This window comes from Pseudocitrobacter sp. RIT415, from assembly GCF_003057695.2.
Lineage (GTDB): Bacteria > Pseudomonadota > Gammaproteobacteria > Enterobacterales > Enterobacteriaceae > Pseudocitrobacter > Pseudocitrobacter faecalis.
Genome location: NZ_QBJC02000003.1, coordinates 57,672 through 171,397 on the forward strand (window position 1 = coordinate 57,672; position 113,726 = coordinate 171,397).

The 113,726-nt window shown below is 52.2% G+C and carries 115 protein-coding genes, 2 tRNA genes and 1 other RNA gene (2 of these 118 cut by a window edge); 69 read left to right on the plus strand and 49 right to left on the minus strand.

Annotated elements, in window-relative coordinates; all coding sequences use genetic code 11:
* Positions 1-2,386, minus strand: the 5' portion of a protein-coding gene (gene gltB, locus DBY68_RS04350; protein WP_108474947.1) for a glutamate synthase large subunit. Its footprint begins 2,075 nt before the window's first position; the window shows 2,386 of its 4,461 coding nt (coding positions 1-2,386); its start codon is at positions 2,384-2,386; the stop codon falls past the left edge of the window.
* 683 nt (positions 2,387-3,069) lie between these two features.
* Between gltB and DBY68_RS04365 the strand changes: the two genes are divergently transcribed.
* The 4 genes from DBY68_RS04365 to mtgA all read left to right on the plus strand — a co-directional run bounded on the left by DBY68_RS04365 (position 3,070) and on the right by mtgA (position 8,134).
* Entirely contained in the window at positions 3,070-4,044 is a 975-nt protein-coding gene (locus tag DBY68_RS04365; protein WP_108475143.1) for a TIGR01212 family radical SAM protein, read from the plus strand.
* Between the two features lie 145 nt (positions 4,045-4,189).
* Positions 4,190-6,526, plus strand: coding sequence for an aerobic respiration two-component sensor histidine kinase ArcB (arcB, locus tag DBY68_RS04370; RefSeq protein WP_108474948.1), 2,337 nt, complete (start codon positions 4,190-4,192; stop codon positions 6,524-6,526).
* A gap of 232 nt (positions 6,527-6,758) precedes the next feature.
* Positions 6,759-7,412, plus strand: coding sequence for an isoprenoid biosynthesis glyoxalase ElbB (elbB, locus tag DBY68_RS04375; RefSeq protein ID WP_108474949.1), 654 nt, complete (start codon positions 6,759-6,761; stop codon positions 7,410-7,412).
* On the plus strand, positions 7,409-8,134 hold the full coding sequence (mtgA, locus tag DBY68_RS04380; protein WP_108474950.1) for a monofunctional biosynthetic peptidoglycan transglycosylase: 726 nt from the start codon (positions 7,409-7,411) through the stop codon (positions 8,132-8,134). Before elbB ends, mtgA begins: the two co-directional genes overlap by 4 nt.
* Here the strand turns inward: mtgA and yrbL are convergent.
* From yrbL to DBY68_RS04440, 12 genes are all read right to left on the minus strand, one after another.
* Positions 8,131-8,763, minus strand: coding sequence for a PhoP regulatory network protein YrbL (gene yrbL / locus DBY68_RS04385; RefSeq protein ID WP_108474951.1), 633 nt, complete (start codon positions 8,761-8,763; stop codon positions 8,131-8,133). The genes mtgA and yrbL overlap by 4 nt on opposite strands.
* 227 nt (positions 8,764-8,990) lie before the next feature.
* Positions 8,991-9,263: a PTS phosphocarrier protein NPr gene (gene npr / locus DBY68_RS04390; RefSeq protein ID WP_015962820.1), complete on the minus strand. Its 273-nt coding sequence runs from the start codon at positions 9,261-9,263 to the stop codon at positions 8,991-8,993.
* Positions 9,260-10,114: an RNase adapter RapZ gene (gene rapZ / locus DBY68_RS04395; protein ID WP_015962821.1), complete on the minus strand. Its 855-nt coding sequence runs from the start codon at positions 10,112-10,114 to the stop codon at positions 9,260-9,262. The genes npr and rapZ overlap by 4 nt, the downstream gene beginning before the upstream one ends.
* A gap of 33 nt (positions 10,115-10,147) precedes the next feature.
* Positions 10,148-10,636: a PTS IIA-like nitrogen regulatory protein PtsN gene (gene ptsN / locus DBY68_RS04400; RefSeq protein WP_108474952.1), complete on the minus strand. Its 489-nt coding sequence runs from the start codon at positions 10,634-10,636 to the stop codon at positions 10,148-10,150.
* Between the two features lie 56 nt (positions 10,637-10,692).
* Complete coding sequence (gene hpf / locus DBY68_RS04405) at positions 10,693-10,980, minus strand: ribosome hibernation promoting factor (protein WP_108474953.1); 288 nt, start codon at positions 10,978-10,980, stop codon at positions 10,693-10,695.
* 22 nt (positions 10,981-11,002) lie between these two features.
* On the minus strand, positions 11,003-12,436 hold the full coding sequence (rpoN, locus tag DBY68_RS04410; RefSeq protein ID WP_108474954.1) for an RNA polymerase factor sigma-54: 1,434 nt from the start codon (positions 12,434-12,436) through the stop codon (positions 11,003-11,005).
* Between the two features lie 47 nt (positions 12,437-12,483).
* Positions 12,484-13,209, minus strand: coding sequence for an LPS export ABC transporter ATP-binding protein (gene lptB, locus DBY68_RS04415; protein ID WP_108474955.1), 726 nt, complete (start codon positions 13,207-13,209; stop codon positions 12,484-12,486).
* A 6-nt stretch (positions 13,210-13,215) separates the two neighbouring features.
* Complete coding sequence (gene lptA, locus DBY68_RS04420) at positions 13,216-13,770, minus strand: lipopolysaccharide ABC transporter substrate-binding protein LptA (RefSeq protein WP_108474956.1); 555 nt, start codon at positions 13,768-13,770, stop codon at positions 13,216-13,218.
* On the minus strand, positions 13,739-14,314 hold the full coding sequence (lptC, locus tag DBY68_RS04425; RefSeq protein WP_108474957.1) for an LPS export ABC transporter periplasmic protein LptC: 576 nt from the start codon (positions 14,312-14,314) through the stop codon (positions 13,739-13,741). The genes lptA and lptC overlap by 32 nt, the downstream gene beginning before the upstream one ends.
* Positions 14,311-14,877: a 3-deoxy-manno-octulosonate-8-phosphatase KdsC gene (kdsC, locus tag DBY68_RS04430; protein ID WP_108474958.1), complete on the minus strand. Its 567-nt coding sequence runs from the start codon at positions 14,875-14,877 to the stop codon at positions 14,311-14,313. The genes lptC and kdsC overlap by 4 nt, the downstream gene beginning before the upstream one ends.
* 14 nt (positions 14,878-14,891) lie before the next feature.
* Positions 14,892-15,878 (minus strand): arabinose-5-phosphate isomerase KdsD, encoded by a 987-nt coding sequence (gene kdsD / locus DBY68_RS04435; protein WP_108475144.1) that lies wholly within the window; start codon positions 15,876-15,878, stop codon positions 14,892-14,894.
* Positions 15,879-15,892: 14 nt separating this feature from the next.
* Positions 15,893-16,867, minus strand: coding sequence for a calcium/sodium antiporter (locus DBY68_RS04440; protein ID WP_108474959.1), 975 nt, complete (start codon positions 16,865-16,867; stop codon positions 15,893-15,895).
* Between the two features lie 202 nt (positions 16,868-17,069).
* On the opposite strand from DBY68_RS04440, the gene mlaF reads away from it, so the two are divergent.
* The 7 genes from mlaF (at position 17,070) to murA (ending at position 21,891) form a co-directional block, all read left to right on the plus strand.
* Positions 17,070-17,882 carry a phospholipid ABC transporter ATP-binding protein MlaF gene (mlaF, locus tag DBY68_RS04445; RefSeq protein ID WP_108474960.1) on the plus strand — a complete coding sequence of 271 codons (813 nt, stop codon included), beginning with the start codon at positions 17,070-17,072 and terminating at the stop codon, positions 17,880-17,882.
* A 7-nt stretch (positions 17,883-17,889) separates the two neighbouring features.
* A complete protein-coding gene (mlaE, locus tag DBY68_RS04450) occupies positions 17,890-18,672 on the plus strand; it encodes a lipid asymmetry maintenance ABC transporter permease subunit MlaE (protein WP_108474961.1) in 783 nt (260 codons plus the stop codon).
* A 4-nt stretch (positions 18,673-18,676) separates the two neighbouring features.
* On the plus strand, positions 18,677-19,231 hold the full coding sequence (gene mlaD, locus DBY68_RS04455) for an outer membrane lipid asymmetry maintenance protein MlaD (protein ID WP_015962833.1): 555 nt from the start codon (positions 18,677-18,679) through the stop codon (positions 19,229-19,231).
* A gap of 18 nt (positions 19,232-19,249) precedes the next feature.
* Positions 19,250-19,885, plus strand: coding sequence for a phospholipid-binding protein MlaC (mlaC, locus tag DBY68_RS04460; RefSeq protein ID WP_015962834.1), 636 nt, complete (start codon positions 19,250-19,252; stop codon positions 19,883-19,885).
* Positions 19,882-20,172, plus strand: a complete 291-nt coding sequence (mlaB, locus tag DBY68_RS04465; protein ID WP_108474962.1) for a lipid asymmetry maintenance protein MlaB — start codon at positions 19,882-19,884, stop codon at positions 20,170-20,172. The genes mlaC and mlaB overlap by 4 nt, the downstream gene beginning before the upstream one ends.
* 139 nt (positions 20,173-20,311) lie before the next feature.
* Complete coding sequence (gene ibaG, locus DBY68_RS04470; protein WP_015962836.1) at positions 20,312-20,566, plus strand: BolA family iron metabolism protein IbaG; 255 nt, start codon at positions 20,312-20,314, stop codon at positions 20,564-20,566.
* Between the two features lie 65 nt (positions 20,567-20,631).
* Positions 20,632-21,891 (plus strand): UDP-N-acetylglucosamine 1-carboxyvinyltransferase, encoded by a 1,260-nt coding sequence (murA, locus tag DBY68_RS04475; RefSeq protein WP_108474963.1) that lies wholly within the window; start codon positions 20,632-20,634, stop codon positions 21,889-21,891.
* A gap of 57 nt (positions 21,892-21,948) precedes the next feature.
* Here murA and sfsB read toward each other — a convergent pair whose 3' ends face one another.
* A complete protein-coding gene (gene sfsB / locus DBY68_RS04480) occupies positions 21,949-22,215 on the minus strand; it encodes a DNA-binding transcriptional regulator SfsB (protein ID WP_108474964.1) in 267 nt (88 codons plus the stop codon).
* A 205-nt stretch (positions 22,216-22,420) separates the two neighbouring features.
* Complete coding sequence (ispB, locus tag DBY68_RS04485) at positions 22,421-23,392, minus strand: octaprenyl diphosphate synthase (protein WP_108474965.1); 972 nt, start codon at positions 23,390-23,392, stop codon at positions 22,421-22,423.
* Positions 23,393-23,650: 258 nt separating this feature from the next.
* On the opposite strand from ispB, the gene rplU reads away from it, so the two are divergent.
* The 5 genes from rplU (at position 23,651) to opgB (ending at position 28,957) form a co-directional block, all read left to right on the plus strand.
* A complete protein-coding gene (gene rplU / locus DBY68_RS04490) occupies positions 23,651-23,962 on the plus strand; it encodes a 50S ribosomal protein L21 (protein ID WP_003025032.1) in 312 nt (103 codons plus the stop codon).
* 19 nt (positions 23,963-23,981) lie between these two features.
* The gene (rpmA, locus tag DBY68_RS04495) at positions 23,982-24,239 is read left to right on the plus strand and encodes a 50S ribosomal protein L27 (RefSeq protein ID WP_007673187.1); all 258 of its coding nucleotides are present in this window, start codon (positions 23,982-23,984) and stop codon (positions 24,237-24,239) included.
* A gap of 102 nt (positions 24,240-24,341) precedes the next feature.
* Positions 24,342-25,307 carry a DMT family transporter gene (locus tag DBY68_RS04500; RefSeq protein ID WP_108474966.1) on the plus strand — a complete coding sequence of 322 codons (966 nt, stop codon included), beginning with the start codon at positions 24,342-24,344 and terminating at the stop codon, positions 25,305-25,307.
* A 15-nt stretch (positions 25,308-25,322) separates the two neighbouring features.
* On the plus strand, positions 25,323-26,498 hold the full coding sequence (gene cgtA, locus DBY68_RS04505) for an Obg family GTPase CgtA (protein WP_108474967.1): 1,176 nt from the start codon (positions 25,323-25,325) through the stop codon (positions 26,496-26,498).
* 134 nt (positions 26,499-26,632) lie between these two features.
* Positions 26,633-28,957 carry a phosphatidylglycerol--membrane-oligosaccharide glycerophosphotransferase gene (gene opgB, locus DBY68_RS04510; protein ID WP_108474968.1) on the plus strand — a complete coding sequence of 775 codons (2,325 nt, stop codon included), beginning with the start codon at positions 26,633-26,635 and terminating at the stop codon, positions 28,955-28,957.
* A 57-nt stretch (positions 28,958-29,014) separates the two neighbouring features.
* Here opgB and dacB read toward each other — a convergent pair whose 3' ends face one another.
* Positions 29,015-30,448, minus strand: coding sequence for a serine-type D-Ala-D-Ala carboxypeptidase (dacB, locus tag DBY68_RS04515; RefSeq protein WP_108474969.1), 1,434 nt, complete (start codon positions 30,446-30,448; stop codon positions 29,015-29,017).
* Between the two features lie 246 nt (positions 30,449-30,694).
* On the opposite strand from dacB, the gene greA reads away from it, so the two are divergent.
* Positions 30,695-31,171, plus strand: a complete 477-nt coding sequence (gene greA, locus DBY68_RS04520) for a transcription elongation factor GreA (RefSeq protein WP_108474970.1) — start codon at positions 30,695-30,697, stop codon at positions 31,169-31,171.
* Positions 31,172-31,324: 153 nt separating this feature from the next.
* On the opposite strand, the gene yhbY is transcribed toward greA, so the two are convergent.
* The gene (gene yhbY / locus DBY68_RS04525; RefSeq protein ID WP_042292049.1) at positions 31,325-31,618 is read right to left on the minus strand and encodes a ribosome assembly RNA-binding protein YhbY; all 294 of its coding nucleotides are present in this window, start codon (positions 31,616-31,618) and stop codon (positions 31,325-31,327) included.
* 126 nt (positions 31,619-31,744) lie between these two features.
* On the opposite strand from yhbY, the gene rlmE reads away from it, so the two are divergent.
* The 18 genes from rlmE to DBY68_RS04620 all read left to right on the plus strand — a co-directional run bounded on the left by rlmE (position 31,745) and on the right by DBY68_RS04620 (position 49,891).
* Complete coding sequence (gene rlmE / locus DBY68_RS04530) at positions 31,745-32,374, plus strand: 23S rRNA (uridine(2552)-2'-O)-methyltransferase RlmE (RefSeq protein WP_015962846.1); 630 nt, start codon at positions 31,745-31,747, stop codon at positions 32,372-32,374.
* 100 nt (positions 32,375-32,474) lie between these two features.
* A complete protein-coding gene (gene ftsH / locus DBY68_RS04540; RefSeq protein WP_108474971.1) occupies positions 32,475-34,409 on the plus strand; it encodes an ATP-dependent zinc metalloprotease FtsH in 1,935 nt (644 codons plus the stop codon).
* A gap of 97 nt (positions 34,410-34,506) precedes the next feature.
* Positions 34,507-35,355 carry a dihydropteroate synthase gene (gene folP / locus DBY68_RS04545; protein WP_108474972.1) on the plus strand — a complete coding sequence of 283 codons (849 nt, stop codon included), beginning with the start codon at positions 34,507-34,509 and terminating at the stop codon, positions 35,353-35,355.
* A complete protein-coding gene (gene glmM / locus DBY68_RS04550; protein ID WP_015962849.1) occupies positions 35,348-36,685 on the plus strand; it encodes a phosphoglucosamine mutase in 1,338 nt (445 codons plus the stop codon). The genes folP and glmM overlap by 8 nt, the downstream gene beginning before the upstream one ends.
* A gap of 273 nt (positions 36,686-36,958) precedes the next feature.
* On the plus strand, positions 36,959-37,675 hold the full coding sequence (locus DBY68_RS04555; RefSeq protein WP_108474973.1) for a type IV pilus major pilin: 717 nt from the start codon (positions 36,959-36,961) through the stop codon (positions 37,673-37,675).
* Between the two features lie 108 nt (positions 37,676-37,783).
* Positions 37,784-39,709, plus strand: a complete 1,926-nt coding sequence (locus tag DBY68_RS04560) for a type II secretion system protein (RefSeq protein ID WP_158529099.1) — start codon at positions 37,784-37,786, stop codon at positions 39,707-39,709.
* A 42-nt stretch (positions 39,710-39,751) separates the two neighbouring features.
* On the plus strand, positions 39,752-40,159 hold the full coding sequence (locus tag DBY68_RS04565; RefSeq protein ID WP_108474975.1) for a TcpQ domain-containing protein: 408 nt from the start codon (positions 39,752-39,754) through the stop codon (positions 40,157-40,159).
* A gap of 15 nt (positions 40,160-40,174) precedes the next feature.
* Positions 40,175-41,620, plus strand: coding sequence for a type II and III secretion system protein (locus tag DBY68_RS04570; protein WP_108474976.1), 1,446 nt, complete (start codon positions 40,175-40,177; stop codon positions 41,618-41,620).
* A gap of 11 nt (positions 41,621-41,631) precedes the next feature.
* Positions 41,632-42,177 carry a pilus assembly protein gene (locus tag DBY68_RS04575; protein ID WP_233503875.1) on the plus strand — a complete coding sequence of 182 codons (546 nt, stop codon included), beginning with the start codon at positions 41,632-41,634 and terminating at the stop codon, positions 42,175-42,177.
* 2 nt (positions 42,178-42,179) lie between these two features.
* Positions 42,180-43,070: a hypothetical protein gene (locus DBY68_RS04580; RefSeq protein ID WP_108474978.1), complete on the plus strand. Its 891-nt coding sequence runs from the start codon at positions 42,180-42,182 to the stop codon at positions 43,068-43,070.
* Positions 43,058-43,669 (plus strand): hypothetical protein, encoded by a 612-nt coding sequence (locus DBY68_RS04585; protein WP_108474979.1) that lies wholly within the window; start codon positions 43,058-43,060, stop codon positions 43,667-43,669. The genes DBY68_RS04580 and DBY68_RS04585 overlap by 13 nt, the downstream gene beginning before the upstream one ends.
* Positions 43,666-45,201: an ATPase, T2SS/T4P/T4SS family gene (locus tag DBY68_RS04590; protein WP_108474980.1), complete on the plus strand. Its 1,536-nt coding sequence runs from the start codon at positions 43,666-43,668 to the stop codon at positions 45,199-45,201. The genes DBY68_RS04585 and DBY68_RS04590 overlap by 4 nt, the downstream gene beginning before the upstream one ends.
* A complete protein-coding gene (locus DBY68_RS04595) occupies positions 45,188-46,222 on the plus strand; it encodes a type II secretion system F family protein (protein ID WP_108474981.1) in 1,035 nt (344 codons plus the stop codon). The genes DBY68_RS04590 and DBY68_RS04595 overlap by 14 nt, the downstream gene beginning before the upstream one ends.
* 2 nt (positions 46,223-46,224) lie before the next feature.
* Entirely contained in the window at positions 46,225-47,103 is an 879-nt protein-coding gene (locus DBY68_RS04600; RefSeq protein WP_108474982.1) for a hypothetical protein, read from the plus strand.
* A gap of 18 nt (positions 47,104-47,121) precedes the next feature.
* Positions 47,122-47,961 carry an A24 family peptidase gene (locus DBY68_RS04605; protein WP_158529100.1) on the plus strand — a complete coding sequence of 280 codons (840 nt, stop codon included), beginning with the start codon at positions 47,122-47,124 and terminating at the stop codon, positions 47,959-47,961.
* Positions 47,954-49,249: a M23 family metallopeptidase gene (locus DBY68_RS04610; protein ID WP_108474984.1), complete on the plus strand. Its 1,296-nt coding sequence runs from the start codon at positions 47,954-47,956 to the stop codon at positions 49,247-49,249. Before DBY68_RS04605 ends, DBY68_RS04610 begins: the two co-directional genes overlap by 8 nt.
* Positions 49,250-49,461: 212 nt before the next feature.
* Entirely contained in the window at positions 49,462-49,791 is a 330-nt protein-coding gene (secG, locus tag DBY68_RS04615) for a preprotein translocase subunit SecG (protein ID WP_108474985.1), read from the plus strand.
* 13 nt (positions 49,792-49,804) lie between these two features.
* Positions 49,805-49,891: transfer RNA gene (locus DBY68_RS04620), tRNA-Leu, on the plus strand.
* A 478-nt stretch (positions 49,892-50,369) separates the two neighbouring features.
* On the opposite strand, the gene argG is transcribed toward DBY68_RS04620, so the two are convergent.
* The gene (argG, locus tag DBY68_RS04625) at positions 50,370-51,713 is read right to left on the minus strand and encodes an argininosuccinate synthase (RefSeq protein WP_108474986.1); all 1,344 of its coding nucleotides are present in this window, start codon (positions 51,711-51,713) and stop codon (positions 50,370-50,372) included.
* Positions 51,714-52,050: 337 nt separating this feature from the next.
* Between argG and DBY68_RS04630 the strand changes: the two genes are divergently transcribed.
* The 12 genes from DBY68_RS04630 to mtr all read left to right on the plus strand — a co-directional run bounded on the left by DBY68_RS04630 (position 52,051) and on the right by mtr (position 65,921).
* Positions 52,051-52,127, plus strand: a tRNA-Met gene (locus tag DBY68_RS04630).
* A 207-nt stretch (positions 52,128-52,334) separates the two neighbouring features.
* On the plus strand, positions 52,335-52,787 hold the full coding sequence (rimP, locus tag DBY68_RS04635; protein WP_015962865.1) for a ribosome maturation factor RimP: 453 nt from the start codon (positions 52,335-52,337) through the stop codon (positions 52,785-52,787).
* Positions 52,788-52,814: 27 nt separating this feature from the next.
* A complete protein-coding gene (gene nusA, locus DBY68_RS04640) occupies positions 52,815-54,302 on the plus strand; it encodes a transcription termination factor NusA (RefSeq protein ID WP_108474987.1) in 1,488 nt (495 codons plus the stop codon).
* Between the two features lie 24 nt (positions 54,303-54,326).
* Positions 54,327-57,014, plus strand: a complete 2,688-nt coding sequence (gene infB, locus DBY68_RS04645) for a translation initiation factor IF-2 (RefSeq protein ID WP_108474988.1) — start codon at positions 54,327-54,329, stop codon at positions 57,012-57,014.
* A 160-nt stretch (positions 57,015-57,174) separates the two neighbouring features.
* Positions 57,175-57,576 (plus strand): 30S ribosome-binding factor RbfA, encoded by a 402-nt coding sequence (gene rbfA / locus DBY68_RS04650; protein WP_049848849.1) that lies wholly within the window; start codon positions 57,175-57,177, stop codon positions 57,574-57,576.
* Entirely contained in the window at positions 57,576-58,520 is a 945-nt protein-coding gene (truB, locus tag DBY68_RS04655) for a tRNA pseudouridine(55) synthase TruB (protein ID WP_108474989.1), read from the plus strand. Before rbfA ends, truB begins: the two co-directional genes overlap by 1 nt.
* A 149-nt stretch (positions 58,521-58,669) precedes the next feature.
* Positions 58,670-58,939 carry a 30S ribosomal protein S15 gene (rpsO, locus tag DBY68_RS04660; protein WP_015962870.1) on the plus strand — a complete coding sequence of 90 codons (270 nt, stop codon included), beginning with the start codon at positions 58,670-58,672 and terminating at the stop codon, positions 58,937-58,939.
* 347 nt (positions 58,940-59,286) lie between these two features.
* A complete protein-coding gene (pnp, locus tag DBY68_RS04670) occupies positions 59,287-61,422 on the plus strand; it encodes a polyribonucleotide nucleotidyltransferase (protein ID WP_108474990.1) in 2,136 nt (711 codons plus the stop codon).
* Positions 61,423-61,533: 111 nt separating this feature from the next.
* Positions 61,534-62,418: a lipoprotein NlpI gene (gene nlpI, locus DBY68_RS04675; RefSeq protein ID WP_015962872.1), complete on the plus strand. Its 885-nt coding sequence runs from the start codon at positions 61,534-61,536 to the stop codon at positions 62,416-62,418.
* A 105-nt stretch (positions 62,419-62,523) separates the two neighbouring features.
* Positions 62,524-62,604, plus strand: a complete 81-nt coding sequence (yrbN, locus tag DBY68_RS22725; protein WP_100249910.1) for a protein YrbN — start codon at positions 62,524-62,526, stop codon at positions 62,602-62,604.
* Entirely contained in the window at positions 62,597-64,531 is a 1,935-nt protein-coding gene (locus DBY68_RS04680) for a DEAD/DEAH family ATP-dependent RNA helicase (RefSeq protein WP_146745433.1), read from the plus strand. The genes yrbN and DBY68_RS04680 overlap by 8 nt, the downstream gene beginning before the upstream one ends.
* A 145-nt stretch (positions 64,532-64,676) precedes the next feature.
* Entirely contained in the window at positions 64,677-65,921 is a 1,245-nt protein-coding gene (mtr, locus tag DBY68_RS04685; RefSeq protein WP_108474992.1) for a tryptophan permease, read from the plus strand.
* Positions 65,922-66,001: 80 nt separating this feature from the next.
* Here the strand turns inward: mtr and DBY68_RS04690 are convergent, their stop codons facing one another.
* The 3 genes from DBY68_RS04690 to DBY68_RS04700 form a co-directional block, all read right to left on the minus strand.
* Positions 66,002-67,009 (minus strand): luciferase-like monooxygenase, encoded by a 1,008-nt coding sequence (locus tag DBY68_RS04690; protein ID WP_108474993.1) that lies wholly within the window; start codon positions 67,007-67,009, stop codon positions 66,002-66,004.
* Between the two features lie 144 nt (positions 67,010-67,153).
* The gene (locus DBY68_RS04695; protein WP_108474994.1) at positions 67,154-68,032 is read right to left on the minus strand and encodes a U32 family peptidase; all 879 of its coding nucleotides are present in this window, start codon (positions 68,030-68,032) and stop codon (positions 67,154-67,156) included.
* 8 nt (positions 68,033-68,040) lie between these two features.
* On the minus strand, positions 68,041-69,036 hold the full coding sequence (locus tag DBY68_RS04700; RefSeq protein WP_015962877.1) for a peptidase U32 family protein: 996 nt from the start codon (positions 69,034-69,036) through the stop codon (positions 68,041-68,043).
* A 205-nt stretch (positions 69,037-69,241) separates the two neighbouring features.
* On the opposite strand from DBY68_RS04700, the gene DBY68_RS04705 reads away from it, so the two are divergent.
* A complete protein-coding gene (locus DBY68_RS04705) occupies positions 69,242-69,766 on the plus strand; it encodes an SCP2 domain-containing protein (RefSeq protein WP_108474995.1) in 525 nt (174 codons plus the stop codon).
* Positions 69,760-70,263, plus strand: a complete 504-nt coding sequence (locus DBY68_RS04710) for an N-acetyltransferase (RefSeq protein WP_108474996.1) — start codon at positions 69,760-69,762, stop codon at positions 70,261-70,263. The genes DBY68_RS04705 and DBY68_RS04710 overlap by 7 nt, the downstream gene beginning before the upstream one ends.
* Here DBY68_RS04710 and DBY68_RS04715 read toward each other — a convergent pair.
* Positions 70,250-70,534, minus strand: a complete 285-nt coding sequence (locus DBY68_RS04715) for a GIY-YIG nuclease family protein (protein WP_108474997.1) — start codon at positions 70,532-70,534, stop codon at positions 70,250-70,252. The genes DBY68_RS04710 and DBY68_RS04715 overlap by 14 nt on opposite strands.
* Positions 70,535-70,588: 54 nt before the next feature.
* On the opposite strand from DBY68_RS04715, the gene DBY68_RS04720 reads away from it, so the two are divergent.
* Positions 70,589-71,032 carry a YhbP family protein gene (locus DBY68_RS04720; protein WP_108474998.1) on the plus strand — a complete coding sequence of 148 codons (444 nt, stop codon included), beginning with the start codon at positions 70,589-70,591 and terminating at the stop codon, positions 71,030-71,032.
* Here DBY68_RS04720 and DBY68_RS04725 read toward each other — a convergent pair.
* Positions 71,012-71,530, minus strand: coding sequence for a type 1 glutamine amidotransferase domain-containing protein (locus DBY68_RS04725; protein ID WP_108474999.1), 519 nt, complete (start codon positions 71,528-71,530; stop codon positions 71,012-71,014). The two genes, DBY68_RS04720 and DBY68_RS04725, sit on opposite strands and share 21 nt — an antisense overlap.
* A 102-nt stretch (positions 71,531-71,632) precedes the next feature.
* On the opposite strand from DBY68_RS04725, the gene DBY68_RS04730 reads away from it, so the two are divergent.
* A complete protein-coding gene (locus DBY68_RS04730) occupies positions 71,633-72,277 on the plus strand; it encodes an NAD(P)H-binding protein (RefSeq protein WP_108475000.1) in 645 nt (214 codons plus the stop codon).
* 51 nt (positions 72,278-72,328) lie between these two features.
* On the opposite strand, the gene dolP is transcribed toward DBY68_RS04730, so the two are convergent.
* Genes dolP through DBY68_RS04750 form a run of 4 tightly spaced genes read right to left on the minus strand, consistent with a single transcriptional unit; the run spans position 72,329 to position 75,965 of the window.
* Positions 72,329-72,904 carry a division/outer membrane stress-associated lipid-binding lipoprotein gene (dolP, locus tag DBY68_RS04735; protein WP_108475001.1) on the minus strand — a complete coding sequence of 192 codons (576 nt, stop codon included), beginning with the start codon at positions 72,902-72,904 and terminating at the stop codon, positions 72,329-72,331.
* Positions 72,905-72,913: 9 nt separating this feature from the next.
* Positions 72,914-73,504 (minus strand): DnaA initiator-associating protein DiaA, encoded by a 591-nt coding sequence (gene diaA / locus DBY68_RS04740; RefSeq protein ID WP_015962885.1) that lies wholly within the window; start codon positions 73,502-73,504, stop codon positions 72,914-72,916.
* Between the two features lie 29 nt (positions 73,505-73,533).
* Complete coding sequence (locus tag DBY68_RS04745) at positions 73,534-73,920, minus strand: YraN family protein (protein WP_108475002.1); 387 nt, start codon at positions 73,918-73,920, stop codon at positions 73,534-73,536.
* Positions 73,878-75,965, minus strand: coding sequence for a penicillin-binding protein activator (locus DBY68_RS04750; protein ID WP_108475003.1), 2,088 nt, complete (start codon positions 75,963-75,965; stop codon positions 73,878-73,880). Before DBY68_RS04750 ends, DBY68_RS04745 begins: the two co-directional genes overlap by 43 nt.
* A 63-nt stretch (positions 75,966-76,028) precedes the next feature.
* Between DBY68_RS04750 and rsmI the strand changes: the two genes are divergently transcribed.
* Complete coding sequence (rsmI, locus tag DBY68_RS04755) at positions 76,029-76,892, plus strand: 16S rRNA (cytidine(1402)-2'-O)-methyltransferase (RefSeq protein WP_108475004.1); 864 nt, start codon at positions 76,029-76,031, stop codon at positions 76,890-76,892.
* 193 nt (positions 76,893-77,085) lie between these two features.
* On the opposite strand, the gene kbaY is transcribed toward rsmI, so the two are convergent.
* The 8 genes from kbaY to kbaZ form a co-directional block, all read right to left on the minus strand.
* A complete protein-coding gene (gene kbaY, locus DBY68_RS04760) occupies positions 77,086-77,952 on the minus strand; it encodes a tagatose-bisphosphate aldolase subunit KbaY (RefSeq protein ID WP_108475005.1) in 867 nt (288 codons plus the stop codon).
* Positions 77,953-77,964: 12 nt separating this feature from the next.
* Positions 77,965-79,119, minus strand: a complete 1,155-nt coding sequence (locus DBY68_RS04765; protein ID WP_108475006.1) for an SIS domain-containing protein — start codon at positions 79,117-79,119, stop codon at positions 77,965-77,967.
* 278 nt (positions 79,120-79,397) lie between these two features.
* Complete coding sequence (nagA, locus tag DBY68_RS04770; protein WP_108475007.1) at positions 79,398-80,528, minus strand: N-acetylglucosamine-6-phosphate deacetylase; 1,131 nt, start codon at positions 80,526-80,528, stop codon at positions 79,398-79,400.
* Complete coding sequence (gene agaF / locus DBY68_RS04775) at positions 80,525-80,959, minus strand: PTS galactosamine/N-acetylgalactosamine transporter subunit IIA (protein WP_108475008.1); 435 nt, start codon at positions 80,957-80,959, stop codon at positions 80,525-80,527. Before agaF ends, nagA begins: the two co-directional genes overlap by 4 nt.
* Positions 80,960-80,974: 15 nt before the next feature.
* Positions 80,975-81,853: a PTS N-acetylgalactosamine transporter subunit IID gene (agaE, locus tag DBY68_RS04780; RefSeq protein WP_108475009.1), complete on the minus strand. Its 879-nt coding sequence runs from the start codon at positions 81,851-81,853 to the stop codon at positions 80,975-80,977.
* Positions 81,843-82,622, minus strand: a complete 780-nt coding sequence (gene agaW / locus DBY68_RS04785; protein ID WP_108475010.1) for a PTS N-acetylgalactosamine transporter subunit IIC — start codon at positions 82,620-82,622, stop codon at positions 81,843-81,845. The genes agaE and agaW overlap by 11 nt, the downstream gene beginning before the upstream one ends.
* A gap of 11 nt (positions 82,623-82,633) precedes the next feature.
* Complete coding sequence (gene agaV, locus DBY68_RS04790; RefSeq protein ID WP_108475011.1) at positions 82,634-83,107, minus strand: PTS N-acetylgalactosamine transporter subunit IIB; 474 nt, start codon at positions 83,105-83,107, stop codon at positions 82,634-82,636.
* A 27-nt stretch (positions 83,108-83,134) separates the two neighbouring features.
* Positions 83,135-84,421 (minus strand): tagatose-bisphosphate aldolase subunit KbaZ, encoded by a 1,287-nt coding sequence (gene kbaZ / locus DBY68_RS04795; RefSeq protein ID WP_199538648.1) that lies wholly within the window; start codon positions 84,419-84,421, stop codon positions 83,135-83,137.
* A gap of 243 nt (positions 84,422-84,664) precedes the next feature.
* Here kbaZ and DBY68_RS04800 point away from each other — a divergent pair, with 243 nt between their 5' ends.
* Positions 84,665-85,471: a DeoR family transcriptional regulator gene (locus DBY68_RS04800; protein WP_108475013.1), complete on the plus strand. Its 807-nt coding sequence runs from the start codon at positions 84,665-84,667 to the stop codon at positions 85,469-85,471.
* A 50-nt stretch (positions 85,472-85,521) separates the two neighbouring features.
* Here the strand turns inward: DBY68_RS04800 and garD are convergent, their stop codons facing one another.
* Entirely contained in the window at positions 85,522-87,093 is a 1,572-nt protein-coding gene (gene garD, locus DBY68_RS04805; RefSeq protein WP_108475014.1) for a galactarate dehydratase, read from the minus strand.
* A gap of 415 nt (positions 87,094-87,508) precedes the next feature.
* Between garD and garP the strand changes: the two genes are divergently transcribed.
* The 14 genes from garP (at position 87,509) to DBY68_RS04875 (ending at position 104,741) form a co-directional block, all read left to right on the plus strand.
* On the plus strand, positions 87,509-88,840 hold the full coding sequence (gene garP, locus DBY68_RS04810; protein ID WP_108475015.1) for a galactarate/glucarate/glycerate transporter GarP: 1,332 nt from the start codon (positions 87,509-87,511) through the stop codon (positions 88,838-88,840).
* 28 nt (positions 88,841-88,868) lie between these two features.
* The gene (gene garL / locus DBY68_RS04815; RefSeq protein WP_015962895.1) at positions 88,869-89,639 is read left to right on the plus strand and encodes a 2-dehydro-3-deoxyglucarate aldolase; all 771 of its coding nucleotides are present in this window, start codon (positions 88,869-88,871) and stop codon (positions 89,637-89,639) included.
* 30 nt (positions 89,640-89,669) lie between these two features.
* The gene (gene garR, locus DBY68_RS04820) at positions 89,670-90,560 is read left to right on the plus strand and encodes a 2-hydroxy-3-oxopropionate reductase (RefSeq protein WP_108475016.1); all 891 of its coding nucleotides are present in this window, start codon (positions 89,670-89,672) and stop codon (positions 90,558-90,560) included.
* A gap of 96 nt (positions 90,561-90,656) precedes the next feature.
* Positions 90,657-91,802 carry a glycerate 2-kinase gene (gene garK / locus DBY68_RS04825; RefSeq protein ID WP_108475017.1) on the plus strand — a complete coding sequence of 382 codons (1,146 nt, stop codon included), beginning with the start codon at positions 90,657-90,659 and terminating at the stop codon, positions 91,800-91,802.
* A 32-nt stretch (positions 91,803-91,834) separates the two neighbouring features.
* An RNA gene (gene rnpB / locus DBY68_RS04830) (RNase P RNA component class A) lies at positions 91,835-92,215 on the plus strand.
* Positions 92,216-92,904: 689 nt separating this feature from the next.
* Positions 92,905-93,828, plus strand: coding sequence for a transcriptional regulator TdcA (gene tdcA, locus DBY68_RS04835; RefSeq protein WP_108475018.1), 924 nt, complete (start codon positions 92,905-92,907; stop codon positions 93,826-93,828).
* 112 nt (positions 93,829-93,940) lie between these two features.
* Complete coding sequence (gene tdcB / locus DBY68_RS04840) at positions 93,941-94,930, plus strand: bifunctional threonine ammonia-lyase/L-serine ammonia-lyase TdcB (protein ID WP_108475019.1); 990 nt, start codon at positions 93,941-93,943, stop codon at positions 94,928-94,930.
* Between the two features lie 93 nt (positions 94,931-95,023).
* On the plus strand, positions 95,024-96,355 hold the full coding sequence (tdcC, locus tag DBY68_RS04845; protein WP_108475020.1) for a threonine/serine transporter TdcC: 1,332 nt from the start codon (positions 95,024-95,026) through the stop codon (positions 96,353-96,355).
* 31 nt (positions 96,356-96,386) lie between these two features.
* Complete coding sequence (gene tdcD / locus DBY68_RS04850; protein ID WP_108475021.1) at positions 96,387-97,595, plus strand: propionate kinase; 1,209 nt, start codon at positions 96,387-96,389, stop codon at positions 97,593-97,595.
* Between the two features lie 33 nt (positions 97,596-97,628).
* On the plus strand, positions 97,629-99,923 hold the full coding sequence (pflB, locus tag DBY68_RS04855; protein ID WP_108475022.1) for a formate C-acetyltransferase: 2,295 nt from the start codon (positions 97,629-97,631) through the stop codon (positions 99,921-99,923).
* A gap of 14 nt (positions 99,924-99,937) precedes the next feature.
* Positions 99,938-100,333 (plus strand): enamine/imine deaminase, encoded by a 396-nt coding sequence (locus tag DBY68_RS04860; protein ID WP_108475023.1) that lies wholly within the window; start codon positions 99,938-99,940, stop codon positions 100,331-100,333.
* A 67-nt stretch (positions 100,334-100,400) separates the two neighbouring features.
* A complete protein-coding gene (gene tdcG, locus DBY68_RS04865; RefSeq protein WP_108475024.1) occupies positions 100,401-101,765 on the plus strand; it encodes an L-serine ammonia-lyase in 1,365 nt (454 codons plus the stop codon).
* Between the two features lie 370 nt (positions 101,766-102,135).
* Positions 102,136-103,404 carry an amino acid permease gene (locus DBY68_RS04870; protein WP_233503877.1) on the plus strand — a complete coding sequence of 423 codons (1,269 nt, stop codon included), beginning with the start codon at positions 102,136-102,138 and terminating at the stop codon, positions 103,402-103,404.
* Between the two features lie 23 nt (positions 103,405-103,427).
* Positions 103,428-104,741: an L-serine ammonia-lyase, iron-sulfur-dependent, subunit alpha gene (locus DBY68_RS04875; protein ID WP_108475026.1), complete on the plus strand. Its 1,314-nt coding sequence runs from the start codon at positions 103,428-103,430 to the stop codon at positions 104,739-104,741.
* Positions 104,742-104,772: 31 nt separating this feature from the next.
* On the opposite strand, the gene DBY68_RS22985 is transcribed toward DBY68_RS04875, so the two are convergent.
* Together DBY68_RS22985 and DBY68_RS04880 are read right to left on the minus strand one after the other, a co-directional pair.
* Positions 104,773-104,934 (minus strand): hypothetical protein, encoded by a 162-nt coding sequence (locus tag DBY68_RS22985; protein ID WP_167405934.1) that lies wholly within the window; start codon positions 104,932-104,934, stop codon positions 104,773-104,775.
* 24 nt (positions 104,935-104,958) lie between these two features.
* Entirely contained in the window at positions 104,959-105,660 is a 702-nt protein-coding gene (locus DBY68_RS04880; RefSeq protein WP_108475027.1) for a pirin family protein, read from the minus strand.
* A gap of 105 nt (positions 105,661-105,765) precedes the next feature.
* Between DBY68_RS04880 and DBY68_RS04885 the strand changes: the two genes are divergently transcribed.
* The gene (locus tag DBY68_RS04885) at positions 105,766-106,662 is read left to right on the plus strand and encodes a LysR family transcriptional regulator (protein ID WP_015962907.1); all 897 of its coding nucleotides are present in this window, start codon (positions 105,766-105,768) and stop codon (positions 106,660-106,662) included.
* 127 nt (positions 106,663-106,789) lie between these two features.
* Here the strand turns inward: DBY68_RS04885 and DBY68_RS04890 are convergent, their stop codons facing one another.
* The 3 genes from DBY68_RS04890 to DBY68_RS04900 all read right to left on the minus strand — a co-directional run bounded on the left by DBY68_RS04890 (position 106,790) and on the right by DBY68_RS04900 (position 108,730).
* Positions 106,790-107,155: a DUF805 domain-containing protein gene (locus tag DBY68_RS04890; protein WP_108475028.1), complete on the minus strand. Its 366-nt coding sequence runs from the start codon at positions 107,153-107,155 to the stop codon at positions 106,790-106,792.
* Positions 107,156-107,282: 127 nt separating this feature from the next.
* Positions 107,283-108,269, minus strand: a complete 987-nt coding sequence (locus DBY68_RS04895) for a glutathione S-transferase family protein (RefSeq protein ID WP_108475029.1) — start codon at positions 108,267-108,269, stop codon at positions 107,283-107,285.
* A gap of 68 nt (positions 108,270-108,337) precedes the next feature.
* Positions 108,338-108,730: a DoxX family protein gene (locus DBY68_RS04900; protein ID WP_015962910.1), complete on the minus strand. Its 393-nt coding sequence runs from the start codon at positions 108,728-108,730 to the stop codon at positions 108,338-108,340.
* Positions 108,731-108,975: 245 nt separating this feature from the next.
* Between DBY68_RS04900 and DBY68_RS04905 the strand changes: the two genes are divergently transcribed.
* Positions 108,976-109,188, plus strand: a complete 213-nt coding sequence (locus DBY68_RS04905; protein WP_158529101.1) for an Rpn family recombination-promoting nuclease/putative transposase — start codon at positions 108,976-108,978, stop codon at positions 109,186-109,188.
* A gap of 67 nt (positions 109,189-109,255) precedes the next feature.
* Here DBY68_RS04905 and DBY68_RS04910 read toward each other — a convergent pair whose 3' ends face one another.
* From DBY68_RS04910 to exuT, 8 genes are all read right to left on the minus strand, one after another.
* Positions 109,256-109,537 (minus strand): YqjK-like family protein, encoded by a 282-nt coding sequence (locus tag DBY68_RS04910; RefSeq protein WP_108475145.1) that lies wholly within the window; start codon positions 109,535-109,537, stop codon positions 109,256-109,258.
* Positions 109,530-109,928 carry a phage holin family protein gene (locus DBY68_RS04915; RefSeq protein ID WP_108475031.1) on the minus strand — a complete coding sequence of 133 codons (399 nt, stop codon included), beginning with the start codon at positions 109,926-109,928 and terminating at the stop codon, positions 109,530-109,532. The genes DBY68_RS04910 and DBY68_RS04915 overlap by 8 nt, the downstream gene beginning before the upstream one ends.
* A 2-nt stretch (positions 109,929-109,930) precedes the next feature.
* Positions 109,931-110,236, minus strand: a complete 306-nt coding sequence (locus tag DBY68_RS04920; RefSeq protein WP_015962914.1) for a YqjD family protein — start codon at positions 110,234-110,236, stop codon at positions 109,931-109,933.
* Positions 110,237-110,265: 29 nt separating this feature from the next.
* Complete coding sequence (locus DBY68_RS04925; RefSeq protein WP_108475032.1) at positions 110,266-110,634, minus strand: DUF1090 domain-containing protein; 369 nt, start codon at positions 110,632-110,634, stop codon at positions 110,266-110,268.
* Positions 110,635-110,769: 135 nt separating this feature from the next.
* Positions 110,770-111,153 (minus strand): EnvZ/OmpR regulon moderator MzrA, encoded by a 384-nt coding sequence (mzrA, locus tag DBY68_RS04930; protein ID WP_108475033.1) that lies wholly within the window; start codon positions 111,151-111,153, stop codon positions 110,770-110,772.
* A complete protein-coding gene (yqjA, locus tag DBY68_RS04935; protein WP_108475034.1) occupies positions 111,153-111,818 on the minus strand; it encodes a DedA family general envelope maintenance protein YqjA in 666 nt (221 codons plus the stop codon). Before yqjA ends, mzrA begins: the two co-directional genes overlap by 1 nt.
* 319 nt (positions 111,819-112,137) lie before the next feature.
* On the minus strand, positions 112,138-112,914 hold the full coding sequence (exuR, locus tag DBY68_RS04940; protein WP_108475035.1) for a transcriptional regulator ExuR: 777 nt from the start codon (positions 112,912-112,914) through the stop codon (positions 112,138-112,140).
* A gap of 124 nt (positions 112,915-113,038) precedes the next feature.
* On the minus strand, positions 113,039-113,726 hold the 3' portion of the coding sequence (gene exuT, locus DBY68_RS04945) for a hexuronate transporter ExuT (RefSeq protein WP_108475036.1). 608 nt of this gene lie beyond the right edge of the window; 688 of the gene's 1,296 nt are visible here — the last part of the coding sequence; its start codon lies beyond the right edge, outside the window; the stop codon is at positions 113,039-113,041.

The window sequence follows — 113,726 nt, forward strand, 5'->3', positions numbered from 1 at the left end:
TATAGGCGTGATATTCACCGCCGTGAACGTACTTCAGCAGGCCGCCCTGGCTAATCGGTTTACGTGCCAGCCAGGCGCGTTTCGACAGGTTCAGCAGGTCCTGCTGGAAGTCTTCAAAGCTCGCGCCGCCAATGCGGCTGACCACGCCCTGGAAGCACAGCGCAACCACATCGTCGTGCAGCCCGACCGCTTCAAACAGTTTTGAACAGCGGTAAGAGGCAATGGTCGAGATGCCCATTTTGGACATGATTTTGTACAGACCTTTGTTGATGCCGTTACGGTAGTTCAGCATCACGGTGCGATACGCTTTATCGATCGCTTTGGTATCGACCAGTTTCGCCAGCGTTTCGTAGGCGAGGTACGGATAGATAGCCGTCGCGCCGAAGCCCAGCAGCACGGCGAAGTGGTGCGGGTCGCGGGCGCTGGCGGTTTCCACGATGATGTTGGCATCGCAGCGCAGGCTTTTCTCTACCAGGCGCGCCTGAACCGCGCCGACCGCCATCGGTGCCGGAACCGGCAGACGATTTTTGGCAATGTTGCGGTCAGAAAGCACCAGCAGGACGGTGCCGTTACGCACCATCTCTTCAGCTTTATCGCACAGCGCTTTTACTGTTGCCTCGAGCGAGGTTTCAGTCGCGTCATAAGTAATATCGAGCGTGTCTGCGCGATAGTGCTCATCTGCAATCGTGGTGAGCTGTTTAAAATCAGAGAACAGCAGGATCGGCGATTTGAAGCTCAGGCGATGTGCCTGGCCTTCCGCTTCGCAGAAGACGTTCATTTCGCGGCCAATGCTGGTTGCCAGCGACATGACGTGCGCTTCACGCAGCGGGTCGATTGGCGGGTTGGTTACCTGCGCAAACTGCTGACGGAAGTAGTCATAAATAATACGCGGCTGGCTGGAAAGGACGGCAAACGGGGTATCATCGCCCATTGAACCGACTGCTTCCTGGCCGTTTTCGCCCAGCACGCGAATAACCGAATCCAGCTCTTCCGCGCTGTAGTTAAACTGTTTCTGGTAGCTGGCGAGGGCGTCATCGTCCATCTCGCGGCTGCCGACCTCTTCGTCCGGCAGATCTTCAAATGGCACCAGACGGCGGACGTTTTTCTCCATCCACTCTTTGTACGGATGGCGGCTTTTCAGGTCGTTATCGGTTTCTGCTGAGTGCAGAATGCGGCCACTGCGGGTGTCGATCACCATCAGCTCACCGGGCCCAACGCGGCCTTTTTCCATCACTTCGTCGGGCTGATAATCCCAGATCCCGACTTCGGAGGCGCAGGTGATGAGCTTGTCTTTGGTAATGACGTAGCGCGCCGGGCGCAGGCCGTTACGGTCAAGGTTACAGGCCGCGTAGCGACCATCGGACATCACGATGCCCGCCGGGCCATCCCACGGCTCCATGTGCATGGAGTTAAAATCGAAGAACGCGCGCAGTTCCGGATCCATATCCGGGTTGTTCTGCCAGGCTGGCGGAACCAGAAGACGCATCGCACGCACGATATCCATCCCGCCTGCCAGCAGCAGTTCGAGCATGTTATCCATCGAACTGGAGTCAGAGCCGGTTTCGTTAACAAATGGCGCAGCGTCGTGCAGGTCAGGGATCAGCGGCGTCTGGAATTTATAGGTACGCGCGCGCGCCCACTGACGGTTACCGGTGATGGTGTTGATTTCACCGTTGTGCGCCAGATAGCGGAACGGCTGTGCCAGCGGCCAGCGCGGCACGGTGTTGGTGGAGAAGCGCTGGTGGAACAGGCAGATGGCCGATTCCAGACGCAGGTCTGCAAGGTCCAGGTAGAAGCGCGGCAAATCTGCCGGCATACACAGACCTTTATAGATGTTCACCAGGTTCGACAGGCTACAAACGTAGAACTCTTTGTCTTCCACCAGCCGTTGTTCGATGCGGCGACGGGCGATGAACAGACGACGTTCCATATCGCGCGGGCGCCAGCCAGCCGGGGCATTAACAAAAATTTGCTCAATACGGGGCAGCGAGGAGAGGGCGATTTCACCGAGCACGCCTTCGTTGGTCGGCACATCGCGCCAGCCAACAATCGAAAGCGTTTCACGTTGCAGTTCTTCTTCAACGATGCGGCGCGATGCGGCGGCTTTGTCTGGATCCTGATTGAGGAACAGCATCCCGACGGCGTAGTTTTTAGCTAAACGCCAGCCGCGCTCTTCCGCGACGATGCGGAAGAAACGATCCGGTTTTTGCAGCAGCAACCCGCAACCATCGCCAGTTTTACCATCAGCGAGAATTGCGCCACGGTGCTGCATGCGGGCCAGTGCGTGTATGGCGGTACGCACTACCTTGTGGCTAGGTTCGCCTTCTATGTGGGCGATCAGGCCGAAACCACAGTTATCCCTCTCAAGGGATTTATCGTACAACATATCAGTGAACCTCCCCAGGCTCTACGTGACTCACTCCGACACCGATTGCGCACGGGCGCAGAAAGAGCATGGCGACGGGATTGGGTCGTTCAATGACCAATCTCGCATTCGCCCTCTTTTGCCTTTTCGCGCAGGTCAAACAAGTTTGAGGACTTGCTTCAGAGGGAATCTCAATTACTGCATAAATATGATGAGCTGAGTGCTCATCCAGAAAGCTTCCAGCGGATTTCCAACTTATCGGGAATCCGTAGACAGGTCAAATGGCAAACTTATTTATCTAAAAATGTGCTATAGAAGGCTTAATTCAATGATATTTATGGTTTTTATCCATTTTTTACATTGTATTAACCACGAAACAGGTGCGGATGGAGTGTGATCTGACTCACTATCTGGAAGCGCTGTGATAAACGTCCTGTGCTGAATTTACCGCTTAAAGTAGCACATAACACTGGCAATGGTTGTGCGGGTATAGGATCACTCTGTTTTTCTTCGAGAGGCGGATTAAAGCAAAATAAGCGGCGTATATAAGCAAAAGTAATCGGTTTGGCGATGAATGAAATTGCATTGATTTTGAGTGTTTATGCAATAAGATAAAGGTCTACCGGGCGATTGATCCAGGTCATCGCCGATCGAGACTAAAAATGGCAGGCTTGGCCCCTTTCTACAGGCCGGTCTATCAGATTATGCAGTTACAAAAATTAGTCAATATGTTTGGTGGGGATCTTGCACGTCGCTATGGCGAAAAGGTCCATAAATTGACGCTGCATGGTGGATTTAGCTGCCCGAATCGTGATGGGACGATTGGCCGGGGCGGCTGTACATTTTGCAATGTCGCCTCTTTTGCCGACGAAGCACAGCAGTACCGCTCAATTGCCGAGCAGCTTGAACATCAGGCCAGCCTGGTAAATCGCGCCAAACGCTATCTTGCCTATTTTCAGGCCTATACCAGTACCTTTGCTGAAGTTCAGGTGCTGCGTTCTATGTATCAACAAGCCGTTAGTCAGGCCAATATTGTCGGCCTGTGCGTGGGTACACGCCCGGACTGTGTACCGGAAGCGGTGCTCGATTTGCTCACCGAATATAAAGAACAGGGTTATGAGGTGTGGCTGGAGCTGGGGCTACAAACCGCGCACGATAAAACGCTGCATCGTATCAACCGGGGGCACGATTTTGCCTGCTATCAGAACACGACGCGACGGGCACGCGAACGCGGGCTGAAGGTGTGCTCCCACCTGATCGTCGGCTTGCCGGGCGAAGGGCAAAGTGAATGTCTGCAAACACTGGAACGCGTGGTAGAGACCGGCGTGGACGGCATTAAGCTGCATCCGCTGCATATCGTGAAGGGCAGCATTATGGCGAAAGCCTGGGAAGCGGGGCGTTTAAGCGGTATTGAGCTGGACGATTACACCGTGACGGCCGGTGAGATGATTCGCCATACGCCACCCGAGGTGATTTACCACCGCATTTCTGCCAGCGCGCGTCGCCCGACACTGCTCGCGCCGCTGTGGTGCGAAAACCGCTGGACCGGGATGGTGGAGCTGGATAAGTATTTGAATGAACATGGTGCGCAGGGATCGGCGCTGGGGCGAGGGTGGGTGCAATCCCTCACCCCGGCCCTCTCCCACAGGGAGAGGGAGAAAACCGGCGCAGAACATTAACCCGCATGCGATCGGTTCCCTCTCCCTGTGGGAGAGGGTTAGGGTGAGGGCACCAGACCGCACAACCCAGCATTTTTTACACAACCTTCAACGCATTGCTCAGAATTGGGTATTATTGAGCGACGATGACGTGAAGGAACCCCCTATGAAGCAAATCCGTTTACTGGCGCAGTATTACGTCGACCTGATGATGAAGCTGGGTCTGGTGCGCTTTTCAATGCTATTAGCCCTTGCGCTGGTGGTGCTGGCCATTGTGGTACAGATGGCCGTGACCATGGTGCTGCACGGCCAGGTCGAAAGCATTGATGTGATCCGCTCTATCTTCTTTGGTCTGTTGATTACGCCATGGGCGGTCTACTTTTTATCGGTGGTGGTCGAGCAACTGGAAGAGTCTCGCCAGCGCTTATCGAAGCTGGTGGAGAAGCTCGAAGAGATGCGCGAGCGCGATCTCAAACTTAACGTTCAACTTAAAGACAACATCGCGCAGCTCAACCAGGAAATTAGCGACCGCGAAAAGGCGGAAGCCGAGCGTGAAACCACGCTTGAGCAGCTGAAGGTCGAGATGAAAGAGCGTGAAGAGACGCAAATCCGCCTTGAGCAACAATCCTCTTTCCTGCGCTCGTTCCTGGATGCCTCACCCGATCTGGTCTTCTATCGCAATGAGGATAAAGAGTTTTCTGGCTGTAACCGGGCGATGGAGCTGTTAACCGGGAAAAGTGAAAAGCAGCTTATAAACCTGCACCCGGAAGACGTTTACTCGCCGGAAGCTGCGGCGAAGGTGCTGGAAACCGATGAGAAAGTTTTCCGTCATAACGTCTCGCTCACCTATGAACAGTGGCTGGATTACCCGGATGGCCGCAAAGCCTGCTTTGAAATTCGTAAAGTGCCTTATTACGATCGCGTCGGTAAGCGCCATGGTCTGATGGGCTTTGGCCGCGATATTACCGAGCGTAAGCGCTATCAGGACGCCCTGGAGCGCGCCAGCCGCGATAAGACCACCTTTATCTCCACCATCAGCCACGAGCTGCGTACGCCGCTTAACGGCATCGTTGGCCTCAGCCGTATTCTGCTTGATACCGACCTGACCGCTGAGCAGGAAAAATACCTGAAAACGATTCATGTATCAGCGGTGACATTGGGGAATATCTTCAATGATATCATTGATATGGATAAAATGGAGCGGCGTAAAGTTCAACTGGATAACCAGACCATCGACTTTACCGGTTTCCTCTCTGATTTAGAAAATCTTTCCGGCTTGCAGGCGCAACAGAAAGGGCTGCGCTTCGTCATGGAACCGAGTTTGCCGTTGCCGCATAAAGTGATCACTGACGGCACGCGTCTGCGTCAGATTCTGTGGAATCTCATCAGTAACGCGGTGAAATTTACCCAGCAAGGTAAGGTTGAAGTACGCGTTCGTTACGACGAAGGCGATATGCTGCACTTTGAAGTGGCCGACTCCGGTATCGGTATTCCGCAGGAAGAGCAGGATAAAATCTTCGCCATGTACTATCAGGTGAAAGACAGCCAGGGCGGTAAGCCGGCTACCGGCACCGGGATTGGCCTGGCCGTCTCGCGTCGTCTGGCGCGCGATATGGGCGGCGATATTGAAGTCTCCAGTCATCCAGGCCAGGGCTCGACCTTTATTCTGACCGTCCACGCGCCCGCGGTTGCCGACGAAGTTGAAGATACGCTCGACGACGACGATATGCCGCTGCCTGCGCTTAACGTTCTGCTGGTGGAAGATATTGAACTGAACGTGATTGTTGCTCGCTCGGTGCTGGAAAAACTGGGCAACAGCGTTGATGTGGCGATGACCGGAAAGGCCGCGCTGGAGATGTTTACGCCAGGCGAATACGACCTGGTACTGCTGGATATTCAACTGCCGGATATGACCGGGCTGGATATCTCTCGCGAATTAAAACAGAAATTTGCCGCTGACGACCTGCCGCCGCTGGTGGCATTGACGGCTAACGTGCTGAAAGATAAAAAAGAGTATCTGGAAGCGGGAATGGATGATGTGCTGAGCAAGCCGTTATCAGTACCGGCCCTGACCGCGATGATCAAAAAATTCTGGGACACCGCCGACGACGAGGAGAGTACCGCAATGCCAACTGAGCAGGGTAAATCACAGCAGTTACTGGATATTCCGATGCTTGAGCAGTACATCGAACTGGTGGGGCCGAAGCTGATTACCGACGGTCTGGCTGTGTTCGAGAAGATGATGCCGGGATATCTGGCGGTGCTGGAATCGAATCTGACCGCACGCGATCAGAAAGGAATTGTCGAGGAAGGGCACAAAATTAAGGGCGCGGCGGGTTCCGTGGGCCTGCGTCATCTGCAACAGTTGGGGCAGCAGATCCAGTCGCCAGATTTACCGGCCTGGTGGGATAACGTCGGTGAATGGGTTGAAGAGATGAAAACCGAGTGGCAGCACGATGTCGCGGTGCTTAAATCCTGGGTGGCGAACGCTGAAAAAAAATGACCCCGGCTAAACCGGGGTGCGCGAACACTGCGCCAACACCAGGGAAATCGTGGCTGCGCCATAAGATGTAATAGGAATTTAGTAAGACACAACCTGATGAATACGATTGCACGCAGATTAAGATAGCAAAACTTGAAACATTTGTTACATGAATCAGCAAAATATGTGAAGCATAGCGAGTTAATCAGAAAGAGTAATAATCTTCAGTCAGTTACAGCGAGGGATAAGCATCATGAAAAAAATTGGCGTTATTTTGAGCGGCTGCGGTGTCTATGACGGGTCTGAAATTCACGAAGCCACCATTACGCTGCTGGCCATTGCCCGTAGTGGCGCACAGGCCGTGTGCTTCGCGCCGGATAAACGTCAGTTCGATGTTGTCGATCATCTCTCGGGAGAAGCGATGGGCGAAAGCCGTAATGTGCTGATCGAGTCTGCGCGCATTGCGCGCGGCGATGTGCGTCCGCTCGCCAGCGCACAGGCGGAAGAGCTGGATGCGCTGATTGTGCCTGGCGGTTTTGGCGCGGCGAAAAACCTTTCTAACTTTGCCACTCAGGGGGCAGCGTGCGAGGTTGACGCGAATCTGAAAGCGCTGGCGCAGGCTATGCATCAGGCGGGCAAACCGCTCGGCTTTATGTGTATCGCCCCGGCGATGTTACCGAAGATTTTTGATTTCCCGCTGCGCATTACCATCGGCACGGATATCGATACGGCGGAAGTGCTGGAAGAGATGGGCGCGGAACACGTGCCGTGTCCGGTAGATGACATCGTTGTTGATGAAGACAATAAAGTGGTTACCACCCCGGCTTATATGCTGGCGCAGAACATCGCCGAAGCTGCCGACGGCATTGAAAAACTGGTGGCGCGCGTACTGGTTCTGGCTGAATGAGCAAACGTGTTTCACCGCTGGCGTGGATAAAACGCATTGTCTGGCGCGTTGCGCTGTTGCTGGTGCTGTTCTGGGGTGGCGGCATCGCGCTGTTCAGCTTTGTGCCGGTGCCCTTTTCTGCGGTGATGGTCGAGCGCCAGCTCAGCGCCTGGTTGAGCGGCGATTTTCATTATGTGGCGCACTCCGACTGGGTCAGCATGGATGAGATTTCGCCGTGGATGGGGCTGGCGGTGATCGCCGCCGAAGATCAGAAATTCCCGGAGCACTGGGGGTTTGATGTTCAGGCGATCGAAAAGGCGCTTTCGCATAACGAACGCAACGAAAACCGCATTCGTGGCGCATCGACGTTGTCGCAGCAGACGACGAAAAACCTGTTGCTGTGGGATGGTCGTAGCTGGCTGCGTAAAGGGCTGGAAGCGGGGCTAACGGTGGGAATCGAAACCGTCTGGAGTAAGAAACGCATCCTGACCGTTTACCTGAATATTGCTGAGTTTGGCGAAGGCATCTTTGGCGTTGAAGCCGCTGCGCAGCGCTATTTCCATAAACCCGCCAGCAGGCTGACCATGTCGGAAGCGGCGTTGTTAGCCGCCGTACTACCGAACCCGATTCGCTTTAAAGCGGATGCCCCTTCAGGCTATGTGCGTAGCCGTCAGGCGTGGATTATGCGCCAGATGCGTCAGCTCGGCGGCGAATCCTTCATGACCCGCCACCAACTGCATTAAGCTTTGCGAGAAGAGAGCGCCAGCGTGCTGCGCTCTTCGCGCGGCTTGCTGTTGTTCAGTGCGGCTGCCAGTACTGGCTGGGCAATAAAACGTTCCCACAAACGCTCCTGCTTACGACGACAGAACCATTTTGACCAGGTGGCCAGTGGAATAAAGGTCGATTCGCCGATGTTGTCGCAGATAACGGGCACCACTTCTGATTCGCTGATGCGATGGCACAGAATATTGGCTGGTTTCAGCGTCATGGTCACAATGTGATTTTCGGTGATGTACTTCTTCAACGCACGCAGGATCTGACGCAGCACCACCAGATCTTCTTCGTAGCGACACTCCGCAGCGAACTGTTTTAAGGTGATCGACGGCTTGCCGTCAAAGTCGCTGATCACGTCATAAACGTAACCTGTCCCGCAGTCGGTCTCAACGGTACCGTAATAGCGAGGAATACCGCTCCAGTCTTTCAGATAGCGATTGAGATGCGCGTAGTAGCCCAACTCGCGTTTAATCTCTTTATCGCCGCCATCGTCGTTGTTGTAAACGATTTTAATGCAGCGTTGGGCATCGTCCGGATGCGCGTAACATTTACGATGTCTTCCGGTGCCCAGGGGGGTGTGATTCGATAAATGTAACATGACGCGCTCCTGGAATTATTTACTGACAATTAACCAGTATCGACACCAAACTTAAATGAAAGATAAACGAACCATCTTAAGGTTTTCCTAAGGTTAATCCTGGACTAAAAAGCGCACAAATTGTACAGGGACAATAAAAAAAACGCCGATTGGCGTTTTTAGGGTAGAGGCGCTTTTTGTAGGCCGGATATGGCAAAGCCGCCATCCGGCATGGGGAAGGGAACTACTTAATCTTCATCAAACCCGGATTCAAACAGGGCGATAACCGCAGCCAGCGCTTCCACTTCCTGCGGGCCAGAGGCTTCAACTTCAATTTGTCGCCCTTTGGCCGAATCCAGCATCAGCAACGCAATGACGCTATTAGCTTCCGCTTCGGTGCCTTCGTCGTTGCGCAGCAGCACTTCCGCATCAAAACCCTGCATCAGCTCAAACAGCTTCATCGCGGGCCGGGCATGCATGCCCAGCCGATTGGTGATTTCAACGGTTTGCTTAACGGTCATGATTTACGTTTTTCCAGCGTCCGGTGACGAGACTGCACGTTCTTACCGCGTGAGCGAAAGTAGTCAGCCAGTTGTTCGGCAACATACACCGAACGGTGCTTACCGCCGGTACAGCCAATCGCCACGGTCAGATAGCTACGGTTATTGGTTTCCAGCATAGGTAACCATAGCTCAAGATAGCTGCGGGTCTGGTAGATAAAGTTATGCACTTCCGTATGCCTGTCGAGGAATGCGGCAACCGGTTTGTCGAGACCGGTCATCGGACGCAGTTTCGGATCCCAGTGCGGGTTCGGCAGGAAGCGAACGTCGAAAACGTAATCCGCATCGATAGGGATACCGTGCTTGAAACCGAAGGATTCAAATACCATCGTCAGCTCGCGCTCGCGTTTGCCCAGCAGACGAGTACGCAGCATTTCTGCCAGCTCGTGCACCGACATCTCGGAGGTATCGACGATGAGATCCGCGCGCGAACGCAGGGGCTCCAGCAGGTCGCTCTCTTTATCAATTGCGCTCTCCAGTGACAAGTTTTTGCTGGAAAGCGGGTGCAGACGGCGCGTATCGCTGTAACGACGGATCAGGGTATTGCGATCGGCATCGAGGAACAGCAACTGTGGAGAAAATGCGTCCGGCAGATTTTCCATCGCTTTTTCGAAGATTTCCGGCGACTCCGGCATGTTACGCACGTCGATACTGACGGCAGCGGAGATCTCCCGGTCGGCCAGCGTTTTCGCCAGCTCAGGCAGCAGGACTACCGGCAGGTTGTCCACACAGTAGAAACCCATATCTTCCAGCGCCCGTAAGGCCACGGATTTACCCGAGCCTGAGCGGCCGCTGACGATCATCAGTACCATGTACCGTTTCTCCTCAGTACGAACTCATTTCCCTTACGCTTCATCACTGTTTTCCGTTTCGGTGATGATTTGATAAAGCTCTTCGTCACTCTGCGCCGCGCGCAGGCGGCGGCAGATAGTTTTATCCGCCAGACGCTTCGCCACCAGTGAAAGCGTATGTAAGTGCGTTTTAGTTTGGTCCGCAGGCACCAGCAGGGCAAAGAGCAGGTCGACAGGCTGATTGTCGATGGCGTCGAACGCGATCGGCGTTTCAAGCTGCACAAAAACGCCCACGGCGCGCAGCGTATCTTCTTCCAGCTTGCCGTGTGGAATAGCGATGCCATTACCAATCCCGGTACTGCCCATTTTCTCGCGGGTGAGAATCGCTTCAAATACCACCTGCGGAGGCAGACCTAACTGCTTTGCCGCCAGTTCACTGATGATTTCCAGCGCACGTTTTTTACTCTGGCAGTGAACCGCACTGCGAGTACATTCCTGGTTAAGCACATTGCTCAGTTGTAGAGCCGAATCGTTATTTATCATAATTTCACCTAAGCATCGCCCGACACTTTACCGGCATCGGGCGACCGCCCGGACAATTAGTGTTGTTTCAGTTTATCTTTATGTTTATTAAGCTGCCGCGCCAGTTTATCGATCAACAGATCAATCGCGGCATACATATCTTGCCCTTCCGCGCTGGCATGAAGTTCGCCCCCGTTAACATGCAGGGTCGCATCCGAGATGTGCGCCAATTTTTCCACTTTTAACACAATATAGACCTGATTGATCCTCTCAAAATACTGTTCCAGCTTCACGAATTTCGTGTTGATGAAATCGCGCAGGGCTTCAGTGATTTCGACGTTGTGTCCAGTGATGTTGAGCTGCATAGTGTCTTCCTTATCAGTTGAGTCAGACCAGTTGTTTACGCTGGTTAGACGGCGGAATGGATAAAGACTCTCGGTACTTTGCAACGGTACGGCGGGCCACCATGATACCCTGATCGGAGAGCATAGAGGTCAGCTTACTGTCGCTCAGTGGTTTCGCGGGATTTTCCGCGGCAATCAATTTCTTCACCAGCGCGCGAATCGCCGTTGACGACGCTTCGCCGCCACCCTCGGTGTTCACGTGGCTTGAGAAGAAATACTTAAGCTCAAAAATGCCGCGCGGGCTATGCAAATACTTCTGCGTAGTCACGCGTGAAATCGTGGACTCATGCATCTCGACGGTCTGGGCGATATCCGCCAGTACCATCGGTTTCATATACTCTTCGCCGGACTCAAAAAACGCCTGTTGCTGCTCAACGATGCAGCGGCTGACGCGCAGCAATGTGTCGTTGCGGCTCTCAAGGCTTTTAATCAGCCACTTCGCATCCTGCAGATTGCTGCGAATAAACTGGCTGTCGGCGTCGTTACGGACGTTGTTACACATGCCCGCGTAGTGCTGATTAATTTGCAAACGTGGAATGCTGTCGGCGTTGAGTTCCACCACCCAGCGGCCACTGACTTTGCGCACCAGCACATCAGGAATAACGTACTCCGGCTCGCCAGTCTGGATCGACTGACCCGGACGCGGATCCAGTGACTGGATCAGATCCACCGCTTCTTTCAGCACGTCTTCTTTCAGACGGGTGACGCGCATGAGCGATCGGAAATCGTGGTTGGCAAGCAGATCGAGATGGTCGCTGATGATCAGGCGGGCTTCGGCGAGGCGGGGCGTTTCTTTGGCAAACTGAGAGAGCTGGATAAGCAGGCAATCGCGGAGATCGCGGGCGGCGACGCCCACCGGGTCAAATCGCTGGATCCGTTTAAGCACAGCTTCAACTTCATCCAGACCGATTTCGTCATCACCCATGCTTTCAAGGATATCTTCCAGCGGGACGGTCAAATAACCGGTATCGTCAACGGCGTCGACGATGGAGGTGGCTATCGCGCGATCCGTATCGGTAAACGGCGTGAGTTCCACCTGCCACATCAGGTAATCCTGAAGAGACTGGGTGGTTTCGCCCTGATAGACCGGCAGCTCGTCGTCCTGGTAATCAGCACCGGTACCTGAAGGCGTCCCGGCGGTGTAAATTTCATCCCAGCTGGCATCGAGCGGCAGCTCTTCCGGCATATCTTTCTGTTCGAGCGCGTCGACGCTGTCTAACGTTTCGTTATCCGGTGTCTCTTTCGTGTCGATTTCTTCATGAATATCGGTTTGCTCAAGCAGGGGATTACTCTCCAGCGCTTGCTGAAGTTCCTGCTGCAGTTCCAGCGTCGACAGCTGTAACAAGCGAATAGCCTGTTGCAGCTGTGGCGTCATGGCGAGCTGTTGGCTGAGCCTTAATTGCAAACCTTGCTTCATGTTCAGTGCGATATTCTCCGGCTAACCTCTCTCATACTTCTACCCTATCAGAGTCTGAAGTCTTCCCCAAGATACACACGTTTAACATGTTCGTCTTGTAAGATCTCTGTCGGGGTGCCGTGGGCGATAAGCTGCCCCTGGCTGACGATATACGCACGCTCACACACCGCCAGCGTTTCGCGGACGTTGTGGTCAGTGATTAACACGCCGAGACCGCTGTCGCGCAGGTGCTCAATGATGTGTTTGATATCGATAACGGAGATCGGGTCAACGCCCGCAAACGGTTCATCCAGCAGGATAAATTTCGGATTTGCGGCCAGCGCGCGGGCGATCTCGACGCGGCGGCGTTCGCCCCCGGAGAGCGATTGACCCATATTGTCGCGCAGGTGTTCGATGTGAAACTCTTCCATCAGCTCATTACAGCGGTCTTCACGCTGTTCGCTGGTGAGGTCGTCGCGAATTTGCAGCACGGCCATCAGGTTGTCGTAAACGCTGAGGCGACGGAAAATGGAGGCTTCCTGCGGCAGATAGCCAATTCCGCGGCGCGCACGGGCGTGCAGCGGCAGCAGGCTGATATCTTCGTCATCAATAATGATGTTGCCTGCATCGCGCGGCACGATACCGACTACCATATAAAAGGTCGTCGTTTTACCCGCGCCGTTCGGCCCAAGCAGGCCCACAATCTCACCGGAGTTGACGGTCAGACTGACATCCTCTACCACGCGGCGGCCTTTGTAGGCTTTAGCCAGGTTCTTTGCAATTAATGTCGCCATAACGAATTAGTTACTCTTTTTCTGTGCCGGAGCCTGGTCTTTGTTTTTGTCCTGCAACTGGGACGGAACCAGAACGGTTGTTACGCGTTTACCTTTTTCGCTAAACGCCTGCATTTTCTGTTCTTTAACCAGATACGTGATTTTGTCGCCCTTGATGTTGCTGTCGACCTGTTCCAGATACGCGTTGCCGGTCAGCACCACGAAATCACTTTGCAGTTCATAATGCATTTTGGCGGCATGGCCTTTCACCGGCTTGCCGTTGTCCTGCATCTGGTAGAAGGTCGCCGGGTTACCGTAACCGTCGATCACTTCTTTGCCCTTTTCACCGCCAGGGCGGGTCACCACCACCTTGTCGGCGTTAATTTTAATACTGCCCTGAGTCACAACAACGTTACCGGTAAAGGTCACGATGTTGCCCTGCATATCCAGCGACTGCTGATCGGATTCAATATGAATCGGCTGGTCAGTATCACCGGTCAGTGCCAGTGCCGGCAGGCTGGCTGCCAGCAGAGAACCGGCGAGCGCCAGCTTAAGGCTGAGTTTGTTTGTTCTGAATTTCATAGGAGGTTCTAACCTTTTCAATCAGCTCGGCGTTCTTGCTGCGTAAATTGCCGCGCATTTTCAGGCCGCTGGAATTAAATGTCGTTCCGTATAACGTCACCAAATCGTCAGAGGTAACATCCTGGGTGACCAGGTTGATCTGGGCGTTATCCGTCGTAATTTTGCGCAATTGCGCGTCAGGGGTCAGCGCGTTAACTTCAACGTGACCGTAAAGGTACAGCATGCGATCGTTTGTCAGCTTCGCTTTATCGGCTTTGATTGACCAGGTCGGCACTTTGTCAGTGTCAAACGTGGTCAGTCGCGGCTGGGTAAACCACGAGATAGCGTCGTCGGAGAAATACTCGACGTGTTCTGCGATTAACCGATAATTCAACGCGCCTTCAGGGCTGTAGACCACCGTATCGGTATGTTCGCTTTTATAAGTTGGGTCATTGGCGTTGACAACCGCCTGGCCGTCATCGTCGTTACTGGCCAGATTGATGCCAATGAGGATAAGCGCCGCAAGCGAAAGCAGGATAATAACCCAACGTCTGGTTTTACTCATATCGATTGCCCTTTGGCTTCCTCTAACTTCCCTTGCGCCAGCAACAGGAGATCGCATACTTCGCGAACCGCGCCACGTCCACCGGCAATACGGGTGACGTAATCCGCACGCGGCAGCAACAACGGATGCGCGTCATTGACCGCAACGCTTAAGCCCACTTCCGCCATGACCGGCCAGTCGATAAGATCGTCGCCCACATAGGCGACTTCATCGGCCTGCAAACCGAGCTTGCCGAGCAGCTCGCGATAGGCGATAAGTTTATCGGATTGCCCTTGATAAAGATGGGTAATTCCTAACGTATCACAGCGGTCTTCTAACAGTTTAGCTTTTCGCCCGGTAATGATGGCAACTTCGATTCCGGACGTCAGGGCGCAGCGAATACCGTAGCCATCACGCACGTTAAAGGCTTTCAGCTCTTCGCCATTATTCCCCATGTAAATCAGGCCATCGGACAGCACGCCGTCGACGTCAAGGATCAGCAGGCGAATTTTCGCCGCCTTCTCAATAAACTCGGTGCTCACCGGGCCGTAACAGGTTGCCACGGAAGTGACAGCATTACTCATTGTTTTTAATCCTTTTACACTACGCCTGCGCGCAGTAAATCATGCATATGGATGACGCCCAGCAGTTGATCGCCCTCGGCAACCAGCACGCAGGTAACGTGGCGCGACTGCATCAGGTTTAACGCATCCACGGCCAGCGTACCCGGACGGATACGAATGCCGCCTGGGGTCATCACATCGGCGATGCTCAGGCTACGTAAATCAGCACCGTTATCAAAGATACGGCGCAGGTCACCATCGGTGAAGATACCGTCGATCTTCATGTTTTCATCGCAAATGACCGTCATACCGAGGTTTTTGCGGGTAATTTCCAGCAGCGCATCACGCAAAGAGGCTTCTTTGTTGACGCGCGGAATTTCATCGCCAGTGTGCATAATATCGTTTACGCGCAGCAACAGCTTGCGACCGAGTGCGCCACCGGGGTGGGAGAGCGCAAAATCCTCGGCAGTGAAGCCGCGCGCTTTCAGCAACGCAACCGCCAGGGCATCACCCATCACCAGCGCCGCGGTGGTGCTGGACGTCGGTGCCAGACCCAATGGACAGGCCTCTTTGGGCACTTTCACGCACAGGTGGATATCCGCCGCGCGGCCCATGCTGCTTTCCGGACGACTGGTCATGCAAATCAGCGGCACCTGCAATCGTTTCAGAACCGGGATCAACGCCAGAATTTCGTTTGATTCACCGGAGTTTGACAAGGCAATGACAATATCGTGCGGTGTCACCATACCCAAATCGCCGTGTGCGGCTTCACCCGGATGGACGAAGAACGCAGACGTGCCGGTGCTGGCAAAGGTCGCAGCCATTTTGCGGCCAATATGCCCGGATTTTCCCATGCCCATCACCACGACTTTACCGCTGCAATAAAAGATTTTTTCACAGGCGCGGCTAAAGTCGTCGTTGATGTATTGATCGAGCTGGGCCAAACCCTCGCGTTCAATCTCCAGCACCTCTTTCCCGGCTTTCTGGAAGTCAAAACCCGGTTGCAAATCGATTTGCGACATAATGTTATCCCGATTCATTCTACAAAGAGCGGCGTCGCCCACCAGAGCATCGCCAGCCATGCGATAAACCCGCCGGTTAAGAGCGCGCCCGCCACGCGGCCAATTTGTTGGCGTCGCCAGCACAGCAACGCAAAAATCACGCTCACGATAACCATCATTCCGTAGTCGCGGGTGAAGGCCAGAGGGTTAAACGCACCCGGCGCGAGCAGTGCCGGTATGCCCAACACAATGGCGATATTAAAAAAGTTGGAGCCAATGATATTACCAATGGCAATGTCATTTTCGCCTTTGCGCACGCCCGCGATTGCTGTCGCCAGTTCTGGAAGGCTGGTGCCCAGCGCAATGGCGGTCAGGCCGATTGTCAGCTCGCTCATGGCAAAGAAATTGGCCAGCACGGTGGCGTTATCGACAACCATGCGTGTTGCCATCGGCATAATAATCAACGCGATACCGAGCCACAGGAACGCAACCGGCAGCGAACCTTCGCGGGGCAGTTCAGCGACCTGTTCGCGTGTCAGGCTGTCGTTTCCCTGACGTTCTGCCAGCCGGGCGATTTTAACGGTAAACAGCAGCCAAAGCACCGCCAGTGCGAGTAAAAAAACACCATCAAACAGTGATAATTCACCATCATACAACACATAGCCCGCCAGCAGGCTGACGATTAACATTAAGGGAACTTCGCGGCGCAGGATATCAGAATGCACGGTAAAAGGGTGCAGCAAGGCGGCAAGCCCGAGGATCAATAAGATATTAATGATGTTCGAACCAATGGCGGTGCCAATGGCTAAGTCGACTTGCCCGTGCAGTGCGGCAGCGGAAGAAACAATGATTTCCGGTAATGATGTGCCGACGCTGACCACCGTCAGACCAATAATCAACGGCGGAATGCCTACCGCGCGACACAGTATTGATGCGGAGTAAACCAGACGGTCGGCGCTGTAAACCACCAGAAGTAAACCAATTATGAACAGAGCCGTCGCTAAAAGCATTCAAAGTCCTTTCTTAAGGTATAATCGCTAGTCCGTAACGCCTGGTCGTAACGAATTCTTAATTTTGACTTTATGCGCTGTAAAAGTAAAACAAATGCCAGATTTCGTTAACCAAAGCAGAGTAGATTCTGTAAGAATGTCGGGTTTAGGGCTGGGAAGTATTCCATGCCCACCCTGTTAAGGTCCTGGTAAAGGGAAACGTATGAGCCAGAGTTTAGCGAATCTTGTTGATGTCCGGGGAATGAGCTTTACGCGCGGGAACCGTGTCATCTTTGACAATATCTCGCTTTCGGTGCCGCGCGGAAAAATTACTGCCATCATGGGGCCGTCCGGCATCGGCAAAACCACGCTATTGCGCCTGATTGGCGGGCAGATCCCACCGGACAGCGGCGAGATCCTGTTCGACGGCGAGAATGTGCCGGAGATGTCGCGCTCGCGCCTGTATACCGTGCGTAAGCGCATGAGCATGCTGTTTCAGTCCGGCGCGCTGTTCACCGACATGAACGTTTTTGACAACGTCGCCTATCCTATTCGTGAGCACACGCGCCTTCCTCCCGCTCTGCTGAAAAGCACGGTGATGATGAAACTGGAAGCCGTCGGCCTGCGCGGAGCGGCAAAACTGATGCCGTCAGAACTCTCCGGCGGCATGGCGCGACGTGCGGCGCTGGCACGCGCTATCGCGCTTGAGCCCGACCTCATCATGTTTGATGAACCGTTTGTCGGCCAGGATCCCATCACCATGGGCGTGCTGGTTAAATTGATTTCGGAACTCAATAGTGCGCTGGGTGTCACTTGTGTCGTGGTATCTCACGATGTGCCAGAGGTGCTGAGCATCGCCGATTACGCCTACATCGTGGCGGATAAAAAAATTGTTGCACACGGGAGCGCGTCGGCATTGCAGGAAAACAACGATCCTCGGGTACGCCAGTTTCTCGACGGCATTGCCGACGGGCCTGTGCCGTTCCGCTATCCTGCGGGCGACTACCGCCGCGATCTCTTAGGAACAGGGAGCTAACTTACTCATGCTGTTAAATGCACTGGCCGCGCTGGGCCATCGCGGGATTAAGACTCTCGCGACGTTTGGGCGCGCCGGGTTAATGTTATTCAATGCCATCGTCGGCAAGCCGGAGTTTCGCAAGCATTCGCCGCTGCTGGTGCGCCAGCTTTATAACGTTGGCGTGCTGTCGATGCTGATCATCCTCGTGTCCGGTGTGTTCATCGGCATGGTACTGGGTCTTCAGGGGTATCTGGTGTTGACCACCTACAGCGCGGAAACCAGCTTAGGCATGCTGGTAGCGCTGTCGCTGCTGCGTGAGCTGGGGCCGGTGGTTGCCGCGCTGCTGTTTGCGGGCCGCGCAGGCTCCGCGCTGACCGCTGAAATCGGCCTGATGCGCGCCACTGAGCAGCTCTCCAGTATGGAGATGATGGCGGTCGACCCGCTGCGTCGTGTTATTGCGCCACGCTTCTGGGCGGGCGTTATCTCGCTGCCGCTGTTGACGATTATGTTCGTTGCGGTCGGCGTCTGGGGCGGCTCACTGGTTGGCGTAAGTTGGAAAGGTATTGACGCGGGCTTCTTCTGGTCGGCGATGCAAAACGCGGTGGACTTCCGTCTTGATCTGGTTAACTGCCTGATTAAGAGCCTGGTCTTCGCGATTACGGTTACATGGATTGCGTTATTCAACGGTTACGATGCGATCCCCACTTCTGCCGGGATCAGCCGGGCGACAACGCGCACCGTGGTGCATTCGTCGCTGGCGGTACTTGGGTTGGACTTTGTGCTGACGGCACTGATGTTTGGGAATTGAGTGAATGCAAACGAAAAAGAGTGAAATCTGGGTCGGTATCTTTTTGCTGGTTGCCATGCTGGCGGCGCTGTTTATCTGCCTGAAAGCGGCGGATGTCACCTCGCTGCGCGTGGAGCCGACATACCGCATTTACGCCACCTTCGATAACATCGGCGGCCTGAAAGCGCGTTCGCCGGTACGTATCGGCGGGGTCGTGATTGGTCGCGTGGCGGACATTACCCTCGACCCGAAAACCTATTTGCCGCGTGTGGCGCTGGATATCGAAGAGCGTTACAACCATATTCCGGATACCAGCTCGCTGGCTATTCGCACCTCCGGCCTGCTGGGGGAACAGTATCTGGCGCTGAACGTCGGATTTGAAGACCCGGAGCTGGGAACGTCTATCCTTAAGGATGGCGGTACTATCCAGGACACCAAATCCGCCATGGTGCTGGAAGATTTAATCGGTCAATTCCTTTACAACAGTAAAGGCGGTGACAATAAGACTTCAGGCGATGCGCAAAGCGCTGGCGAAGGACATACTGATGCTGCGACGCCTGCTGCTGGCTCGACGAATTAATTTCAGGAGACGTAACTCATGTTTAAACGCTTATTGATGGTCGCTATGCTGGTGATTGCTCCGTTAACCGCGGCAACGGCAGCTGACCAGTCCAATCCGTACAAGCTGATGAATGAAGCGGCGCAGAAAACCTTTGATCGCCTGAAAAACGAACAACCGAAAATTCGCGCAAATCCGAACTACCTGCGTGACGTGGTCGATCAGGAACTGCTGCCGTACGTGCAGGTAAAATACGCCGGTGCGCTGGTGCTGGGCCGTTACTACAAAGACGCGACGCCAGCCCAGCGTGACGCTTACTTCGCCGCATTCCGTGAATACCTGAAACAGGCTTACGGCCAGGCACTGGCGATGTACCACGGTCAGACCTACCAAATCGCGCCGGAACAGCCGCTGAACGATGCGTCTATCGTCCCAATCCGTGTGACCATCATCGACCCGAATGGTCGCCCGCCAGTGCGCCTGGATTTCCAGTGGCGTAAAAATACCCAGACGGGTAACTGGCAGGCCTATGACATGATTGCGGAAGGGGTGAGCATGATCACCACCAAGCAAAACGAGTGGAGCGATCTGCTGCGTACTAAGGGCATTGATGGCCTGACCGCACAGTTGAAATCTATCTCTAACCAGCCGATCACGCTGGAACAGAAAAAATAATGGAACAGTTAAGCTGGACGCGCGACGGGGAAATCCTGTCGCTGCACGGTGAACTGGATCAAGACCTGCTGATTCCCTTGTGGGAGGCCAGATCAGAAGCCACGAACGGCGCAAAGGTGATTGATTTAAGTGGCTTAAGCCGCGTTGATACCGCAGGCCTGGCGTTATTAATCCACTTTATCGAGCTGATCCGCCGTCAGGGAAATACTGCCAGCGTTAAGGGCGTAAGCGAAAACGTCGCCACGCTTGCCGGGTTGTATAATCTGCCAGCAGATATGATCCCATAATACTTTCAGTGCGTTATTGCTGTTGATTACTCTCAAAGCCCCATCAATCTGCACGATGGGGCTTTTTGATTGTTTAAGCCTGCGTCACTTTCCTCTAAGATGTTGGGCTGTTTTCTCTATCAGATAAAAATGTGAACCCATGGAAAATCATGAAATTCAGACCGTGCTGATGAATGCACTCTCCCTTCAGGAAGCGATCGTCTCGGGCGATGGCAGCCACTTTCAGGTTATCGCGGTGGGTGAGATGTTTGACGGCATGAGCCGGGTCAAGAAGCAGCAGACTATCTATGCCCCGCTGATGGAGTATATTGCGGACAACCGCATCCATGCCCTGTCAATCAAAGCGTATACCCCGCAAGAGTGGGCGCGCGACCGTAAACTTAACGGATTTTGAGCCATGGGTTCGCGTGCAAAAGCGTGAATCGATGGTGAGTATGACTTTTAACAGAGAACAGAATAATGGATAAATTCCGTGTTCAGGGGCCGACTAAGCTCCAGGGCGAGGTGTCGATTTCTGGCGCTAAAAATGCCGCACTGCCAATCCTCTTCGCCGCACTGCTGGCGGAAGAGCCGGTAGAGATTCAAAACGTTCCGAAACTGAAAGACGTGGATACGTCGATGAAGCTGCTGAGCCAGTTAGGCGCGAAAGTTGAGCGCAATGGTTCCGTGCACATCGATGCCAGCGGCGTGAACATCTTCTGTGCGCCGTATGAGCTGGTGAAAACCATGCGTGCTTCTATCTGGGCGCTTGGCCCGCTGGTTGCGCGTTTTGGTCAGGGTCAGGTTTCACTGCCGGGCGGCTGCACCATCGGTGCGCGTCCGGTTGACCTGCACATCACCGGCCTGGAGCAGCTCGGCGCGACCATCACGCTGGAAGAAGGCTATGTAAAAGCATCCGTCGATGGTCGCCTGAAAGGCGCGCACATCGTGATGGACAAAGTGAGCGTTGGCGCCACCGTAACCATCATGTCGGCGGCTACGCTTGCTGAAGGCACCACCATCATTGAAAACGCCGCGCGTGAGCCGGAAATTGTCGACACGGCAAACTTCCTCGTTGCGCTGGGCGCGAAAATCAGCGGCCAGGGCACCGATCGCATCACCATCGAAGGCGTTAAACGCCTGGGCGGCGGCGTATACCGTGTACTGCCAGACCGTATCGAAACCGGTACGTTCCTGGTGGCAGCGGCCATCTCTCGCGGCAAAATTATCTGCCGTAACGCGTGCCCGGAAACGCTGGACGCCGTGCTGGCGAAACTGCGTGAAGCCGGTGCTGAAATTGAAGTCGGCAGCGACTGGATAAGCCTGGATATGCACGGTCAGCGCCCGAAAGCGGTAAACGTGCGTACCGCGCCGCACCCTGGCTTCCCGACCGACATGCAGGCGCAGTTCACCCTGCTGAATATGCTGGCGGAAGGTACCGGTGTGATCACCGAAACCATCTTCGAAAACCGTTTCATGCACATTCCTGAACTGATCCGTATGGGCGCGCGTGCGGAAATCGAAAGCAACACCGCTATCTGTCACGGCGTAGAGAAACTCTCAGGCGCTCAGGTGATGGCGACCGATCTGCGCGCGTCTGCAAGCCTGGTGCTGGCAGGTTGCATCGCAGAAGGTACCACCATTGTTGATCGTATCTATCACATCGACCGTGGCTACGAGCGCATTGAAGACAAACTGCGCGCGCTGGGTGCGAATATCGAACGTGTGAAGGGCGAGTAATCGTTCTGCTGGCAACGCCTCTACGCGCTGCGTGAGAGGCGTTGTGCTTTCTGACGTTTATTTCTTCGACTGGCGCATCGATTGCGTCTTATCAATAAACTGATGCGTGATGGGGTCGTGATAGCGTGACGGCCAGATGACCCACGGTTCAGTCCCTAACGCTTTAGCGATAATCAGCTCACCCTTCGGCCACGGGCGTGAAAGCACATTGGCAAGCGTCGAGGAACTCAGGCCGTTTTTGCGTGATTCCGCGGCCATTGTCGTACCTTTCTTGCGCAGACCCGCGATGATATCCGCAGGGTGCCAGTCGATAAACTTATCCATGTTACCTCCCTGTTCAGAAGCTAAATTGCTCGTGAAAACAATACGGGAGTACTATAGCGCTTTCTGTTGGTAAGCTCTAAAAAGTTCATGTAACGCGATGAGAAATTCAGAAAACATCAAGTTACTGACATTATCAGGCGCCAGTTATCATTTTTTTGGGATTTTACTGGAACTCTCCCGCCGAATGCACGGGAGAGACAGGGGATCAGTGGTCGCGTTGAACGGCGATGTGAGCGAGGGCGATAAGCGCATCGCGCCATGGGGAATCCGGCAGCGGAGAGAGGGCGGCAATGGCTTTATCCGCTTCCTCCTCGGCGCGCTGACGCGTCCACTCCAGCGAGCCACAGGCCGCCATTGCTTCCAGAACCGGTTCCAGCAGATGTCGCCCGTTACCCTGCTCAATCGCGCCGCGAATCAGCAGTGCTTGTTCAGGGGTACCGTTACGCATAGCGTGCAGCAGCGGCAGCGTCGGTTTGCCCTCGTTGAGGTCATCACCGACGTTTTTGCCGAGCGTCTCGCCATCGGCGCTGTAATCCAGTAAATCATCGATTAACTGGAAAGCGGTACCGAGATAGCGCCCATAATCCTGTAAGCCTTTCTCCTGCTCTGGCGTACAGCCTGCAAGCAGGCCAGAGCATTGGGACGCTGCTTCAAACAAGCGCGCGGTTTTGCTGTAAATCACGCGCATGTAGTTTTCTTCGGTAATGTCGGGGTCGTTGACGTTCATCAACTGCAGAACTTCGCCTTCCGCAATCACGTTCACCGCTTCCGACATCACTTCCAGCACCTTCAGCGATCCAAGGCTTGTCATCATCTGGAACGCGCGGGTGTAGATAAAATCGCCAACCAGTACGCTCGCAGCATTACCGAAAGCAGCGTTCGCGGTCGCTTTCCCGCGACGCATATCGGATTCATCCACCACATCGTCGTGTAACAGCGTGGCAGTGTGGATAAACTCAATCAGCGCGGCGATGGTGACATGGGCATTTCCCTCGTAGCCGACAGCGCGAGCTGCCAGTACGGCGATCATAGGGCGTATGCGTTTTCCACCGCCACTGACGATGTAATAACCCAACTGATTGATGAGCTGAACATCTGAGTTGAGCTGTTCAAGAATCGTTGCATTGACACCCGCCATATCCTGCGCGGTTAACTCATTGATTTGTTGTAAATTCATCGCAAAAGCCGGGCTTAATGTCCTGTTTACCACTTATCCATACGGGATAATGAAGGTTTTACGTTAGAGTTGTGGTACTGATTGTACTGAAAAAACGGCTCAGATAAACGTTACCGTGAAAGTTGTGTTTTTTTTCTGCATGTATTGATGGTAGCACTTGTCAAAGGCTCGCGTTTTGCGTAATATTCGCGCCCTATTGTGAATATTTATAGCGCACTCTGAATCACACGATTAATGTGCGCGGAAGCGGAGTTCTATATGTACGCGGTTTTCCAAAGTGGTGGTAAACAACACCGAGTAAGCGAAGGTCAGACCGTTCGCCTGGAAAAGCTGGACATCGCAACTGGCGAATCTGTTGAATTCGCTGAAGTTCTGATGATCGCAAACGGTGAAGAAGTCAAAATCGGCGTTCCTTTCGTTGATGGCGGCGTAATCAAAGCTGAAGTTGTTGCTCACGGTCGTGGCGAGAAAGTTAAAATCGTTAAGTTTCGTCGTCGTAAACACTACCGTAAGCAGCAGGGCCACCGTCAGTGGTTCACTGATGTGAAAATTACTGGCATCAGCGCCTAAGACCTGAGGAGAGATTTAAATGGCACATAAAAAGGCTGGCGGCTCAACTCGTAACGGTCGCGATTCAGAAGCTAAACGTCTTGGCGTTAAGCGTTTCGGTGGCGAAACCGTTCTGGCGGGTAGCATCATCGTTCGTCAGCGTGGCACCAAATTCCACGCTGGTAACAACGTAGGTTGCGGTCGTGACCACACTCTGTTTGCTAAAGCAGACGGTAAAGTGAAATTCGAAGTTAAAGGCCCGAACAACCGTAAATACATCAGCATCGTTGCTGAGTAAGGTTTTCGTGGTCCGGTAACGGATTAAAGCCCCGCACTCGTTGCGGGGCTTTTTACATTCGACGCCCGGAAAATCACAGTGGTCTCAGGCAGGGAATCCGGTATGAAGCAGCAGGCAGGTATTGGTATTCTTTTGGCGCTCACCACGGCGATATGTTGGGGTGCTTTGCCGATAGCAATGAAGCAGGTGCTGGAGGTCATGGAACCGCCTACCGTTGTCTTCTATCGCTTTTTAATGGCCAGCATTGGTCTCGGCCTCATTCTGACGGTGAAGCGTAAGCTGCCGCCGCTGCGAATTTTCCGTAACCCGCGTTGGCTGGTGCTTCTGGCAATTGCAACGGGCGGCCTGTTTGGGAACTTTGTTCTCTTCAGCTCCTCGCTACAATATGTCAGCCCGACGGCCTCGCAGGTGATTGGGCAGCTCTCACCCGTTGGGATGATGGTTGCCAGCGTATTTATCCTCAAAGAGAAAATGCGCGGTACGCAGATTGTGGGCGCTCTCATGCTGGTTTGCGGGCTGGTGATGTTCTTTAACACCAGTTTGATTGAGATTTTCACGCGCCTGACCGATTACACCTGGGGTGTTATCTTCGGCGTTGGGGCGGCGATGGTCTGGGTGAGTTATGGCGTCGCGCAAAAGGTGTTATTGCGACGGCTGGCGTCACAACAGATCCTGTTTTTACTGTACACTTTATGTACGATTGCGCTGCTGCCTTTGGCAAAGCCAGCGGTTATCCATCAGCTCAGCGACTGGCAGCTGGCCTGCCTGATTTTCTGTGGGCTGAACACGCTGGTTGGCTATGGCGCACTGGCGGAAGCTATGGCTCGCTGGCAGGCGGCGCAGGTGAGTGCGATTGTGACGCTCACCCCACTGTTTACACTGTTGTTTTCAGATTTATTATCAATGGCCTGGCCCGATTTCTTCGCCAGACCGATGTTAAACCTTATCGGTTATCTCGGTGCGTTTGTCGTGGTTGCGGGCGCAATGTATTCCGCCATTGGTCACCGTCTTTGGGGACGGTGGCGTAAGCGTGAGGCGGTTGTAGTTGTTCCCCGCTCAGGCGAATGATTTACGGAGAGTAAAATGAAGTTTGTTGATGAAGCAACGATCCTGGTTGTAGCAGGTGATGGCGGTAATGGTTGCGTAAGCTTCCGCCGTGAAAAATACATTCCACGCGGTGGCCCTGACGGTGGCGATGGCGGGGATGGCGGAGATGTCTGGCTGGAAGCGGACGAGAACCTGAATACCCTGATTGACTACCGTTTCGAAAAATCTTTCCGTGCTGAACGTGGCCAGAACGGCCAGAGCCGTGACTGTACCGGTAAGCGCGGGAAAGATGTCACTGTGAAAGTGCCGGTTGGTACGCGCGTAATCGATCAGGGCACCGGCGAAACCATGGGTGATATGACCAAACACGGTCAGCGTCTGATGGTAGCGAAAGGCGGCTGGCACGGTTTGGGTAACACCCGTTTTAAATCGTCTGTTAACCGTACTCCGCGCCAGAAAACGATGGGGACGCCGGGCGACAAACGTGACCTGCAGTTGGAACTGATGCTGCTGGCCGACGTCGGGATGCTGGGGATGCCGAACGCCGGTAAATCGACCTTCATCCGCGCCGTGTCTGCGGCGAAGCCGAAAGTGGCGGATTATCCGTTTACCACCCTGGTGCCAAGCCTGGGCGTGGTGCGTATGGATAACGAGAAGAGCTTTGTGGTTGCCGACATCCCGGGGCTGATCGAAGGTGCGGCGGAAGGTGCTGGCCTGGGTATCCGCTTCCTGAAACACCTTGAGCGTTGCCGCGTTCTTCTGCACCTCATTGATATCGCGCCAATCGATGGTTCCGATCCGGTTGAGAACGCCCGCATTATTGTCGGTGAACTTGAGAAGTACAGCGAAAAACTGGCTGGTAAGCCACGCTGGCTGGTCTTCAACAAGATCGACCTGATGGATAAAGCGGAAGCTGAAGCGAAGGCTCAGGAGATTGCCGACGCGCTGGGTTGGGAAGGTAAACATTACCTGATCTCCGCCGCCAGCCAGCAGGGCGTAAAAGACCTGTGCTGGGATGTCATGACCTTTATCATCGAGAACCCGATTGTTTCTGCAGAAGAAGCGAAACAGCCAGAGAAAGTCGAGTTCATGTGGGATGACTACCACCGCCAGCAGCTTGAAGAAGCGGCTGTTGAAGAAGATGATGAAGACTGGGACGATGATTGGGACGAAGACGACGAAGAAGGCGTTGAGTTTATTTACAAACGTTGATTCAGCATTGAGTTGAGAAAAGGGCCGATTTTATCGGCCCTTTTTCTTTATGAAATCTGAAAATAACTGATAAGAAGCTATTTATAATAATGCGGGGTTTATAATCTCTTTTTTGAGAACATTTAGAAGGGATTATGTTGGAATCATTTGTAGAACTGATATTATCTTTATTAATATCGGTTATAGCTATGTTTATATATAGAGTAAGAGGTAGGTACCATACTTTTTATTCATTGATGATGATTGTTTTGTTCGGTATAGGATGCCTGCTATGCATGTTTTGGGTGGGCTGTTATTACTTTACAGGTGAAGGGATTAATGACTCAGTTATATTCACATTAACCAGATCGTTGACAGGTGTTGGTATCTCAGAGTATTTAATTCCACTGGCTGTAACGTTGGTGGTTTTTATTAGTTTGGTACTGGTTATATTTAAATGGATATTGCATTGTCCAAATCATACTACTGGTAGATGGTTTTATTCTGTGTTTTCCATCGTCTTAGCAGTTATGGCCATTGTAATTTCTCCCACTTTCGTCCAGTTACAAACATACAATAAGCCTCCTGAAAAAGTCGATGGCTCAGATTTTGATAAATACGTTGTTATACCAGAGGGGAAACTTACCCAGGCGAAATACAATCTTGTGTATATCTATGGTGAAAGTTTAGAAAGAACATATTTCGACGAAAGTACCTTCCCTAATTTAATGCCTGAGTTGACGAGTATAAAAGAGATGGGGTTAGATTTCACAAATACTGAGCAATTTCCGGCTACAGATTTTACTATTGCAGGTATTGTTGCTTCTCAATGTGGATTTCCTCTTTTGGCTCCAACCGACCTTAGCGGAAAAACCGCCAGTAACGGATTCTTTTCTAATTCAATTTGTCTTGGTGATATTCTTAAAAATACAGGGTATGAAACATGGTTTATTCAGGGGGCTGATTTAAGATTTGCGGATAAAAATATATTTTTCAAAACTCATGGTATTGACAATGTTTGGGGATTGCAGGAGTCTGAGTATGTCAAAGACTCAAGTAAGCAAAATGAATGGGGGTTATATGACGATATAGTTTTAGAGAAAGTATGGGACAAGTTTGAAACGTTATCAAAAAATAACAAACCATTTGCTATATTTACACTTACACTCGATACTCACCCACCACATGGCTATATTTCTCCAGAGTGTAATACCCCCGTTTATGTTAAAGATGGAGGGGAAGTACCGGCATTGACTGCTGTAAGATGTAGTCAGTCTCAGATAGCCAGGTTGATACATCGTATTCAATCCTCGCCGTGGTCTAAAAATACAGTAATAGTGTTATCATCAGATCATTTAGTCATGCCTAACATGACGGTTGCTGTCGATTTTTTGAATAAAATGACCCGCAGGGATCTGTTTGTTATATTAAAAGATGGTGTTGCTCCCAGGAAAAAATATGAACGGCGTAGTACTCTGGACAATGGGGCGACTGTACTTGAAGCGCTAGGTGGGGGCAATGCGCTTGGACTCGGTCGTAGTTCGTTGAGTCAACCCTCTCTTGCCACTATTTTCCCAGATTTCAAAAATAAACTTTTAGCATGGGGGCCAGGCATTCGATCTCGTTGGGGTGTGCCGGATAAAATTGATGAATTTAAAATTGATTTAGTTAAGAAAAAAATTGCTTTTGACAATTATGAATATAACCTTCCGATAATCCTTGAGATAACAAGAGACAAAGTATGGCCTGTTGTGGATGATGGGTTAGTATATGGTTTCTCTCTTCGCAGAACATTAGGTTTTTTACCTGTTGGTGAGCACTATATTTGGGTTGATCAATGTTTAAAAATGGCATCGTTGGGTGGAGATGCACAAATCAACATGCCAGGGTGGTGCATTGCGCAGGGTTACACAGGAAATAAACCTGTTATAGATAGAATATCAGCAGGTGAGTATTCAGGGAAAGCTTCTTATAATAAATCCACAATCGACAGTAAGTTGTATAAAAAAACGCAAGATAATTTATTAAAACCGGAAGATGAGATAAAATATGATTCTGCAAAATTTATCTTTGCCGCAGACGGTACCCCTAAACAGATAAAGTCTATTGCAGGGCTAAGTCATACAGAGAGCTGGGGGCGTTGGTCTGATGCTGTTTTAGCTGATAAAGTCGCGATCACTTATGAAAAACCTTTACCGAAATCATTTGATGTAGAGTTAAAAGCTAAGGCTTATGGCAAAAATATTGGACAGGAGATCAATGTAAGCGTTGGCGATTGCTCAAAAAATATGAAGCTTGGCGAGAAACTCTCCACTGTCAAAATACATTTTGATAATGTTAACAATGCCGATACCTTGATAATCACCCCTCCATTCCCTGAAATAACAAATGATGATAACTTCTTGGGATTCCATCAGAGTGCCCCTCCCAGAAAGTTAGGTGTAGGATTCGCCGAGCTCAGAATAATTCCACCAGAGTAACTAGTAGGGCGCAACTCCTGGTTCTAAAAAGGCGCAAATTCATGCGCCTTTTTAACATCAATTATTCTGGTAAATATCCTTATACAACCGACTCTCAAACCGCACCAACGGAATGCGTCGGTTACGCTGGTCTGCCGGTGACACCGCATAGCCAGAAAGATATTGCACAAATGCCATGCGCTGACCGCTGGCGGTAGTAATAAATCCAGCCAGGTTATATACCCCCTGCAGCGAACCCGTTTTAGCGGACACTTTGCCGTCCACGCCAGCCTGATGCAGACCTGCGCGATATTGCAGCGAACCGTCATGCCCGGCGAGCGGCAGCATAGAGATGTAGTTCAGTTCATTATCATGCTGGGCAATATATTGCAGCACCTGCATCATTGTCGCCGGGGCGATCAGGTTATGCCGTGAAAGCCCGGAGCCATCGGCGATAATCGTATTGCCCAAATCGACGCCCGCCTGCTGGCGCAGGATCTGACGTACCGCATCGGAACCCGCGCGCCAGGTACCTGGCACGTTAAACCGCACGTGGCCAATCATACGGAAAACTGTATCGGCAATCATGTTATCCGATTTTTTCAGCATAATTCGCAGCAGATCATGTAATGGCGCAGATTGCTTGCTGGCGATAACGGTACCTGGTTCGTTAACCAGCGTTTGACGAAGCAGCGTGCCGCTGTAGGTAATTCCTGCCTGCTTCAGTTCATCTTTAATGATGGCTCCGGCGTAGCTGGCGCCATCCTGAATTGCAAAAGCCAGAGGCAGTGGTTCGGAACGCTGTGGCAGACAGCCGGTAAGCGTATAGCGATTGAGATCGCCTGGCACCACATCCAGTTCACAATACTGCGCTTCCGGCGAACCTTTCGCCAGCGTGCGAACCTGGCTGAACATGGTCACCGGGTAATAAGACGCAACGCGGATAAACGCCAGATCGTTCGCTTTTTGCGCACTATAAAGTGAAATCGAAAAACAGTTGCGATCGACAATGGCCGCAGCGGGCGGGGCGCTGAAGCATTGGGTCATATCGTTCCACGGCCAACCGGGTGCTTTGTCGTGACTGGCGAAAATCGAAGTATCAATGAGTACATTGCCTTCGATTCGTTGCACACCTGCTTTCTTGAGGTTCGCGACCATATTGCGAATATCCTGGCGTTTTAACGTCGGATCGCCGCCAAATCGTGCCACCAGGTCGCCTTTCAGTGTGCCATCATCAATGCTGGCTTTACTCTCAAGGGTGGTGGTAAAGCGGAAGTCGGGGCCAAGCTGTAGCAATGCCGCGAGCGCCGTGATCACTTTCTGCGTACTGGCAGGCAGCGCCATCTGCTGGCTGTGGTAGTCAATCTCTGGCGCTGCAGCGCCCACTTTTTGCACCATAAAAGCAAGATTGGCCCCTGCGGGAAGTTGACTCGTATACTCTTCAACATTCGCGGCCTGGACGCTAAACGCTATACTGGTGGTCAATCCAATGATAAATCTGGAAAATCGCATAATCCCGCGCTAACAACCTGGAAACAAGCCGACATACTACGGCGCAACGCCCTGTAAAGTAAACGATGACCCATAGTGAACTTCAGGGTAAAATGCGTATCAAATGAGAAATTGCTGCTGACCTGGGACTTTGTACCCGGGTCGGTTTTCTTTTGCTTCTGGCCTGGCCGCGTGGCGTTGTCAGGCGGGCTGAGAGCCAGAGTGGGGTGAACTGCTCCCAACAGGAATGTTCAAGAGGTATAACAAATGCAAGCTATTCCGATGACCCTTCGTGGCGCAGAAAAACTGCGCGAAGAACTCGATTTTCTGAAATCTGTTCGCCGTCCTGAAATCATTGCTGCCATCGCGGAAGCACGCGAGCACGGCGATCTGAAAGAGAATGCTGAATACCATGCCGCCCGTGAGCAGCAGGGCTTCTGCGAAGGTCGTATTAAGGATATCGAAGCCAAGTTGTCTAACGCGCAGGTTATTGATGTGACCAAAATGCCTAACAATGGCCGCGTGGTGTTTGGGGCGACGGTGACGGTTCTGAACCTCGATAATGATGAAGAGCAAACCTGGCGTATCGTGGGTGATGATGAGGCGGATTTTAAGCAGAATCTGATCTCAGTGAACTCGCCGATCGCCCGTGGTCTGGTCGGCAAAGAGCAGGATGATGTCGTTACCATTCGCACGCCAGGCGGCGAAGTCGAGTACGAAATTATCAAAGTCGAGTATCTTTAATCATTGCCCGGCATCGAATTGTTGATGCATTGTAAAGATAAGAAAAAGGCCGCATAGCGGCCTTTTATCAAGCTGAAGAGCGTGGCATGTTGCTAGCCTTCGCGAAGGAAAACCCTCGTTTTACACACTGTTGTGTGCAATTTTAGGATATTCTTAACGTGGCAGCGAGATTTTACGCTCTTTACTCGGGCGATAAAGCACCAGCATTTTACCGATGACCTGTACGTTACAGGCGCCGGTTTCGCGCACGATAGCGTCCACGATCAAGGTTTTGGTTTCGCGATCTTCAGACGCGATTTTCACCTTGATAAGTTCATGGTGCTCTAACGCTTGTTCAATCTCGGCCAGTACCCCTTCGGTCAAACCATTATTGCCAAGCATGACTACCGGCTTGAGCGGATGTGCCAGACCTTTCAGGTGCTGTTTTTGTTTAGTACTCAGATTCATCGTATATTTTTGCTTACGTTGGGATTGAAAACGGGTCATTCTACCGCCATCTCCCATATATCGCCAAATAGTGCGTTGAAATTTACGCCGCATGGCAACGATGTTCTGCCCCGATGGGAAAGTTAAATGACAGGTAAGAAGCGTTCTGCCAGCTCAAGTCGCTGGCTTCAGGAACACTTTAGCGATAAATATGTTCAAGCGGCACAGAAAAAGGGGTTACGTTCCCGTGCCTGGTTTAAACTTGATGAAATACAGCAAAGTGACAAACTTTTTAAGCCGGGGATGACAGTGGTTGACCTCGGTGCTGCCCCAGGAGGCTGGTCACAGTATGTGGTCACGCAGATTGGTGGCAAAGGCCGCATCATTGCTTGCGATCTTTTACCTATGGATCCAATCGTTGGTGTGGACTTCCTTCAGGGCGACTTTCGTGATGAACTCGTGATGAAAGCGTTACTGGAACGCGTGGGTGACAGTAAAGTACAAGTTGTCATGTCAGATATGGCACCAAACATGAGTGGAACACCCGCGGTGGATATCCCCCGCGCCATGTATCTGGTGGAACTGGCGCTTGAAATGGCGCGTGATGTTCTCGCGCCAGGCGGTAACTTTGTAGTGAAGGTGTTCCAGGGCGAAGGCTTCGATGAGTATCTAAGGGAAATTCGCTCCCTGTTTACGAAGGTTAAAGTTCGTAAGCCGGACTCTTCCCGCGCACGTTCGCGAGAAGTGTACATTGTAGCGACCGGGCGAAAACCATAGAAGGTGGAATTTCAGACGAAAGTTTGAAAGAAACTGGATATAGAGTATCCTGACGCTGTTTTTAACACAGTTGTAATAAGAGGTTAATCCCTTGAGTGACATGGCGAAAAACCTAATACTCTGGCTGGTCATTGCCGTTGTGCTGATGTCAGTATTCCAGAGCTTTGGGCCCAGCGAGTCGAATAGCCGTAAGGTGGACTACTCTACCTTCCTGCAAGAGGTCAATCAGGACCAGGTTCGCGAAGCGCGTATCAACGGACGTGAGATCAACGTTACCAAGAAAGATAGTAACCGTTACACGACTTACATTCCGGTTAACGATCCGAAGCTTCTCGACAACCTGCTGACTAAAAATGTCAAAGTGGTTGGCGAACCGCCTGAAGAGCCGAGCCTGCTGGCTTCAATCTTCATTTCCTGGTTCCCGATGTTGTTACTGATCGGTGTCTGGATCTTCTTCATGCGCCAGATGCAGGGCGGCGGTGGCAAAGGCGCCATGTCGTTCGGTAAGAGCAAAGCGCGCATGCTGACGGAAGATCAGATCAAAACCACCTTCGCTGACGTCGCAGGCTGTGACGAAGCGAAAGAAGAGGTGGGTGAGCTGGTTGAATATCTGCGTGAGCCGAGCCGCTTCCAGAAACTGGGCGGTAAAATCCCGAAAGGCGTCCTGATGGTCGGCCCTCCGGGTACTGGTAAAACGCTGCTGGCGAAAGCGATCGCAGGCGAAGCGAAGGTACCGTTCTTTACGATTTCCGGTTCTGACTTCGTAGAAATGTTCGTCGGTGTCGGTGCATCTCGTGTGCGTGACATGTTCGAACAGGCGAAGAAAGCGGCACCGTGCATCATCTTTATCGATGAAATCGACGCCGTAGGCCGCCAGCGTGGCGCAGGCCTGGGCGGTGGTCACGATGAACGTGAACAGACCCTGAACCAGATGCTGGTTGAAATGGATGGCTTCGAAGGTAACGAAGGTATTATCGTTATCGCGGCGACTAACCGTCCGGATGTTCTTGACCCGGCGCTGCTGCGTCCAGGCCGTTTTGACCGTCAGGTTGTGGTTGGCCTGCCAGATGTTCGCGGTCGTGAGCAGATCCTGAAAGTTCACATGCGTCGCGTACCGCTGGCGCCAGATATCGACGCGGCAATCATTGCCCGTGGTACCCCTGGTTTCTCCGGTGCAGATCTGGCGAACCTGGTGAACGAAGCGGCACTGTTTGCGGCACGTGGCAACAAACGCGTTGTATCGATGGTTGAGTTCGAAAAAGCGAAAGACAAAATCATGATGGGTGCGGAACGTCGCTCCATGGTGATGACGGAAGCGCAGAAAGAATCCACCGCATACCACGAAGCGGGCCATGCGATTATTGGTCGCCTGGTACCGGAACACGATCCGGTGCACAAAGTGACGATTATCCCGCGCGGACGTGCGCTGGGTGTGACCTTCTTCCTGCCTGAAGGCGACGCGATCAGCGCCAGCCGTCAGAAACTGGAAAGTCAGATTTCGACGCTGTACGGCGGTCGTCTGGCAGAAGAGATCATCTACGGCGCGGAACATGTTTCTACCGGTGCGTCGAACGACATTAAAGTCGCGACTAATCTGGCGCGTAACATGGTGACTCAGTGGGGCTTCTCCGACAAACTTGGCCCGCTACTGTATGCGGAAGAAGAAGGTGAAGTGTTCCTGGGCCGTAGTGTGGCGAAAGCGAAACATATGTCTGATGAAACCGCGCGTATCATCGACCAGGAAGTGAAATCGCTGATCGAACGTAACTACGATCGTGCGCGTAAACTGCTTAACGACAACATGGACATCCTGCACGCGATGAAAGATGCGCTCATGAAATATGAGACCATCGATGCGCCGCAGATTGATGACCTGATGGCCCGTCGTGATGTTCGCCCGCCAGCCGGCTGGGAAGAACCGGGTTCATCTAATAACTCTGACAACAATGGCACCCCGCGTGCGCCGCGTCCGGTCGATGAACCGCGTACGCCAAACCCGGGCAACACCATGTCAGAACAGTTAGGCGATAAATAAGTTTTCTGCGCGTGTTAGCGTAGCATCACCTGAAACCCTGAGGCTTGCCTCAGGGTTTTTTTACATTCAAAACAAGAATCAATCGGAAGGATTAGCCATGAAACTCTTCGCCCAGGGCTCCACGCTGGATCTCTCTCACCCTCACGTTATGGGCATTCTTAACGTCACGCCGGATTCATTCTCCGATGGCGGAACGCACAATACGTTGGTCGAGGCGGTGAAGCACGCTAACCTGATGATTAACGCCGGAGCGACGATTATCGATGTGGGCGGTGAGTCTACGCGTCCAGGCGCTTCTGAAGTCAGCGTTGAAGAAGAACTGGATCGCGTGATCCCCGTGGTGGAGGCCATTGCTCAGCGATTTGAAGTGTGGATCTCCGTCGACACGTCAAAACCGGAAGTGATCCGAGAATCTGCTCGCGTCGGTGCGCATATTATTAATGATATCCGCTCGCTCACCGAACCCGGTGCACTGGAAGCGGCAGCAGAAACCGGTCTGCCTGTTTCCCTGATGCATATGCAGGGCAACCCGAAAACCATGCAGGAAGCGCCGAAGTATGATGACGTTTTTGCGGAGGTAAATCGCTTCTTTATTGAGCATATCGCTCGCTGTGAAGCGGCAGGTATCGGAAAAGAGAAATTGATCCTCGACCCGGGGTTCGGTTTCGGTAAGAATCTCTCTCATAATTATGCATTACTGGCACGCCTGTCTGAATTCCATCATTTTGGCCTTCCGCTGTTCGTCGGAATGTCGCGTAAATCGATGATTGGTCAACTGCTGAACGTCGGGCCTTCAGAGCGCCTTAGCGGCAGCCTGGCGTGTGCGGTAATTGCCGCAATGCAGGGGGCGCATATTATTCGTGTCCATGATGTCAAAGAAACTGTAGAAGCGATGCGCGTGGTGGAAGCTACGTTGTCAGCGAAGGAAAACAAACGCTATGAGTAAACGTAAATATTTTGGTACCGATGGTATACGTGGCCGCGTAGGCGATGCACCAATCACCCCTGATTTCGTACTGAAACTGGGTTGGGCAGCCGGGAAAGTGCTGGCAAGCCACGGTTCACGTAAAATCATCATCGGTAAAGATACCCGCATCTCAGGCTATATGCTGGAGTCTGCGCTGGAAGCAGGCCTGGCCGCTGCGGGGCTCTCTGCGTCCTTTACTGGCCCCATGCCGACACCGGCAGTGGCTTACCTGACGCGTACCTTCCGTGCTGAGGCGGGCATTGTTATCTCCGCATCGCATAACCCGTACTACGACAACGGCATCAAATTCTTCTCCATCGACGGCACCAAACTGCCGGATGAAGTGGAAGAAGCCATCGAAGCGGAGCTGGAAAAAGAGATCAGCTGTGTGGATTCCGCCGAACTGGGTAAAGCCAGTCGTATCGTGGATGCTGCGGGCCGCTATATTGAATTCTGTAAAGCGACCTTCCCGAACGAACTGAGCCTGAACGACCTGAAAATCGTTGTCGACTGTGCGAACGGTGCGACGTATCACATCGCGCCGAACGTGTTCCGCGAACTGGGCGCGCAGGTCGTGGCGATTGGTTGTGAACCGGACGGTGTAAACATCAACCAGGAAGTCGGGGCAACCGACGTCCGGGCCTTACAGGCACGCGTACTGGCTGAGAAAGCTCATCTTGGCATCGCTTTTGACGGCGACGGCGACCGCGTCATTATGGTCGACCATGAAGGCAATAAAGTCGACGGTGACCAGATCCTCTACATCATTGCCCGTGAAGGTCTTCGCCAGGGCAAACTGCGCGGCGGTGCAGTCGGTACCCTGATGAGCAACATGGGCCTGGAAGTCGCGCTCAAGCAGTTAGGTATCCCGTTCGTACGCGCCAAAGTGGGCGACCGTTACGTGCTGGAAAAACTGCAGGAGAAAGACTGGCGCATTGGTGCGGAAAACTCCGGCCACGTCATCCTGCTGGACCAAACCACAACGGGTGACGGCATTGTGGCAGCGCTGCAGGTCGTTGCAGCGATGGTGCGCAACCATATGTCTCTGCATGACCTGTGTAGCGGCATGAAAATGTTCCCGCAGGTGCTGGTTAACGTTCGCTTCACCGCCGGTAGCGGCGACCCGCTGGAAAATGAAACCGTTAAAGCAGTGACGGCTGAAGTGGAAGCCGCGCTGGGCAACCGTGGCCGCGTACTGCTGCGTAAATCGGGCACCGAGCCGCTGATTCGCGTGATGGTCGAGGGCGAGGACGAAGCACAAGTTACCGCTTTCGCTAACCGCATTGCGGATGCGGTGAAAGCGGTTTAACGATTTACTACCCGGCTGCCCGGTTCCGGGCGGCCTTTTACATCGATTTTTTTCTTTAATTATTCATTATTTTTATTGGTTTAATTATTAATTAATAAATTAATATTCAATTTATAAATATAAATGTATTCCTAATTTCAATCTAATTCCCGTCATTTCATTGCCTCTGCTCGTTTTCTGTCAATATAATTTGTTGCTTTGGTAACGCTTATCACGAAAAGTTATGCCATAAGCAAATCAAAATTTATATTTATGGATTGTTAAGGATTCAAAATGGAAATGGTTTTTGATTTAAAAGGGAAAGTGGCTCGCAAAGTCGCTAAATTCCAGGAAATGAAAAAACAGCGCGGTGTAACCCTGCTGGAAATCATCATTGTACTGGGTATCATCGGTATTATTGCCGCGGGCGTGGTTATTCTGGCGCAGCGTGCGTTTACTGCTCAGGATCTGTCTGATGTACAGGACAACCTGACCAGCGTACGTACTGCAATGAACGAAGCGTATAAAGATCAGGCAAACTATCCGAAACCGACTAATAGCGTGATTGGTATTACTAAATCATCAATTAGCGATTCAAAAGTAGCCAATGACGCGCCAATCGTGACATTGGTGCGTATGGGTAAAATTTCTGCTGACGAAGCGTTTAACGGTTTCTCCAACGACCCCTTCCAGATTGATCAGGCTAAAACTGATTCTACCAGTTCTCAGTTTAAAGGGTTTACCGTTGTGGTAAACGGCCTTGCAGCAGAAGAGTGTCGTAACCTGATTTCTCAGATGGGCAACCAATGGGATTATGTAGAGGCACTCAACACTGGTGCAACTGCAGGTAAAGAAGTCACAGGTCTTACTGGCCGCGCACTTGATGTAGCGGTTGATACGACTAAACTGAAAACCTTAGTCTCCGGTGACATTGCACCAGATAAAATTGTCGCAACTGGTGTTTGCGATGGTGCTGGCTCTGTTAACGGTGTTATCTTCGGTAGCAAATAATCTAACTAAATAGCTATATTATTTAGTTCGTCAACGAGTGACTATTTTTTAAATAATAGCCACTCGTTTTATTGATTTAATGAATAAATAATTTTACTGGATATGGATATGCGACGTCACGACCGTGGGTTTACATTACTAGAAGTAATTATTGTTCTGGCCATTATGGGCGGGGCTTTAGTGATGTATACCAATCATGTTCGTAAAGAGTCGCTTAAAACAGCACAGCAAAATATCGCCAATGCGCTGGTAATGGAAATGAAAGGGGTCGTTAACTTCCTTCATGATGATCCTTTACCTATTGGTGGCGATGATACGATTGAAAACCCGCTTTATCACGATCCGGCTACGTTAAGCACCGAAACGAACAAAGAGTATAAAGTCAGACTTGCTAATAATATAAATGACATCAATACAGATGAAATTAAACACTACTTCCTCTGGGGCGATAGTGATAACGCTAATAACCAGCAGCGTTACCTGTTCATCAGTAAAAACTGTTCTAACAAGCTGAAGTCTGAAATGGAACTTTCAAAGGAATACCTTTCCTGTAAGTTGAGCTCACAGGCGAAGAACAGTGCGGCAATCATTAAGCAGGTAGGTTTTGCGGCTGAAAGCCTAAGGGCGTCAGATGACACAATCGCACGCGTCGATGTGATCGTCGCGTTTGAGTACACAACGGGCGATGAAAAGTATCATTTCGTTGATTATGCTCCTGCGTTTGCCAAAGCCCTGAACAATTCAGGGTTGATTGCTTCACATATGATGCTTGTTCACCGCAGTAATTCGACGGGCAACTGGCTGCTGGTGACGCAATCAGATAACAAAACACCCATTGAACTCAACAACGCAGCTTCCAATATGGCGGCGTTAACAAAGTTACCGAAAACAGAACGCTTCGGTGTGCGCTTCACGTTTGATATGAATGATAACAGTAACGGGGGAAGCGGAGGCGGCGGCGGTGCTGCAAATACATGTTGGGATTCAGAAAACAGCAAAGTAATCCACTGCTTTGACCAGAAGGAGGGTACCAGCGATCGTGGTGAGGATGCAGTTTTGGCATTAACAACCAAACCAAAAGATGATCCGAAAACGACTGACCCGGCCAAAATCAAAACTGCGACGCTGAATGCCAATTTGATTATGGAGAATACGTCACGACGTGTGTATATCTTCAAGCGTAAGTACGGCGGGGCTCTGGATACTGATAGTGCTGGTCAACCCAAGCTCTACGCATGGAAAGACAATAACGGAGTTGAGTTCGCTGGTGAATATTATTTAGATGACAATACAAGAGCGGATGTGCTGGGCCCTGTTTATGACGATAATGCTAAAAACACCTATACCCCTGATACCTATGATGCTTATGAGTTAGTGACACCTGCCATTGTTGATTATATTGCGAATAGAACAGATCACAGTGATATCTCGGGGGCAGAGTATGAACAATATGACGACGGGGATTCGGGTTCTGTTCATAGCGGCGCATTACGCTATCCCGTTCAAGTATGTCCAAAATTAAAACAAATCATCATCCTGCGAGATCAGGCTGGTGAACCAATAATAGATAATGGAAAAGCTGTCAGTGTCGAGGTGGAGCGACGATTGTTTCCCAGAATGAGCGTTTCTGTTTCTTCTGCTTCAGCCTTCCCTGGCGGTACGGATAATGGCGGTGAAGATAGTAGACGTTACAGTGGCGTTGAACTTGATAATCTGGATAAAAATAAAAGTACATTAGATGATACTAAGACTGTTGGGGTTTTGGGAGGAATTACTACTCAGGTGGAAATAGTGGAACAAAATACACAGGACTCTAGTACTAGCTATCTAAACCCTGGTGGCCACTTAAAATATAACAATCATAAATATATATGGGCAATTACTAATATGGTTGGTATGTATGATATGAAAGCTGGCGTAGGGGTTAATGTGGAAAACTCCGCTGACGTCTCGTATACAGTAACACGCTGGTGTAGCACTATCCCGCAAACGGGAAGCCCCGCAGATTTAATTGATTCTTACGAATATGAATAACGCATAAGGCGAAATAAGGATAACGGATTACAGGAGTATCAGGTGAAGAAGCTTCGTTTTTATGGATATATCACATTATTAGTGCTGGGCACCTCAAGTGCGCTGGCTGCGACGGGAGGAACGACGTCAGCCACCCCACAGGCAACGGTTCGCAATCCGTTCCAGGGAGGGAGTGTTTCTACGGGGGCTTCATCTACTATCGCTCCATCTCTGGTGCTTCATGAAAATGAACTTCTGAGCCAGGGGGTGAAAAAATGGGTAGAGGGTAACGGCTACAAACTGTTTTGGAACAGCAAAAAAGACTACCTCATATATAACGATATCACCTTGAGTGGACGCTCTGACGATGAAATTTTACAGCAACTGGGCGAGTTATTTTTTTCTGAAAACTACGGTCTGGTTGTCAAGAAATACGAAAAAAATCGCGTAATTGTCATTGATGAACTTTAAACGTACGGATACGTTATGAAAATTAAAACAGGAATTGTAATGATGGCCCTGCTGCTGCAGGGGTGTGCCAGTGATTTTCATCGTAAATACGATGCCGAAAATGCGGTAAAAGAAGATCTGCCGAACACAACACCTATCGACGCCACCAAGGCAAAGCCTTACACCAAATATAACGGTGCATATCTGGGGCAAAAGGTACAGTACTCGGTTGAACAGCAGCGCTTGATGGGGAAACACGTCAAGATCTCCTCCTATGAACCCGCCACGCTTGCGGTAATTCTTGACGCCGTTGCTGCGCAAACCGGCGTAAGCTATCGTATTGAGGCAAATCCGAAAGGTAGTAGCAAAGGCGGAGCTGATTGGGATACTCCCCATAGCGTAAATTTTGACGGTACATTCGCAGAATTTATGAATTATATCGCATCACTCTATGATGTGAGCACTAAACTCGATAATCATAACTTATTGAAAGTTAATGTATTCGAGACTTATGCCATTCGTCTCGATTTTTACGGCGAAAATAATAAAACCGAAACGACGCTTGATCTCTCAGGTAACGAAGCAACATCCAGTGGTGGTCTGACCGGCAAATCCGAAACAAAATTTGAATCATCTTTCTGGGATGATATTGAGGATATTGCAAAAAATTATCTTTCGTCAGGTAACTACAACCTTTTTAAAGACTCTTCAATCCTGATGATCAACGCGCGGCCCTCGGAATATGAAGCGCTTAATCAGGCTATCGATAAATACAAAGCGGATAACAGCCGCCAGTTTATTGTTACATACAAAATTTTCACTCTTGATAAAACGAAGGTTTCTGAGTTAGGTGGAGGGTTGGACTTCTCATTTGTTGATAAGCATAACACCATGCGTATCACCAGTAGCTTGCTCTCATCACTCACTGGAGGAATGTCTGTTGGCTGGAAGAACAGCAATGTTGATATCAGCGGTGGGCTGGATGCGCTTTATCAGTTAACCGGTAGCCGTTCCTTACAGAGCGGGTCATTTATTACCCGTAATAATATGGCCGTGCCGTTAAACATGACGAAATCGCAGAACTACGTTTCAGGTAAAACGCGTACTACCGATGACAATGGTGAGGTGAACGTTGAAGTTGAAACCTCTTCAATCGTCACGGGCACCAGTTTTATTGTGACGCCTCGCGTGCTTTCTGATGGACGTATTGAAGTAGTAAGTGGCTTCACCAAGCGCTACCTTGAGGGAATTGAAACCTTCGATGACGTTCAGTTGCCGTCAATCAGCACCACGGAATCATTTAACTCATCAATCATTATGCCGGGCGATCTGCTGATGGTTGCGAAATATGATGTCAAAGATGATAACGGTGGCCTTGAATACCAGGTGATGGGGGCATCCGATAAAGACGACTCCGCAACGGCAACGGTGGTGATGGTTATTGGTATTGATTACTACCGCCAGCCCATGACTTCCCGCTAACAAGGGGAGGGATGATGAGAGCGGAGCTACTCAAAAATAACATCTTGACGGGTCTTCTATGGGAACCGGAAAGCTTATCGCACCTTGATCCCGGGGCTCAGGTTTCCTTTCGGGGAATGGTCAAGGCCTACAGGAAACTGGTTTATAAGGATAGCAAAGGTGCTGCAGCGGTTGGTTATTGTGAAAAAGTATCAAAGCTGTATGAACCATTCGCACTTTATATCAAAGAGCTGTTTGGTGACGGCATCTATTTCGTGCATGAGGATGACGATGAAACCTACTTCCTCATCATTAATGAAGGGCGGGTGGTGAGTGGCACGGATTGCTTTATCAGCCGTGAGCTCTTTGATGAACTGATTAAACACAATGAACAATATTCGCATCTGGATGTGACATCGTTCGTTGATGTACAGCTGGATGCGGTAATTGAGCGTTGCCGTGCCCATCAATTATCACTTCAGCGACGTCGGCGCTTTATGATCGGCTTATTCTTCGCCAGTGGGATAGTTTTCCTGCTGGTACTGGCGCTGGTGCTCCATTTTCTGGTGAGTAAATAAACATGCTGGATAAACTTTATTTCTGGAAGGGCGGTGGCACGGGTGGTGGCAGTTCTGCAATGAGTCTGCTGCTGATTATCTTTGTGCTTCTGATCCTCATGGGGGGTGGTGCCGGGGGATATTGGTATTACTCTATTTATATTCCTGAGCAGCAACAAAAAGCTGAGCAGGAGGCGCTCGTTGCGCAGCGACAGGCTGATATTTCTTCCGTGAATACTTTTTACGAAAGTTCACTCGAAGGTATCGCGGTGCCACAGGCAATATCGTTATTTGACGAAATTCATCGTGGTACGTTCCCAATATGGGTGGCACAAGTTGGAAACACGCTTGGTTTTAGCTGTGATACGAAAAAGTGTAATTTTAGTTTTGAACTGGAAGATGGCATTATTGCTACATATCCGAGCCTGACGCTTTGGGGTAAAACGTATAAAGCCTCTCCTTTTTTACCGAAGAGTGGAAAAGTCAAATTTGGCTTTCAGTATACCAATGTAGCAGTCAAGCTTGAGTCGAATGAATTTCTTAAAGCTTATAAAGCAAAGAAACCGATAGCGCTTTTCCCTTGCGGAGAGATTCTTTCGTACATTACTGCTTATAACTCTTATCTGGGCAAGACTCCCCAAAAAGGCGGGGTGATTAAACTAAAAACTTTCCCGGCAACCACTGTTGAAGAGCTGGAGAAAAAATTGGGATCTCAGGTATACGCTTTTGGTATACGGAGCGCCACTTGGGAGATAGAAGTAAAAGAGCAACTAAATAATGACCTAAGTTCTCCTTTAACCGATATGCAGGCGCTTTTATATCAGCAGCCCTATCGGTCCGCTTTTTTAATCAGGAAGATTGATAGTACAGACAAAGGAATGAAAGTTTCAGGAGGTTTGGTATGCAAAGCGTAAAATCAACTATGGCCATCGCGGCGTTTATTTTCAGTGCAGGAGCTTTCGCGGAACCCACATCTGCGCTTCCTTTTCCTGCGATGCCAGATACGACTGCGGGGGCGCAACCGGTACATTCTCTTGCGGGAGCTGATACCAGCGTGGTTTCACAACCAACTCAAGGTCAAGATAATACCGTCTCTGATGAGAAAACCACTCAGGTGTTTCTAAAAGAGGTGGTGGAAAGTGACTATGAATATCAGTTGCAAGCGCGACAACTTAAACAGCAAGTCGAGCTGGAAAAAATGCGCAGCGAAATTCGCAAGCTTCGCGGCGAAGACAAAAAGCCGGTTGCCGCCGTGTCTCAAGCGGCGCCTGCACAACCTGCTCCCTCGCAACAAGAAGCGCCTACAGCGCCTGAAAGTAAGATTCCAAAAGAATTGCCTTTGGTACTGTTGGAATCCGAAATCGCCGGAAGTGCGCGCGTGGCCGTTACCAATTCCGCACGCAGCAAGCTGATGTACGTTCGCCCGGGCGATCTGTTTGAAATGGATGGCGTGCAGTATCAGTTAGTCAGAGACAAGAAAAGCGGCCTGCAGGTAAAAGGTGTGACGCAGTGAGTTTGGCTTATCTGAGTATCGAACCCGAGGAACTTTTCTCAGAACGATGGGAGTTCTTCGAGTTCGACGGTATCGGCCTGACCGCCTCCTGTGAAGAGGGGGAGTTTCTGCTCGTCTTTAACGTGTCAGTCGAAAAGATGTTTGAGCATCAGTTACAGATTGCACGCCTGAAATCGATGCACAAGCGTCCTGTCGTGGGCCTGGCGCGTATTACTGAAGAAGAATATTACCAGGTGATTGAATATATTTCCCTGAAGGCGATAAATGCCGCGCAGGGAAATATTGATATTACCGATACCCAAAAACGGCTGGCGAATATTCTTCTGCGTGCCGTTAACATGGGCGCAAGCGACTTACATATCACCCGTAATGATGTTTTGGCCCAGTTTGAGGCCAGGGTCAACGGCGTGCTGATGCCCTTTATGCAAATAAAGTCTCAGCAGTGTGATGAGCTGGTGTTTGTGTTGTATAACGTTGAAGCCACCACGCGTGATACCACCTGGAACCGTGCGATCCCGCAGAACGCCAACATTCTGTATAACCTGGATGGTAAGCCTTTCCGCTTCCGTTACGCGCACTTCCCCATCTTCGGTGAAACGCCGGATTGCTACCATGCGGTGCTGCGTATTATTCCGTCAGGCCTGCAAAAAAATAATATCGGCTCTATCGACAAAATCGGCGTCTCTGACGCCGAACTGACCGATCTGAAAAAGATCCTCAGTAATCCTTATGGCGCCTATGTGATTGCGGGGACAACAGGTTCCGGTAAATCAACGACCCTGAAAAGCCTGATGGAATGGTTGCAGATACATCGTTACGACGATCGAGGCTGTTTCCTGACGGTTGAAGACCCTGTGGAATATCAGATTTATGGCGCGAAACAGAGTTCGGTGGTTAGCGTTGACGGCGGTGGCTTTCATGCCGCCATTAAGTCAGCGCTGCGTCGCGACCCAGATGTACTGATGGTGGGGGAGATCCGTGACAACGTGTCGGCGAACGCGCTGGCAGGTGCGGTTGAGAGTGGTCACTACTGCTTTACGACCGTCCACGCCGGTAACATCGTTTCTCTACTGCAGCGTATGTCGGCGCTGGGTATCGGTAGCGACAAACTTTCGACGCCGGGCTTTATCGCCGGTTTGCAGTGTCAAAAGCTGGTTCCGGTTTTGTGTGAATCCTGCAAACAAGTTCATGAAATTAAAACTATTAGCGGCCGCGAATTTACGCTTTATACGGCCGGAGAAAAAGGCTGCCCGAAATGTAAGCATAGCGGTATTAAAGGCCGTCAACTGGCGATGGAATATTTTTTGCCTACCTATGAAGAGCTGGCAACCATTTCGCGCCAGGAGTGGCTGAACACCTATGCGCTCTGGCGCAAGAAGCGTGTGGCGGCAGTAGGGCTGGCGGAAGGTTTCGAGATCCGTGAAAAGGTCATGGCGCATGTCCTGATGGGGCGCATCGATGCCCGTTGGTATGCCATGGAATTTGGTGTGGTAAGCGATGAAGATCTGGAGATGATCGTTGGCAAAATTTAGCAAAAAACAGCGCATATACATTTATCAGTTTTGCGCCGACATGATTAAAGCTGGCCTGCCGCTGTTCGATTCCCTGCAGAAACTGCAAATAGAAGGGCGATCGTTACTGGGCGCAGGGTTCAGTAAAAAACTGCAGGGGCTGTTGGTACAGATGAAGCAGGAAACCTCGGTTTCAGCTGTGTTCAACGGCATGGTGCCTAGCTCCGAGCTAAGCGTAATTACGGCGGCGGAAAAAAGTGGCAGCCTGGCGGATGGCTTCTTTACGCTGGTTTCCGTTATTCGCTACAACGACGAACTGCGCAAGAAAATCGTTGGCGCGCTGATTTTCCCGCTGATTATGATTACCTTGTCACTCGTGGTGATTACCGGTTATTCGCAAAAGGTCTTCCCGGCGTTTGCATCCGTCGTACCCGTGAGTAAGTGGCCGGGCGTGACGTCATCACTCTATAATTTTGGCACCGCGCTTTATGAAGGTTTGTGGATTAAAATTCTCGTCGGTTTTATTGTTGGCGTGATTGTTATTCGCTTTATGCTCGGGAATCTTAAGGGGGCTATCCGTAATAAAGTGCTGGATCGTATATTGCCTTTTTCAACCTACCGCCAGCTTACGTCGTCAATTTTTCTTAACAACCTGGCATTGATGTTGAGCAACAACATCCCACTGACTGATGCGTTGGCGATCATTCAGCTTAACGCTAACCGCTGGTTGCGCTGGCATCTGGATGTGATGCTCGACAAAATGGCGCGCGGGATAAACTACGGTAAAGCGCTGGACTCCGGCCTGATGGGGCCAGAAGAATTGCTTAATATCAGCCTTTATGCGGACCTGCCGTCATTTAATGAAGTTCTGCTTTCGGTTTCAAATCGCTCTCGAGAGCATATTCAGGAATATATTAAAAAACTTGCCGGGCTGTTAAAGAACCTGGCGACACTAATCCTCGGTGGCTGCGTTATTTGGGTGTTCGCTGCATTATTCTCATTGATGGATACGTTATCGAAAAGTGCAACAGGGATGGGCTGAGTATGAAATGGATGAAAGAAATTTGTTTTACTTTGATGTTAACGTCCTTACCCGCCATTTACAGTTATGCGGGTAGTGGGAAGTATGGTTTTGCGACTGATATTGCTGGGGCAGATATTTGTGAAATGTGGAACTTCCCATTTCCAGTTACAGTTAAACTTCCCAACATATTAACTGTAGCAGGTGTGCCTATCGATCTCGTTCAATATAATATTATATGGGTGAGTGATCATGGTAAAGGCATGGGTTATTACTATGATTATTTTAGTAATGGCGAGTCTCATTCATATTGGCCGCAGGAGCGTTCTTGGGGATCGGAAACGTACGCAGATATTAATATAGGGAATGCGCAAAATATAGCTTGCACGACGGACACAGCGTGTACGCAAGGAGAAAAGGCTGCAGTTAATGGAGGTGTGTCGAAATACAATGAGTTGGTTGCTGAATTTGGTAAGGAAAATGTAAGGACCGCCCATGTGAATGCACGTGGTGATGGGACACAATATAACCAAATGTTAGATGGGCGAAGCTTTAAACTCTTACGTATAGAAATCTTCACACCCGCAGGGAATTATACCAAGAAAGGTAACTATGAACCTTTTTATCTGGAGTATCGCAGAAAAGCAGGGAGTAATAATGAGATGGAACTTGTGGAGAAGGGGGGGTACACATTTTCTTTGAGTGCGAAAAATGATTTGAGTAATCTTGATAAAGTAATCAATCTAAATAAACTATCTGCAATTCAAATCTTCGTTGATTGGATCCCGAATATCGATGCACCCTCTTTACGCCCGACTGAAAGCATTTATGTTACGGCGGAAACAGATAAAGTGACAAATGATATATTACAAAAATCACCCATTCCAAAAATGTGTGAATAGGAGCTAAAAGAAATGCGCATGGAAGCGTTTTTTGCCCCTTGCTATCCGTGGCTGGCGCTGGGGCTAGGGCTATTGATCGGCAGTTTTTTAAATGTAGTAATCTATCGCGTACCAGTTATGATGTTGAAAGAAGAAGAGGATACATCCTCCCCGCTCTTTAACCTCTGGTGGCCGCCCTCACACTGCCCGAACTGCCAGCACAATATCATGCCCTGGGATAACATCCCGGTGCTAAGTTGGCTCTGGCTGCGTGGAAAGTGCCGCTATTGCCACGGCCATATTTCCTTTATCTACCCCCTCAGCGAAGCGCTGATTGGTGCCGGGTATATGGCGCTGGTGTTCTGGTACTACCCCCACTACAGCCTGACTCAGTTGGCGTTTCTGGCACTCTTTTTCAGTGTCCTCTATACGCTGGCGATGATTGACTTCAAAACTTACCTTTTGCCCGATTGCCTGGTCTTTTTGCTGTTGTGGGCAGGGCTGATTGCCTGTGTCAGAAATCTGATCCCACTTTCTCCGCGTGACTGTGTAATGGGAGCGGTCATCATCTGGGCATTCTCCTGGTCAATGGCGCGCGTCTTTACCTGGGTGACAGGCAGAGAAGGCTTCGGCCAGGGCGATGTTAAATTGTTTGCTGCCTGTGGCGTCTGGCTCGGGGCTGACAACATTGCCGCCCTGATGTTGGGCTCAGCCGGATTAGGCGCACTCTTTTTCCTGATTCAGGCGGTGAACAAACGCTTTGCGAAAAAAAATTCTGACGCAGATGAATTTGCTGCTCAGGGATACATTCCGTTCGGCCCGGCAATTTGTATTACTGCCGCGGTATTGATGTGCTCGGAGGTACTGACTCATGGTTGAGTTTATTTTGCCATTATTTCTGGGGGTATTCTCCCCTGGCGCGCCGGTGTTTTATGATGTGGTATCACAGAAAGGAGATGCAATTACGCTCTCTCTCAACGATAGCCGCAAATCAGGCCCTTCGACGACTCTCACCCTGCCGCGAACGCTACTTCTGCTTAATAGTGCGGTATGGCGGCCGGTGGGCTATAAGCCCGAAATTCACGGCATTACGCCTTATGTTCCGCCAAAGATTTTGACTCAGGCGCAGCAATATTTTGATGAGATGATGATATGGCGCGCGCAAATTCCCGCACGGCAGGAAGCGACTGTCGCCCCACGCGTTGAATGTGCCACGCCTGGCAATATGCAGTGGCAGGCATCACTACGATTGGGAATCGACGGCGAACGTCTTCAGCCACTCTCTTGTCAGCAGCAGTCTGCGTTAGCGCTCTTCCTTAAAGCGCCGGATATCGACACAGAAAAATTGCCGGAAGAACTCCCCGCAGATGAACTGGCTGATGATGGCTTTATGGGCAGCAGCGTCTTCTCGGTATTGAATGCCACTATTCCGACGGCGAGCGCGCCGCCGCCCTCATGGCATCCCACTGGAGACTTAAAGGAAGCCAGAGTGCTGCAACAAATTCCGGAGCAGTCGTTTATCTTTCCGCTCACCAGTAGCGTCACGGTCACATCGCCTTATGGTTTACGCTATCATCCGATGTTGCACCGTTTTATGCGCCATGAAGGGGTGGATTTACGCGCAGCGCTCAACAGCAATGTCCTCTCTGTATCCAGCGGCGTCGTCAGTGAAACCGGCTACGGCCCGGCAACGGGGCTGTATGTGACGGTGAACCATGCGGATGGCTGGAGCAGTCGTTACCTTCATCTTAACCAGATTCTGGTGACGAAAGGGGATCGCGTCGCGAAGGGCAATATTATCGCTTATTCTGGATCGACCGGGCGCAGCAATGGGCCGCATCTGCATCTTGAGATTAGCCATCACGGACGTTTACTCAACCCGATGGACGTGCTTTTTGCCCGGATTGAAAGCCCAAGTAATCAGCCACTAGCGTCGGCGGTGCCCGCCAGCGCTGAACCTGTGCAACCTGCACCAGAGCCTATCGATATGACTCCGGCAATCGCTGTTATCAGTGGCGACGCGGATACACTCCAGGTTGGCGTGCGTATAGGCCGGAAAACGGTTTTCTACAGTCCGAAAGAAATCGTCGAGACAGAAGAGGGAAGCTGGCGAATCGTTCAGAAGTTTGGCAAGTTCAAACTGGTGAAAATTGAGCCTAAAAAGTAGCCAGAAAGGGCGCTAATGCGTTGCATTTTCGCCCGTTTTGATTGCTTTTGCTGTTTTTTTCCGCAGTTGATACAATGCGATAAAATTGCCCTTGCGAAGGTGATTCGCTTTGGTTAGTATTCACACCCGCTTCAGTGGGAAACATTTGAAACACCCACTTTAATTGGTCGAAGCAATTGGTATGCGGCAACTCCGCAAGGAACAGGTTGATTATGTACGAAGCTCTTTTGGTAGTTTTCCTTATTGTGGCGATTGGCCTTGTTGGTCTGATCATGCTGCAGCAAGGTAAAGGCGCTGATATGGGAGCCTCCTTCGGAGCAGGCGCTTCCGGCACGCTGTTTGGTTCAAGTGGTTCTGGTAACTTCATGACCCGCATGACCGCAGTTCTGGCAACGTTGTTCTTCATTATCAGTCTGGTGCTGGGTAACATCAACAGCAACAAGACCAATAAAGGAAGCGAGTGGGAAAATCTGAGCGCGCCGAAATCTGAGCAAACTCAGCCAGCTGCACCGGCTCAGCCGACCAGCGACATCCCACACTAAGAGTAGTATCTGTGCTGAGGTGGTGGAATTGGTAGACACGCTACCTTGAGGTGGTAGTGCCCTAACGGGCTTGTGGGTTCGAGTCCCATCCTCAGTACCAATATTCCGAAAGAAAGACGCTGAAAAGCGTCTTTTTTTTCGTCTGTAGTAAGCGTAGCGCATCAGGCGTTGCGCTCGCGGCATACCCGCCGGATGCGGTTTCGCCTTATCCGGCCTACAACTGCAGAACATACCAAACACAGCATGCTTCGTAGGCCTGATAAGCGCAGCGCATCAGGCGTTGCGCAAGTGGCAGAGTTGCCGGATGCGGCTTCGCCTTATCCGGCCTACAAATGTAGAACATACCAAACACAGCATGCCTCGTAGGCCTGATAAGCGTAGCGCATCAGGCGTTGTGCAAGTGGCAGAGTTGCCGGATGCGGCTTCGCCTTATCCGGCCTACAAATGCAGAATATATCAAACACAGCATGCTTCGTAGGCCTGATAAGCGTAGCGCATCAGGCGTTGCGCAAGTGCCAGAGCATGCCCACAAAAAAAGCCGCATACGCGGCTTTTTGCATACTTCAACAGAGACGCGATTACTTCGCTTTATTCTCCAAGTTCTCAACCTGCGGCACACCGCTGGCGGCAGAGGAGGAGAGCAGGCCAGTTTTCGCATAACCAAACAACTTATCGCGCGTATCGGTAATGTCCAGGTTACGCATGGTCAACTGGCCGATACGATCTTCGGCAGAGAACATAGAATCACCTTTCTCCATGGTAAGACGCTCTGCTTTATAGGTCAGGTTGTCAGACACGGTGTTCAGAATTGAATAATCATTCCCGCGACGCAGTTCCAGCGTGACCTCGCCGGTGATCTGGCTTGCGACCCAACGTTGCAGCGAATCACGCAGCATCAGCGCCTGAGAATCGAACCAGCGGCCCTGATACAGCAGACGGCCCAACTGACGACCATGCGCATGATACTGCTCGATGGTATCTTCGTTATGAATGCCGGTCAGCAGACGCTCATAAGCGATATGCAGCAGCGCCATCCCCGGAGCTTCGTAGATGCCACGGCTTTTCGCTTCGATAATACGGTTCTCAATCTGATCGCTCATGCCCAGGCCGTGACGGCCACCAATGCGGTTTGCTTCCAGCATCATCTCCACGTCGTCGCTGAAGGTTTTACCGTTCAGCGCGACCGGATGACCCTGTTCAAAACGGACGGTCACTTCTTCTGCCGGGATCTTCACGTTCTCGTCCCAGAACTTCACACCCATAATCGGATTAACAATCTTGACGCTGGAGTTGAGGAATTCGAGGTCTTTTGCTTCGTGCGTCGCACCCAGCATATTGGAGTCGGTCGAATACGCTTTCTCAACGGACATCTTGTAGTCGAAGCCGCAGGAAATCATGAACTCAGACATCTCATGACGACCGCCCAGCTCATCGATAAAGTCGCTATCGAGCCACGGTTTGTAAATCTGCAGTTCGGCGTTAGTCAGCAGGCCATAACGATAGAAACGTTCAATATCGTTGCCTTTATAAGTGCTGCCGTCGCCCCAAATGTTCACGCCATCTTCTTTCATGGCGGCAACCAGCATGGTGCCAGTAACGGCACGGCCCAGCGGAGTGGTGTTGAAGTAGGTCAGCCCGCCGGTGGTGTTGTGGAATGCGCCACACTGAATAGCGGCGATACCTTCTGCAACCAGCTGCTTACGGCAGTCGATCAGACGAGCGTTCTCTGCGCCATATTCCATAGCACGGCGTGGGATAGCGTCGTAGTCTTCTTCATCAGGCTGGCCCAGGTTTGCAGTATAAGCATATGGCACTGCGCCTTTTTGTCGCATCCACAGCAGCGCCGCGCTGGTGTCCAGACCGCCGGAGAAGGCGATACCAATACGTTGACCTACCGGAAGATGCTTGAGAATCGTCGTCATAAAGTAAAACCCTGCTTTGATAGACTGATGGAGAAAACGCTTTTTCGCTCTCAGTGAATTTTTATGCAAAATAAATGAGTTTTCATTTAATCATCTTTTGCGCAATACCGGAAGTGCTTCGTGCGATTTTCAGTGAAAAATCCTTATCGCTTCGGCGTATCGCTCATGACACATTACCGCCTGTGATCCTGCTTGTCCGCTGCATAGAATGTGAGGTTGACAGGATGTTATTTTCTTCTTTATACTACAGGCCGATTTTACGTCCCGTCCTCGGTACCAAATCCCAGCATTATTTGCATTTTTTACTCAAAACGCGTAAAATTTGCCACGTTTCAGGCGCGGGGTGGAGCAGCCTGGTAGCTCGTCGGGCTCATAACCCGAAGGTCGTCGGTTCAAATCCGGCCCCCGCAACCACTTTCCCTTAGAGTTCTTTTTCAAATATACTGTGAAGACTTAGGCCTTCGTAGCTGGATTTGAAAAAAATTCTTTCGGAAGGTTCTCCAGGCCGCAGTTGCGGCTATAGGGTTCAGTTATCTAAAGCCCCGATTTATCGGGGTTTTTTGTTATCTGACTACAGAATAACTGGGCTTTACGCCCTTTTTTTATGTCTTGGGGGTGGGTTTGTCCACATTAGAGCAAAAATTAACAGAGATGATTACGGCACCGGTTGAAGCCCTGGGCTACGAACTGGTCGGCATCGAATTTATTCGCGGTCGCACATCCACACTGCGCATCTATATTGATAGTGAAGATGGCATCAATGTTGATGATTGTGCTGATGTGAGCCACCAGGTAAGCGCGGTAATGGATGTAGAAGATCCAATTACGGTAGCTTACAACCTGGAAGTTTCCTCTCCGGGCCTCGATCGTCCTATGTTCACCGCGGAACACTACACGCGTTTCCTGGGTGAAGAGGTCACGCTGGTCCTGCGCATGGCGGTTCAGAACCGTCGTAAATGGCAGGGCATTATCAAAGCGGTAGACGGTGAAATGATCACTGTGACAGTCGAAGGCAAAGATGAAGTGTTCGCGCTGAGTAACATCCAGAAGGCGAACCTGGTTCCCCACTTTTAACAGTCTGGATTGAGGTGAAAGGCCCCGATGAACAAAGAAATTTTGGCTGTTGTTGAAGCCGTCTCCAATGAGAAAGCACTGCCGCGTGAGAAGATTTTCGAAGCGCTGGAAAGCGCGCTGGCAACGGCTACTAAGAAAAAATACGAACAAGAAATCGACGTTCGCGTAGAGATCGATCGTAAGAGCGGCGATTTCGATACATTCCGTCGTTGGGTGATCGTTGAAGAAGTCACGCAGCCGACGAAAGAAATTACCCTGGAAGCAGCACGCTTCGAAGACGAAAGCCTGAACGTGGGTGATTACGTTGAAGACCAGATCGAATCTGTGACCTTTGACCGTATCACCACGCAAACAGCGAAACAGGTAATCGTTCAGAAAGTTCGTGAAGCTGAACGCGCAATGGTCGTTGATCAGTTCCGCGAGCACGAAGGTGAAATCATCACCGGCGTGGTGAAGAAAGTGAACCGCGACAATATCTCTTTGGATCTCGGTAACAACGCTGAAGCCGTTATCCTGCGTGAAGATATGCTGCCGCGTGAAAACTTCCGTCCAGGCGACCGTATCCGTGGTGTACTTTATTCCGTACGTCCGGAAGCGCGTGGCGCACAGCTGTTCGTCACTCGCTCCAAGCCGGAAATGCTGATCGAACTGTTCCGCATTGAAGTGCCAGAAATTGGCGAAGAAGTTATTGAAATCAAAGCAGCCGCTCGCGATCCAGGTTCTCGTGCGAAAATCGCCGTGAAAACCAACGATAAGCGTATCGATCCGGTGGGTGCTTGTGTGGGTATGCGCGGTGCGCGTGTTCAGGCCGTTTCGACGGAGCTGGGCGGCGAGCGTATCGACATCGTTCTGTGGGACGATAACCCGGCACAGTTCGTGATCAACGCAATGGCGCCGGCGGATGTCGCGTCTATCGTGGTCGACGAAGATAAACACACTATGGATATCGCTGTTGAAGCGGGCAACCTGGCGCAGGCGATTGGCCGTAATGGTCAGAACGTACGTCTGGCCTCGCAGCTGAGCGGCTGGGAACTCAACGTGATGACCGTTGATGACCTGCAGGCGAAGCATCAGGCTGAAGCGCACGCGGCGATCGATACCTTCACCAAATATCTCGATATTGATGAAGATTTCGCGACAGTGCTGGTTGAAGAAGGCTTCTCCACGCTGGAAGAACTGGCCTACGTGCCAATGAAAGAACTGCTGGAAATTGACGGTCTTGATGAAGATACCGTTGAGGCACTGCGCGAACGTGCTAAAAACGCACTGACCACTCTGGCACTGGCCCAGGAAGAAAGCCTCGGTGATAACAAACCGGCTGACGATCTGCTCAACCTTGAAGGGCTGGATCGCGCAATGGCATTCAAACTGGCAGCTCGTGGTGTTTGTACGCTGGAAGATCTCGCTGAACAAGGCGTTGATGACCTGGCTGATATCGAAGGTTTAACTGACGAGAAAGCCGGCGAGCTCATCATGGCCGCCCGTAACATTTGCTGGTTCGGCGACGAAGCGTAATAAACTGTAGCAGGAAGGAACAGCATGACAGATGTAACCGTAAAAACGCTGGCCGCAGAGATACAGACCTCGGTGGATCGCCTGGTACAGCAATTTGCTGACGCTGGTATCCCGAAGTCTGCTGATGACTCTGTATCCGCGCAAGAGAAACAAACTTTACTGGCGCATCTGAACCGTGAAAACGGTTCTGCGCCGGACAAATTGACCCTGCAGCGCAAAACGCGCAGCACGCTCAATATCCCAGGTACCGGCGGTAAAAGTAAGTCGGTACAAATCGAAGTCCGCAAGACACGCACCTTTGTGAAACGCGATCCGCAAGAGGCCGAACGCCTTGCCGCGGAAGAGCAGGCGCAGCGTGAAGCGGAAGAGCAAGCCCGTCGTGAAGCTGAAGAAGCAGCGAAACGCGAGGCGCAACAAAAAGCTGAACGTGAGGCCGCGGAACAAGCGAAACGTGAAGCCGCTGATAAAGCGAAACGTGAAGCTGCGGAAAAAGACAAAGTGAGCAATCAACAAGACGATATGACTAAAACTGCCCAGGCTGAGAAAGCCCGCCGTGAAAGTGAAGCTGCTGAGCTGAAGCGTAAAGCGGAAGAAGAAGCACGCCGCAAGCTTGAAGAAGAAGCGCGCCGCGTAGCGGAAGAAGCCCGCCGTATGGCAGAAGAAAACGAGAAAAATGGTGTGAATAACGCTGAGCCAACTGAGGACACCAGCGATTATCACGTCACCACTTCTCAGCATGCTCGCCAGGCTGAAGATGAAAACGACCGTGAAGTTGAAGGTGGTCGTGGCCGTGGTCGTAACGCGAAAGCGGCGCGTCCGGCGAAAAAAGGCAACAAACACGCTGAATCTAAAGCGGATCGTGAAGAAGCGCGTGCTGCGGTTCGTGGCGGTAAAGGCGGTAAACAGCGTAAAGGTTCTTCTCTGCAGCAGGGCTTCCAGAAGCCAGCGCAGGCCGTTAACCGTGACGTTATCATCGGCGAAACCATCACCGTTGGCGAGCTGGCGAACAAAATGGCCGTTAAAGGTTCTCAGGTCATCAAAGCGATGATGAAACTGGGCGCCATGGCGACTATAAACCAGGTCATCGACCAGGAAACCGCACAGCTGGTTGCCGAAGAGATGGGCCACAAAGTTATCCTGCGTCGTGAAAACGAGCTGGAAGAAGCGGTAATGAGCGACCGTGATACAGGTGCTGCGGCTGAACCGCGCGCACCGGTCGTGACCATCATGGGTCACGTTGACCACGGTAAAACCTCTCTGCTGGACTACATTCGTTCAACGAAAGTGGCCTCTGGCGAAGCGGGCGGTATTACCCAGCACATCGGTGCATACCACGTTGAAACTGACAACGGTATGATCACCTTCCTGGATACCCCGGGCCACGCCGCGTTTACCTCTATGCGTGCTCGTGGTGCGCAGGCAACGGATATCGTTGTCCTGGTTGTTGCAGCAGATGACGGCGTGATGCCGCAGACCATCGAAGCTATCCAGCACGCGAAAGCGGCGCAGGTTCCGCTGGTTGTTGCTGTGAACAAAATCGATAAGCCAGAAGCTGACCTCGATCGCGTCAAGAACGAACTCTCCCAGTACGGCGTTATGCCGGAAGAGTGGGGCGGTGAAGCACAGTTCATCCCAGTATCTGCGAAAGCCGGTACCGGTATCGATGACCTGCTGAACGCTATCCTGCTGCAGGCTGAAGTTCTGGAGCTGAAAGCGGTTCGTAAAGGTATGGCGAGCGGTGCGGTTATCGAATCCTTCCTCGATAAAGGCCGTGGTCCGGTTGCTACCGTTCTGGTACGCGAAGGTACTCTGCACAAAGGCGACATCGTTCTGTGTGGCTTCGAATATGGCCGTGTTCGTGCGATGCGTAACGAACTGGGTCAGGAAGTGCTCGAAGCAGGCCCGTCCATTCCGGTGGAAATCCTGGGTCTGTCCGGTGTTCCGGCAGCCGGTGATGAAGTGACCGTTGTGCGTGACGAGAAGAAAGCGCGTGAAGTTGCACTGTATCGTCAGGGTAAATTCCGTGAAGTTAAACTGGCTCGTCAGCAGAAATCTAAACTGGAGAACATGTTCGCCAACATGACCGAAGGCGAAGTTCACGAAGTGAACGTCGTGCTGAAGGCTGACGTACAGGGTTCTGTAGAAGCGATTTCCGATTCCTTACTGAAACTGTCTACCGACGAAGTGAAAGTGAAGATTATCGGTTCCGGTGTCGGTGGTATCACCGAAACCGACGCCACGCTTGCTGCGGCATCTAACGCCATCCTGGTTGGCTTCAACGTCCGTGCTGACGCTTCTGCGCGCCGCGTGATCGAATCAGAAAGCCTGGATCTGCGTTACTACTCCGTTATCTATAACCTGATTGACGAAGTGAAAGCGGCGATGAGCGGCATGCTGTCTCCGGAACTGAAACAGCAGATCATCGGTCTGGCTGAAGTGCGTGACGTGTTCAAATCACCGAAATTCGGTGCGATCGCGGGCTGTATGGTTACCGAAGGTATCATCAAGCGTCACAACCCAATCCGCGTTCTGCGCGACAACGTGGTTATCTATGAAGGCGAGCTGGAATCTCTGCGCCGCTTCAAAGATGACGTTAACGAAGTCCGTAACGGCATGGAATGTGGTATCGGCGTGAAGAACTACAACGATGTTCGCGTTGGCGATATGATCGAAGTGTTCGAGATCATCGAGATTCAGCGTACGATTGCCTAAGGTTGATTGGGTGTAGGCCGGATAAGGCGTTACGCCGCATCCGGCAGCCGTTGTCTGATACGACGCTCGCGCGTCTTATCAGGCCTGGTGAACAGCCCTTTCCACCTGAGATTAATTTTAAAAGGGGCTTTTGGCCCCTTTTTTGTCTGGAGAATTTATTATGGCGAAAGAATTTGGTCGCCCGCAGCGCGTGGCGCAGGAAATGCAAAAAGAGATAGCAATCATCCTGCAGCGCGAAATTAAAGACCCGCGTCTGGGCATGATGACGACTGTTTCCGGCGTGGAAATGTCTCGCGATTTGGCCTATGCCAAAGTGTTCGTCACTTTCCTGAACGACAAAGATGAAGCTGCCGTAAAAGCCGGCATCAAAGCTCTGCAGGAAGCGTCTGGGTTTATCCGCTCTCTGCTGGGTAAAGCCATGCGTCTGCGTATCGTGCCGGAACTGACCTTCTTCTACGACAACTCGTTAGTTGAAGGGATGCGCATGTCCAACCTGGTGACTAACGTGGTTAAGCATGACGAAGAACGTCGTGTAAACCCGGACGACAGCAAGGAGGACTAATGAGTCGTCCTCGTCGTCGCGGTCGTGATATCCACGGCGTACTGTTGCTGGATAAACCGCAGGGTGCATCCAGCAATGACGTGCTGCAAAAAGTAAAGCGCCTCTATAACGCGAACCGCGCCGGGCATACCGGGGCGCTGGATCCTCTGGCAACCGGCATGCTGCCAATTTGCCTTGGGGAAGCGACCAAGTTTTCCCAGTATCTGCTGGATTCCGATAAGCGTTATCGCGTCATCGCGCGTTTGGGTCAACGTACCGATACGTCCGATGCCGACGGTCAGATTGTCGAAGAGCGACCGGTGACGTTCACCGATGCGCAACTGGCTGAGGCGCTGGAGAGTTTTCGTGGCGATACTCAACAAGTGCCGTCCATGTATTCGGCGCTGAAGTATCAGGGCAAAAAACTCTACGAATACGCTCGCCAGGGGATTGAAGTGCCCCGTGAAGCGCGCCCGATTACCGTGTATGAGCTGCTGTTTATTCGCCATGAAGGCAATGAACTGGAGCTGGAAATTCACTGTTCAAAAGGCACCTACATTCGCACCATCATTGATGATCTGGGCGAAAAACTCGGCTGTGGCGCGCACGTGATTTTCCTGCGTCGTCTGGCCGTGAGTAAATACCCGGTTGAACGCATGGTGACGCTTGAACAACTGCGTGAGTATGTCGAACAGGCTGAACAGCAGGGTATTCCCGCATCGCAGCTGCTGGATCCGCTGCTGATGCCGATGGACAGCCCGGCGTCGGACTTCCCGGTCGTTAACATTCCTTCCGTCGTGGCGGCGTACTTTAAGAATGGCCAGCCTGTGCGCGCCTCTCAGGCGCCAGCCAGCGGATTAGTCCGTGTCACGGAAGGCGACGACGCTAAATTTATCGGCATGGCTGAAATTGACGATGAAGGCCGCGTCGCACCGCGTCGCCTGGTGGTGGAGTACCCCGAGTGAGGCATTGCCTCTCTTGCGATAACAGGCCGCTGCGAGTAGAATGTTGCGGCTTAACGTCTGCGTAATTGTTTAACAATTGGCAAGCGTTATCTCAGGGCTGCTGAATTAGAGATCGGCACCCTTTCATTCTTTTAAATTTGGAGTTCAAAATGTCTCTAAGCGTTGAAGCTAAAGCACAAATCGTTTCTGAGTTCGGTCGCGATGCGAACGACAGCGGTTCTACCGAAGTTCAGGTTGCTCTGCTGACTGCACAGATCAACCACCTGCAGGGTCACTTTGCAGAGCACAAAAAAGATCACCACAGCCGTCGTGGTCTGCTGCGCATGGTTTCTCAGCGTCGTAAACTGCTGGACTACCTGAAACGTAAAGATGTTGCACGCTACACCGCGCTGATCGAGCGTCTGGGTCTGCGTCGCTAATTCTGGCGAGTTTCAGAAAGAGGGGCCTTTATGGCCCCTTTTTTCCACCAGATGTCAGCGAGTTAAGAGAAAATGTACCCGAAAAAAAATAGCGCTTAAGCGAAAGCCTGTGTGTCATGTAAATGAATTTACAACGCACGTTGCCAACGCAGCGGTATTTTGAAAGATAACGGGTATAATGTATTGTTGTTGTACATGTTCTTCATTGCAGAGGTTCGCGCGGCTAATGAGAGGCTTCACCCATGAAGGGTTAGGGTTGTCATTAGTCGCGAGGATGCAACGAAGATCGAGTTCCTATGTCGGCACGCCTGAAGGTGTGCTGCCACTTATTAAGAAAGGATAGAATTTTGCTTAATCCGATCGTTCGTAAATTCCAGTACGGCCAACACACCGTAACCCTGGAAACCGGCATGATGGCGCGTCAGGCAACTGCCGCTGTTATGGTTAGCATGGATGACACCGCGGTATTCGTTACCGTTGTCGGCCAGAAAAAAGCCAAGCCAGGCCAGGACTTCTTCCCGCTGACCGTTAACTATCAGGAGCGTACCTACGCTGCTGGTCGTATCCCGGGCAGCTTCTTCCGTCGTGAAGGCCGTCCAAGCGAAGGCGAAACCCTGATCGCGCGTCTGATTGACCGCCCGGTTCGCCCGCTGTTCCCGGAAGGCTTCGTCAACGAAGTTCAGGTTATCGCGACCGTTGTGTCCGTTAACCCGCAGGTTAACCCAGACATCGTGGCAATGATTGGTGCATCCGCTGCGCTCTCTCTGTCCGGTATCCCATTCAACGGCCCAATCGGCGCCGCTCGCGTGGGTTACATCAATGATCAGTACGTACTGAACCCGACTCAGGACGAACTGAAAGAAAGCAAGCTGGATCTGGTTGTTGCTGGTACCGAAGCGGCTGTTCTGATGGTTGAATCTGAAGCGGAACTGCTGAGTGAAGATCAGATGCTGGGCGCAGTTGTGTTCGGTCATGAACAGCAGCAGGTTGTTATCCGTGAAATCAACGAGCTGGTTAAAGAAGCCGGTAAACCACGTTGGGACTGGCAGCCAGAAGCAGTAAACGACGCGTTGAACGCACGCGTTGCAGCCCTGGCAGAAGCGCGCCTGAGCGACGCGTACCGCATCACCGACAAACAAGAGCGTTATGCTCAGGTTGACGTGATCAAATCTGAAACCATCGCTACGCTTACGGCAGAAGACGAAACCCTGGACGCTAACGAACTGGGCGAAATCCTGCACGCTATCGAGAAAAACGTCGTTCGTAGCCGTGTACTGGCAGGCGAACCGCGCATCGATGGCCGTGAAAAAGACATGATCCGTGGTCTGGACGTGCGCACTGGCGTTCTGCCGCGTACTCACGGTTCCGCGCTGTTCACCCGTGGTGAAACTCAGGCGCTGGTTACTGCTACTCTGGGTACCACCCGTGATGCGCAGAACCTCGACGAACTGATGGGCGAGCGTACTGACAACTTCCTGTTCCACTACAACTTCCCTCCGTACTGCGTAGGTGAAACCGGTATGGTCGGTTCTCCGAAGCGTCGTGAAATTGGTCACGGCCGTCTGGCGAAGCGTGGCGTGCTGGCCGTGATGCCGGAACTGGACAAATTCCCGTACACCGTTCGCGTGGTTTCTGAAATCACCGAATCTAACGGTTCTTCTTCCATGGCTTCCGTGTGTGGTGCTTCTCTGGCGCTGATGGACGCAGGTGTGCCGATCAAAGCCGCCGTTGCGGGTATCGCGATGGGTCTGGTGAAAGAAGGCGACAACTTTGTTGTTCTGTCTGACATCCTGGGCGACGAAGACCACCTGGGCGATATGGACTTCAAAGTAGCGGGTTCCCGCGACGGTATCTCTGCACTGCAGATGGATATCAAAATTGAAGGTATCACCAAAGAGATCATGCAGGTTGCGCTGAACCAGGCTAAAGGTGCGCGTCTGCACATCCTGGGCGTGATGGAACAGGCGATCAACGCGCCGCGTGGCGATATCTCTGAGTTCGCACCGCGTATCCACACCATTAAGATCAGCCCGGACAAAATCAAAGACGTTATCGGTAAAGGCGGTTCTGTTATCCGTGCCCTGACCGAAGAAACCGGCACCACCATCGAAATCGAAGATGACGGTACTGTGAAGATCGCAGCGACTGACGGTGAGAAAGCGAAATACGCTATCCGTCGTATCGAAGAGATCACTGCAGAAATCGAAGTGGGTCGTATCTATAACGGTAAAGTGACCCGTATCGTAGACTTTGGCGCATTCGTTGCCATCGGCGGCGGTAAAGAAGGTCTGGTGCACATCTCTCAGATCGCTGATAAGCGCGTTGAGAAAGTCACTGATTACCTGCAGATGAATCAGGAAGTACCGGTTAAGGTTCTGGAAGTTGACCGTCAGGGCCGTATCCGTCTGAGCATCAAAGAAGCAACCGAGCAGTCTCAGCCTGCTGCCGCACCGGAAGCTCCGGCTGCGGAACAAGGCGAGTAAGGTTTGCCGTTTTGCCCTCTGCGCAAGCAGGGGGCAATTTTACCTGGCGGGATGCCTGTTTGCAGCCGGGGGACAGGACGTTCATCCAATTGTTGTCTTCGGGAGTGGGAAATGAAGCCTTTTTTGCGCTGGTGTTTCGTAGCGACAGCACTCACGCTGGCAGGATGCAGTAATTCTGCCTGGCGAAAGAGTGAGGTCCTCGCGGTACCATTGCAACCGACTTTACAGCAAGAAGTGATTCTGGCACGCATGGAACAAATTCTTGCCAGTCGGGCTTTAACCGATGACGAACGCGCACAGCTTTTATATGAGCGCGGAGTGTTGTATGATAGTCTCGGTCTGAGGGCACTAGCGCGTAACGATTTTTCGCAAGCGCTGGCAATCCGACCAGATATGCCTGAAGTATTCAATTACTTAGGCATTTACTTAACGCAGGCAGGCAATTTTGATGCTGCCTATGAAGCGTTTGATTCTGTACTTGAGCTTGATCCAACTTACAATTATGCGCACTTGAACCGCGGCATCGCGCTTTACTACGGTGGCCGTGCAAAATTAGCGCAAGATGATCTGCTGGCGTTTTATCAAGACGATCCCAATGATCCCTTCCGTAGCCTGTGGCTTTTCCTCGCTGAGCAGAAGCTCGATGAGAAGCAGGCAAAAGAGGCGTTGAAACAACGCTTCGATAAATCGGATAAAGAACAATGGGGATGGAACATTGTCGAGTTCTACTTAGGCAACATTGACGAAAAAACGTTAATGGAGCGCCTGAAGGCGGACGCAACGGATAACACCTCGCTCGCTGAGCATCTCAGTGAAACCAACTTCTATTTAGGTAAGTATTACCTAAGTCTTGGGGACAAGGACAGCGCTACGGCACTGTTCAAACTGGCGGTTGCTAACAACGTTCATAACTATGTTGAGCACCGATACGCATTGTTGGAATTATCGCTCCTGGGCCAGGACCAAGATGACCTGGCAGAATCGGACCAGCAATAGCTGACGACTACATCAGCCCGTAATCTTTTTGATTGCCATCACCTTCGCGGGTGAGGGCGTTGTTGTTCGTTAATACACCTACTTTGAGCCGGTTCACACTTTTCAATGAAAATTGCAGATCAATTTCATGATGAGTTATGTAGACTGGCCGCCATTAATATCGAGGCACTTGTACTACATGGCTGAATTCGAAACCACTTTTGCAGATCTGGGCCTGAAGGCTCCTATCCTTGAAGCCCTTAACGATCTGGGTTACGAAAAACCATCTCCGATCCAGGCTGAGTGCATTCCGCACCTGCTGGGCGGTCGTGACGTGCTGGGCATGGCCCAGACAGGTAGTGGTAAAACCGCAGCGTTTTCCCTGCCACTGCTGAACAATCTTGATCCTGAGCTGAAAGCACCTCAAATCCTGGTGCTGGCACCGACCCGCGAACTGGCGGTTCAGGTTGCTGAAGCCATGACGGATTTCTCTAAACATATGCGCGGCGTAAACGTGGTTGCCCTGTACGGCGGCCAGCGTTATGACGTGCAGTTACGCGCCCTGCGTCAGGGGCCGCAGATCGTTGTCGGTACGCCGGGTCGTCTGCTGGATCACCTGAAACGCGGCACCCTTGACCTCTCTAAACTGAGTGGTCTGGTTCTGGATGAAGCTGACGAAATGCTGCGCATGGGCTTCATCGAAGACGTTGAAACCATTATGGCGCAGATCCCGGAAGGTCATCAGACCGCGCTGTTCTCTGCCACCATGCCGGAAGCGATTCGTCGCATTACCCGCCGCTTTATGAAAGAGCCGCAGGAAGTGCGCATCCAGTCCAGCGTGACGACGCGTCCTGACATCAGCCAGAGCTACTGGACTGTGTGGGGCATGCGTAAAAACGAAGCGCTGGTTCGTTTCCTGGAAGCGGAAGATTTTGATGCGGCGATTATCTTCGTTCGTACCAAAAACGCGACTCTGGAAGTGGCTGAAGCCCTTGAGCGTAACGGCTACAACAGCGCCGCGCTGAACGGCGACATGAACCAGGCGCTGCGTGAGCAGACGCTGGAACGCCTGAAAGATGGTCGTCTGGATATCCTGATTGCAACCGACGTTGCGGCCCGTGGCCTGGACGTTGAGCGTATCAGCCTCGTCGTAAACTACGATATCCCGATGGATTCAGAGTCTTACGTTCACCGTATCGGTCGTACCGGTCGTGCGGGTCGTGCTGGCCGCGCGCTGCTGTTCGTTGAGAACCGCGAGCGTCGTCTGCTGCGCAACATCGAACGCACCATGAAGCTGACCATTCCGGAAGTAGAACTGCCGAACGCAGAACTGCTGGGCAAACGCCGTCTGGAAAAATTCGCCGCGAAAGTACAGCAGCAGCTGGAAAGCAGCGATCTGGATCTCTACCGTGGCCTGCTGGCGAAAATCCAGCCGACTGCTGAAGGTGAAGAACTGGATATTGAAACCCTGGCCGCAGCACTGCTGAAAATGGCACAGGGCGAACGTACTCTGATCGTTCCGCCAGATGCACCGATGCGTCCGAAACGCGAATTCCGTGACCGTGATGACCGTGGCCCGCGCGATCGTAACGATCGTGGCCCGCGTGGCGATCGTGAAGATCGTCCGCGTCGCGAACGTCGTGATGCCGGTGATATGGAACTGTATCGCATTGAAGTGGGCCGTGATGATGGTGTTGAAGTTCGTCACATCGTTGGCGCGATCGCTAACGAAGGCGATATCAGCAGCCGTTACATCGGTAACATCAAACTGTTTGGTACCCACTCTACTATCGAACTGCCGAAAGGTATGCCGGGCGAAGTACTGCAGCACTTTACTCGTACCCGCATTCTGAACAAACCAATGAACATGCAGCTGCTGGGCGACGCACAACCGCGTCCTGAGCGTAGCGGTGGTCGTGGTTTCGGTGGCGAGCGTCGTGAAGGTCGTGGCTTTGGCGGCGAACGCCGTGAAGGTGGCCGTGGCTTCGGTGGCGAGCGTCGTGAAGGCGGCCGCGGTGAGCGTCGTTTTAGCGGTGAGCGTCGTGACGGTGGCCGTGCGCCGCGTCGTGATGATGCTTCTGCTCCACGTCGTGATGACTCTTCCAGCCGTCGCCGTTTCGGTGGTGATGCGTAAGAAATCGCCGCTTGTTAGCGTAAAGTAAAATATACAGCCCCGGTTGCGAAATCGGGGCTTTTTTTATTTCCTTTGTACTCATGTACTGGTACATTAGCGCCATGCTAACGTATAGCAAAGAACGATTCACTGGAGATATCGGCAAATGGCGACACTTACCACTACAGCTTCACGCCCGTCACTCTTTGGCGGCGTGGTGATCATCGGCGGAACCATTATTGGCGCGGGCATGTTCTCGCTGCCGGTGGTGATGGCCGGTAGCTGGTTCTTCTGGTCGCTGGCGGCGCTGCTCTTCACCTGGTTCTGTATGTTGCATTCCGGGTTGATGATCCTTGAAGCGAATCTCAACTACCGTATCGGCGCGAGTTTCGACACCCTGACCAAAGATCTCCTTGGAAAAGGCTGGAACGTTATTAACGGCATCTCGATTGCCTTTGTACTCTACATCCTGACCTATGCGTATATCTCCGCGAGCGGTTCAATTCTGCACCACACATTCGCGGAAATGTCGCTGAACGTACCGGCACGCGTAGGCGGTTTTACCTTCGCGCTGTTGGTGGCGTTTATTGTCTGGATGAGCACCAAAGCGGTTAGCCGCATGACGGCTATCGTATTAGGCGCGAAAGTCATCACCTTCTTCCTGACGTTCGGCAGCCTGTTAGGACACGTGGAACCGACAACGCTGTTTAACGTTGCAGAAAGTAACGCGTCTTACACCCCGTATCTGCTGATGACGCTGCCGTTCTGTCTGGCCTCGTTTGGTTATCACGGTAACGTGCCAAGCCTGATGAAGTATTACGGCAAAGATCCAAAGACCATCGTGAAGTGTCTGGTCTACGGCACGCTGCTGGCCCTGGGCCTGTATGTCATCTGGTTGTTGGGCACGATGGGCAATATCCCGCGTCCGGAATTTATCGGCATTGCGCAGAAAGGCGGGAATATTGATGTGCTGGTGCAGGCGTTGAGTGGCGTGCTGAACAGCCGTAGCCTGGATCTGCTTCTGGTGGTGTTCTCTAACTTCGCGGTAGCGAGTTCATTCCTGGGCGTAACGCTGGGTCTGTTTGATTACCTGGCCGATCTGTTTGGCTTTGATGATAGTGCGTTGGGCCGTTTTAAAACGGCACTGTTGACGTTTGCTCCGCCAATTATCGGCGGCCTGCTGTGGCCGAATGGCTTTCTGTATGCCATCGGTTATGCCGGGCTGGCCGCGACTATCTGGGCGGCGATTGTGCCAGCACTGTTGGCCCGTGCATCCCGCAAACGCTTCGGCAGCCCGAAATTCCGCGTCTGGGGTGGCAAGCCGATGATTGCTCTGATTCTGGTCTTCGGTATCGGCAACGCGCTGGTACACATTCTGTCGAGCTTTAATATGTTGCCGGTTTATCAGTAATTGTGCGGCCTGATGCCCTCACTCTAACCCTCTCCCATCGGGAGAGGGACTGCCCGGAGTGAGGGGCAACACAATCGCACTTACCCCAACAACTCTTCCTTCACATCCATCGCCAGCCCGAATGAATGCAGCCGTGCCTCGCTATCGAAAATCTGGCCGTTAACCATAATTTCATCCGCGTCGGTTTCACGCAGAATCGACTCCAGCCCGTGACGCACTTTCGCTTTATCGCCAACCAGCGACATACTCAGCGCCTGCTGTACGCCATACTGCTCGGACGGTGACCAGAACTGATCCATGTTTTGAATCGGCGGCGGTAGCTGCCCGGTTTCGCCACGACGCAGCTTCACAAAGGCCTGCTGCATGGAGGTGAACAGGAATTCCGCATCGCGATTGCTGTCTGCGGCGATAATGTTGATGCACACCATCGCGTACGGTTTTTCCAGCCGCGCGGAGGGTTTAAAGTTGGTGCGATAAAGGTGCAGCGCCTGAAACAGCATATCCGGTGCGAAATGTGAGGCGAACGCAAACGGCAGACCGAGCTGTGCGGCAAGCTGTGCGCTGTAGAGGCTTGACCCCAACAGCCATACCGGAATTTTTTCGCCGTAGCCGGGAACAGGGCGTACATGCGGATTCGGATCGCGGGCATCGAACCAGTCGACCAGTTCCGCCACATCGCGCGGGAAATTATCCACGTCACCGCTCATATGGCGGCGTAATGCCATCATGGTGCGTTGATCGCTGCCCGGCGCGCGGCCTAGCCCCAAATCAATGCGTCCAGGATACAGCGTATTGAGCGTCCCGAACTGTTCGGCAATCACCAGCGGGGAGTGGTTTGGTAACATCACACCACCGGAACCCAGATGCAAGGTCGTGGTATTCGCCGCCAGGTAGCCAATCAGCACCGATGTCGCCGCGCTGGCGATGCCGGTCATGTTGTGGTGCTCCGCTAACCAGTAGCGGTGATAGCCACGTTTTTCGGCAAGTTTTGCGAGATCGAGAGAGCGGTCGAAGGCGTCTTTAGCCTTAAACCCTTGTGGGATCGGGGCCAAATCGAGCACCGAGAAAGAAACAGGTTTGTCAGTCATAAAGGCTCACTTTGTTACAGCGTCATCATCAGATTGAAGGTCTTGTTCCAGCCTGGCAGCACAGCGCGCTGTCGGCCAGAAAAGCTGCATCTTTAATACTGCATTAAAAACTGATGACTGTTGTTAACAAAGTGAGCTTTTTTATCAGGCCTGCAGTTCCAGACCCGCCAGGCGTTTCCAGTAACCATTACAGTCGCTGTTGGCGGTGAGGTTCAGCGGTGCCTGGCCATTTTCGTTGGCGCGGAAGGCATCCAGCATGGCGAACGTCTCGGTGCCCAGCGGCGACAGGCGCACGATATCCACCAGCCCGTGCATTGAAGCCAGTTCGTTGCCGAGGTTATAGACATAGCCGCTCATGGTCTGAATACCGTTTAGCACGAAGACCTGCTGGTTTTCCTGCGACAGCATACTGCGCCCGTTCGGATATTTAATACAGCAGGTTTCGCACTCATCTTTTGGCTTATCTTCCGAACGCGCGGTAAAGCAGCGCGCGGAGTAGGCCAGCGGCAGATGACCGTAGCTCAACACTTCCACGTCAAACTGATTGCGGATGCCCAGTTCTTCGCACTGCGTCAGCAGATTTGCCAGCCAGTCGCGAGACAGTTCGACCGGCATACACCAGCGCATCATGCCCTGTTTCGCCAGCAGACGAAGCGTTACCGCGTTATAGCAGTTCAGTGCATGCCCGGCGACAAACGGCAGCTTGCGCTCGGCGCACATATTCACCACGCCGAAGTCGCTCGCTTCCAGCAGGAAGTCGCCATTCTCAACGTAGCGCTTCAGCTCGCCTAGTTCAGAAGAAGCCTGCACCAACGCCAGCGTTGACAGCACAATTTGCTTGCCGCTGCCCGCCAGCGATTTCGCCATATCCAGCCAGTCGCCCACTTTGGTGGCGCGGCGCTTGCTGCATACCGCTTCGCCCAGATAGATGATATCGGCATTGCTGGTGGCGGCCTGCTGGTAGAACTCTTCCAGCGTCTCTTTTGGCCAGTAGTACAGCACCGGCCCTAATGAATATTTCATGGTCTTTCCTACTGCCATTTGCGGTGGTACGCGCCAAGCGTGGTTTGTGTACCTTCGGACATGGAGCCGAGGGTGTCCATCCATGCCGCCTGTGGCACAAAGTTTTGCGGATCCGCGATGCAACGATCGATGGCCTGACGCCAGACTTTCGCCACCTGGCTGACATAGGCCGGGCTACGCTGGCGACCTTCAATTTTTACCGAGGCGATATTGGCGGCCAGCAGTTCCGGCAGCAGCTCCAACGTATTCAGGCTGGTCGGCTCTTCCAGCGCATGATAGCGCTCGCCGTCGACCAGATAACGCCCTTTACACAGGGTCGGATACCCGGCGTTCTCGCCGTCCTGGTAGCGGTCAATTAGCACTTCATTGAGGCGCGACTCCAGCCCCTGCGGCGTTTGTTGCCAGCGCACATAGCGCGCCGGAGAACACGCGCCGACGGTATTCGGAGATTCACCGGTCAAATAAGACGACAGATAGCAGCGGCCTTCCGCCATAATGCACAGGCTACCGAACGCGAATACTTCCAGCGGAACGGGCGTGACGCGCGCCAGCTGTTTCACCTGGTGGATGGAAAGCACACGCGGCAGCACCACGCGGGCGACATCAAAGTTGCGGTGATAGAAGCGAATCGCTTCTTCATTGGTCGCGGAAGCCTGAACAGAGACATGGCGCTCAATGTGCGGGTAGCGTTCTGCCGCATACTCCAGCATAGCGATGTCGGCGAGGATCAGCGCATCAGCGCCAAGCTGTGCGGCCATGTCTACCGCGCGTTGCCAGCGAACGTAACCGTCCGGGTGCGCGAAAGTATTGATGGCGATATGCAGCTTACGCTTATGCTGGTGCACAAAGCTGACGGCTTCCTGCAGTTTCTTCTCGGTAAAATTCAGACCGGCAAAATGGCGGGCGTTGGTGTCATCTTTCAGCCCGATATAGACAGCATCGGCACCGTTCTCGATGGCCGCCTTCAGCGCCGGGAGGTTTCCGGCAGGGCAGAGCAGCTCCATAATTCTTCCTGCAGATAGCGATAATGTTAACGAGGTGGGATTTTAGTTAACCTGGCGGCGATTATTTTTGATTTGAGGCAGACAAAAGCGTATTGATGGCACCAATAATGGTTAGTCTTTACCACATAATTGTTGATTTACGCCGCTATGTCGTTTATCTGATATGGCAAAATAACAGGACTATTGCATTCAGGGAGTAAAGCTTGTGTTGGATAAACTGCGTTCACGTCTGGTTCATGTTGCCCCAACGCTGATGAGCGTACCGGTGAAGTTCACGCCGTTCGCCCTTAAACGTCAGGTATTGCAGCAGATGCTCAGCTGGCAATTCCGCCAGGCGCTGGCCGAGGGTGAGCTTGAGTTTCTCGAAGGTCGTTGGTTAAGCATTGAGGTGCGTGATATTGGCCTGCAATGGTTTACCTCCGTAGAGAACGATCGCCTGATTGTGAGCGAATCGGCGCAGGCAGATGTGAGCTTTAGCGCCGACGCCAGCGATTTGCTGATGATCGCCGCGCGTAAACAAGATCCTGACACGCTCTTCTTCCAGCGTCGACTGGTCATTGAAGGCGATACGGAACTGGGCTTATACGTTAAAAACCTGATGGATGCCATTGAGCTTGAACAGATGCCGAAAGCGCTTCGTGTCATGCTGATGCAGTTGGCGGACTTCGTGGAAGCCGGGCTGAAAACGCCATCAGACTCTAAACACACATCGGTAGGTGAGCCATGCTGATTCGAGTGGAAATTGGGATTGATGCACCGGGGATTGACTCCCTGCTGCGTCGCACCTTCAACGGGGACGGGGAGGCCGATCTTGTGCGCGAGCTGCGTGAAGACGGTCTGATCACCCTCGGCCTGGTGGCGACGGATGACGAAGGTCACGTGGTGGGTTACGTGGCGTTTAGCCCGGTAAGCGTTGAAGGTGAGGAACTGCAGTGGGTCGGGCTGGCACCGTTGGCGGTAGATGAGAGCTATCGCGGGCAAGGTCTGGCGCGCCAGATGGTTTATGAAGGTCTCGATTCCCTTAATGAATTCGGTTATGCCGCCGTCGTCACGCTGGGCGAGCCCGCGTTGTACAGCCGTTTTGGCTTCGAACGCGCCGCACAGTACGACTTACGCTGCCGCTGGCCGGGTACGGAAGAGGCGTTTATGGTTCATCGTCTGGCGGATGATGCGCTGAACGGCGTGCACGGTCTGGTCGAGTATTCCGATCACTTTAATCGTTTTTAAGGCCGCTTAGCAGGGCTTCAAACGACTCCTCCCCAGCGACGAGGCGCTCTTTCTGGCGCTTCGTTAGCTGTTTAATGCGGTATTCCAGCCGCAAAGCCAGTGAGTGTTCACCAACTTCGCCAGAAAACGCCAGCGTCAGTTCACCTTTGCCGCGAAGCGCTTTTGCGCCTTTTCCGCTTTGATGCTGCTGAAAGCGACGCGCTACGTCGGTGGTGATCCCGGTGTAGAGTTTGTTATCCGCCGAGCGGACCAGATAAAGAAACCAGGGCACGAGTTGAAACCTGTATAGTAACGTGAACGCACCTTAGCATAACGGAGAGAAAAGATGGAAACGCTTGCTGCCATTAGCCGCTGGCTGACAAAACAACACGTTGTAAGCTGGTGTGTGGCGAGTGAAGGCGAACTCTGGTGTGCGAATGCCTTCTTCGTCTATGACGCTGAGCGTGTCGCATTTTATCTTCTCAGCGATACCACCACTCGTCACGGGCAGATGACGGGGACGCGAGCACCCGTTGCCGGAACGGTTAACGGCCAGCCGAAAACGGTGGCGTTAATTCGCGGCGTGCAGTTCAAAGGGGAGATTCGGCTGCTGGAAGGTGAAGAGAGCGACGAGAAGCGCGCGAAATATATTCGCCGCTTCCCGGTCGCCAGAATGTTGTCAGCACCCGTGTGGGAAATTCGCCTTGATGAACTCAAATTTACTGACAACACGCTGGGCTTCGGTAAAAAACTGCATTGGTTACGGGAATCAGGCACCCAGCAGGCGTAATGCTTCCCGGTTAAATGCCGGTAGATCATCTGGCGTCCGGCTGGTCACCAGTTGGTCATTATCGACCACCACTTCCTGGTCGTAGAAATCCGCCCCGGCATTTTTCACATCCACTACAATAGGTTTCACGGCGGTGAGCTTGCGTCCGCGTACCACATCGGCGCTGATTAACAGTTGCGGCCCGTGACAGATGGCAAACACCGGTTTGCCGGCGTTGACGAAATCGCGGGTGAAGGTGACAAAACGATCGTCACCGCGTAGGTAGTCAGGCGAGTGCCCGCCGGGTAGCAGCAGTGCATCAAATTCTGCCGGGCTGACCTGGTCAATGGCGGCGTCAATCTTCACTTTCGCTTCGCCGCGTTTGCCCGTTACGGTTTTACCGGCCTGCTTCTCAATGGTGATAACCTGATGACCGGCTTTACGAAACGCGTCGGCCGGAGAGGTAAACTCTGAATCTTCAAACTCGTCGGTGATCAAGACGGCTATTTTCTTGCTCATGATTCCTCCATGGTTTTGGCTTCAGAAAAATTCCTGCGAACTATAAAGTGTGGGGCAGGACGACGAGATTACAAGGGTGAAAAATCCGTAAAGGGGATATGAATGAGTCAGGTATTGATAACCGGCGCGACCGGATTAGTTGGTGGGCACTTACTGCATCTTCTGCTTCAGGAGCCGCGTATTTACTCGATTGCCGCCCCTACGCGCCGTCCGCTTGACGGATTTCCCGAAGTCTTTAACCCCCACGACCCACAGCTAAGCGACGCGCTTGCGCAGGTCACTACGCCGATAGATATCGTCTTTTGTTGCCTGGGTTCGACAATGCGTGAAGCGGGATCAAAAGAGGCGTTTATTCAGTCGGACTACACATTAGTGGTCGACACGGCGCTTACCGGTTTGCGACTGGGGGCGAAGCATATGCTGGTGGTGAGCGCGATGGGGGCCAACGCGCATTCACCCTTTTTCTATAACCGGGTCAAAGGTGAAATGGAAGATGCGCTAATTGCGCAGCAGTGGCCGCGTCTGACCATCGCCAGGCCGTCCATGCTGGTGGGGGAACGCCACAAAAGACGTCTCAACGAGTCGTTGCTGGCACCGCTGTTTGGTTTCTTACCGGGAAACTGGAAGTCGATTAAAGCGCGCGATGTGGCGCAGGCAATGCTGACGGAAGCGTTATCACCGGAGCGAGAGCCCGTCACCATTTTGAAGTCGGCAGAGTTGCGCGAAATCGCGCGGCGAGCCGTGTAGGCCAGATGGCGCTACGCTTATCAGGCCTGCGCATTACGCAGGCCTGAGCGGTTACTGAATATAGGTAAACGCCGTGGTGACGCGTTTCACACCGCTAACGCGGCTGGCGATATCGGCGGCGGCTTTGCCTTCACGATCCGTTACCAGCCCCATCAGGAACACTTCGCCGTTTTCCGTGGTGACTTTCACGTTCGACGATTTCACCTGATCGGTCGTCAACAACTGGGAACGCACTTTCGTGGTGATCCACGTATCCGTTGACGCGGTACCCAGACTGATCGGTGTACCCTGGCGAATTTCGTTGAACACTTCGGTGGCTCCATCCACGCCCATGGCTATTTGTTTGGCCTGAGACGCCAGCGCAGTATTCGGTGCCTGACCTACCAGCAGCACTTTGCCCTGATATGCCGTCACGTTGATGCGCGCCTCTTTCTTAATTTGTTCATCTTTCGACAGCGCGGTGTTGACGCGTAGCTCCAGCGTGCCATCGTCAACCTGTGTCCCCACAGTACGCGGGTCGGTTGCCGCTTTCGTGCCAACCGCAGCGCCGCCAACCACGGCAGCGGCGACGCATCCCTGAAGCAGCAGCGCGGAAATAAGGACTGCGACGGGCGAGAATGCCTTCATATGTACTCCTTAATCGTCCTGGTGTGGGAAAAGCGTGTTATCAATCAGATCGCATAAGCAATTCACCGTCAGCATGTGCATTTCCTGAATGCGCGCGCTACGGTGAGAAGGGATGCGAATTTCCACATCCTGCTGGCCGAGTAAACCGGCCAGCTCACCGCCGTCGTAGCCCGTTAATGCCACAATGGTCATATCACGCGTCACGGCAGCTTCTACAGCTTTGACGATGTCGCGGCTGTTGCCTCGCGTGGAAATCGCCAGTAACACATCTCCGGCATGACCCAGCGCGCGAACCTGCTTGGCGTAAATCTCATCGTGTAAGCGATCGTTCGCGATCGCCGTTAAGACCACGTTATCTGCATTAAGTGCAATCGCCGGTAAACCAGGGCGCTCCGTTTCGAAACGATTGATCATGCAGGCAGCAAAATGCTGTGCGTTGGCGGCGGAGGATCCGTTACCACAACAGAGAATTTTGTTGCCGTTGAGCAGTGACTGCACAAGGGTCATAGCGGCTCGGGAGATAGCATCCGGGAGGGCTTCTGCCGCTGCAATTTGCGTTTGAATGCTTTCAGTGAAGCAAACTTTAATTCTTTCGAGCACGATTTCCCTTTAAATTCTTGATGTTGCTATTAGCTAAATGCGTTTTTAAGCCATTCGATCTCATTGCCAGTGAAGGCTACCACATCGAAACGGCAATCCACAGTATCAAAACTCCCATTGTGACGGGCGAGCCACAATTGAGCAGTGTGTAATAATTTATGTTGCTTGCTCCGGGTTACGCTTGCGGCAGCGCCGCCATACGCCCCGGAAGTACGATAACGGACTTCCACAAAAACCGTTACCGTGCCATCGCGCATTATCAGGTCGATTTCGCCGCCGCGATCGCGAAAGTTGGCGGCGATGAAGGTTAGCCCCTGATGTTCCAGCCAGCGACGCGCACGCAGTTCCGCCGCGTCGCCAGTCTGTTTAGCGGTTAGTTTGCTGAGACGACCTGACCCTGTTGGTATTTGAGCCATGATAACTTCCTGTTAATCACGCAATCCTGAGTTGCCGTCAAATCGCCGGTGTTGCCATTCAGCTCAAAACCTGGCACCTGGCGCATTTGCGAGAAATGATTCGCCAGCGACCAGGCATCTGCGCCCATGGCATACAGGCGCGCCAGGGAATAGTCGTTATTCACCGCACGCAGTGCCTGCTGCATCAGGGACGGATTGCTGCCTGCCAGCATCGGAATTTCACTGTACTGTAAGCCTTCCATCTCTAAACGGAAATCGGGCCCGGCGACGCCCTGCGCGCTGCGCGAGCTGGCATACAGCGTTGCGCCGCCCTGGCTGCCGTTACGCATGGCGATCATCGGCTTAATGAATGCAATTTCCTGCGCCGTTGCCACGATGTACGCGGCGTCTACTTTACCACCGCTGCTGATTTGCGCATCGCTCGGCGGTGCCGGAATGGTTAAATCGCCAATCGTCACGCTTTGCGGTTGATTCTGGCTGGTGGTGACCGGGCTGCCGGTCAGCGCAATACCGGAACCGCCGTTCACGCCGCCGCGCAGCTCAGACAGGGAACCAAATTTCTGCTGCAGCACCGTCGCACCGCCCAGTGATTGCCACTCATCTGCGAAGGCGCGCGTCACGCGATCGCCCAGCGCGCTGCGCGGTACCAGCAGCAGCGGAGCCTGTTTGCCCTGATCATGAATATGACGGGCGGCGTCGCGCGCTTCATCTTCTGGCGAGAGTGCGAAGTAGCAGATGTTCGCACGGTTGCTGACAGACTCCGGCTGGTTAAGCGCCAGTACGTTCAGTGGCGTATTACTTTTCAGCAGATCATCAACGTTGTTTTTCAACAGCGGGCCGACCACCAGCGTGACGCCATCCTGCTGTGCCTGCGAAAGAATCTGGCTCATAGGCTGCGTGGTGGTGTCATAAATTTTCAGCTCGGCGGATGGATTCGTAGCAGCCGGCTGGGCCGCAGGTGTTGCTGGAGCCGTTGTCGCTGGCGCTTGTTCCTGCTCCTGTTGCTGTGGCGTCGTGGTGACGGACTGTACCGGTGCCTGTGCAGGAACTGGAGCCTGAACGGGCTGCGTCTGTGGCGTCGTCAAATCGGTGATTTCGGCCTGAGACGGGCTCACCACGTTATTCGTCGATGCCGCCTGTGCAACCTGTTCTGGTACCGCGCTACCGCTTACCGGCGAAATCCCGTTTTTCGCCGCTTCAAAACCTTGCTGAATGGCGCGACCAAACACCGCTGCCTGGCCATTTAACGGCAGCAGCAGGGCAATCTTATTGGTTGAAGCAGGTTTAAAACTTTGGACGTTCACCAGTTGGGTCGGCAGCAGTTTTGCACCTGGGTTTTGCGGATAGCGGGTCTGCCAGTCTTTGATCCCGGCTTTCATCATACTGACGTCGTTACGGTTATCGAACCAGACACGCTGCAGATCGAGCCAACCCTGTAACACGTTTTCATCGGCATTGATCACCAGCGCGTTGGCCTGTTCCTGCGTCATTGCAGAAAGCGCCTGCCAGGTGGCATCGATATTTTTTTGTTTTTCCGGTACGGCTTTCAGCAGGGGTTCCTGCGCGATTAACGCGCGCAGTAGCGTGAGGGTGGGTTTCCCTTGCTGCGAGGCGATGCCGTCGGCCCAGAAGCGGATTTGCTGATTATTGCTCAGACCATTCGGATCGATTTTCGCCAGCAGCGCTTCCGCGCCTTTGAAATCTTGCTGTGCCAGTTTGATCTCAACGGCCAGCAGCGACTGTTCCAGACGCTGCTCATCGTTAAGCTCGTTCGGTAACTGGCCGAACAGTTCCATTGCCTGCTGGCTCTTACCTTCCTTCAGCAGTGCACGAATGGCGAGTAATTGCCAGTTGGTCTTGCTATCATTCGCACTCTGCTGCATCTGCTGCAGGTAATAACCAGAGTCCGCTTGTGCGGTTCCCTCTAAATGGGATGCACTCTGGTCCTGTGTTTGCTGGGTGCCACAGCCGGCGAAAAGTAATGCCGCCAGAACAACAGGCAGGCAGCGCGCGGCTTTAGAACGAAGAAATGTTGACGGTACCATATGTATCCAGTGATATTTTTTTGGCTCAATGCTCAATATTAAATCGGCAATACGGATGAAACAATGAAACAACACGAATCAGCTGAGAATTCTGAAGGTCAGCTCTATATTGTACCCACTCCTATCGGGAATCTGGCTGATATCACCCAACGTGCATTAAACGTATTACAAGCCGTTGATTTAATTGCCGCAGAGGACACGCGTCACACCGGTTTACTGTTGCAACACTTCGCGATTAACGCCCGTTTGTTTGCGCTTCACGACCACAACGAACAACAAAAAGCGGAAACGCTGGTGGCGAAGCTGAAAGAGGGGCAAAACATTGCGCTGGTTTCTGATGCGGGTACGCCGCTGATTAACGATCCTGGCTACCATCTTGTGCGTACCTGTCGCGAAGCGGGTATCCGCGTCGTTCCGCTGCCAGGCCCGTGTGCCGCTATCGCCGCATTGAGCGCCGCCGGTCTGCCTTCGGACCGTTTCTGTTATGAAGGCTTCCTGCCGGCCAAATCAAAAGGCCGTCGCGATGCGCTGAAAGCCATTGAAGAAGAGACGCGGACGCTGATTTTTTATGAATCGACCCACCGCCTGTTAGATAGCCTGGAAGATATTGTCGCGGTACTGGGCGAATCCCGCTACGTGGTGCTGGCGCGCGAGCTGACCAAAACCTGGGAATCTATTCACGGCGCGCCGGTCGGCGAACTGCTGGCGTGGGTGAAAGAGGATGAAAACCGTCGTAAAGGCGAGATGGTGCTGATTGTCGAAGGTCATAAAGCGCAGGAAGACGACCTGCCCGCCGATGCCCTGCGCACGCTGACGCTGTTACAGGCAGAACTGCCGCTGAAAAAAGCGGCGGCGCTGGCCGCGGAAATTCACGGCGTGAAGAAAAATGCGCTGTATAAGTATGCGCTGGAGCAGCAGGGGGAATAAAACGAATTGACCGTGTTGCGGCTTAGATAATGCCGCAACACGTTAGCGTTCTATCTTGCGATTAACTCATCAACCAGACACGTCAATTTCTCATGCAACCACAGCAATGAAGCAGGTGTTGGCGTAGTTATCCTTTTTGGCATATGCCGTTCACGATCCCTTCAGTCCTGGTGTAATACCAAACTCATCGGGCTTAACTGTTTGGTACCAGCTTATGTGCTGATCCACATACGGTAATTTTGTTTCTGACGATTTCCTTCATCGCATCCATCCCTACGCGCATATAATAGCGAGGATCATTGCCATCAGGATTTTCGCTAAACCACTTTTTCACTGCCGCAGCAAACGCAATTTTCAGTTCTGTTGCAACGTTGACTTTGCAAATACCCAGTTCAATGGCGTGTCTGACATACTCGTCTGGCACATCGCTCGCCCCGTGAAGAACCAGTGGAATATCAACCACCTTGCGGATTTCGGCTAACCGGGCAAAATCAATTTTGGGGCGCTGTTTATACAAGCCATGCGCCGTTCCGATCGCCACGGCCAGGCTATCTACTCCGGTCAGCTCCACAAACCGACGCGCCTCTTGTGGGTCGGTAAGGAAAGCACTTTCTGCATCGACGCTCATGTCATCTTCGACACCACCCAGGCGACCAAGCTCAGCTTCAACGCTGCAATCGTGGCGATGGCAGAAATCGACCACTGATTTCACTAAACGAACATTCTCTTCGAATGGATAGTGGCTACCGTCGATCATTGCGCTGCGCACGCCCGCGTCGACTTTGCGGCGGATATCATCAAGTTTTTCATGATGATCGAGATGAAGAGCTAGGGGGATGTCGTAACTTGCTGAGTAGGCTTCACACAGTGCGTAAATCTCTTCAAAGGCGATATGTTTGAATGTCCCTGGCGTGCCGGCCAGGATAACTGGCGATCGAAGTTCACTACACACCTCAAGAATAGCCTGAATGGTTTCGGCATTATGAATATTGAATGCAGGAATCGCATACCCTTTTTCCTGGGCGTCCTGAAGCAGGTATTTCGTTGAGATAATTGCCATTTGTCAGACCTCTCATGCGTTCCAGGGATGAATAATAACGCCCTGAACTACGCGGTTTACGGTACCGTTAGCCGAGGGTGAGTCTGGGGTGATCCCCGCTTTTAACGATTCGGAAAGTGCAAAGATTTGCGCGTAGATAAGGAAACAAAAGGCCTGCTCAACGTCATGGAAATGGCGAGCGGGAGGAAGGTAGAAATGTGGGCCCGCGTCGATCGCCGGATGCCGCTCGGCAGCGATCGCGATGACGCGCATCGCTTGCTTGTCATTACGCAATTCTGTCAGCAGATCCAGATCGTACTGACGGGTGTACGGATGGCTTGAAATCATCACAATCACCAGCGTTTCCCCGTCGACCAACGATTTTGGCCCGTGGCGAAAACCCGTAGGGGAATCGTAGAAGGCCGCCAGCTTGCCCGCGGTAAGCTCAAGAACCTTTAGCGCTGATTCGCGTGCTACCCCTTGTAGTCCGCCGCTGCCAAGATAGACGATGCGTTTAAAAGGAAGATCGCCAAAGGGATGGGAGTGGAAATCGCCCAGAGAGTCAATAATCTGCTGGCAGCGTTCAGAGACGACGCTAAAGCTGGCAAGATTAATAACTTCTGGGGCGAAAACGGCGAGGCAGCTTGCCATCATGGTCGTAATGCTGCTGGTCATGGCAAAGCCGCGATCGTGTGTTTCAGGGGGCATCAACAGCGCGTATGCCCGAGGATTGTTATGGGCATCCAGGTATAGCGCGCCAGCATCGTTACAGGTGATCATCAAATGGTAGCTGTTATCGATCATCTGGCTGGCCAATTCGACGGCCGCCACGCTTTCCGGGCTGTTGCCGGATCGCGCAAAAGAGACCAGCAGCGTTGTGCGACCTTTACTGAAATAATCCATTGGATTACTTACGATATCGGTGGTCGGCACGGCAACGATGTCAAGCTGAGTATGGCGAGCCAGCCAGGGCGCAATAATATCGCCAATAAAGGCTGAGGTTCCGGCTCCCGTGAGAATAATTTTGGTGTTCCCTGCGTTCAGAACAGGCTGCAGAAAAGCGTCGATCTCACAGCGTTGTTTATCAAGATTCTTAAGCGCTTTCAGCCAGGTCTCTGGTTGTTGGCGAATCTCTTCCTCCGTCCAGGTGGGGGTCGCCGTTGCGTTGATATCCAGTGTTTCACTCATCACATCATCCTTAGCAGTAGTCATTCAGGAAATAACAGTGAGGGAATGAGTCTTTCATTTCATTTCACTGTTTCTTTCGTTTCTTTTCTTAAAATCTATAGAAAAGAAAATGAAAGGTCAATGTGATAAAAAGAAATAAAACGAAATTTGTGAGATATACGCGGCGTTAGATTTAACCTATTGAATTTTTAGCTTTTATTTTCTTTTCTGAAAGGAAAGTGAAAGGAACCGGCTTACCGAGAATCTCAGTAAGCCAGTTGGAAACATAACGAAAGACGTTAAATTGTTACGATGCCATTCACCCAGGTTTTCTCAACCTGTAAATGACTATCCAGAGCGATAAGATTCGCGCGTTTCCCTATGTCGATAGTGCCCAATTCGTCGTCAATACCCAGCAGTTTGGCGGGGTGCAACGAGGCCATTTTGATAGCCTCTTCTGAACTGATGTCGCAGAACTGCACCATATTGCGAACGGCGGCATCCAGTGACAGCGTACTACCTGCCAGCCCACCTTCCGCAGTGCGTACCACGCCTTGTTTCATGTCGACAGCACAACCGCAGATATCGTAACGCCCGTCAGGCATACCTGCGGCACGCATCGCATCGGTAATCAGAATGATGCGCCGGCTGGCACAGGTACAGCTCAACGCGAGTATCGACGGGTGAACATGATGGCCATCAGCAATAAGCTCCAGCCAGGCGCGATCATCCGTAAGCCCCGCTCCTACCATACCGGGTTCACGATGATGTAATCCCGTCATGCCATTGAAACAATGCACCAGACCGTCGGCGCCAGCATCAAGTGCTTGCTGTGTTTGTGCCCATGTCGCGGCGCTATGGCCGAGCATGACAAGAACGCCCCGTTGTTTAAGATACGTAATGGCCTCCAGCGCTCCAGGCTTCTCTGGCGCAAGCGCGACGATGCGTAAGGTCTGGTGTGACGCAGCGATTAAACGATCCAGTTCGTTGCGGTCTATCTCCTGAAATAATGCCGCCGGATGCGCGCCACGGTTCGTTGGCGTAAAAAATGGCCCTTCCAGGTAGCTACCCAGTACCGTCGCTCCGGGCCCCCCAGACTGGCAACGTTGAGCAATGCGAGCCAGCGCCTGATGAATCTCTGCCATTGGTGCGGTAACCGTTGTGGGCAGCCAGGCACCCACCCCTTGTTGCGCTTTAAAAATGGCTAATCGATCGAGCGCGCCAGGATCGCAATCCATCACATCTACGCCATCGCCGCCATGAACATGCAGGTCGATATAGGCCGGACAGAGTAACTCAGCTTCGCGGAAGGGAGTCCCAATCGGTATAGGCTCGATGGCGGTAATGATTCCCTCTTCAATGCGGAGCAACCTGTCGTAACACCAGCCTTGCCCGGTCAATACATGCCGGGCACGGATGATTTGTGTCATATGCCTTCCTCAACCGGTTCACTTTCGCGATTGCGGACAAGCTCATCGGCGAGACTGGTCAAGCCCCGGTGGCCACATTCGAGTGCCTGCTGGCGAAAATCTTTGCCGCTCAGCTCATCGCGATCCATCGCCATTTCTAACAGCAATTGCAGGTTGGTGCCGGTGATAACCTCACACTCAGGGCGTTGCATCGCAAGGGTTGAAGCCACACGGAAGGGCGTCCCGCCTAACAGGTCTGTAAGAAAAATGATGCCTTCGGTTGCCGGTAAGGTTTGTATCGCCTCTTCAAGCTGTGCGGTGAGCATCGCAGTGGAAGACGTTTCCGGGAAATCGATGGCAACAAACTGTGCCTGCTCACCGAGAATCTGCAACATCGCCTTTTCCATTCCGCTGGCGAAGCCGCCGTGTCCGGTCAAAATAATGCTTAACATTATGTTTCCTTATACTCAGAGGAAGTGGGCGAATTTGCCGACAATACCCAGCACCACGGTGATACCGATAAGGCGCAATGGGCTCCAGCCGCGTCGAACCAGACCGTACATCGCCAGGGTGTAGATCAGAGGTAAAAACGCAGGCATCAACTTATCAATGACATCCGCCTGAAGTTTCACCACCGCGTCGCCTGCGGTAATTTCGAGCGTTGTCGCCAGACGCACATAGGTTGCCACCAGCGCACCGATGACCGTCATGCCGACAATTGAAGCGGCATGCCCCACTTTACGGGTATTGGCTTTTATGAGCGGAATCGCTGCGACACCCATTCTGTATGCGTAATGCGCCAGGCCGAAGCGCAAACCCAGATGCACGACGTTGAAGAGGACAATAAAAATAACCGCGCCGAGGATAGATCCCTGAAGCGCCAGGCTTGCGCCAATCCCGCCGCAAATGGGAAGAAGCGTGAGCCAGAACATTGCATCACCAATCCCTCCCAGCGGTGCGCCGACGGCTATCTTGGTACTTTGTATGCTGTTAACGTCCTGCTTAGAACGTTCCATCGCCAGAATGATGCCGATAACAAAAGTCACTAAAAAAGGATGGGTGTTAAAAAATCCCATATGTCCTGTCATTGCCCGTGCGAGGTCACGCTTGTTCGTATGAATCTTTTTTAGCGCAGGGAGCAGACCATACAACCAGCCAGATGCCTGCATACGCTCGTAGTTAAATGAGGCTTGTAAAAGCATTGAGCGCCATGCCACACGATTAATATCCTGCCGCGTCAGGTCAGCCCCCATGGATTGGTCTTCGTAAACATTTTCGTTTACACCGGTCAGCAGGGTTTCCTCTTTGTCTGCAACCGGGGTCAGCGTGGTGTGATTAGATGCCATCTTCAAATTCCTCCTGCTGTGACGGTGCAGTTTTGGGTTCGGGATCTTTACGAACGAAATCGATGAGCGCCATTGCCAGTGCGGCGGCGGCAATGGCCAGTACCGGTAATTTCAGCCAGGCCGCGGCAACAAAACCGAGGATAAAGTAGGGAATGTAGACATTCTTCATCATGATTTTTAACAGAACCGCGAAGCCGATCGCTGGCATGATGCCGCCCGCCACGCCGAGGCCATCAATCAGGCGTGTTGGCAGAACATCAATGGCGGTTTTAGCGTGTTCAGCGCCAAAATAGATAGGCAGGAACGCACACAAAAAGTAGAACGTCCCCAGCGCCAGAAGTGCCAGATAGTTGACGCGTTCAATGCCACGGGTATCCGCGTTAGCGGCCATATTGTCACAGCGAGCCATGACCCCGGACATGACGGAAAACAGAAAGGTAATCCCCATTTGTACGGCGACGGCAAAAGGAACGGCAACACCCACAGCAACCTCAGGCTTAACCCCTGTTGTAATCGCAAAGGTAGTGCCCACGATGGTGCCAATGATTACATTTGGCGGTTGCGCGCCTGCCAAAGGCGCCAGCCCCATCCAGACCAATTCCAGCGTCCCACCGGTCAGAATCCCCGTGTGCAGATCGCCCAGAATAAGCCCTACCAGCGGCCCGAGCACTACCGGGCGATGCATGTGAGTCAGGCCATTGAACATATCCAGGCCGGCAATAAATGCCAGGATTCCCAGTGCTACAGCCTGTAATAAACTGATTTCCATGACACTCTCCTTCAGAGAAGCTTAAACAGATCCTGCGCGGGTTCTGTCGGGACGCCCTGGACAAAGCAAGCGACGTTCTTTGCCTTCAACCCGTTAAATGCGGCGATATCCTGGGTATCGACGGAGACCGTTTTTGCGATTTGCTGTTTGCCGTTAACGTAGTGCATGTTGCCGACATTAATCCGGTTGATCGGAACGCCGCCTTCGACCAGCGCTAAAAAATCCGTTGGGTTTTTACATACCAGGAGAATTTTCTGTCTGTCAGCGGCGCGGTGAATGTTGTCGATCACTTTTTGCAGTGACCAGAAGCGCACGGCAATGCCTTCTGCCAGTACCATTTCCATCAGGTTCTGCTGAACGGGGTCTTCTGCCACTTCATCATTCGCGACCAGTACCAGATTTGCGCCAGCGAACCCCACCCACTGCACACCTACCTGCCCGTGAATCAGGCGTTCATCAATCCGACTCAACACAATATTTGGCATAACATTTATCCTTTCTTTTCTTCTTTGTTATTGCGGCGTGCAGGCAGCGTGGTACTGGCGCAGCACGTCCTGAATATGGTCGATGATCAATTCATGCACCGTCGCGGTGAGCTTACCTTCGCGGACATGTGCGTATTGCAGCGGTAAATATTGACTGAGGAGAGGAAGCGCGAGGGTTTCATGCTCCAGATTTCGTACCAACTGATGATAAGCATCATCAATGCATTGATCGGGCCAGTAGTAACGAATGCGGTCGGAATAGCTATAGCCCCGGGCCAGGCGGCGTAATGCGTTGTCACCGTGGTAGTGGCTTTCCCAGTATTCTGGTTTTTCCAGCATGACATTTTCTACCACTGTACGAAGGCTGGCGCTGGTACGTGAAGGGATCAATTCTTCTTCTATGGCACTCAGGGCAAACAGCGCTTCCCGTAGCGCGAAAGTGAGTGCCGGCCCCACCTTGAGAATAGCGAAGTGATCGCATACTAACTGTCGCAGTGAGGCAGGGTTCTGATAATCGGTCGAGTGAGCTTCGAAAATGAGCGTGTCGTAGTCTTCGATCATGTGACTGAGTGCGGTGGCATTCTCAGGTATGTAATCGATAACCTGTGTATTGTCGAATTCGACGCCGGGTTGGACGACAAGACCGATAATTCTTGGCCAAATGGCGGTGAGCCCATGTTGTTCAAAGGCATCGTAATGCGCTCGTAACGTCGCTTGCGCAGCAGCAGGTGTCGTTACTTCGAGTGTATTTAGCGTTTCGTGAGCCCCGCCAGGTACGGGGACTTCAGTGCCAATGACGTAAACAAGATCAGATTCACCATAGATAGCGATAGCCGTCTCTTCGGCAATTGTCGCCAGCCGCGCCGCACGGTTGGCGACAATGGTGTCGGTCAGGGGAACAGGATCGTCGGCACAGGACATGCTGCAATCGAGATGGATCTTTTTGAATCCGGCCTGAACGTAGCTTTTTATCAGATCTTCCGCGTGAGTCATGGCAATGGCGGAGGATACGTTTTGCCAGCGGTTTGGCCCCAAATGATCGCCACCGAGGATCACGTTCTCGGAAGGGAAATGCCATTTATTCGCAAGCTCCATCACGAAGTGGCGAAAATCCGCAGGCGTCATGCCCGTATAGCCGCCAAATTGGTCGACCTGATTTGAAGTCGCTTCGATCAGAAGCGGAGTTTGCATTTCACGGGCAAAGCGGATGGCGGCTTCAAGTACAACAGGATGCGCGGAACAGACCGCGTAAATCCCTTTGGCTGCCCCTTTTTTATGTTGCTCCACGACGTGCATCAGATGTTTCACTTTCATCTCCCGGTAGGGTTCTCTGTCTGTAAATCTTTCGGTTTGTTTCATTTGATAGTGTATTAAGGTGATGTAAAAACAAAACGAAAGATAATAGAATTACGATCTGTTTCACAAAAGAAATATAACGAAAGGTTCTGACCTGGCTAAGAAACCGGTCTCTGGACTGCTTCTGGCTTGCTTTTTAGTAAAAGAAAAGGGTTAATAGGCGAAACGAAATAAAACGAAAGATTAAGAAAAGGAATATCGATGAGCGACTCGACTTCTGCGGATAAACGTATGACTGGCACCAGCGAGCGACGTGAGCAGATTATTCAGCGACTGCGCCAGCAGGGAAGTGTTCAGGTTAATGATCTCTCTCACTTTTTCGGAGTATCAACCGTAACGATTCGTAACGATCTGGCTTTCCTGGAAAAGCAGGGGATCGCGGTACGTGCGTATGGCGGCGCGCTGATTTGTGAAACGGGGGCAACAAACGTAGAACCCACTCTGGAGGATAAAAGTGCGCTTAATACCGGCCTTAAGCAACGTATCGCTCAGGTTGCTGCGGAGCTGATTCAACCGGGTCATCGGGTGATTCTGGACTCCGGTACCACGACTTATGAGATTGCCAGAAAGTTGCGTCATCATCAGAACGTTATCGCCATGACGAATGGGATTAACGTCGCGAATGCGTTACTGGAAGCCGAAGGTGTTGAATTGCTGATGACTGGCGGCCATTTGCGCCGTCAGTCACTCTCTTTCTACGGCGATCAGGCTGAACAGTCTTTGCAAAACTACCATTTTGATATGCTTTTCCTGGGCGTTGATGCGATTGATCTTGAGCGTGGCGTGAGCACTCACAACGAAGATGAAGCGCGGCTGAACAGGAAAATGTGTGAGGTTGCTGAACGTATTATTGTGGTTACCGACTCCAGTAAATTTAATCGTTCGAGCCTGCATAAGATCATCGATACGCAGCGGATCCATACCATTATTGTTGATGATGGTATTCCGCAGGAGAGTCTGGAAGGGCTGCGCAAAACAGGAATCGACGTTGTTGTAGTGGCGGAATAACAAAACATGGCGCTAAGGCCATGTTTTTATATAGCTATTCCTGAGTACTATCAGGTCACCGGCGCCGGGTTAAACACCGCCAGCTGATTATGCAGCCCCCACTGATCCGAGAAGGTCTTCTTCTTCCCGCTCGCCACATCAAGGATAAACTGGAACAATTTCCAGCCCACATCCTCAATCGTCTCTTCGCCGGTCGCGATCGTGCCTGCGTTGATATCCATTAAGTCGTACCAGCGGTTCGCCAGTTCGGTTCGGGTTGCCATCTTGATAACGGGGACAGCCATCAAACCGTAAGGCGTGCCGCGCCCGGTGGTGAACACCTGCACTGTAATCCCTGACGCCACCTGTTGCGTGCCACAGACGAAATCGCTGGCAGGCGTAGCCGCGTAGATCAGTCCGCGTTTGGTCGGGCGCTGGCCGGGAGAGAGTACTTCAACAATGGCGCTTTTACCTGATTTAGCAATTGAGCCGAGCGCTTTTTCGACGACGTTCGCCAGTCCACCTTTTTTGTTGCCGGGGGACGGGTTGGCGCTGCGGTCGGTTTTACCCATATCGAGATAGTTATCGTACCAGGCCATCTCTTCCAGCAGGCGTTTACCCACCTCTTCGTTGATGGCGCGGGGTGTGAGCAGGTGGATAGCGTCGCGTACTTCCGTCACCTCAGAGAACATCACGGTTGCGCCGCAGCGTACCAGTAGGTCAGACGCGTAGCCCACCGCCGGGTTCGCCGTCACGCCGGAAAACGCATCGCTGCCGCCGCACTGCATCCCAACCACCAGTTCAGATGCCGGGCAAGTCTCGCGCTGGCGCGCGTTCAATTTTTTCAGGTGACGTTCGGCGACCTGCAAAATATCATCAACCATCGATTTAAAGCCGACGTGCTGTTCATCCTGCAAACGGACAATGCTGGCGCTGTCGACCGGGATAGTATTCACATCCGGCGTACCTTCCAGCAGACGTTCTGGCTGGAGTTTTTCGCAGCCGAGGCCAATCACCATCACTTCGCCGCCAAAGTTGGGGTTCAGGGCGATGTTATGAATGGTGCGGATGGGCACGATGGCGGCAGGTGCATTTATTGCCACGCCGCAGCCGTAGAGGTGGTTCAGGCCGACGACACCATCCACATTGGGATACTTCGGCAGCAGATCGCGTTCGATAATTTTGACAACATAATCCACAACACCCGCAACGCAGTGGACGCTGGTGGAGATCCCCAGCAGATTTTTCGTCCCCACGCTGCCGTCGGCGTTGCGATAACCTTCAAAGGTGTAACCCTCAAGCGCAGGCAGTGGTTCCGGTACTTTAGTTGCCAGGGGTAGCGTATTGAGCGGCGGCGCTTCAGGCAGCAACACGGTGGATTCGTCGATCCAACTGCCTTTGACGATGTCGCGCACCGCATAACCAATCACTTCACCATAGCGAATGATTTCGCCATTAACGGGAATGTCCACCAATGCCACCTTATGGCCTTGTGGAATATGTTCAATTAACTCCAGCCCGTCAGGAAAACGTGTTCCTGCTTTTAAGCCATTATCATTAACAATAATCGCCACGTTATCCGTGTCGTGCACTTTTATATAAAAAGCTTTCGGCGCGTCTTGGCGAATTTCGATGTTAGCCATTGTCCAGTATTCTCCAGCCAGGTGGTAAACCTAAAAATTACAATAAAGGGTATCGCTTTCTGACGAAGCAAAATTATTACATCGCGTGATGACATAAAGAATGTCAGGAGTTTCGCGGTAAAAATGTGACGTAGATCACCTCTTAATCCGCTGCCACGCCAGCTATGACGGGTAATACGTAATTCTGTGCATCAGCGCCCAAAGAGATGTGCAAATGCTCAATGGTATGCAATATTAAAATATTTAAATTGTGGGATTGCACAGTGTGTAGAACAGTGATGCTGATTATACTGAATCACGATTTCATTGTGTCTGGTTAGCTATCCGATATTCCTGCTGTCGATAAATAATCAGTGAAATATGCCTTAGTAAAAAATAAATAATATAAGGCATCCTGTACCCGAGGATAAATTAAATGATGCTGGATACTGCTGTCGAATCGAAAAAAGGTGTACCAACCCGATATTTAATCTTATTAATCATCTTTATTGTTACCGCCGTTAACTACGCGGACCGCGCCACGTTATCGATCGCTGGTACGGAAGTGGCGAAAGAGCTGCAATTGAGCGCAGTCTCAATGGGCTATATCTTCTCGGCGTTTGGCTGGGCTTACCTGCTGATGCAGATCCCCGGCGGCTGGCTGCTCGATAAATTCGGATCGAAGAAGGTTTACTCTTACAGTCTCTTCTTCTGGTCACTGTTTACGTTCCTGCAGGGCTTTGTGGACATGTTCCCGCTCGCCTGGGCAGGTATCTCCATGTTCTTTATGCGTTTTATGCTTGGTTTTTCGGAAGCGCCATCGTTCCCGGCCAACGCGCGTATTGTTGCGGCCTGGTTCCCAACCAAAGAGCGTGGCACCGCGTCCGCTATCTTTAACTCGGCGCAGTACTTCTCGCTCGCGCTTTTCTCGCCGCTGCTGGGCTGGCTGACCTTCGCCTGGGGTTGGGAGCATGTCTTTACCGTGATGGGCGTGATTGGTTTTGTGCTGACGGGGCTGTGGATCAAACTGATTCATAACCCGACCGATCACCCTCGTATGTCGGCGGAAGAGCTGAAGTTCATCTCAGAAAATGGCGCGGTGGTTGATATGGACCACAAAAAGCCGGGCAGCACGATGCAGGGGCCAAAACTTAACTACATCAAACAGTTATTGACCAATCGCATGATGCTGGGTGTGTTCTTCGGGCAATACTTTATCAACACCATCACCTGGTTCTTCCTCACCTGGTTCCCGATTTATCTGGTGCAGGAAAAAGGGATGTCGATTCTGAAAGTGGGCCTGGTGGCGTCGATTCCTGCACTGTGTGGGTTCGCCGGCGGCGTACTGGGCGGCGTCTTCTCGGATTACCTGATTAAACGCGGAGCCACCATTACGTTAGCGCGTAAGTTACCGATTGTACTGGGAATGTTGCTGGCTTCGACCATCATCCTGTGTAACTACACCGACAACACTGCGCTGGTGGTCACGCTGATGGCGTTCGCTTTCTTCGGGAAAGGATTTGGCGCGCTGGGTTGGCCGGTTATTTCCGACACCGCGCCGAAAGAAATTGTGGGCCTGTGCGGCGGGGTATTTAACGTGTTTGGCAACGTAGCCTCTATCGTGACGCCGCTGGTGATTGGCTATCTGGTTAGTGAACTGCATTCCTTCAACGCCGCGCTGGTCTTCGTCGGCTGTTCGGCACTGATGGCGATGTTCTGCTACCTGTTTGTCGTCGGCGACATCAAGCGTATGGAATTGCAGAAATAATTAACGGTTAAGAGACAAGGTTAAAGCGATGAATAACGATATCTTCCCGAATAAATTCAAGGCCGCGCTGGCCGCCAAACAGATTCAAATTGGCTGCTGGTCTGCGCTGGCAAGCCCAATCAGTACCGAAGTGCTGGGCCTCGCCGGATTCGACTGGCTGGTACTGGACGGCGAACATGCGCCAAACGATATCTCCACCTTTATTCCTCAGTTGATGGCGCTGAAGGGCAGCAGTAGCGCACCGGTGGTGCGTGTGCCGACTAACGAGCCGGTAATTATTAAGCGTCTGCTGGATATCGGTTTTTATAACTTCCTGATCCCGTTTGTGGAAACCGAAGAAGAAGCGGTACAGGCTGTGGCATCGACGCGCTATCCGCCTGAAGGCATTCGCGGCGTCTCCGTTTCCCACCGCGCCAATATGTTTGGCACCGTACCGGACTACTTCGCGCAGTCCAACAAGAACATCACCATCCTGGTACAAATCGAAAGCCAGCAGGGCGTCGATAACGTTGATGCTATCGCCGCTACCGAAGGCGTGGACGGTATCTTCGTCGGCCCAAGCGACCTGGCGGCAGCGTTAGGTCATCTGGGAAATGCTTCCCATCCGGATGTGCAGAAAGCGATTCAACACATCTTTGCCCGTGCAAAAGCACACGGCAAACCGAGCGGCATTCTGGCCCCGGTGGAAGCGGATGCGCGTCGCTATCTCGACTGGGGCGCGACCTTTGTTGCCGTCGGCAGCGACCTCGGCGTTTTCCGTTCTGCCACGCAGAAACTGGCTGATTCCTTTAAAAAATAACCACCACCGCAACAAGAGAGAGACACAATTATGACGATGAAAGTTGGTTTTATTGGCCTGGGCATCATGGGTAAACCAATGAGTAAAAACCTCATTAAAGCCGGATATTCGCTGGTGGTTTCTGACCGTAACCCGGAAGTGATTGCAGAACTGATCGCCTTAGGCGCAGAAACCGCAAGCACCGCCAAAGCCATTGCCGAGCAGTGCGATGTGATTATCACCATGCTGCCAAACTCCCCGCATGTGAGAGAGGTTGCGCTGGGTGAGGGGGGAATCATTGAAGGCGCGAAGCCTGGCACGGTTCTGATCGACATGAGTTCCATTGCGCCGCTGGCCAGCCGTGAAATCAGCGACGCGCTGAAAGCGAAAGGCGTGGATATGCTGGATGCGCCGGTCAGTGGCGGTGAGCCGAAAGCCATCGATGGCACGCTCTCCGTCATGGTCGGCGGCGATAAAGCCATCTTCGATAAATACTACGACCTGATGAAAGCGATGGCGGGTTCTGTGGTGCATACCGGTGAAATCGGCGCAGGGAACGTCACCAAGCTGGCAAACCAGGTGATCGTTGCGCTGAATATCGCGGCAATGTCTGAAGCGCTGACGCTGGCAACCAAAGCGGGCGTTAATCCGGAGCTGGTATTCCAGGCGATTCGCGGCGGCCTGGCGGGCAGCACTGTGCTGGAAGCCAAAGCGCCAATGGTGATGGATAGAAACTTCAAACCTGGCTTCCGTATCGACCTGCATATTAAAGATCTGGCCAATGCGCTGGACACCTCTCACGGCGTAGGCGCACAGCTGCCGCTCACTGCCGCTGTCATGGAAATGATGCAGGCGCTGCGTGCGGATGGCCTGGGAACCGCGGACCATAGCGCCCTGGCGTGCTACTACGAAAAACTGGCGAAGGTGGAAGTCACTCGCTAATGACGTTGTGCCCGGTGGCGCTTAGCTTACCGGGCCTACATTGTAGGCCGGATAAGTGAAACGCCATCCGGCGTTGTGCAGCAACAGGCTATCACTATGAAAATCGTAATCGCCCCAGACTCTTACAAAGAAAGCCTTTCTGCCTCTGAGGTAGCTCAGGCGATAGAAAAAGGATTTCGGGAAATCTTTCCTGATGCGCAGTATGTTTCTGTTCCGGTTGCTGACGGCGGCGAAGGAACCGTTGAAGCGATGATTGCTGCCACGCAAGGGGCTGAACATCAAGCGTGGGTCACCGGGCCTTTGGGCGAAAAGGTGAATGCCCGCTGGGGAATGTCCGGCGACGGTAAAACTGCGTTTATCGAAATGGCGGCAGCCAGTGGGCTGGCGCTGGTTGCTCCGGAAAAGCGTAATCCGCTGGTGACGACCTCTCGCGGCACCGGTGAACTTATTCTGCAAGCGCTGGAAAGCGGCGCAACCAATATTATTATCGGCATTGGGGGGAGTGCCACCAATGACGGCGGTGCGGGCATGGTACAGGCGCTGGGGGCAAAACTTCAGGATGCCAACGGCACTGAGATCGGGTTTGGCGGCGGCAGCCTTGATAGCCTGAATACGATAGATCTTTCAGGGCTCGATCCGCGCATTCAGCATTGCACTATTCGTGTCGCCTGTGATGTCACTAACCCGCTCATCGGCAAAAACGGCGCATCACGAATCTTTGGCCCGCAAAAAGGGGCTGATGAGGCGATGATCCGCGAACTCGATAATAACCTGTCGCACTATGCCGATGTCATTAAGACATCGCTACGCGTAGATGTTAAAGAGGTGCCCGGTGCGGGCGCGGCGGGGGGAATGGGGGCTGCACTGATGGCGTTTCTTGGCGCGGAGCTGAAAAGCGGCATTGAGATTGTCACCACGGCGCTTAACCTGGAAGAGCATATTCACGATTGTACGCTGGTGGTCACCGGGGAAGGGCGCATCGACAGCCAAAGTATTCATGGCAAAGTGCCGGTTGGCGTGGCGAGCGTGGCGAAAAAGTATCATAAACCGGTCATTGGTATCGCTGGCAGCCTGACGCGCGACGTGGGTGTGGTGCATCAATATGGCATCGATGCGGTATTTAGCGTGCTGACCAGTATCGGTTCGTTGGAAGAGGCGTTTCGCGGTGCATTCGACAATATTTACCGCGCTTCGCGCAACATTGCGGCCACGCTTGCGGTCGGAATGCGCAGCGCGGGGTGACAAGGGCGCGCAAACCCTCTATACTTCGCGCCGAAGCTGACCAGACAGTCGCCGCTTCGTCGTCGTCCTCTTCGGGGGAGACGGGCGGAGGGGAGGAAAGTCCGGGCTCCATAGGGCAAGGTGCCAGGTAACGCCTGGGGGGTGTAACAACCCACGACCAGTGCAACAGAGAGCAAACCGCCGATGGCCCACGCAAGTGGGATCAGGTAAGGGTGAAAGGGTGCGGTAAGAGCGCACCGCGCGGCTGGCAACAGTCCGTGGCACGGTAAACTCCACCCGGAGCAAGGCCAAATAGGGGTTCATAAGGTACGGCCCGTACTGAACCCGGGTAGGCTGCTTGAGCCAGTGAGCGATTGCTGGCCTAGATGAATGACTGTCCACGACAGAACCCGGCTTATCGGTCAGTTTCACTTTTTTCAGGCAAAAACCCGCTTCGGCGGGTTTTTGCTTTTCAGCCACTCCAACTGACATTTCCTTCCCTTCTTCCTGTGCAAACGGATGCCTTTTTGCAGAATTGCGACGTGATGCACAAAACACTCATTAGGTGAAATTTAGTGGTTTTTTATGCTGCTTATTGAGCTTTTGGCTTGATTATTTCCCCGAAAAATAAATTAAAAACAGGGTTTTAAATTATTGCCTTTGTTTCATATGGGTTGCTTGTATGTTAATAATGATGATCTAAACATATTAACGTGAATGTATGTTTGTCCTGGATATCTGTGACGCTGTCCGAAGAATTTTTCAAATAACAGTCTTTTTTAGCAGTTTATTTTATATATTAAAAAGAATGTTATTTCGCACGTTAGGGTAAAATTCATCCTGAAATTGGTTGAAAGGTGATCTTTTGATGGGTTTTTTTATATGTGTAAAGGTGCTTTATTTATCGCCATAAAATAAAGTTATACACCTTATTTTTGTTGATAAAAGTCAGGCAAAAATCACTTTATGAAAATATCAACTATATGATTTTTAATGTTTTTCTTTTGTTTTGTGACCTGTGTTTATATAGGTTTAAAGTAAATTGTGAGTAATAGCACACATCTTGCTCTCCTGTATTTATTAGAATCCATCTCGCCAAATGGAAATAAAGGGGGAGAGAAAAATGGATAATGTTCTTCTGCCAAAAACACAACAGCTAGTGGTGTTTCAGGAAGTCATTAGAAGTGGTTCTTTTGGCTCAGCTGCCAAGCAGCTTGGGCTTACCCAACCGGCGGTCAGTAAAATTATCAACGACATTGAGTCTAACTTTGGTATCGAGCTGATGGTGCGTAAAAATACCGGCGTCACGCTGACCAGCGCAGGTCAGGTATTGCTGAGCTACTCCGAATCCATCACCCGTGAAATGAAAAACATGGTCAACGAGATGAACAGCCTGAGCTGCAACAGCGTGGTTGATGTCTCATTTGGTTATCCATCGCTTATCGGTTTCACCTTCTTACCTGAGATGATTAAAACCTTTAAAACGGTGTTCCCGGCGGCGCAGGTCACCATGTTTGAAGCACAGCTCTCGTCGTTTTTACCGGCCCTGCGCGATGGCCGCTTAGATTTTGCTATTGGGACATTAAGTGATGAAATGCAGCTCCAGGATTTGCAGGTCGAGCCGCTGTTCGAGTCGGAATTTGTTGTCGTCGCGTCGAAATCGCGAACGTATACGTCAACGGTCACGCTAGAGTCGCTCTCGAACGAGCAGTGGGTTATGCCGCAAACGGACATGGGTTACTACAAAGAACTTCTCACCACCCTCCATCATCATCACATCAGCACTGAAAATATTGTAAAAACCGATTCCGTCGTCACTATTTACAACCTGGTGCTGAACGCCGGTTTCCTGACGGTAATCCCGAGAGATATGATTGCGCCGTTTGGCTCTAAAGAATTTATTACGCTAAAGGTTGAAGATGTATTACCGGTAGCGCGCTATGCAGCCGTGTGGTCTAAAAATTATCGAATTAAAAAATCTGCCTCAGTATTGGTTGATTTGGCGAAAGAATATTCGTCAAAGGCCGGGAAGGCGGAAATGAATTAACAGTCTGTTTATTAAGAACAGCTAATAACGAAAACGAAACCCAGAGTCATTAAATACTCTGATACCCTGATTTTGTCTAAACGTCAGAAAGTCATTCTGATAAGAGGATATGATGCATATTACCTACGATCTGCCTGTAACCCTTGATGATATTCAAACAGCGAAAAAAAGACTGGCCGGTAAAATTTATAAAACCGGGATGCCGCGCTCAAATTATCTTAGCGAACGCTGCAAAGGCGAAATATTTCTGAAGTTTGAAAACATGCAGCGTACGGGCTCCTTTAAAATTCGCGGTGCCTTTAACAAACTGAGCGCATTGACGGAAGCAGAGCGCCGTAAAGGCGTGGTCGCCTGTTCCGCGGGCAACCATGCGCAGGGCGTCTCGCTTTCCTGCGCGATGCTCGGCATTGACGGCAAGGTCGTGATGCCAAAAGGCGCGCCGAAATCGAAAGTCGCGGCGACGCAGGACTACTCTGCGGAAGTGATTCTTCACGGCGATAACTTCAACGACACGATTGCCAAAGTGAGCGAAATTGTTGAAACCGAAGGCCGCATTTTTATCCCCCCTTACGACGATGCGCTGGTGATTGCCGGGCAGGGCACCATCGGCCTGGAAATCCTTGAAGATCTCTATGATGTGGATAACGTCATTGTGCCGATTGGCGGTGGCGGCCTGATTGCCGGGATCGCCACGGCGATCAAATCGATTAACCCGACAATCAAAATCATCGGCGTGCAGTCGGAAAACGTACACGGTATGGCGGCATCGTTCTATGCCGGTGAAATCACCAATCACCGCACCTGTACGACGCTGGCCGACGGCTGCGACGTTGCGCGTCCGGGCAACCTGACCTTCGAAATCGTGCGTGAACTGGTTGACGATATTGTTCTGGTCACCGAAGACGAAATTCGCGACAGCATGATTGCATTAATTCAGCGTAATAAAGTGGTGACAGAAGGCGCGGGTGCATTAGCGTCGGCGGCACTCTTAAGCGGCAAACTTGATGATTATATTCGTGGCCGTAAAACGGTCAGTATTATTTCAGGCGGGAATATCGACCTTTCTCGTGTTTCCCAAATTACAGGGTATGTTGGTGCTTAATCCATTTTCCTGATCATTATTTACGGGCCGCGCGCTTAACGGCGGTGGCCTGGTATTTAAAGAATGACGGGTACTTTAATCAAAGGATAAGATATGAGTACGACAGAAAGTATTAATGTAAGCCATTCTAAAGAAGCCTCCTGGCGTAAATCGGATACCACATGGACGTTGGGATTATTCGGTACGGCGATTGGTGCCGGGGTATTATTCTTCCCAATTCGCGCAGGCTACGGCGGCCTGATCCCAATATTATTAATGTTGTTATTGGCTTATCCCATTGCCTTTTACTGCCACCGCGCGCTGGCGCGTCTGTGCCTTTCGGGATCTAACCCGTCCGGGAACATTACCGAAACGGTAGAGGAGCATTTTGGTAAAACCGGTGGGGTGGTGATCACCTTCCTGTACTTCTTTGCAATCTGTCCGCTGCTGTGGATTTATGGCGTGACCATTACCAACACCTTTATGACCTTCTGGGAAAACCAGCTCCAGATGCCCGCGCTGAACCGTGGCCTGGTGGCGCTCTTCCTGCTGTTGTTGATGGCGTTCGTCATCTACTTCGGTAAAGATCTGATGGTGAAAGTGATGAGTTTCCTGGTGTTCCCGTTCATCGCGAGCCTGGTGCTGATTTCGCTTTCTCTGATCCCTTACTGGAACTCAGCGGTCATTGACCAGGTCAGCCTGAGCGATATTTCGCTGACAGGCCACGATGGCATTCTGGTCACCGTATGGCTGGGGATTTCCATCATGGTGTTCTCCTTTAACTTCTCACCGATTGTCTCTTCCTTCGTGGTTTCCAAACGTGAAGAGTATGAAGGCGAATTTGGCCGTGATTTCACCGAGCGTAAGTGCTCTAAAATTATCTCCCGCGCCAGTATGTTGATGGTGGCGGTGGTGATGTTCTTCGCCTTCAGCTGCCTGTTCACGCTCTCTCCGGCCAACATGGCGGAAGCGAAAGCGCAGAACATTCCGGTACTGTCTTATCTGGCGAACCACTTCTCTTCAATGGCGGGTCAGAAATCGACGTTTGCCACCACGCTTGAGTATGGGGCCTCCATCATCGCGCTGGTTGCTATCTTCAAATCCTTCTTCGGCCACTACCTGGGCACGCTGGAAGGGCTGAACGGCCTGATTCTGAAGTTCGGCTACAAAGGCGACAAAACCAAAGTTTCCACCGGCAAGCTGAATACTATCAGCATGATCTTCATCATGGGTTCCACCTGGGTCGTGGCCTACGCCAACCCGAACATTCTGGATCTGATTGAAGCCATGGGCGCGCCGATTATCGCGTCTCTGCTCTGCCTGCTGCCGATGTATGCCATCCGTAAAGCGCCGTCGCTGGCGAAATACCGTGGCAAGCTGGATAACGTCTTCGTTACCGCGATTGGTCTGCTGACCATTCTGAACATCGTCTACAAACTGTTTTAATTAATATGCTCAGGATGAGCGGAGTCGTAATATGAATGAGTTCCCGGTTGTATTGGTGATTAATAGCGGTTCATCGTCTATTAAATTTTCAGTACTGGATGTTGATACCTGTGATGTATTACTGGTGGGTATCGCGGAGGGTATTAATACTGAGCAGGCGAGTTTAACGGTCAACGGCGGCGATATTTCGCCGCTGTCCCAACCCACTTATGAAGCGGCATTAAGTGCTATCTCTTTTGAACTTGAAAAACGCGATTTAATGGACAGCGTGGCCTTAATTGGCCACCGTATCGCCCACGGTGGCGATATCTTTACCCAGTCTGTTTTAATTACCGATGAGGTCATTGACAGTATCCGTAAAGTCTCGCCGCTGGCACCGTTACATAACTACGCCAATCTGAGCGGAATAGAATCCGCCCGCCAGCTTTTCCCGGGGGTACAGCAGGTAGCGGTGTTTGACACCAGCTTCCATCAGACGCTGCCGCCAGAGGCGTATCTCTATGGTTTACCATGGAAATACACTGAAGAACTGGGCGTTCGGCGCTACGGTTTCCACGGCACTTCTCATCGTTATGTTGCAAAACAGGCGTATGACCTGCTGGGGTTACAGGAAGCCGACTCCGGGCTGGTGATTGCGCACCTGGGCAACGGGGCATCTATTTGCGCGGTACACAACGGGCAGAGCGTGGATACCTCGATGGGCATGACGCCACTGGAGGGCCTGATGATGGGCACCCGCAGCGGTGACGTTGATTTTGGCGCGATGGCGTGGATTGCCAGTCAGACTCACCAGACGATGAGCGACCTGGAGCGCATCGTCAATAAAGAGTCTGGCCTGCTCGGCATTTCTGGGTTGTCTTCAGACCTGCGCACCCTGGAAAAAGCGTGGCACGAGGGGCATGTGCGCGCGCAGCTGGCGATCAAAACCTTTGTCCATCGCATTGCGCGCCATATTGCCGGGCACGCGGCATCCCTGACCCGACTGGATGGCATTATTTTCACCGGCGGTATCGGTGAAAATTCGGTGCTTATCCGGCAAATGGTGATGGAACATTTACGCGTACTGGGCGTGGTGATGAGTCGCGAAATGAATAACCAGCTTAATTCCTGCGGCGAACGTATTATTTCTGACGAACGTTCTCATGTCGTCTGCGCCGTTATTCCGACCAATGAAGAAAAAATGATTGCACTGGACGCTATCCGTTTAGGAAATATTAATACGGTAGCGGAATACGCCTGAGTTAATCGCTTTTAAAATTGAGAGAAGAGTTTCATGAAGGTAAATATCGATCTTAACGATATGCATTTTGCCGATGCATGGCGCGGTTTTAACGGTAGCGAATGGAAAGATGAAATTAACGTTCGCGAATTTATTCAACAGAACTACACGCCGTATGAAGGCGATGAATCTTTCCTTGCACAAGCGACATCGGCGACGACCGCACTGTGGGAAAAAGTGATGGAAGGTATTCGTACCGAGAATGCCACCCATGCCCCGGTCGATTTTGATACTAATGTTGCGACCACCATTACCGTGCATGATGCGGGTTATATCGAGAAAGATCTGGAAAAAATCGTCGGTCTGCAAACGGATAAGCCGTTGAAACGCGCGCTGCATCCGTTCGGCGGCATCAATATGATCAAAAGCTCCTTCGAAGCCTATGGCCGCGAAATGGATGCGGATTTCGAATACCAGTTCACGTCACTGCGTAAAACCCATAACCAGGGCGTATTTGATGCCTATTCGCCGGATATGCTGCGCTGCCGCAAATCGGGCGTGCTGACCGGCCTGCCGGATGGCTACGGGCGCGGGCGTATTATCGGCGATTACCGTCGCGTGGCACTGTACGGCATCCGTTATCTGGTGCGCGAGCGCGAGCTGCAGTTCGCGGACTTACAAAACAAACTGGAGTGGGGAGAAAACCTGGAAGCCACCATTCGCCTGCGCGAAGAGCTGGCCGAGCATCGTCGCGCGCTGCTGCAAATGCAGGAGATGGTGGCGAAGTACGGTTGCGATATCTCACGCCCGGCGCGTAATGCGCAGGAGGCGGTGCAGTGGCTCTATTTCGCCTATCTGGCGGCGGTGAAATCGCAGAACGGCGGCGCGATGTCGCTGGGCCGTACGGCGACGTTCCTTGATATCTATATTGAGCGCGATATGCAAGCCGGCGAACTAACGGAACAGCAGGCGCAGGAGCTGATCGACCACTTCATTATGAAGATCCGCATGGTGCGCTTCCTGCGAACCCCGGAATTCGACTCGCTCTTCTCTGGCGATCCGATTTGGGCGACGGAAGTGATCGGCGGAATGGGGCTGGATGGCCGCACGCTGGTAAGCAAAAACTCATTCCGTTACCTGCATACCCTGCACACGATGGGCCCGGCACCGGAACCTAACCTGACTATTCTGTGGTCGGAAGCGTTGCCAAAAGCCTTCAAGCAGTATGCGGCGCAGGTCTCAATCGTCACTTCATCACTGCAATATGAAAACGACGACCTGATGCGTGCCGATTTTAACAGTGATGACTACGCTATCGCCTGCTGCGTGAGCCCGATGGTCATTGGCAAGCAGATGCAGTTCTTCGGTGCACGCGCCAACCTCGCCAAAACGCTGCTGTACGCTATCAATGGCGGGGTGGACGAGAAGCTGAAAATCCAGGTCGGGCCGAAAACCGCGCCGTTGATGGATGACGTGCTGGATTACGACACCGTTATGGAAAGCCTCGACCACTTTATGGACTGGCTGGCGGTGCAGTACATCAGTGCGCTGAACGTCATTCATTACATGCATGACAAATACAGCTACGAAGCCTCGCTGATGGCGCTGCACGACCGCGATGTTTATCGCACGATGGCCTGCGGTATGGCCGGGCTGTCGGTGGCGGCAGATTCCCTGTCGGCTATCAAATATGCCCGCGTAAAACCGATTCGTGATGAAAACGGGCTGGCGGTCGATTTTGAAATCGAGGGTGAATATCCGCAATACGGCAACAACGATGAACGTGTCGACAGCATTGCCTGCGATCTGGTTGAGCGCTTTATGAAGAAAATTAAAGTGCTGCCAACCTACCGTAACGCCGTGCCGACCCAGTCGATTCTCACCATTACCTCGAACGTGGTGTACGGCCAGAAAACCGGGAATACCCCGGACGGTCGCCGCGCGGGCACGCCGTTTGCGCCGGGTGCCAACCCGATGCATGGCCGCGATCGCAAAGGCGCGGTTGCCTCGCTGACGTCGGTGGCGAAGCTGCCGTTCACCTATGCCAAAGACGGGATTTCCTACACCTTCTCGATTGTTCCGGCAGCGCTCGGTAAAGAGGATGCGGTGCGCAAGACCAATCTCGTCGGCCTGCTCGATGGTTACTTCCATCATGAAGCCTCGGTGGAAGGTGGGCAGCATCTTAACGTCAACGTGATGAACCGCGACATGCTGCTGGATGCCATCGCGCATCCGGAAAATTACCCGAACTTAACCATTCGCGTCTCGGGCTACGCGGTGCGCTTTAATGCGCTGACGCGTGAGCAACAGCAGGACGTGATTTCCCGAACCTTTACCCAGGCCCTTTGAGAACTGGAGAGCGTATGAAAAAGTTAATTGAAACTACCCGTGCACCGGGGGCGATTGGCCCCTATGTGCAGGGGATCGATTTAGGCAAAATGATCTTCACTTCCGGGCAGATCCCGGTGAATCCACAAAACGGCGAGATCCCGGCGGATGTGGCGGATCAGGCGCGCATGAGCCTGGAAAATGTTAAAGCGATTATCACCGCGGCGGGTCTTGAGGTGGGCAGTATCGTGAAAACGACGGTCTTTATTACCGATCTGAATGATTTTGCGACCATCAACCAGGTTTATCAGCAGTTCTTCGACGATCATCATGCTACCTATCCGACGCGCAGTTGCGTACAGGTGGCGAGATTGCCGAAGGATGTGAAGCTGGAAATTGAAGCGATTGCCGTTCGGGGAGATAGCCTGTAATTCGCTTGTAGCCACACCGGGCTGCTATCCGGCAGCCCGTCTCTGAAGTCGTATCGAGGTCACGGATATGATTAGCACATTCGATATGTTCAAAATCGGCGTTGGGCCATCCAGCTCGCACACGGTTGGGCCGATGAATGCCGGGAAATCCTTTATTGATGAACTCCAGCAGAGTGGGGCGCTACCGCTTGTGACCGGTTTGAGGGTCGATCTTTACGGTTCGCTTTCTCTCACTGGTAAAGGCCACGCAACGGATGTTGCGGTCATTATGGGGCTGGCGGGCAATCGCCCGGATAGCGTCGATATCGATGCCATTCCAGCCTTTATTCGCGCCGTTCAGCGCAGCGGGCGTCTACCGGTGGCGCAGGGCACCGCCGTGGTGCCATTCTCTGTCACTGATGATGTGGTATTTCATGATGAAACCCTGCCGCGCCACGAGAACGGCATGCGCTTTACCGCGCGTCAGGGCGACCAGATTTTACTGAGTAAAACCTACTATTCGGTGGGCGGCGGTTTTATTGTCGAAGAGGAAAAGTTCGGTCAGGCGCATGAGGTCGAACAACCGGTACCGTTTCCGTTCCGCTCTGCCAGTGAGCTGGTGAAACAGTGTACGGAAAACGGGTTGTCTATCTCGGGCCTGATGATGCAAAACGAGCTGGCGCTCAGGAGCAGAGAAGAGATCGACACAGGGTTCGCGCGGATTTGGCACGTTATGCGCACGGGGATCGAACGCGGCATGAATACGGAGGGCGTATTGCCAGGGCCGATGAATGTTCCGCGTCGCGCGGTGGCATTAAGACGGATCCTCGTCTCCAGTGACAGCACCTCCAGCGATCCGATGAACGTGATCGACTGGATCAACATGTTCGCCCTGGCAGTCAGTGAAGAGAATGCGGCGGGTGGGCGTGTCGTCACCGCACCCACCAACGGCGCCTGCGGCATCGTCCCGGCGGTGCTGGCCTATTACGACAAATTCCGTCGTACGGTGAATGGCAACTCCGTGGCGCGTTTCTTACTGACTGCCGGGGCAATTGGCGGCCTGTATAAACAGAATGCCTCGATTTCCGGTGCGGAAGTGGGCTGCCAGGGGGAAGTGGGGGTTGCGGCCTCAATGGCGGCGGCAGGGCTGACGGAGCTGCTTGGCGGCAGCCCGCAGCAGGTGTGCATGGCGGCGGAAATCGCCATGGAGCATAACCTGGGCCTGACCTGCGATCCGGTTGGCGGGCAGGTGCAAATCCCCTGTATTGAGCGTAACGCCATCAATGCGGTGAAAGCGGTCAACGCAGCACGCATGGCGATTCAGCGTACCAGCGAAGCGCGCGTCTCCCTCGATAAAGTGATCGAGACGATGTATGAAACGGGTAAAGATATGAACGATAAATATCGTGAAACGTCCCGCGGCGGGCTGGCGATAAAGGTAGTGTGCAGTTAACCCTCTCCAGTAATGAAGAAGCTCCGCATGCCGGAGCTTTTTTTTATCCTTTTATCCCTGAATAAAAATGTGATGGTGTTCAAACATACATTTCTGGTAGTATATTTTTCTTTTTATTTTCCCTGTTGGAGAAAATTTTTACCAATAACATCCTCTATTCATCTGAATATTGTGAAATATTTCTCTCTCTCCACGAGTATGATGCCTTCATATTAATAATAAGCCTGCCCAAAAATACGTTGCATATCGCCTTTGTAGCGACGAGATAAATAATAAACATCTTACCTATATACAGAGTGATTACGTTATGGAAACGGTGACAACAAATAGTGTTGCTCGGGAAAGTGCTGTACCTCTTTCTCGGAAAAATATGAGTGAGCAAGCCTGGAAAGAAGCCATCAAGTTCGATAGTACCGATACTGGGTGGGTTATTATGAGTATCGGTATGGCAATTGGTGCGGGCATCGTTTTTTTACCCGTACAGGTTGGGTTAATGGGCATCTGGGTTTTTTTACTCTCCTCGATTATTGGTTATCCGGCGATGTATCTCTTTCAGCGGCTGTTTATTAATACCCTCGCTGAATCACCAGAATGTAAAGATTATCCCAGCGTGATTAGCGGCTATCTGGGAAAAAACTGGGGGATCCTGTTGGGCGCTCTCTATTTTGTGATGTTAGTCATTTGGATGTTTGTCTATTCCACTGCTATTACAAATGATAGCGCCTCTTATTTGCAAACTTTCGGCGTTACGGACGGGCTGCTCTCCGAGAATCCCTTTTATGGGCTCGTGCTTATTTGCGTGTTGGTAGCTATCTCCTCGCGTGGAGAGAAAATGCTGTTTAAGATCTCAACCGGGATGGTGCTGACTAAGCTTCTGGTTGTTGCCGCATTGGGGCTTTCGATGATAGGCATGTGGCGTCTCTATAATATTGGCGCATTACCTCCATTAGGCCTGCTGGTTAAAAATGCGATCATTACGTTACCTTTTACACTGACCTCCATTCTCTTTATACAAACACTGAGTCCGATGGTGATTTCCTATCGCTCACGGGAAAAATCAATTGAAGTTGCACGCTACAAAGCATTGCGGGCAATGAATATTGCATTTGGGATTCTGTTTGTCACCGTTTTCTTTTATGCCGTCTCATTTACATTGGCGATGGGGCATGACGAGGCTGTTAAAGCCTATGAGCAGAATATATCCGCGCTGGCTATTGCTGCACAGTTTATTAGTGGTGCAGGGGCGGGATGGGTGAAGATTGTCAGTGTGATTCTGAATATATTCGCGGTGATGACTGCCTTCTTTGGCGTCTATTTAGGCTTCCGTGAAGCGACTCAGGGTATTGTCATGAACGTGCTGCGGCGTAAGTTTTCTGCTGATGCTATCAATGAAAAAATGGTACAGCGCGGCATCATGATTTTTGCGGTTCTCCTGGCATGGAGTGCCATTGTACTTAATGCACCGGTGCTCAGTTTCACCTCAATTTGTAGTCCTATTTTCGGCATGGTTGGATGTTTAATTCCGGCCTGGCTGGTCTATAAAGTGCCTGCGTTGCATAAATATAAGGGATTATCCCTGTGGATCATTATTGTCACCGGCCTTCTGCTATGTGTTTCGCCATTCCTGGCATTTGCCTGATATCGTTATAAAAGGTTGTTGTTATGTTTGAGAATGAAATAAACCCCAAATGGGATGTTTTTCTCGCTGCGGTAAAGCAGGAGGTAAAACCGGCGCTTGGTTGTACTGAGCCTGTCTCTCTGGCACTGGCAGCGGCTGTTGCGGCGTCGTATTTACAGGGAAACATTGAACGTATTGACGCGTGGGTTTCGCCTAATCTGATGAAAAATGGCATGGGCGTGACCGTTCCGGGAACCGGGATGGTGGGCTTACCTATCGCAGCGGCGCTGGGGGCTCTGGGGGGTGACCCTAAGGCTGGGCTGGAGGTACTGAAAAACAGCGCCGTGCACCACCTTACGGCTGCGAAAGCGATGCTGGAGAATGGGCAGGTACGCATCGTGTTGCAATCGCCGTGCGAAGATATTCTCTACGCAAAGGCCAGGCTTAGCGCTGGCGAACGGTGGTGCAGCGTGACCATTGTTGGCGAGCACACGCGCATCGTCAGCATTGAAACGCAGGATGGCATTCTGTTTTCCCTTGCTGAAAACAGTCGCGAAACGCTTTCACCCAATCCTCTGGAAAGTCTGGCATCGGCTACCCTTGAAGAGATTGTCGATTTCGCTGTTCAGGTTCCCTTTGAGGCGATTCGCTTTATCCTCGAAGCAGGCCAGATGAACGATGCACTCTCCAGGCTGGGCTTGCAAGGCGAATGGGGATTACATATTGGCCGAACGCTGGAAAAACAGCAGCATTGTGGATTGTTGGCTGATGATATTTCGACGGCTATTTTAATCCGCACCAGCGCGGCGTCAGATGCCCGAATGGGGGGCGCGTCGCTTCCTGCTATGACCAATTCTGGCTCAGGTAATCAGGGAATTACGGCTACGCTTCCGGTGTTAACGGTTGCGGAGTATTTTGCGGCAGATGATGAGAAGCTGGCGCGAGCGTTGATACTGTCGCACCTTAGCGCCATATACATTCATAACCAACTCCCGCGACTTTCCGCGCTTTGTGCGACCACGACGGCGGCCATGGGGGCTGCGGCCGGAATGGCCTTGCTTGCGGGGGGCGATTACGCCGTGATCTCAATGGCTATCGCCAGCATGATAGGAGACGTAAGCGGAATGATTTGCGATGGGGCTTCTAACAGCTGCGCGATGAAGGTCTCTACCAGCGTGTCATCTGCGTGGAAAGCCGTTTTGTTGGCGTTAGATGGTTCGGCGGTGAGTGGCAACGATGGCATTGTGGGATGTGACGTCGAGCATTCAATCGTGAATCTCTGTGCGTTGGCGCGTCATGCAATGCAGCATACAGACCGACAAATCATTGAGATTATGTCCCACAAGGCGACCGTTTAAACAAAAATCCCCGGTGTCACCGGGGATTTTTTTACGCCGCTTCCTCTTCCGACTGGCGGGTTTGGGCATCTGCGACAATTGCTTCGAGTTCGCCTAGCATCTCTTCAAATCCGAAATTCACCGGCGTTGAAGTGACGGCCTGAGGGGTTAACGGCTTTTTCGCCTGTGGCTTCTTCTGGCTTTTCTTACTCATCTGCTCACTCTTTTCATCCTGAAATTACACTGGTAAATCTATCAGCAAAGCGCGCAGTGGCGTATCGGCAACCAGCGTTATGTTATCTTCGTCACGAATAAATGCGCCATCGCCGCAGGTGAGCGCCCCTTTTTCCAGCGCCTGCGTCTCGGCATGCACGGTTCCGTGGATCGACTGCAGGTAAGCACGCGGGCCATTGATGAGAAAACTGGCTTTCTCGCCTTTTTTCAACTCAATATGGTGGATCCATACCTTTTGACGCAGTTGCAGGCTACCGTCTGCGCCATCAGGTGAAGCAAGCAGTTGTCGCGATGTATCTGCAATGTCTACTTTCTGAATCAATGGATTTTCGCGTTCCGGGCAGGCATCCAGCCAGAGCTGCATTCGGGTGAGCGGCTTATCCTTACTGACATTATGTTCGCTGTAGCTGATGCCCGGCTGGGTCGAAATCAGCAGCGCTTCGCCTGCTTTCGCCTGGACATGATGGCCTTCGCTGTTACGGTACTCCGCTTCCCCTTCGAGGATGATATTGAGGATATCCACTTTCGGGTAAGTTCGCGGCTGAAAGGCGGCCCCTGGTGCCAGCACTTCCTGGTTCAGGACACGCAAAGAGGCGTATCCCAGCAGTTTTGGGTCAAAGTAGTGTCCAAAGGAGAAAGTGTAGCGAGCCTGTAGCCAGCCGAAGTCCGCCTTTCCACACTGTTTGGCTGTTCGGGTAGTAATCATAGTTTTTGACCTCTCTTTACACTAAATCAATGGTAAAGGTATGGACGCTGCATTGTTAGCCAGATATTCTGCCCGGTATATTCAAATTTCCTGAATGATAAAACGATGGCTAAAGAGAGAGCATTAACGCTGGAAGCCCTGCGGGTGATGGATGCAATCGACCGTCGCGGCAGCTTTGCCGCTGCGGCTGATGAGCTTGGACGCGTTCCGTCGGCATTAAGCTACACCATGCAAAAACTGGAAGAAGAACTGGACGTTGTGCTGTTCGACCGCTCAGGTCATCGAACAAAATTCACCAATGTCGGGCGCATGCTTCTTGAACGCGGGCGCGTACTGCTGGAAGCGGCGGATAAACTGACGACGGATGCCGAGGCGCTGGCGCGCGGTTGGGAAACGCATCTGACGATTGTCACCGAAGCGCTCATTCCGACACCCACGCTCTATCCACTGATTGAAAAGCTGGCGGCGAAAGCGAACACACAACTGTCAATTATCACCGAAGTGCTGGCCGGCGCGTGGGAGCGTCTGGAGCAGGGGCGGGCGGATATCGTGATTGCGCCGGATATGCATTTCCGTTCGTCGTCGGAAATTAACTCACGCAAACTCTATTCGGTGATGAATGTTTACGTTGCCGCGCCGGATCACCCGATTCATCAGGAGCCTGAACCGCTCTCTGAAGTGACGCGCGTGAAATACCGCGGCGTGGCGGTGGCCGATACCGCGCGTGAACGCCCGGTGCTGACGGTGCAGTTGCTGGATAAACAGCCCCGCCTGACGGTCACGTCGATGGAAGATAAGCGCCAGGCGTTGTTGGCCGGTTTAGGCGTGGCAACGATGCCGTATCCGCTGGTGGAAAAAGATATTGCCGAGGGGCGTTTACGGGTGGTAAGCCCGGAATATACCAACGAAGTGGAAATCATCATGGCGTGGCGTCGCGACAGCATGGGCGAAGCGAAGTCGTGGTGTCTGCGGGAAATTCAGAAGCTGCTGGCGGTTAAGTAGTGTTTTCCCCCCCTCACCCTAACCCTCTCCCTCAGGGAGAGGGAACTGACCGTGCAGAACTGAAAAACCTGCTCTGGTTTTCTCCCTCTCCCTGTGGGAGAGGGCCGGGGTGAGGGGGAAAATCGCCCTACGAATTCAACTTCGGATCCGCCCCAAAGCGGTTTTCACCCGGCGTGCCTGACTGGCAGTTGAAAATGATAATCACCAGCCAGCCGATAATCGGGATGATCAGCAGCAACAGCCACCATGCCGAACGGTCGGTATCATGCAGACGGCGGAACTGAACGGCCCACCAGGGCAGGAAAATCAGCACACCATAAATTGTTGTCAGAATGCCTTCACCGCTGGCGCGTTGCCAGCCCAGCATCTTATCAAGAATACCCAGCACCAGCGTAAAGATGACGTTGACCAGAATAAACATCCAGTACTCTTTACGGCGCGCGCGGCCCCCAAAACCGATGTAATTTCGTAGAACTTTGAGATACCAATCCATTTTTTGCCTCAGCTATGCGTTAATCACTTGTTTTCTAAGCGATCGAATTAAGAATAGCCGTGAATGAAATGGTGGTAAATATTGGTGTCACCAATTAATAGGGCATCCCGGAGGATGCCCTGTGTCATTAGCGGAAGCGCTCATCACGCCCGTGCGGCTCGTCAAGATCCTGCCACGGCCCAATGGAAATGATTCCCGTTGGGTTAATGGTTTTATGGCTGCGGAAATAGTGGTTGCGGATATGGTCGAAATTCACCGTCTCGGCAATCCCCGGCATCTGATAGATATCGCGCATAAAACCGTGCAGATTCAGGTAATCGCTGATGCGGTGTTTGTCGCACTTAAAGTGCGTCACATAAACCGGATCAAAGCGGATCAGCGTCGTCCACAGGCGAATATCGGCTTCAGTAAGCTGATTGCCTGTCAGGTAACGATGCTGGCCGAGGATCTGTTCCAGACGTTCCAGCGAGGTAAACACTTTCTCTACCGCATCGCTGTAGGCCTCCTGGCTGGTGGCAAAACCGGCCTTGTAGACGCCATTATTCACGGTGTCGTAGATCCAGCCGTTCAGTTCGTCAATCTGTTCACGCAGGGCAACGGGGTAGTAGTCACCCGCTTTCGCGCCCAGACCATCGAAGGCCGTATTGAACATACGAATGATTTCAGCGGATTCGTTGCTGACGATAGTATGATTTTTCTTATCCCACAGAACCGGCACGGTGACACGACCGGTGTAGTGCGGGTCGGCGTGCAGGTAGAGTTGATAAAGGAATTCATGCTGATACAGCGCATCGCCGGTTGCCGCCGGGAAGCTGTCATCGAAAGTCCAGCCATTTTCCAGCATCAGCGGGTTGACCACGGACACGGAGATAAAGGGTTCCAGGCCTTTCAGCTTGCGCAGAATCAGCGTGCGGTGCGCCCACGGACAGGCGAGCGACACGTACAGGTGATAGCGATCTTTCTCAGCGGCAAACCCGCCGACGCCCGATGGGCCTGCTTCGCCATCCGCAGTGAGCCAGTTACGGAATGCCGAGACCGAACGTTGAAATTTTCCCCCGGTGGATTTGGTGTCATACCAGGTGTCATGCCAGACGCCGTCAATCAGTTGTCCCATTTTTCTCTCCTTCAGATAGCAAAAGCGAGGAGATGTCTCCTCGCTTTAATTCATTCAGTATAGTGCGATTACCATTTTTTATTCAGCACACGGTCGATGCTGAATGCGCCCGGGCCAGTGATGGCCAGCAGCAGGAAACCGCCTGCGATGGTGAGGTTTTTCATAAACATCAGCGAGTTTACGCCTTCCGCAAAGTTACTGTGGAACAGGAATGCGGTCAGGATGGTAAAGCCCGCGGTAAACAGCGCGGTGGTACGGGTCAGGAAGCCAAACAGCACTGCCAGACCGCCGCCAAACTCAAGCAGGATAACCAGCGGCAGCATAAAGCCAGGGACGCCCATCGCTTCCATATATTGCTGTGTACCCGCATAACCGGTGATTTTGCCCCAACCTGCGGTAATGAACAGAATTGGCATCAGAATGCGCGCTACCAGTACACCAACATCTTCTAATTTTTTCATCTTAAAACTCCAGGAAACCCATCGGGCGAACAATGTTATTTATTGTGCAAATACACGTTGATGCCGTGTGCCTGCTGTCGATGGAAAGAAGAATACCCGCGGCCTGGATCAATTGTTAGCAAGGAAAACTGTCGAATTTCTTCAAAAATTCTGAGTAATGCAATGCAAGATGAATATTTTTGTCGAGGCGGATCGGGGAGTGGTGAATTGCCTGCTGTCGGCGAGGGCGATCGGCAGGATACCTGGTGCAGGAAATCACGGTGCTGTCAGATGATGGGATCGCCACGCATAGGCGAATGGCGGTGCTGGAATTTCTGCAAAAGCATATTCGCCGCCGCGAAGGTTTCAGTAAAGGTCTTGATAAAGGGTTTGCTAAGGGCGAACGCAACGCCAAATCGCCCAGGCACTATTTGCCAGCGATATCGACGTGGCAATCATCGCCAAAACCACCGGCCTGACTGTTGCCGAGATAGAAGCACTCGCCTGAAAACAAGGCCCGGCATTGTGTACCGGGCCTGTATCAGATTAACGTAGCGTCGTTTTCACCAGCCGCCATGCGCTCCAGAGACTGAACCCGCGCCGAGCCCAGCGAACCAGTCTGTTTGGCTGGCGCAGGCCCCAGACGGCGAACACGCCGCTACCAGCCAGCGCCCAGGTTCGCAGGCTGAGCAGCATCGCCCATTTGCGGTCGTAGACCTGAGTGAGTTCCAGCCAGTCGCGTCGGCCCGCACTTAAGTCCAGCCGCTGTTGCTGAATCTGGCTCAGCAAATACGCCTTACGCGCCTCACGCTCCTTTCGGTTACTCACGGTCATCCTCCAGCAATGCCCGGTCATTGGCCAGCTCATGGCGCGTATGTCGCAGCAAGGTTGAGTGCCGCACTTTTCGTAGCGTCCAGAGCCCGCCGATTAATGCCAGCACCAGTAAGGTCACGGTGGTGCCAATCATCACGTTCAGCCGATACTGCGGATCGACCGCCCAGATAATGAGCACCAGCAGGCTCATCAGGCCGAAAGCGGCAAACAGCAACGTTAAGCCAACCAGCAGGAGTAGCTGGAAGATATTCGCTTTCTCTTCTTCCAGCTCCACCACCGCCAGGCGCACCCGCGTTTCCACCATTTGCACCAGTACGGTCACCAGGCGTTGGCCGATGCCGAGGATATTTTTCCCTGGGCCTTGTGTGTGTTGATAATCCGCCATTATTAGCGACGCGTCAGCAGCACACCCAGAACCAGACCAACCGCCGCGCCAATGCCGACGCCGGTCCACGGGTTTTCACGCACGTAGCCATCGGCACGCGCGGCGGCTTCGCGGGTCTGTTTAGCCAGCGCATCGCTGGTTTCACCCAGACGATGACGGCTCTCTTTCAGCGCGCTTTCCGCTTTACTGCGTAATTTGCTGATCTCTTCTTTCGACTTATCAGAGGAGCTATTCAGTACTTCTTCCAGGGTGTCAGCCAGTGATTTCAGTTCCGCGCGCAGGTTATCTGCATTGGTATCTTTAGACATGATGCTCTCCTGTTTGAATGTCCATGTGCTTAGTACTGGCGAGACTCCAGTTCTTTAAGCTCGTGCTGTGATTCCGCGAGTTTGCGTTCGCGTTTGGCAATTTTATCCGCATCGCCTTTTTGCTTTGCTTCCTGCAGGTCACGCTGACGTTCGGCGATCTCCTCTTTCTGCTCGGCAATTTTTTCCTGATGCTCAGCGCGTAACTGACTGTCGGAACAGTTAGCTTTAACCTCGCTCAACGCTTTTTTCAGGCCATTAATGCGGTTTTGATTGTTATGCTTTTCGGCATAGCTGATCTCACGCTGGATGTCCTGTTCTTTCTCCTGGCACAGCGTCGTTGCGCTTGCCCCGGCGGTGAGGGAAAGAAGTGCGATGGTCAGTGCGATGCGGTATTTCATGTAAGAAACCTTCCATTGTGTTAAGTACATCAGGAATGTACGGGTTCCAGTAAAGAGGGGTAAAAGATTACGCCCACTTACTCAAGCATAGTTAGAAAATCGGGAAATCACCAAAGCCAGTGATTAGATACAGAATTATCCAAAGCGATGCGGCGTGTCGCGCAACAGCGAAAGCCAGGTGGTGGCATCGCGATCGTCATCCTGCTGAGCGATGATGTACTCGTGCGGGAGCGTGCTGTCGAGCACCTTTTTGGCTGCGGCGCTCTGTGCGCTGGACTCGAATTTAATGAGTAGCGCATCTTTTTGCGGCGTGATGCTTTTGAACTGTATGCCGTTAGCATCCAGATGATGCCAGATGGAGAAGCCATCCGGCATGCTGGTGCCCTGATTGAGTGGGCGAATCGCCAGCGTGGACTCTTTCTGCTGTAATGTCGCGCAGAGCCAGAGAATGGCGCAAAACAGCAGTAATGCGCCAAGGCTCAGGGTAAACCGACGTAGCGTGACCTGTTTCAGCCCCATTATGAGCTCCGGTTGCCGTATTTTTTCTTCCACAGAACAACCAGCGAACCGACCAGGCCAATGATCAACAGGGCGACTGGCAACAGCATCAGACATGACATCAGCGCATCTTCATACTTCAGGAACACCGGCGTTTTGCCAAGCAGGTATCCCAGTGAAGTGAGGATAAGCACCCAAAGCAGGCCGCTCATCCAGTTAAAGAACTGGAAGCGTGCATTGCTCAGGCCGGATATCCCGGCGATAGTTGGCAGCAGGGTACGCACAAAGGCGATAAAGCGGCCAATCAGCAGCGCCGAGAGCCCATGCTTGTGGAACAAATGATGGGCGCGCTGGTGATAGTGAGCAGGAAGATGGGAAAGCCAGTTCTGCACAATGCGCGTATTCCCCAGCCATCGCCCCTGAATGTAACTGAGCCAACAGCCCAGGCTTGCGGCGGTGGTGAGCAACAAAATAGTTTGTGGGAAACCCAGCGCGCCTTTGGCAATCAGAACGCCAATCAACACCAGCAGGCTATCGCCCGGCAGGAAGGCGGCAGGTAACAATCCGTTCTCAAGGAACAGGATCATAAACAAAACAAAGTAGAGCATGCCAATCATGGACGGATTCGACAGGGTTTCGAAATCCTGGCTCCATAATGCATTTAATAACTGGGATAATAGTTCCATTCACGATTCCTGGTACAACGATTAACGTAACGCCTGAACGAACTGCGACATTGTTTATATTTTAATCGGTCGCGGTAAACACATCCGTGTTAATGGCGAAGTAAGCAATTGCTAACTTACAGAACGACAAAATGCATCTAATTGTAACAAACGCCTGAGTTTTGCGTCACAGATTTTGCAGTTTGTTGAGGATTGATTTTGCGGGTTGCGTGGGTGAGAGGCGAGGGTATTTACAAAGGCTGACACTATATATGTTTTGCTTACCCACAATAAACGTCAGGCCAGTCTGAAGACGGGCCTGAGAAGGGATTCGGGAAGATTATTTCGTGCCGTTGGCGGCCGTGTCGAGGTGCACAACCGGGTTTTCGGCGAACAGGTAGCGGTCAGCATTAAATTCGAAGTCATCGCTGGTTTCGTTAAACAGCATCAGCTTGGTGTTTTCCAGATGCTGCCACATCGCCAGTTTGGCGGCATGCGGATCTTTGCGGATGAGCGCTTTCAGGATTTGGTCGTGATCATCGCACCAGTTATCGACCGTACGCGCATCAATATGCTCATGCAGTTTTTTCCAGTACGGGTTATGGCTGCGCTGGGTCCACATTTTCTCGACGATGGCGGCAAGGGCGGTATTCTGCGTGGCCAGCGCAACCTGAATGTGGAACTGCAGATCCCACTCGGAGTCGCGGAAACACTTCTCGTTGCGCGCTTTGTCCTGGATCTCCATCAGCTTCATGATGTCCTGCTTGGTCACCTGCGTGGCGGCAAACTCGGCAATATTACTTTCAATGAGCTGGCGAGCCTGCAGCAGTTCGAACGGGCCATAATTGGCGAATTCCATCGATTCGTCTGGCGCCTGCTGATGGCGTGGCGTATTGGAAATAACATGGATGCCGGAACCTTTACGTACTTCAACGTAGCCTTCGACTTCCAGCATAATAATGGCTTCGCGAACCACCGTCCGACTCACGCATTTTTCGTCAGCGATAAAGCGCTCGGCAGGCAGTTTGTCGCCCACGAGATAGACACCTTGCTCAATGCGCTCTTTCAGCTCAGCGGCAAGTTGCTGATATAAACGACGTGCGTCAGTGATTTCCATATTCTCTCCAGGCAGGGTACGGCAGATTAGATTTGTTATACCACTTTTACGAGACTCTCACCATAATACGGCATGAAAAAAGCCGCCCGGAGGCGGCTTTCATCACATCTCGCTAAACATCAAACTAGCTTTGTGTCGCCGGTTGATGCGTTTCTTGCTCAACCTCGTCAGCCGGTTTGTTTTTCAGCACCGTCCAGATAACCAGCGCACCCAACAGGTCAAATACCGCCAGTACCGCGAACAGCGGGCTGAAGCCGATGGTATCAGCCAGCGCACCGACGACCAGTGCGAACAGAGTACTTGCCAGCCAGGCGGACATCCCGGTCAGGCCGTTAGCCGTAGCCACTTCGTTACGACCGAATACGTCAGAAGAGAGCGTAATCAGCGCGCCAGACAGTGCCTGGTGAGCAAAGCCACCGATGCACAGCAGGCCGATTGCCACGTACGGGCTGGTGAACAGACCAATCATGCCTGGGCCAATCATCAGCAGGGCGCCCAGCGTCACAACCATCTTACGGGAAACAATCAGGTTCACACCAAACCAACGCTGGAACAGCGGCGGCAGGTAACCGCCAACGATACAGCCCAGGTCAGCAAACAGCATTGGCATCCAGGCGAACATAGCGATTTCTTTCAGGTTAAAGCCATAAACTTTAAACATGAACAGGGGGATCCAGGCGTTGAAAGTACCCCAGGCCGGTTCTGCCAGGAAGCGCGGCAGGGCGATACCCCAGAACTGGCGGTTACGCAGGATCTGAGCGACGGACATTTTCTTCGCCGTACCCACCTGATGCTGTGCTTCCTGACCATTA

What these genes read in the sequence shown, in the direction of transcription:
- DBY68_RS04365 (WP_108475143.1), top strand. Translation starts at nt 3,070, where the DNA reads ATGCAGTTACAAAAATTAGTCAATATGTTTGGTGGGGATCTTGCACGT.
- arcB (WP_108474948.1), top strand. Translation starts at nt 4,190, where the DNA reads ATGAAGCAAATCCGTTTACTGGCGCAGTATTACGTCGACCTGATGATG.
- elbB (WP_108474949.1), top strand. Translation starts at nt 6,759, where the DNA reads ATGAAAAAAATTGGCGTTATTTTGAGCGGCTGCGGTGTCTATGACGGG.
- mtgA (WP_108474950.1), top strand. Translation starts at nt 7,409, where the DNA reads ATGAGCAAACGTGTTTCACCGCTGGCGTGGATAAAACGCATTGTCTGG.
- yrbL (WP_108474951.1), bottom strand. Translation starts at nt 8,763, where the DNA reads ATGTTACATTTATCGAATCACACCCCCCTGGGCACCGGAAGACATCGT.
- npr (WP_015962820.1), bottom strand. Translation starts at nt 9,263, where the DNA reads ATGACCGTTAAGCAAACCGTTGAAATCACCAATCGGCTGGGCATGCAT.
- rapZ (WP_015962821.1), bottom strand. Translation starts at nt 10,114, where the DNA reads ATGGTACTGATGATCGTCAGCGGCCGCTCAGGCTCGGGTAAATCCGTG.
- ptsN (WP_108474952.1), bottom strand. Translation starts at nt 10,636, where the DNA reads ATGATAAATAACGATTCGGCTCTACAACTGAGCAATGTGCTTAACCAG.
- hpf (WP_108474953.1), bottom strand. Translation starts at nt 10,980, where the DNA reads ATGCAGCTCAACATCACTGGACACAACGTCGAAATCACTGAAGCCCTG.
- rpoN (WP_108474954.1), bottom strand. Translation starts at nt 12,436, where the DNA reads ATGAAGCAAGGTTTGCAATTAAGGCTCAGCCAACAGCTCGCCATGACG.
- lptB (WP_108474955.1), bottom strand. Translation starts at nt 13,209, where the DNA reads ATGGCGACATTAATTGCAAAGAACCTGGCTAAAGCCTACAAAGGCCGC.
- lptA (WP_108474956.1), bottom strand. Translation starts at nt 13,770, where the DNA reads ATGAAATTCAGAACAAACAAACTCAGCCTTAAGCTGGCGCTCGCCGGT.
- lptC (WP_108474957.1), bottom strand. Translation starts at nt 14,314, where the DNA reads ATGAGTAAAACCAGACGTTGGGTTATTATCCTGCTTTCGCTTGCGGCG.
- kdsC (WP_108474958.1), bottom strand. Translation starts at nt 14,877, where the DNA reads ATGAGTAATGCTGTCACTTCCGTGGCAACCTGTTACGGCCCGGTGAGC.
- kdsD (WP_108475144.1), bottom strand. Translation starts at nt 15,878, where the DNA reads ATGTCGCAAATCGATTTGCAACCGGGTTTTGACTTCCAGAAAGCCGGG.
- DBY68_RS04440 (WP_108474959.1), bottom strand. Translation starts at nt 16,867, where the DNA reads ATGCTTTTAGCGACGGCTCTGTTCATAATTGGTTTACTTCTGGTGGTT.
- mlaF (WP_108474960.1), top strand. Translation starts at nt 17,070, where the DNA reads ATGAGCCAGAGTTTAGCGAATCTTGTTGATGTCCGGGGAATGAGCTTT.
- mlaE (WP_108474961.1), top strand. Translation starts at nt 17,890, where the DNA reads ATGCTGTTAAATGCACTGGCCGCGCTGGGCCATCGCGGGATTAAGACT.
- mlaD (WP_015962833.1), top strand. Translation starts at nt 18,677, where the DNA reads ATGCAAACGAAAAAGAGTGAAATCTGGGTCGGTATCTTTTTGCTGGTT.
- mlaC (WP_015962834.1), top strand. Translation starts at nt 19,250, where the DNA reads ATGTTTAAACGCTTATTGATGGTCGCTATGCTGGTGATTGCTCCGTTA.
- ibaG (WP_015962836.1), top strand. Translation starts at nt 20,312, where the DNA reads ATGGAAAATCATGAAATTCAGACCGTGCTGATGAATGCACTCTCCCTT.
- murA (WP_108474963.1), top strand. Translation starts at nt 20,632, where the DNA reads ATGGATAAATTCCGTGTTCAGGGGCCGACTAAGCTCCAGGGCGAGGTG.
- sfsB (WP_108474964.1), bottom strand. Translation starts at nt 22,215, where the DNA reads ATGGATAAGTTTATCGACTGGCACCCTGCGGATATCATCGCGGGTCTG.
- ispB (WP_108474965.1), bottom strand. Translation starts at nt 23,392, where the DNA reads ATGAATTTACAACAAATCAATGAGTTAACCGCGCAGGATATGGCGGGT.
- rplU (WP_003025032.1), top strand. Translation starts at nt 23,651, where the DNA reads ATGTACGCGGTTTTCCAAAGTGGTGGTAAACAACACCGAGTAAGCGAA.
- rpmA (WP_007673187.1), top strand. Translation starts at nt 23,982, where the DNA reads ATGGCACATAAAAAGGCTGGCGGCTCAACTCGTAACGGTCGCGATTCA.
- DBY68_RS04500 (WP_108474966.1), top strand. Translation starts at nt 24,342, where the DNA reads ATGAAGCAGCAGGCAGGTATTGGTATTCTTTTGGCGCTCACCACGGCG.
- cgtA (WP_108474967.1), top strand. Translation starts at nt 25,323, where the DNA reads ATGAAGTTTGTTGATGAAGCAACGATCCTGGTTGTAGCAGGTGATGGC.
- opgB (WP_108474968.1), top strand. Translation starts at nt 26,633, where the DNA reads ATGTTGGAATCATTTGTAGAACTGATATTATCTTTATTAATATCGGTT.
- dacB (WP_108474969.1), bottom strand. Translation starts at nt 30,448, where the DNA reads ATGCGATTTTCCAGATTTATCATTGGATTGACCACCAGTATAGCGTTT.
- greA (WP_108474970.1), top strand. Translation starts at nt 30,695, where the DNA reads ATGCAAGCTATTCCGATGACCCTTCGTGGCGCAGAAAAACTGCGCGAA.
- yhbY (WP_042292049.1), bottom strand. Translation starts at nt 31,618, where the DNA reads ATGAATCTGAGTACTAAACAAAAACAGCACCTGAAAGGTCTGGCACAT.
- rlmE (WP_015962846.1), top strand. Translation starts at nt 31,745, where the DNA reads ATGACAGGTAAGAAGCGTTCTGCCAGCTCAAGTCGCTGGCTTCAGGAA.
- ftsH (WP_108474971.1), top strand. Translation starts at nt 32,475, where the DNA reads ATGGCGAAAAACCTAATACTCTGGCTGGTCATTGCCGTTGTGCTGATG.
- folP (WP_108474972.1), top strand. Translation starts at nt 34,507, where the DNA reads ATGAAACTCTTCGCCCAGGGCTCCACGCTGGATCTCTCTCACCCTCAC.
- glmM (WP_015962849.1), top strand. Translation starts at nt 35,348, where the DNA reads ATGAGTAAACGTAAATATTTTGGTACCGATGGTATACGTGGCCGCGTA.
- DBY68_RS04555 (WP_108474973.1), top strand. Translation starts at nt 36,959, where the DNA reads ATGGAAATGGTTTTTGATTTAAAAGGGAAAGTGGCTCGCAAAGTCGCT.
- DBY68_RS04560 (WP_158529099.1), top strand. Translation starts at nt 37,784, where the DNA reads ATGCGACGTCACGACCGTGGGTTTACATTACTAGAAGTAATTATTGTT.
- DBY68_RS04570 (WP_108474976.1), top strand. Translation starts at nt 40,175, where the DNA reads ATGAAAATTAAAACAGGAATTGTAATGATGGCCCTGCTGCTGCAGGGG.
- DBY68_RS04575 (WP_233503875.1), top strand. Translation starts at nt 41,632, where the DNA reads ATGATGAGAGCGGAGCTACTCAAAAATAACATCTTGACGGGTCTTCTA.
- DBY68_RS04580 (WP_108474978.1), top strand. Translation starts at nt 42,180, where the DNA reads ATGCTGGATAAACTTTATTTCTGGAAGGGCGGTGGCACGGGTGGTGGC.
- DBY68_RS04585 (WP_108474979.1), top strand. Translation starts at nt 43,058, where the DNA reads ATGCAAAGCGTAAAATCAACTATGGCCATCGCGGCGTTTATTTTCAGT.
- DBY68_RS04600 (WP_108474982.1), top strand. Translation starts at nt 46,225, where the DNA reads ATGAAATGGATGAAAGAAATTTGTTTTACTTTGATGTTAACGTCCTTA.
- DBY68_RS04605 (WP_158529100.1), top strand. Translation starts at nt 47,122, where the DNA reads ATGGAAGCGTTTTTTGCCCCTTGCTATCCGTGGCTGGCGCTGGGGCTA.
- DBY68_RS04610 (WP_108474984.1), top strand. Translation starts at nt 47,954, where the DNA reads ATGGTTGAGTTTATTTTGCCATTATTTCTGGGGGTATTCTCCCCTGGC.
- secG (WP_108474985.1), top strand. Translation starts at nt 49,462, where the DNA reads ATGTACGAAGCTCTTTTGGTAGTTTTCCTTATTGTGGCGATTGGCCTT.
- argG (WP_108474986.1), bottom strand. Translation starts at nt 51,713, where the DNA reads ATGACGACGATTCTCAAGCATCTTCCGGTAGGTCAACGTATTGGTATC.
- nusA (WP_108474987.1), top strand. Translation starts at nt 52,815, where the DNA reads ATGAACAAAGAAATTTTGGCTGTTGTTGAAGCCGTCTCCAATGAGAAA.
- infB (WP_108474988.1), top strand. Translation starts at nt 54,327, where the DNA reads ATGACAGATGTAACCGTAAAAACGCTGGCCGCAGAGATACAGACCTCG.
- rbfA (WP_049848849.1), top strand. Translation starts at nt 57,175, where the DNA reads ATGGCGAAAGAATTTGGTCGCCCGCAGCGCGTGGCGCAGGAAATGCAA.
- truB (WP_108474989.1), top strand. Translation starts at nt 57,576, where the DNA reads ATGAGTCGTCCTCGTCGTCGCGGTCGTGATATCCACGGCGTACTGTTG.
- rpsO (WP_015962870.1), top strand. Translation starts at nt 58,670, where the DNA reads ATGTCTCTAAGCGTTGAAGCTAAAGCACAAATCGTTTCTGAGTTCGGT.
- nlpI (WP_015962872.1), top strand. Translation starts at nt 61,534, where the DNA reads ATGAAGCCTTTTTTGCGCTGGTGTTTCGTAGCGACAGCACTCACGCTG.
- yrbN (WP_100249910.1), top strand. Translation starts at nt 62,524, where the DNA reads ATGAAAATTGCAGATCAATTTCATGATGAGTTATGTAGACTGGCCGCC.
- DBY68_RS04680 (WP_146745433.1), top strand. Translation starts at nt 62,597, where the DNA reads ATGGCTGAATTCGAAACCACTTTTGCAGATCTGGGCCTGAAGGCTCCT.
- mtr (WP_108474992.1), top strand. Translation starts at nt 64,677, where the DNA reads ATGGCGACACTTACCACTACAGCTTCACGCCCGTCACTCTTTGGCGGC.
- DBY68_RS04690 (WP_108474993.1), bottom strand. Translation starts at nt 67,009, where the DNA reads ATGACTGACAAACCTGTTTCTTTCTCGGTGCTCGATTTGGCCCCGATC.
- DBY68_RS04695 (WP_108474994.1), bottom strand. Translation starts at nt 68,032, where the DNA reads ATGAAATATTCATTAGGGCCGGTGCTGTACTACTGGCCAAAAGAGACG.
- DBY68_RS04700 (WP_015962877.1), bottom strand. Translation starts at nt 69,036, where the DNA reads ATGGAGCTGCTCTGCCCTGCCGGAAACCTCCCGGCGCTGAAGGCGGCC.
- DBY68_RS04710 (WP_108474996.1), top strand. Translation starts at nt 69,760, where the DNA reads ATGCTGATTCGAGTGGAAATTGGGATTGATGCACCGGGGATTGACTCC.
- DBY68_RS04720 (WP_108474998.1), top strand. Translation starts at nt 70,589, where the DNA reads ATGGAAACGCTTGCTGCCATTAGCCGCTGGCTGACAAAACAACACGTT.
- DBY68_RS04725 (WP_108474999.1), bottom strand. Translation starts at nt 71,530, where the DNA reads ATGAGCAAGAAAATAGCCGTCTTGATCACCGACGAGTTTGAAGATTCA.
- DBY68_RS04730 (WP_108475000.1), top strand. Translation starts at nt 71,633, where the DNA reads ATGAGTCAGGTATTGATAACCGGCGCGACCGGATTAGTTGGTGGGCAC.
- dolP (WP_108475001.1), bottom strand. Translation starts at nt 72,904, where the DNA reads ATGAAGGCATTCTCGCCCGTCGCAGTCCTTATTTCCGCGCTGCTGCTT.
- DBY68_RS04745 (WP_108475002.1), bottom strand. Translation starts at nt 73,920, where the DNA reads ATGGCTCAAATACCAACAGGGTCAGGTCGTCTCAGCAAACTAACCGCT.
- DBY68_RS04750 (WP_108475003.1), bottom strand. Translation starts at nt 75,965, where the DNA reads ATGGTACCGTCAACATTTCTTCGTTCTAAAGCCGCGCGCTGCCTGCCT.
- rsmI (WP_108475004.1), top strand. Translation starts at nt 76,029, where the DNA reads ATGAAACAACACGAATCAGCTGAGAATTCTGAAGGTCAGCTCTATATT.
- kbaY (WP_108475005.1), bottom strand. Translation starts at nt 77,952, where the DNA reads ATGGCAATTATCTCAACGAAATACCTGCTTCAGGACGCCCAGGAAAAA.
- DBY68_RS04765 (WP_108475006.1), bottom strand. Translation starts at nt 79,119, where the DNA reads ATGAGTGAAACACTGGATATCAACGCAACGGCGACCCCCACCTGGACG.
- nagA (WP_108475007.1), bottom strand. Translation starts at nt 80,528, where the DNA reads ATGACACAAATCATCCGTGCCCGGCATGTATTGACCGGGCAAGGCTGG.
- agaF (WP_108475008.1), bottom strand. Translation starts at nt 80,959, where the DNA reads ATGTTAAGCATTATTTTGACCGGACACGGCGGCTTCGCCAGCGGAATG.
- agaE (WP_108475009.1), bottom strand. Translation starts at nt 81,853, where the DNA reads ATGGCATCTAATCACACCACGCTGACCCCGGTTGCAGACAAAGAGGAA.
- agaW (WP_108475010.1), bottom strand. Translation starts at nt 82,622, where the DNA reads ATGGAAATCAGTTTATTACAGGCTGTAGCACTGGGAATCCTGGCATTT.
- agaV (WP_108475011.1), bottom strand. Translation starts at nt 83,107, where the DNA reads ATGCCAAATATTGTGTTGAGTCGGATTGATGAACGCCTGATTCACGGG.
- kbaZ (WP_199538648.1), bottom strand. Translation starts at nt 84,421, where the DNA reads ATGAAAGTGAAACATCTGATGCACGTCGTGGAGCAACATAAAAAAGGG.
- DBY68_RS04800 (WP_108475013.1), top strand. Translation starts at nt 84,665, where the DNA reads ATGAGCGACTCGACTTCTGCGGATAAACGTATGACTGGCACCAGCGAG.
- garD (WP_108475014.1), bottom strand. Translation starts at nt 87,093, where the DNA reads ATGGCTAACATCGAAATTCGCCAAGACGCGCCGAAAGCTTTTTATATA.
- garP (WP_108475015.1), top strand. Translation starts at nt 87,509, where the DNA reads ATGATGCTGGATACTGCTGTCGAATCGAAAAAAGGTGTACCAACCCGA.
- garL (WP_015962895.1), top strand. Translation starts at nt 88,869, where the DNA reads ATGAATAACGATATCTTCCCGAATAAATTCAAGGCCGCGCTGGCCGCC.
- garR (WP_108475016.1), top strand. Translation starts at nt 89,670, where the DNA reads ATGACGATGAAAGTTGGTTTTATTGGCCTGGGCATCATGGGTAAACCA.
- garK (WP_108475017.1), top strand. Translation starts at nt 90,657, where the DNA reads ATGAAAATCGTAATCGCCCCAGACTCTTACAAAGAAAGCCTTTCTGCC.
- tdcA (WP_108475018.1), top strand. Translation starts at nt 92,905, where the DNA reads ATGGATAATGTTCTTCTGCCAAAAACACAACAGCTAGTGGTGTTTCAG.
- tdcB (WP_108475019.1), top strand. Translation starts at nt 93,941, where the DNA reads ATGCATATTACCTACGATCTGCCTGTAACCCTTGATGATATTCAAACA.
- tdcC (WP_108475020.1), top strand. Translation starts at nt 95,024, where the DNA reads ATGAGTACGACAGAAAGTATTAATGTAAGCCATTCTAAAGAAGCCTCC.
- tdcD (WP_108475021.1), top strand. Translation starts at nt 96,387, where the DNA reads ATGAATGAGTTCCCGGTTGTATTGGTGATTAATAGCGGTTCATCGTCT.
- pflB (WP_108475022.1), top strand. Translation starts at nt 97,629, where the DNA reads ATGAAGGTAAATATCGATCTTAACGATATGCATTTTGCCGATGCATGG.
- DBY68_RS04860 (WP_108475023.1), top strand. Translation starts at nt 99,938, where the DNA reads ATGAAAAAGTTAATTGAAACTACCCGTGCACCGGGGGCGATTGGCCCC.
- tdcG (WP_108475024.1), top strand. Translation starts at nt 100,401, where the DNA reads ATGATTAGCACATTCGATATGTTCAAAATCGGCGTTGGGCCATCCAGC.
- DBY68_RS04870 (WP_233503877.1), top strand. Translation starts at nt 102,136, where the DNA reads ATGAGTGAGCAAGCCTGGAAAGAAGCCATCAAGTTCGATAGTACCGAT.
- DBY68_RS04875 (WP_108475026.1), top strand. Translation starts at nt 103,428, where the DNA reads ATGTTTGAGAATGAAATAAACCCCAAATGGGATGTTTTTCTCGCTGCG.
- DBY68_RS22985 (WP_167405934.1), bottom strand. Translation starts at nt 104,934, where the DNA reads ATGAGTAAGAAAAGCCAGAAGAAGCCACAGGCGAAAAAGCCGTTAACC.
- DBY68_RS04880 (WP_108475027.1), bottom strand. Translation starts at nt 105,660, where the DNA reads ATGATTACTACCCGAACAGCCAAACAGTGTGGAAAGGCGGACTTCGGC.
- DBY68_RS04885 (WP_015962907.1), top strand. Translation starts at nt 105,766, where the DNA reads ATGGCTAAAGAGAGAGCATTAACGCTGGAAGCCCTGCGGGTGATGGAT.
- DBY68_RS04890 (WP_108475028.1), bottom strand. Translation starts at nt 107,155, where the DNA reads ATGGATTGGTATCTCAAAGTTCTACGAAATTACATCGGTTTTGGGGGC.
- DBY68_RS04895 (WP_108475029.1), bottom strand. Translation starts at nt 108,269, where the DNA reads ATGGGACAACTGATTGACGGCGTCTGGCATGACACCTGGTATGACACC.
- DBY68_RS04900 (WP_015962910.1), bottom strand. Translation starts at nt 108,730, where the DNA reads ATGAAAAAATTAGAAGATGTTGGTGTACTGGTAGCGCGCATTCTGATG.
- DBY68_RS04915 (WP_108475031.1), bottom strand. Translation starts at nt 109,928, where the DNA reads ATGGCGGATTATCAACACACACAAGGCCCAGGGAAAAATATCCTCGGC.
- DBY68_RS04920 (WP_015962914.1), bottom strand. Translation starts at nt 110,236, where the DNA reads ATGTCTAAAGATACCAATGCAGATAACCTGCGCGCGGAACTGAAATCA.
- DBY68_RS04925 (WP_108475032.1), bottom strand. Translation starts at nt 110,634, where the DNA reads ATGAAATACCGCATCGCACTGACCATCGCACTTCTTTCCCTCACCGCC.
- mzrA (WP_108475033.1), bottom strand. Translation starts at nt 111,153, where the DNA reads ATGGGGCTGAAACAGGTCACGCTACGTCGGTTTACCCTGAGCCTTGGC.
- yqjA (WP_108475034.1), bottom strand. Translation starts at nt 111,818, where the DNA reads ATGGAACTATTATCCCAGTTATTAAATGCATTATGGAGCCAGGATTTC.
- exuR (WP_108475035.1), bottom strand. Translation starts at nt 112,914, where the DNA reads ATGGAAATCACTGACGCACGTCGTTTATATCAGCAACTTGCCGCTGAG.